The organism is Neobacillus piezotolerans (genome assembly GCF_003362805.1).
GTDB classification, from domain to species: domain Bacteria; phylum Bacillota; class Bacilli; order Bacillales; family Cytobacillaceae; genus Bacillus_D; species Bacillus_D piezotolerans.
This window is the reverse complement of sequence record NZ_QNQT01000001.1, coordinates 113,183-228,525: the sequence shown is the minus strand read 5'-3', so window position 1 is coordinate 228,525 and position 115,343 is coordinate 113,183. Positions and strand designations below refer to the sequence as shown.

Annotated in this window: 87 protein-coding genes and 1 tRNA gene (2 of these 88 running past the window's edge); 16 read left to right on the top strand and 72 right to left on the bottom strand. The window is 41.4% G+C overall.

The annotated features are described in order from the left end of the window. The 6 genes from DRW41_RS01085 to DRW41_RS01065 form a co-directional block, all read right to left on the bottom strand. A protein-coding gene (locus DRW41_RS01085) for an SRPBCC family protein (RefSeq protein ID WP_115450116.1) crosses the window boundary here: on the bottom strand, positions 1 to 181 show its 5' end (the start). It extends 275 nt beyond the left edge of the window; the window shows 181 of its 456 coding nt (coding positions 1-181); it begins with the start codon at positions 179 to 181; its stop codon lies beyond the left edge, outside the window. A 322-nt stretch (positions 182 to 503) separates the two neighbouring features. Further along, positions 504 to 725: a hypothetical protein gene (locus DRW41_RS22595; RefSeq protein ID WP_142752164.1), complete on the bottom strand. Its 222-nt coding sequence runs from the start codon at positions 723 to 725 to the stop codon at positions 504 to 506. A gap of 250 nt (positions 726 to 975) precedes the next feature. Then, on the bottom strand, positions 976 to 3,543 hold the full coding sequence (locus DRW41_RS01080) for an OmpL47-type beta-barrel domain-containing protein (protein ID WP_115450115.1): 2,568 nt from the start codon (positions 3,541 to 3,543) through the stop codon (positions 976 to 978). A gap of 364 nt (positions 3,544 to 3,907) precedes the next feature. Beyond that, positions 3,908 to 5,527: a bifunctional metallophosphatase/5'-nucleotidase gene (locus DRW41_RS01075; RefSeq protein WP_115450114.1), complete on the bottom strand. Its 1,620-nt coding sequence runs from the start codon at positions 5,525 to 5,527 to the stop codon at positions 3,908 to 3,910. A 290-nt stretch (positions 5,528 to 5,817) separates the two neighbouring features. Continuing rightward, entirely contained in the window at positions 5,818 to 6,450 is a 633-nt protein-coding gene (locus DRW41_RS01070) for a flavodoxin family protein (protein ID WP_115450113.1), read from the bottom strand. Between the two features lie 73 nt (positions 6,451 to 6,523). After that, positions 6,524 to 7,921 (bottom strand): MFS transporter, encoded by a 1,398-nt coding sequence (locus DRW41_RS01065; protein ID WP_115450865.1) that lies wholly within the window; start codon positions 7,919 to 7,921, stop codon positions 6,524 to 6,526. Between the two features lie 382 nt (positions 7,922 to 8,303). Between DRW41_RS01065 and kynU the strand changes: the two genes are divergently transcribed. The 3 genes from kynU to kynA all read left to right on the top strand — a co-directional run bounded on the left by kynU (position 8,304) and on the right by kynA (position 11,131). Then, on the top strand, positions 8,304 to 9,575 hold the full coding sequence (gene kynU / locus DRW41_RS01060) for a kynureninase (protein ID WP_115450112.1): 1,272 nt from the start codon (positions 8,304 to 8,306) through the stop codon (positions 9,573 to 9,575). Next, entirely contained in the window at positions 9,572 to 10,201 is a 630-nt protein-coding gene (gene kynB, locus DRW41_RS01055; RefSeq protein WP_115450111.1) for an arylformamidase, read from the top strand. The genes kynU and kynB overlap by 4 nt, the downstream gene beginning before the upstream one ends. Before the next feature lie 84 nt (positions 10,202 to 10,285). Continuing rightward, a complete protein-coding gene (gene kynA, locus DRW41_RS01050) occupies positions 10,286 to 11,131 on the top strand; it encodes a tryptophan 2,3-dioxygenase (protein ID WP_115450110.1) in 846 nt (281 codons plus the stop codon). A 100-nt stretch (positions 11,132 to 11,231) separates the two neighbouring features. Here kynA and DRW41_RS01045 read toward each other — a convergent pair whose 3' ends face one another. From DRW41_RS01045 to DRW41_RS00975, 15 genes are all read right to left on the bottom strand, one after another. Beyond that, entirely contained in the window at positions 11,232 to 11,948 is a 717-nt protein-coding gene (locus tag DRW41_RS01045) for a pentapeptide repeat-containing protein (protein ID WP_115450109.1), read from the bottom strand. 17 nt (positions 11,949 to 11,965) lie between these two features. Continuing rightward, positions 11,966 to 12,292, bottom strand: a complete 327-nt coding sequence (locus DRW41_RS01040) for a PadR family transcriptional regulator (RefSeq protein ID WP_181884364.1) — start codon at positions 12,290 to 12,292, stop codon at positions 11,966 to 11,968. Between the two features lie 247 nt (positions 12,293 to 12,539). After that, entirely contained in the window at positions 12,540 to 13,568 is a 1,029-nt protein-coding gene (locus tag DRW41_RS01035; RefSeq protein ID WP_115450107.1) for a threonine aldolase family protein, read from the bottom strand. Between the two features lie 132 nt (positions 13,569 to 13,700). After that, the gene (locus DRW41_RS01030; protein WP_115450106.1) at positions 13,701 to 14,915 is read right to left on the bottom strand and encodes a M20 family metallopeptidase; all 1,215 of its coding nucleotides are present in this window, start codon (positions 14,913 to 14,915) and stop codon (positions 13,701 to 13,703) included. A 169-nt stretch (positions 14,916 to 15,084) separates the two neighbouring features. Further along, a complete protein-coding gene (locus DRW41_RS01025; protein ID WP_181884363.1) occupies positions 15,085 to 15,753 on the bottom strand; it encodes a VOC family protein in 669 nt (222 codons plus the stop codon). 361 nt (positions 15,754 to 16,114) lie between these two features. After that, positions 16,115 to 17,635 (bottom strand): AbgT family transporter, encoded by a 1,521-nt coding sequence (locus DRW41_RS01020; protein ID WP_115450105.1) that lies wholly within the window; start codon positions 17,633 to 17,635, stop codon positions 16,115 to 16,117. Between the two features lie 26 nt (positions 17,636 to 17,661). Then, entirely contained in the window at positions 17,662 to 19,098 is a 1,437-nt protein-coding gene (locus DRW41_RS01015) for a M20 family metallopeptidase (protein WP_115450104.1), read from the bottom strand. Between the two features lie 150 nt (positions 19,099 to 19,248). Further along, complete coding sequence (locus tag DRW41_RS01010) at positions 19,249 to 20,547, bottom strand: amidohydrolase (protein ID WP_115450103.1); 1,299 nt, start codon at positions 20,545 to 20,547, stop codon at positions 19,249 to 19,251. A 136-nt stretch (positions 20,548 to 20,683) separates the two neighbouring features. Next, the gene (locus tag DRW41_RS01005; RefSeq protein ID WP_115450102.1) at positions 20,684 to 22,012 is read right to left on the bottom strand and encodes a hypothetical protein; all 1,329 of its coding nucleotides are present in this window, start codon (positions 22,010 to 22,012) and stop codon (positions 20,684 to 20,686) included. A 187-nt stretch (positions 22,013 to 22,199) separates the two neighbouring features. Further along, a complete protein-coding gene (locus DRW41_RS01000) occupies positions 22,200 to 22,763 on the bottom strand; it encodes a 3D domain-containing protein (protein WP_115450101.1) in 564 nt (187 codons plus the stop codon). Positions 22,764 to 22,937: 174 nt separating this feature from the next. Continuing rightward, on the bottom strand, positions 22,938 to 24,914 hold the full coding sequence (locus tag DRW41_RS00995; protein WP_115450100.1) for a FapA family protein: 1,977 nt from the start codon (positions 24,912 to 24,914) through the stop codon (positions 22,938 to 22,940). Positions 24,915 to 25,014: 100 nt separating this feature from the next. Continuing rightward, complete coding sequence (locus DRW41_RS00990; RefSeq protein WP_115450099.1) at positions 25,015 to 27,219, bottom strand: bifunctional diguanylate cyclase/phosphodiesterase; 2,205 nt, start codon at positions 27,217 to 27,219, stop codon at positions 25,015 to 25,017. A 294-nt stretch (positions 27,220 to 27,513) separates the two neighbouring features. Beyond that, positions 27,514 to 28,368: a CheR family methyltransferase gene (locus tag DRW41_RS00985; RefSeq protein WP_115450098.1), complete on the bottom strand. Its 855-nt coding sequence runs from the start codon at positions 28,366 to 28,368 to the stop codon at positions 27,514 to 27,516. Next, positions 28,349 to 31,624 carry a response regulator gene (locus DRW41_RS00980; protein WP_115450097.1) on the bottom strand — a complete coding sequence of 1,092 codons (3,276 nt, stop codon included), beginning with the start codon at positions 31,622 to 31,624 and terminating at the stop codon, positions 28,349 to 28,351. The genes DRW41_RS00985 and DRW41_RS00980 overlap by 20 nt, the downstream gene beginning before the upstream one ends. A 22-nt stretch (positions 31,625 to 31,646) precedes the next feature. Then, positions 31,647 to 34,157, bottom strand: a complete 2,511-nt coding sequence (locus DRW41_RS00975) for an EAL domain-containing protein (protein WP_115450096.1) — start codon at positions 34,155 to 34,157, stop codon at positions 31,647 to 31,649. A 1,098-nt stretch (positions 34,158 to 35,255) separates the two neighbouring features. Here DRW41_RS00975 and DRW41_RS00970 point away from each other — a divergent pair. Next, entirely contained in the window at positions 35,256 to 40,607 is a 5,352-nt protein-coding gene (locus DRW41_RS00970; protein WP_439330844.1) for a S8 family serine peptidase, read from the top strand. 239 nt (positions 40,608 to 40,846) lie between these two features. Here DRW41_RS00970 and DRW41_RS00960 read toward each other — a convergent pair whose 3' ends face one another. The 7 genes from DRW41_RS00960 to DRW41_RS00930 all read right to left on the bottom strand — a co-directional run bounded on the left by DRW41_RS00960 (position 40,847) and on the right by DRW41_RS00930 (position 46,558). Next, positions 40,847 to 41,641 (bottom strand): ABC transporter permease subunit, encoded by a 795-nt coding sequence (locus DRW41_RS00960; protein ID WP_115450094.1) that lies wholly within the window; start codon positions 41,639 to 41,641, stop codon positions 40,847 to 40,849. 39 nt (positions 41,642 to 41,680) lie between these two features. After that, positions 41,681 to 42,472 (bottom strand): ABC transporter permease subunit, encoded by a 792-nt coding sequence (locus DRW41_RS00955; protein ID WP_115450093.1) that lies wholly within the window; start codon positions 42,470 to 42,472, stop codon positions 41,681 to 41,683. Between the two features lie 5 nt (positions 42,473 to 42,477). Next, on the bottom strand, positions 42,478 to 43,362 hold the full coding sequence (locus DRW41_RS00950; protein ID WP_115450864.1) for an ABC transporter ATP-binding protein: 885 nt from the start codon (positions 43,360 to 43,362) through the stop codon (positions 42,478 to 42,480). A 20-nt stretch (positions 43,363 to 43,382) separates the two neighbouring features. Continuing rightward, positions 43,383 to 43,994 (bottom strand): TetR/AcrR family transcriptional regulator, encoded by a 612-nt coding sequence (locus DRW41_RS00945; RefSeq protein WP_115450092.1) that lies wholly within the window; start codon positions 43,992 to 43,994, stop codon positions 43,383 to 43,385. Between the two features lie 405 nt (positions 43,995 to 44,399). Beyond that, positions 44,400 to 44,882: a PaaI family thioesterase gene (locus tag DRW41_RS00940; RefSeq protein ID WP_115450091.1), complete on the bottom strand. Its 483-nt coding sequence runs from the start codon at positions 44,880 to 44,882 to the stop codon at positions 44,400 to 44,402. Between the two features lie 176 nt (positions 44,883 to 45,058). Next, positions 45,059 to 45,541, bottom strand: coding sequence for a GNAT family N-acetyltransferase (locus tag DRW41_RS00935; protein WP_115450090.1), 483 nt, complete (start codon positions 45,539 to 45,541; stop codon positions 45,059 to 45,061). Positions 45,542 to 45,601: 60 nt separating this feature from the next. Next, on the bottom strand, positions 45,602 to 46,558 hold the full coding sequence (locus DRW41_RS00930) for a helix-turn-helix transcriptional regulator (RefSeq protein ID WP_181884362.1): 957 nt from the start codon (positions 46,556 to 46,558) through the stop codon (positions 45,602 to 45,604). Positions 46,559 to 46,638: 80 nt separating this feature from the next. Here DRW41_RS00930 and DRW41_RS00925 point away from each other — a divergent pair, with 80 nt between their 5' ends. Beyond that, a complete protein-coding gene (locus tag DRW41_RS00925) occupies positions 46,639 to 47,244 on the top strand; it encodes a type 1 glutamine amidotransferase family protein (protein WP_115450088.1) in 606 nt (201 codons plus the stop codon). Positions 47,245 to 47,568: 324 nt separating this feature from the next. On the opposite strand, the gene guaC is transcribed toward DRW41_RS00925, so the two are convergent. From guaC to DRW41_RS00860, 13 genes are all read right to left on the bottom strand, one after another. Next, positions 47,569 to 48,552: a GMP reductase gene (guaC, locus tag DRW41_RS00920; protein ID WP_115450087.1), complete on the bottom strand. Its 984-nt coding sequence runs from the start codon at positions 48,550 to 48,552 to the stop codon at positions 47,569 to 47,571. 342 nt (positions 48,553 to 48,894) lie between these two features. Beyond that, positions 48,895 to 49,434, bottom strand: a complete 540-nt coding sequence (gene hxlB, locus DRW41_RS00915; protein ID WP_115450086.1) for a 6-phospho-3-hexuloisomerase — start codon at positions 49,432 to 49,434, stop codon at positions 48,895 to 48,897. Positions 49,435 to 49,439: 5 nt separating this feature from the next. Then, complete coding sequence (locus DRW41_RS00910) at positions 49,440 to 50,054, bottom strand: orotidine 5'-phosphate decarboxylase / HUMPS family protein (RefSeq protein ID WP_115450085.1); 615 nt, start codon at positions 50,052 to 50,054, stop codon at positions 49,440 to 49,442. After that, a complete protein-coding gene (locus DRW41_RS00905) occupies positions 50,051 to 50,995 on the bottom strand; it encodes a sugar kinase (RefSeq protein ID WP_115450084.1) in 945 nt (314 codons plus the stop codon). Before DRW41_RS00905 ends, DRW41_RS00910 begins: the two co-directional genes overlap by 4 nt. Then, positions 50,992 to 51,654, bottom strand: a complete 663-nt coding sequence (locus tag DRW41_RS00900; protein ID WP_115450083.1) for a hypothetical protein — start codon at positions 51,652 to 51,654, stop codon at positions 50,992 to 50,994. The genes DRW41_RS00905 and DRW41_RS00900 overlap by 4 nt, the downstream gene beginning before the upstream one ends. Beyond that, positions 51,651 to 53,783, bottom strand: coding sequence for a hydantoinase/oxoprolinase family protein (locus DRW41_RS00895; RefSeq protein WP_115450082.1), 2,133 nt, complete (start codon positions 53,781 to 53,783; stop codon positions 51,651 to 51,653). Before DRW41_RS00895 ends, DRW41_RS00900 begins: the two co-directional genes overlap by 4 nt. A 75-nt stretch (positions 53,784 to 53,858) precedes the next feature. After that, the gene (locus tag DRW41_RS00890) at positions 53,859 to 55,142 is read right to left on the bottom strand and encodes a citrate transporter (protein WP_115450081.1); all 1,284 of its coding nucleotides are present in this window, start codon (positions 55,140 to 55,142) and stop codon (positions 53,859 to 53,861) included. Positions 55,143 to 55,232: 90 nt separating this feature from the next. Beyond that, entirely contained in the window at positions 55,233 to 55,967 is a 735-nt protein-coding gene (locus DRW41_RS00885) for a sugar phosphate isomerase/epimerase family protein (RefSeq protein ID WP_115450080.1), read from the bottom strand. 17 nt (positions 55,968 to 55,984) lie between these two features. Then, positions 55,985 to 56,608 carry a bifunctional 4-hydroxy-2-oxoglutarate aldolase/2-dehydro-3-deoxy-phosphogluconate aldolase gene (locus DRW41_RS00880; RefSeq protein WP_115450079.1) on the bottom strand — a complete coding sequence of 208 codons (624 nt, stop codon included), beginning with the start codon at positions 56,606 to 56,608 and terminating at the stop codon, positions 55,985 to 55,987. Next, complete coding sequence (locus DRW41_RS00875) at positions 56,605 to 57,675, bottom strand: LacI family DNA-binding transcriptional regulator (protein ID WP_181884361.1); 1,071 nt, start codon at positions 57,673 to 57,675, stop codon at positions 56,605 to 56,607. The genes DRW41_RS00880 and DRW41_RS00875 overlap by 4 nt, the downstream gene beginning before the upstream one ends. A 626-nt stretch (positions 57,676 to 58,301) precedes the next feature. Then, positions 58,302 to 58,442 (bottom strand): hypothetical protein, encoded by a 141-nt coding sequence (locus DRW41_RS22770; RefSeq protein ID WP_181884360.1) that lies wholly within the window; start codon positions 58,440 to 58,442, stop codon positions 58,302 to 58,304. Between the two features lie 595 nt (positions 58,443 to 59,037). Continuing rightward, a complete protein-coding gene (locus DRW41_RS00865; protein ID WP_115450076.1) occupies positions 59,038 to 59,799 on the bottom strand; it encodes a 3-hydroxybutyrate dehydrogenase in 762 nt (253 codons plus the stop codon). A gap of 93 nt (positions 59,800 to 59,892) precedes the next feature. Continuing rightward, entirely contained in the window at positions 59,893 to 61,212 is a 1,320-nt protein-coding gene (locus DRW41_RS00860) for a GntP family permease (protein ID WP_115450075.1), read from the bottom strand. 394 nt (positions 61,213 to 61,606) lie between these two features. Between DRW41_RS00860 and DRW41_RS00855 the strand changes: the two genes are divergently transcribed. Together DRW41_RS00855 and DRW41_RS00850 are read left to right on the top strand one after the other, a co-directional pair. Next, on the top strand, positions 61,607 to 62,518 hold the full coding sequence (locus DRW41_RS00855; RefSeq protein ID WP_115450074.1) for a LysR family transcriptional regulator: 912 nt from the start codon (positions 61,607 to 61,609) through the stop codon (positions 62,516 to 62,518). A gap of 235 nt (positions 62,519 to 62,753) precedes the next feature. Then, complete coding sequence (locus tag DRW41_RS00850; RefSeq protein ID WP_115450073.1) at positions 62,754 to 63,980, top strand: MFS transporter; 1,227 nt, start codon at positions 62,754 to 62,756, stop codon at positions 63,978 to 63,980. 88 nt (positions 63,981 to 64,068) lie between these two features. Here the strand turns inward: DRW41_RS00850 and DRW41_RS00845 are convergent, their stop codons facing one another. The 4 genes from DRW41_RS00845 to DRW41_RS00830 form a co-directional block, all read right to left on the bottom strand. Then, the gene (locus tag DRW41_RS00845) at positions 64,069 to 65,547 is read right to left on the bottom strand and encodes a serine hydrolase domain-containing protein (RefSeq protein ID WP_245959302.1); all 1,479 of its coding nucleotides are present in this window, start codon (positions 65,545 to 65,547) and stop codon (positions 64,069 to 64,071) included. A 173-nt stretch (positions 65,548 to 65,720) separates the two neighbouring features. Then, complete coding sequence (gene ggt, locus DRW41_RS00840) at positions 65,721 to 67,490, bottom strand: gamma-glutamyltransferase (RefSeq protein WP_115450071.1); 1,770 nt, start codon at positions 67,488 to 67,490, stop codon at positions 65,721 to 65,723. Between the two features lie 227 nt (positions 67,491 to 67,717). Beyond that, positions 67,718 to 67,921, bottom strand: a complete 204-nt coding sequence (locus DRW41_RS00835) for a hypothetical protein (RefSeq protein WP_245959301.1) — start codon at positions 67,919 to 67,921, stop codon at positions 67,718 to 67,720. 159 nt (positions 67,922 to 68,080) lie between these two features. After that, the gene (locus tag DRW41_RS00830; RefSeq protein ID WP_115450069.1) at positions 68,081 to 68,728 is read right to left on the bottom strand and encodes a hypothetical protein; all 648 of its coding nucleotides are present in this window, start codon (positions 68,726 to 68,728) and stop codon (positions 68,081 to 68,083) included. A 429-nt stretch (positions 68,729 to 69,157) separates the two neighbouring features. Here DRW41_RS00830 and DRW41_RS00820 point away from each other — a divergent pair, with 429 nt between their 5' ends. Then, on the top strand, positions 69,158 to 69,565 hold the full coding sequence (locus DRW41_RS00820) for a (deoxy)nucleoside triphosphate pyrophosphohydrolase (protein ID WP_115450068.1): 408 nt from the start codon (positions 69,158 to 69,160) through the stop codon (positions 69,563 to 69,565). Positions 69,566 to 69,568: 3 nt separating this feature from the next. Here DRW41_RS00820 and DRW41_RS00815 read toward each other — a convergent pair whose 3' ends face one another. Further along, on the bottom strand, positions 69,569 to 72,379 hold the full coding sequence (locus DRW41_RS00815; RefSeq protein WP_115450067.1) for a DEAD/DEAH box helicase: 2,811 nt from the start codon (positions 72,377 to 72,379) through the stop codon (positions 69,569 to 69,571). 365 nt (positions 72,380 to 72,744) lie between these two features. Here DRW41_RS00815 and DRW41_RS00810 point away from each other — a divergent pair, with 365 nt between their 5' ends. Then, the gene (locus tag DRW41_RS00810; protein WP_181884359.1) at positions 72,745 to 73,821 is read left to right on the top strand and encodes a type I restriction endonuclease; all 1,077 of its coding nucleotides are present in this window, start codon (positions 72,745 to 72,747) and stop codon (positions 73,819 to 73,821) included. Positions 73,822 to 74,170: 349 nt separating this feature from the next. On the opposite strand, the gene DRW41_RS00805 is transcribed toward DRW41_RS00810, so the two are convergent. From DRW41_RS00805 to DRW41_RS00790, 4 genes are all read right to left on the bottom strand, one after another. Then, positions 74,171 to 75,712 (bottom strand): right-handed parallel beta-helix repeat-containing protein, encoded by a 1,542-nt coding sequence (locus DRW41_RS00805; RefSeq protein ID WP_115450065.1) that lies wholly within the window; start codon positions 75,710 to 75,712, stop codon positions 74,171 to 74,173. Between the two features lie 471 nt (positions 75,713 to 76,183). After that, complete coding sequence (locus DRW41_RS00800) at positions 76,184 to 77,410, bottom strand: Bcr/CflA family multidrug efflux MFS transporter (RefSeq protein ID WP_115450064.1); 1,227 nt, start codon at positions 77,408 to 77,410, stop codon at positions 76,184 to 76,186. Positions 77,411 to 77,815: 405 nt separating this feature from the next. After that, positions 77,816 to 78,391: a YdhK family protein gene (locus DRW41_RS00795; protein WP_115450063.1), complete on the bottom strand. Its 576-nt coding sequence runs from the start codon at positions 78,389 to 78,391 to the stop codon at positions 77,816 to 77,818. A 228-nt stretch (positions 78,392 to 78,619) separates the two neighbouring features. Continuing rightward, positions 78,620 to 78,691: transfer RNA gene (locus tag DRW41_RS00790), tRNA-Val, on the bottom strand. A 183-nt stretch (positions 78,692 to 78,874) separates the two neighbouring features. Between DRW41_RS00790 and DRW41_RS00785 the strand changes: the two genes are divergently transcribed. Beyond that, positions 78,875 to 79,513 carry a DsbA family oxidoreductase gene (locus tag DRW41_RS00785; RefSeq protein WP_115450062.1) on the top strand — a complete coding sequence of 213 codons (639 nt, stop codon included), beginning with the start codon at positions 78,875 to 78,877 and terminating at the stop codon, positions 79,511 to 79,513. Positions 79,514 to 79,691: 178 nt separating this feature from the next. Here the strand turns inward: DRW41_RS00785 and DRW41_RS00780 are convergent, their stop codons facing one another. The 7 genes from DRW41_RS00780 to DRW41_RS00750 all read right to left on the bottom strand — a co-directional run bounded on the left by DRW41_RS00780 (position 79,692) and on the right by DRW41_RS00750 (position 91,171). Further along, positions 79,692 to 80,150, bottom strand: a complete 459-nt coding sequence (locus tag DRW41_RS00780) for a hypothetical protein (RefSeq protein WP_115450061.1) — start codon at positions 80,148 to 80,150, stop codon at positions 79,692 to 79,694. Between the two features lie 707 nt (positions 80,151 to 80,857). Continuing rightward, positions 80,858 to 82,609, bottom strand: a complete 1,752-nt coding sequence (gene nagZ / locus DRW41_RS00775) for a beta-N-acetylhexosaminidase (RefSeq protein WP_115450060.1) — start codon at positions 82,607 to 82,609, stop codon at positions 80,858 to 80,860. A gap of 210 nt (positions 82,610 to 82,819) precedes the next feature. Beyond that, on the bottom strand, positions 82,820 to 84,580 hold the full coding sequence (locus tag DRW41_RS00770) for a M56 family metallopeptidase (protein ID WP_115450059.1): 1,761 nt from the start codon (positions 84,578 to 84,580) through the stop codon (positions 82,820 to 82,822). A gap of 17 nt (positions 84,581 to 84,597) precedes the next feature. Beyond that, positions 84,598 to 84,978, bottom strand: coding sequence for a BlaI/MecI/CopY family transcriptional regulator (locus DRW41_RS00765; protein WP_115450058.1), 381 nt, complete (start codon positions 84,976 to 84,978; stop codon positions 84,598 to 84,600). A 225-nt stretch (positions 84,979 to 85,203) separates the two neighbouring features. Beyond that, positions 85,204 to 86,391: an amidohydrolase gene (locus tag DRW41_RS00760; protein WP_115450057.1), complete on the bottom strand. Its 1,188-nt coding sequence runs from the start codon at positions 86,389 to 86,391 to the stop codon at positions 85,204 to 85,206. Positions 86,392 to 86,430: 39 nt separating this feature from the next. Further along, positions 86,431 to 87,861 (bottom strand): MFS transporter, encoded by a 1,431-nt coding sequence (locus DRW41_RS00755; RefSeq protein ID WP_115450056.1) that lies wholly within the window; start codon positions 87,859 to 87,861, stop codon positions 86,431 to 86,433. 274 nt (positions 87,862 to 88,135) lie between these two features. Next, the gene (locus tag DRW41_RS00750; protein WP_181884358.1) at positions 88,136 to 91,171 is read right to left on the bottom strand and encodes an efflux RND transporter permease subunit; all 3,036 of its coding nucleotides are present in this window, start codon (positions 91,169 to 91,171) and stop codon (positions 88,136 to 88,138) included. A gap of 407 nt (positions 91,172 to 91,578) precedes the next feature. Here DRW41_RS00750 and DRW41_RS00745 point away from each other — a divergent pair, with 407 nt between their 5' ends. Further along, the gene (locus DRW41_RS00745; protein ID WP_115450054.1) at positions 91,579 to 92,910 is read left to right on the top strand and encodes a UDP-glucose dehydrogenase family protein; all 1,332 of its coding nucleotides are present in this window, start codon (positions 91,579 to 91,581) and stop codon (positions 92,908 to 92,910) included. Between the two features lie 117 nt (positions 92,911 to 93,027). After that, positions 93,028 to 94,167, top strand: coding sequence for a glycosyltransferase family 4 protein (locus DRW41_RS00740; RefSeq protein WP_115450053.1), 1,140 nt, complete (start codon positions 93,028 to 93,030; stop codon positions 94,165 to 94,167). 229 nt (positions 94,168 to 94,396) lie between these two features. Here DRW41_RS00740 and DRW41_RS00735 read toward each other — a convergent pair whose 3' ends face one another. The 9 genes from DRW41_RS00735 to DRW41_RS00695 all read right to left on the bottom strand — a co-directional run bounded on the left by DRW41_RS00735 (position 94,397) and on the right by DRW41_RS00695 (position 104,320). Continuing rightward, positions 94,397 to 95,554: an MFS transporter gene (locus tag DRW41_RS00735; RefSeq protein ID WP_115450052.1), complete on the bottom strand. Its 1,158-nt coding sequence runs from the start codon at positions 95,552 to 95,554 to the stop codon at positions 94,397 to 94,399. Positions 95,555 to 95,589: 35 nt separating this feature from the next. Further along, entirely contained in the window at positions 95,590 to 96,654 is a 1,065-nt protein-coding gene (locus tag DRW41_RS00730; protein WP_115450051.1) for an Ldh family oxidoreductase, read from the bottom strand. Between the two features lie 2 nt (positions 96,655 to 96,656). Further along, on the bottom strand, positions 96,657 to 98,162 hold the full coding sequence (locus DRW41_RS00725; RefSeq protein WP_115450050.1) for a tripartite tricarboxylate transporter permease: 1,506 nt from the start codon (positions 98,160 to 98,162) through the stop codon (positions 96,657 to 96,659). Between the two features lie 12 nt (positions 98,163 to 98,174). After that, the gene (locus tag DRW41_RS00720; protein ID WP_115450048.1) at positions 98,175 to 98,624 is read right to left on the bottom strand and encodes a tripartite tricarboxylate transporter TctB family protein; all 450 of its coding nucleotides are present in this window, start codon (positions 98,622 to 98,624) and stop codon (positions 98,175 to 98,177) included. A 22-nt stretch (positions 98,625 to 98,646) separates the two neighbouring features. After that, positions 98,647 to 99,645, bottom strand: a complete 999-nt coding sequence (locus tag DRW41_RS00715) for a tripartite tricarboxylate transporter substrate binding protein (RefSeq protein WP_115450047.1) — start codon at positions 99,643 to 99,645, stop codon at positions 98,647 to 98,649. 18 nt (positions 99,646 to 99,663) lie between these two features. Continuing rightward, positions 99,664 to 100,536, bottom strand: coding sequence for an NAD(P)-binding domain-containing protein (locus DRW41_RS00710; protein WP_115450046.1), 873 nt, complete (start codon positions 100,534 to 100,536; stop codon positions 99,664 to 99,666). Between the two features lie 11 nt (positions 100,537 to 100,547). Next, positions 100,548 to 101,216, bottom strand: coding sequence for an RraA family protein (locus DRW41_RS00705; RefSeq protein ID WP_245959300.1), 669 nt, complete (start codon positions 101,214 to 101,216; stop codon positions 100,548 to 100,550). 178 nt (positions 101,217 to 101,394) lie between these two features. After that, complete coding sequence (locus tag DRW41_RS00700) at positions 101,395 to 102,243, bottom strand: MurR/RpiR family transcriptional regulator (RefSeq protein WP_115450044.1); 849 nt, start codon at positions 102,241 to 102,243, stop codon at positions 101,395 to 101,397. A gap of 403 nt (positions 102,244 to 102,646) precedes the next feature. Continuing rightward, a complete protein-coding gene (locus tag DRW41_RS00695; protein ID WP_115450862.1) occupies positions 102,647 to 104,320 on the bottom strand; it encodes a choice-of-anchor I family protein in 1,674 nt (557 codons plus the stop codon). A gap of 426 nt (positions 104,321 to 104,746) precedes the next feature. On the opposite strand from DRW41_RS00695, the gene fosB reads away from it, so the two are divergent. Then, entirely contained in the window at positions 104,747 to 105,166 is a 420-nt protein-coding gene (fosB, locus tag DRW41_RS00690) for a metallothiol transferase FosB (RefSeq protein ID WP_115450043.1), read from the top strand. Between the two features lie 78 nt (positions 105,167 to 105,244). Here the strand turns inward: fosB and DRW41_RS00685 are convergent, their stop codons facing one another. After that, a complete protein-coding gene (locus DRW41_RS00685) occupies positions 105,245 to 106,513 on the bottom strand; it encodes an OFA family MFS transporter (protein WP_115450041.1) in 1,269 nt (422 codons plus the stop codon). A 286-nt stretch (positions 106,514 to 106,799) separates the two neighbouring features. After that, positions 106,800 to 107,561, bottom strand: coding sequence for an SDR family NAD(P)-dependent oxidoreductase (locus DRW41_RS00680; protein ID WP_115450039.1), 762 nt, complete (start codon positions 107,559 to 107,561; stop codon positions 106,800 to 106,802). A 1,088-nt stretch (positions 107,562 to 108,649) separates the two neighbouring features. Between DRW41_RS00680 and DRW41_RS00675 the strand changes: the two genes are divergently transcribed. Further along, positions 108,650 to 109,750: a metallophosphoesterase family protein gene (locus DRW41_RS00675; protein ID WP_115450038.1), complete on the top strand. Its 1,101-nt coding sequence runs from the start codon at positions 108,650 to 108,652 to the stop codon at positions 109,748 to 109,750. Between the two features lie 279 nt (positions 109,751 to 110,029). Next, positions 110,030 to 110,797 carry a SurA N-terminal domain-containing protein gene (locus DRW41_RS00670; protein ID WP_115450036.1) on the top strand — a complete coding sequence of 256 codons (768 nt, stop codon included), beginning with the start codon at positions 110,030 to 110,032 and terminating at the stop codon, positions 110,795 to 110,797. 176 nt (positions 110,798 to 110,973) lie between these two features. On the opposite strand, the gene DRW41_RS00665 is transcribed toward DRW41_RS00670, so the two are convergent. The 4 genes from DRW41_RS00665 to DRW41_RS00650 form a co-directional block, all read right to left on the bottom strand. Continuing rightward, on the bottom strand, positions 110,974 to 112,173 hold the full coding sequence (locus tag DRW41_RS00665) for a polysaccharide deacetylase family protein (protein WP_115450035.1): 1,200 nt from the start codon (positions 112,171 to 112,173) through the stop codon (positions 110,974 to 110,976). A 299-nt stretch (positions 112,174 to 112,472) separates the two neighbouring features. Then, complete coding sequence (locus tag DRW41_RS00660) at positions 112,473 to 112,859, bottom strand: immunity 22 family protein (RefSeq protein ID WP_115450033.1); 387 nt, start codon at positions 112,857 to 112,859, stop codon at positions 112,473 to 112,475. Positions 112,860 to 112,905: 46 nt separating this feature from the next. Continuing rightward, positions 112,906 to 113,277, bottom strand: a complete 372-nt coding sequence (locus tag DRW41_RS00655; protein ID WP_115450032.1) for a hypothetical protein — start codon at positions 113,275 to 113,277, stop codon at positions 112,906 to 112,908. Between the two features lie 426 nt (positions 113,278 to 113,703). Continuing rightward, on the bottom strand, positions 113,704 to 114,879 hold the full coding sequence (locus DRW41_RS00650) for a NupC/NupG family nucleoside CNT transporter (RefSeq protein WP_115450031.1): 1,176 nt from the start codon (positions 114,877 to 114,879) through the stop codon (positions 113,704 to 113,706). A 454-nt stretch (positions 114,880 to 115,333) separates the two neighbouring features. Here DRW41_RS00650 and DRW41_RS00645 point away from each other — a divergent pair, with 454 nt between their 5' ends. Continuing rightward, on the top strand, positions 115,334 to 115,343 hold the 5' portion of the coding sequence (locus DRW41_RS00645; RefSeq protein WP_181884357.1) for an ArsR/SmtB family transcription factor. Its footprint extends 386 nt past the window's final position; 10 of the gene's 396 nt are visible here — the first part of the coding sequence; its start codon is at positions 115,334 to 115,336; its stop codon lies beyond the right edge, outside the window.

Sequence of the window (115,343 nt, the reverse complement as noted above, 5' to 3'; positions counted from 1 at the left end):
CAATTGTTTTCTTTATAAAACCGAATTCCCCTTGAAAAGCCCATGTAGATTCTGTATTGCTTATGATTTCATGTTCGATATACCCTGGGACAAGTGGCGCCCAATTATTAATGAAACGAACAAAACTCCATACTTTTTCTATCGGCACATTCAAATCAATGCTGTAAACTCCGCTTGGCATGAGTGTTTTCCTTCTCTCGAATTATTTTTACTGCTTCCTATTCTTCACTGTCACTGCTTTTGCCTTCATGACAGCAATACCGGGCAAGTAACCCCATTTCATACGTGTTCCTATCGTTTCATAATTAAATTCATATGAGGTCATGGACAGAATAATGTGTTAAAAATGCTGACAAAAAAAGAGGCTGTTCCCAATATGTTTTTGGAACAGCCTCTCGATTTAAGCAATAAACTTTAACAGTATTCAATCCCAACTGAAGACTTTTTTTGCGGTCAGGGATGAAACATTTTATTTTTATATTAAAAATCTTTTTCACCAACCTTTATAAACCACCACAATATGGAAGGTCATTTTGATCTCCTTCCGCGAAATCAGTCCCTTTCTCAACCGCTTCCAGACCGTAATCTATTTCGCTTACCTCTAATCGCCCTTCCTTTTTAACGTCGCTTATATTATGGTTATGTTGATGTTTTACTATTTTGTCTCTCATTACTTTCCTCCAGAGTTTTTTGTAGTTTTCTCTTTGAGGATGATTCTTATTCAATTAAAGTAGGCTGGGTTCATCCGCCTCCAATCCCTCCGTTCTAGTTTAGTAGTCTTTTAAACTATACTTCCTTTATCCAGTAATAAAAGTTAACTCCTTTAAAAGCTTACTATTTTGGGCGATTCTTTTATAAAATGCACTAAAATGAATTCGGGGAGAGGGAACTTCGAGGAGAATACAAAAAGAGCTTGCCTGAAAAGGGGCAAACTCTTCTTTAAAAAAGCTATTATTGCACTGCAAAAATATTAACTTATTTCTTTTTCACCATAATAGTTGACGCAATTACAGTCGTGTTTCCGGCGTTGTCAAACGCTTTATACGTAATGGTATAGACTCGGTCCGAACCGCTTATTTCATTCCGCAAATAAAAGTCTGTGTCGGCAGTTCCGTATTCGGCACCCTGTATATCCGGTTCAGGTATTTTCTTACCATTCACGACATCGGGCTGGCTGCTTGTGATTGACACCAGTTCGAACGAAGCAATGCCGGACAAGGCATCCCGCGCATCCACATTAGCCTTCACATAGACAAGCTTGCCGGTGTTGCCAATAATGACAGACGGATTAAACGTAACATTCAAAGATGGCCTGGTTTTATCAATTTTCACTTGCACGGTTTTGATGTCTTCCCAATTGCCTGCAAAATCCACACTGCGGTACTCCAGTGTATTGATTCCTTCAGCAGGGACAACAATGCTGCCAGTATATGTTGCCCACGCACCGCCATTAAGCCTATATTCGGTTTTGGCTACCCCCGAATGGGAATCGCTTCTTACAAGGCTTAAAGTTGCATCGCTATTATACCAGCCATCCTTGAAGGAAGTAGTGGTCATCGGGGCTGTTTTATCGACTTTAACCTCCACCTGCTTTGTCGCTTCAACATTGCCAGCCTTGTCAATACTTCTGTACTCAAAGGTATTTATGCCCTGTCCGCTTATCATGACTGGACTCGTGTAAACGGCCCAACTTCCTCCATTTAGCCTGTATTCGGTTTTTGCCACGCCGGAAATGGTATCAGCAGCTGTCAGGCTTACTTCCGCATCACCGTTGGTCCAGCCATCCTTGACGGAAGAACTAGTCGTAGGAGCAGTTTTATCGATAATGAACTCAACTTTCTTTACATCCTCGGCATTGCCCGCCATGTCAAGACTTCGATATTCCACAGTATTTGTTCCTTCAGTTCTTACATAAGTTGGAGACACATATTGGATCCAATTTCCTCCGTTCACTCTGTACTCCGTCCTTGCAATGCCGGACGTTTCATCTAGAGCATAAAAGGAAAGCGGCACATCTACTTTTACCGGATATGAAGGAATATCACCGATTGCAGTCACTGGTTTTAGTGTATCGATTTTGATTGTCCTCGCATTTACACTTTCTTCATTGCCGGCATTGTCAATGCTCTTAAATTCAACATTCGTTGTACCATCTGTTGAAAGACTAAACGTGCCGGCATATTCGAGCCATTCTCCTCCATTGATTCGGTAAAGCGTTTTTTCCACACCGGCACCATTGTCGGCAGCGGTGAGTGAAATAGTCACGCTCGAACCATACCAGCCGTTAACGCCTTCCTGGCCCTGGACATCAATCGATGTTTCAGGTGCAGAGGTATCCGGCGCCTTCACAAGGATATTGGCATGAGACATATCCCTGTGTTCAAACGTCCGGCCTTTGGAACCTTCCAAACTATTATAATACATAAAGAAATTACCTTTTTGATCAACAACTTCAATCCCATAGAGCGGCCAGCTGCCGGCTGGGTCGGATTCGCTTATCGCCAATACCCCTTCATACCTGGAAGTCCCAGGATTATAGAATAACTCTACATCTCTTGTATCGTAGCGGCCAAGAGGAGTCGAATAATAAACAAAAACTTGCTCCACCCCGGACAGTTCGTCAACAATGTCCGCCGACAGATGTACTTGTTCCCCTTGGATAATTGTTGTTTGTGAAACGGAAAATCCATTCAATTGCGGTGGTGTAGTATCCCCTACAGTTCCTACAACTTCTATATTATAAGCACTTAAATCAGTTACTTCGTAGTAACCCCCATCATACGGTGTCTCCCCATTCCGGTAAGTATAATGGTTATAGAGCTTATCCCCCATTTGGATCGTGCCAATCGACCAAGTTCCAGGAAGATCATACGGATCAGCATAAAAACTGCCTTCATACTTTCCGGTTTCCTCGTTATAAGACAGCTCAATCGGTTTGCCGCTTTCACTATCGCCACCCGGGGGGACATAGCTTAGGTGAACATACTCAACCCCAGACCCTTCTTCAATAATATCCGCTGATAATGTAATCGACTCTCCGCCATTTGCGCTTGATGAGGAAATAGAAAAATCACCTAGCCTCGGGGCGGTATCATCGACCAAGGTGCCATACACTTCAATATTGTACTGGGATAGATTCCGATATTCATAGTTTGAACCTTGATACGGAGTCTCTCGATGATAAATCCGATATCCATTCCCCTGTTTGTCCTTTAAATAAACGGATGAAAGTTTCCACTGGCCCGCATCATCATATGTAGAAACATCGAATGTTCCATCATAATTTGCAGTCTCATCATTGTAAATTAAATAGACAGTCTTTGAACCGCCGGTTGGACCAGAATAATATGCATAAGCAACATCCACCCCTGACTCTTCTTCCAGCAATTCCGCGCTCAGGGTGATTGATTCGCGCATTGTAGCTTCTGTCCCGGAAAGCGATAAACTTGTAAGCTTCGGAGGCGTAACATCACTCGCAGCAATTCCTGTTGAAACCGGGGACAGCAATGAAAAAAGTAAAAGAAGCACGGATACCCTCGCCAACACATTTCTCCTATTTCCCACAAAAATCAATTTTCTCCCCACTCCCACTTGAAAATATTGTACTCACTCCATTTTACCGTATTTATCCAAAAGTAGCACACAAGAAGTTCTTTATAAATAAAAATAACGTTCTTTTTATGAAATTCCGACGCGCCCCTGCATAGCAGGTGTTTTATGTTACGCTCGCTATCGCGAGCTCCACTGACTAAAGTCGTAAATAAAAAAAGTGCTTCCCCAGATGATCTGGGAAGCACAATTTTTCAAGCTATTATTTTGACAGATTCAATGCTTTTTGGGATACATAGAAATTTTTCCCGTTATAAACTGTTACGCCGTAACCAGGTGGCAAAGCCATCAGCCCTATTTATTGCGCTGCTGAAATATTGATGATGCGTCCTTCAGCTTCGTAAGTGATTGGAGATGTGAAGCTCTTTACAAAATCAACAGTTGCTTGCAGGTCTTCCGGCCCCTGAACAGGATTTTCGCCGTAGGCACGAAGCTTGTATTTGTCAGAGTAATGATCATACATGTAGTTGTTGACTGTCAGTGTGTACATTGCGTTCTGATCAATTGGAGCCCCATCAGCCAAGGTGATTTCAGTCACTTTGCCGGTTGCGCTATCCCATTTGTAATGGAAGCCGCCAATGGAGGCATCTGGGCCGTAGGAAGAAATTTGCGCATTCACAATTTCATCCATTTCTGATCCCTGTACTTCGATTGTAACCAATGTATTGCCAAATGGCTGGATATTGTACAATTCTTCCCACGTAATTTCTCCCGCATTCAGGTTGGCACGGATCCCGCCGCCATTCATCATGGCAAAGTCACTTCCCGCTGCAGCATTCATTCCGTCGGCAATCAGATTCCCAAGTGCGTTGTCGCCAAAATGATTTTTTGTGATATAACCGCCTTGCATAAAGTTGGCTGCCTGCCCGATGACTTCATTCAATTTAGGCGCGATCGCAGTTGAGTATTTTTCCAAAATGGCGGAAACCTCAGGGTCCGGAGTGACTCCCTGTTGGATGACATCCACGATTTCGGCCTCTTTTTTAACAATATCTCCTGTCACTGGATCAATTTCAAGATCGATATCAGCAAAGGCCTTTCCATATTCCCCGGCTTGTACAATCAGCTTATTGTCTACTGTTGCATCAACCTTTTGATGATTGTGGGCAGCAAAAATTACATCGACCTTATCGTTAATTTCTGTGGCCAACTCAGCAATATCCCCTGTTGCAGATTCACCGGCCTGGCTTCCAGGAACGTGTGCCAGCATAACAATCGCTTCCACCCCACGCTTGGTTAGTTCCGGGACATACTTGTTGATCGCTTCTGCTTCATCTGTGAATTCAACATTGGTGATTCCTTTTGCTACGACCATGTTTGGTGTTTCGGTAGTCGTAACGCCGATGAAGCCAATCTTCTGCCCTTTTACATTTTTAATATAGTATGGCGGCAGTACCAGTTCTCCGCTGTCCTTATAAACTACGTTGGCCGCTACCATTGGAAAATCGATGCCGTCATAGTCAACTGTTCCATTCGGATGGTCTCCGCCATTGGTTAATCGAAGCAGCTCGTCGACACCTTCATCAAACTCGTGGTTGCCAAGCGTTCCAACATCAAATCCGATTGTTTCCATGATTTCAACGGTAGGTTCATCTTGATAGAGAGCCGATACGGGCGGGCTTCCTCCAACCATGTCCCCGGAATGTACAATCAGCGTGTTTTCATTCGTTTTTTCATGCTTGCGAAGATATGTAGCAAGGAAAGCTGCGTTTCCATAGGTGTTTGGATCATTTTTCAGCTGTTCACTTACATTGATTTTGCCGTGAAGGTCGTTCACGCTCAATATTTGTACTTTTACATTCTCTTTCTTCTCAACACCGGGTGGAACCTTAGCTGAAACTGAGCTGCCAATCATCCCAGTCATCAATAAACTAACTGACAAAGAAGCAGCTACTACTTTGTTGCTTAAAAAAGCCATGAATTTTCCCCCTTATTAAAAATAAATACAGTGTGATTATAAGGAGGATTTGTTAAGAGTCTGACAAGATAATCTTAAGGTTTTGTAAAGCGGATTACTATATTAGAAAAATGATTACTCGGTCTCATGCTAACGCTATTCAACTCTAAGTCTTTTTGACTAAAACAAATAATTTATCTTCTTATTTGCCGAATTTTTATTTTCAAAAAAAGAAGCAGTCCAATTCATAAAAATTGGACTGCAACTGAATTGTTATTTGCTGTTTGGACTTTACACTTTCAAATGGCTGCTTATTCGGAATCAATTACATTCCCTTCCGCAGGAATCGGATGTTCCTTCAACAGACGGGCAAAGTGCAATAAATTGTAAGCCGCAATTTTTGCATGCTGGACCGTAAACTCGTTTTGATTTCCTTTTGCTTCAATAAAAGAAGGACCAGGACCGGCTTCACCTACCCAATACGTATCAACATTCGGAGGAATCGTGAACCCGATATGCGACAGTGCATAAATTAGATAGCTTGAAACGTTTTTCGCACCGTCTTCATTTCCGGTGACCACCACTCCGCCTACTTTGTTGTAGTAGAGATATTGGCCTTTTTCGTTGGTCAAGCTGCTGCCGCCGTACAATCTTTCAACAACCAACGTGGCCAGGCTGCTCTGTTCGCCAAGCCAGATTGGAGAACCAAGCAAGAGGATATCCGCCTGCTTCACTTTTTCAAAAATCTCCGGCCATTGGTCGTTGTCATTCACCGCCTCGTTGGTAACGCCAAAGCCGATGCTATAATCAGCCATTCTCAACACTTCCGTTACGACGCCGTTCTGATTAAAAATCTTGACAATCTCATCTATCAGCGCGCGGGTATTGGATGGCTGCGTACTGTCCTTCAAGCTGCAATTCAAAACGAGCGCTTTTATGGTCATTCCTACATCTCCCTTAGTGAGTGTTACAGTATTCCTATTCCCTAAGGTTTTTTTTAAAAACCAGAAAAAACAACTAGTGCTTATTCAAAATGCCTGTGACGAGCTTATCGTCAACCTTGCCATCTTTTCCTTTCCTGAGTTCTTCAATCCACCAAAACGCTTTCCTTGGATGTTTTAATACCTCTTTGGCTTCTCTTGGATGTTCTACTACCGGCGCGGAACCACGCAGCGACCTCCCAGCTGTCTCTTTTACAAACAGGGTAACGATAATGAGTCCGAAGGCGCATATGCCCATCAGATAATAGGCTGGCACCATTTTGTTACCTGTTACCGCAACGAGCCACGCAACGACTAAGGGGGTTGTTCCCCCAAACAATGAAGTAGATGTATTGTACGTAATAGCTAGTGCTCCATACCGAACTCTTGTAAAAAATAATGAAGGCAGAGTTGCCGGGAGTGAGCCTTGAAAAGCGGATAAAAGTGCTCCCAGGATGAATAATCCGAAAAAGGCTCCAACGATATTCCCGGACCGGACCAGCATAAATGCAGGGATGCTGAGGACAATTGTCGCAATCAGCGCTCCGGTCAGGATACGGTTTCTGCCTATTTTATCACTCCAATAGCCCATCGCCATAATCAACGGAATCATTGCGATCATAACAAGGATCAGCAAGAGGAGCCCGGTTTGTTCCCCATATCCTTGGTCCTCTGATAAATAGGACGGCATATAGGTAAGAACGGTATAGACCATCACGTTATAAAAAATGACAATGCCTGTACAAATCAGGAGCGATTTCCAATGACCGATGAATATCTCCGCGAGGGAAGTTCGCTCATTTCCATCTTCAATCGATTCGTTCATCGCTTCAAATGCCGGTGTTTCCTCTAAACGGTTGCGCAGGTAAAATCCGACCAGACCAAGCGGAGCTGCAATAATAAACGGAATCCGCCAGCCCCAGGCTACCATAGTTTCAGGCCCCAATATGTAAGTTAAAGATGTAACCAAGGCTGCTCCAGCAATGAAACCCACGAGAGTGCCTACTTCCAGGCCGCTAGCCATGAAAGTCCGTTTTTTATCCGGCGTCGTTTCGGCAATGTAAGTCATTGCACCGGCATATTCTCCTCCCGTAGAAAATCCTTGTACCAGCCTTGCAATCAACAGCAATACCTGCGCCGTAATCCCAATTGATGCATAACTCGGGATCAGCCCGATACTTAACGTAGCCGCCGCCATTAAAATTAACGTGAAAGCCAATACCTTCTTCCGGCCAATCCGGTCGCCCATCATCCCAAAGAATAAGCCTCCGATCGGGCGGGCAATGAATGCAACCGCAAAAGTCGCGAAAGCATAAATCAATTGAAAGGAAGGATTTACTTCAGGAAAAAAAACCTTCCCCATCGTTACGGCCAAAAACGAATAAATACCAAAATCAAACCATTCCACTGCATTCCCAACCGATGTCCCAATCATTGACTTTTTTGCAACGCGTGAATCGACTACCGTAATAGCCTCTTCAGTTAATCCTTCTACTGGTTTGCTCACAATTTTCCTCCTGTTGTTTTTTTGTTTTAGACCTCCTTTTGGCCTTTTCCCTAATAAAAAGCCACTAAACAGTGGAAATTTATGCAAATTCCACTTCTTTAATCCCTGAGACGCCCAAAATCCGTTTTCTTTTTAAACCCATTGTACGAGGTATACTAACAAACAAAATGCCAGAATATTCTTCCGGCACTGTCGAGTTCTAAAGAATAACTTAAAAACCGAAAACACTTTCCCATTGATATTTTTGACGCACCTTCGGCAAACAGACTATACTCTAAATTGAAGGAAGATTCCGAAAGGTTGGAAACCGATGATAAATACATACGAGTATGCCAGGGAACTTGACCATCAGGATCCTCTCGCAGGCTACAGGAATGAATTTTATGTAAGCGGTAACAAAATTTATTTGGATGGCAATTCGCTCGGACTTTTATCGAAACGGGCGGAACAATCATTGCTTGGTATGATTGAAGCTTGGAAAGAGCATGGTATCGACGGCTGGACGACAGGAGAGCGTCCATGGTTTTATCTTTCCGAAAATCTGGGGAATCAGGTAGCGCCCATTGTCGGCGCGGATGAAGGCGAAGTCATTGTCACAGGCTCGACTACGGTAAACCTTCACCAGCTCACGGCCACTTTTTATCAGCCAAATGGGAGACGGACGAAAATCCTTGCTGACGAACTGAATTTCCCGAGCGACATTTACGCGCTTCAAAGCCAGCTGAAGCTGAAAGGTTTCGATCCCGCAACCCATCTAATTCAAGTAAAAAGCAACGACGGCCATACACTTAATGAAGAACACATCATTTCAGCAATGACCGATGAAATTGCCTTGATTGTCCTGCCCGGCATCCTGTACCGGAGCGGCCAGATTCTTAATATGGAGCTTTTAACAAAAGAAGCCCATATGCGCGGAATACCCATCGGTTTCGACCTGTGCCACTCAATCGGCTCGATCCCCCACAGCCTGACTAGCTGGGATGTCGACTTTGCTTTCTGGTGCCATTACAAGCATTTGAATGGCGGTCCCGGTGCGACGGCGGGACTGTATGTAAACAAAAAGCATTTTGGAAAACAGCCGGGACTTGCCGGCTGGTTCAGCTCCAACAAGGAGAAGCAATTCGATATGGAGCATGAGCTTAATGCTGCAGCCGATTCAGGCGCCTACCAGATAGGCACTCCGAATATTTTCAGCATGGCGCCAATCATAGGCTCCCTGTCGATGTTCAATGAAATCGGCATGGAAAAAATCCGTGAAAAATCGCTCAAGCTCACCGGCTATTTAATGGAACTCATCACGACAGAACTTGACGGCCACGGATTCATTGTCCGGAACCCGCTGGACGAGGAAAGGCGCGGCGGGCATGTTTTTCTTGAACACCCGGAAGCTCCGAGGATTTGCAAGGCGCTGAAGGCGGACGGAGTCATACCCGATTTTCGGGCTCCGAATGGAATCCGGCTCGCCCCAGTCGCCCTATACAATTCGTTTGAAGAAGTATGGCAAACAGTCCAAATCCTGAAAACAATCATGGACGAGGAGAAATACAAACAATTTGAAAACAAGCGGGGAGTTGTGGCATGACAAAAAACAAGTGGATCGATATCTCACAGCCCCTTCATAACGGGATCGGCCACTGGCCAGGCGACACGCCGTTCAATTATGAAACTGCATTCACAAAAGAACAGACCGGATCTGTTAATATTGGCAGGATCACAACCAGCCTCCACACAGGCACACATGTTGACGCGCCCTTTCATTTTGACAATGACGGTGAAAGGATCCTTGGCCTCGACATCAGCGTGTTCATTGGCCCGGCGCGCGTAATCGACGTCTCTTCTTTTGAAAAGCTTAATGCCGAAACGCTCCGGCGCTTTGACCTTGAAGGAGCCGAACGGCTGCTACTAAAAACGTCCATCCCGAACAACCCGGACCACTTCCCGGAACGAATTCAGGAACTCACAGCTGATATCGCGGCTTATCTAGGAGAAAAAGGCGTAAAGCTGCTTGGCGTCGATGTTCCGTCAGTCGACCCGCTCGACAGCAAGGACATGGCGGCCCATCACGCACTGTATCGCCACGGCATCCATATTCTCGAAAACCTCATGCTCGACGATGTCGAAGACGGGGACTACGACCTAATCGCCCTCCCGCTTGCCCTCAAGGATGCGGATGGCAGCCCGGTCCGCGCGGTCATCAGGAAGCTGTAGAAGGGGTTTTTTTGTAAAAATCGGCCCATGCTCTGGGCTTAGGGCACCTGACAAGCGTGCCGGAAAACACCAAGGAGGTTCGAAATGGTTCTAGACGACCAAAACCCAACAACCGGCGAAACAAGAATTCTTACTGATTTTACTAACAATATGACATACAGCGAGTATCTGCAGCTTGATAAAATCCTCTCGGCCCAAAAGAGGCTATCAGGCCACCATGATGAAATGCTGTTCATCATCATCCACCAGGTCAGTGAACTGTGGATGAAACTGATTATTCACGAACTGAAGGCGGCGATTGCCGCAATCAAGGCCGATAATCTTTCCGCCGCGCAGAAATGCCTGGCACGTGTCACCAAGACTCAGATGCAGGTCATCCAAGCGTGGGATGTTCTGTCGACGCTGACACCGTCCGAGTATATGGAATTCCGCGAAACGCTTGGCCAGGCGTCCGGCTTCCAATCGTACCAAAATCGGATGATCGAATTCGCGCTTGGCTATAAGAACAGCCATATCCTGCAAATCTATAAAAAAGACCCGGCACTTCATGCCGAGCTATTGAAAGCGTATGAAGCCCCGGGCATCTATGATGCCGCCATCCATGCTTTGCATAAAGCAGGATTTCCAATCGACAAAGAAATCCTGGCCCGGGACGTAACGAAGTCTTATAAGGAAAACGATTCGGTACGGGCCGCGTGGATGAGTGTGTACAAAAACACAAAGGCAAATTGGGAGCTATATGAACTCGGTGAAAAACTTGTCGATATCGAAGACTGCCTTCAGCAATGGCGATTCCGCCATATGAAAACGGTCGAGCGGATCATCGGCTTTAAAACCGGCACTGGCGGCTCGTCCGGAGTCGGCTACCTGAAAAAGGTGCTCGACCAGCGGTTTTTCCCCGAACTTTGGGATATCCGGACGACCTTATAATGGCGCGGCCGTTGCTCAATGCCTTACAAGCTGAGCGGCCTGCCGCCTTATTTTTCGTATCGCCATGAAAATGGCAAATCAATGATTGGAGAAGAAGCTATTAAACAACAGTGACATTATCCAGATTTGCCTTATTCCCCTTTAGAATGGCATAAGTCAATTTATCCATGGTAGCACCGTCAAATACAGTTTTCTTCACATTTGTTTTAAAAGAAACATTTCGGAAGACAGCATTTTTAAAAGATGTTCCTTTTAACCCCGCATCATTAAAAATTGTCCCATTGAAGGTTTGATTGTCAAAACAAACTCCTGATAAGTTGGAGTAAGAAAAATCTGTATCATCCAATATGGCTTCCTTAAAACTTGCTCCGCCTAAATTGGACTTGTTCAATTTTGCGCCCCTTAGATTTGCCCGGTCGAATATTGCATTGTCTAAATTACTGCATTTAAAAGAGCTGTTCGATAAGTCCGAACCGGTGAAGTCACTGCCCTCGAGATTGCTGTAGTTGAACTTGCCGTCATGGACTTTCACTGATGTGAAATCCGAATTCGGCATGTTGCTCTTCGATAGATCCATCCCCACCCTTTGGTGCAGCTCCCTCGTTTTATCGTGAATCGCTTCAACAATTTCCGAAATGTCTCCAATCGAATCTATCGTTTTATGATAAGCGGCTTCCTCCGACAAACCCTCACGTTTCAAATCATCCATCTTTTCCAGTAGATTTTGGTAAAGCTCCAGTTTAATCTCCTTAATTGCGTTAATGTCCTCATAAGAAGAAAAGATGCCATCCAGGTATGTTTTTAATTTGTCACTCATGCCGTTTTTTCCACCTTTCAAAGTAATGAATCAAGGATTTCTTTGGCATATTCCCAAGTTCTTTTGTTTTCCGTGTATGTCGTTCTGCCTTTGTCAGTCAGCTGATAGTACTTCCTGCGGCCCCCTTGCGTTTCATCCCCCCAGTAAGAAGTAATATTTCCTTCCTGTTCCAGCCTTTTCAAGCTGGAATACATCGTCGCTTCTTTCAGTTCATAAAGGCCATTCGACCCTGTATGGACCAATTTGGATATCTCATACCCATATTTATCCCCGCTCATCAACAGTTTGAGGATAATCGTATCTGTGTGTCCCCTTAATAAATCGGACGAGAGTTTTAGACTCACTGGAGCTTTCCACCTCCTTACCAATAATTTACACGATATTACTATGACAGTCAAGGTAGTTTATTTGATGATGTAATATGACTGTTTACTCAATTGTTGCTGTCCTCAAAAAAAGGAACCCCATTTCCTGAAAGGGTTCCTTCTTGTGGCTTATTTAAGAATGCTGACAGCTTCAAACCCTTCCCGGGATTAAACGAAAGCCGATAAAAAATTTTTTCACCAAACCTTAACTCGATACTCTTTTCCTTTATAACTTCATCCTTTTAAAATCCTCAATCAATTCGTTCACAGCCTCTTCCTTTGTTGCCCATGAGGTGACGAACCGCACCGCCGAAGAATGCTCATCAACTTTCTCCCAGATTAGGAAGGCATACTTTTTTTGAAGTTCGGCAATCAGCTTGTTAGACAGAATCGGAAAAAGCTGATTGGACGGGGAATGTGTCAGGAAGCGAGTATCCTCTTTTTCCAAAGCATTCCGAATTAGCCCGGCCATCCGGTTCGCATGCTCCGCAAGTTCAAAAAAGAGGCCGTCACGGAAAAGCTCCTGAAACTGGATGCCGAGCAGCCGTCCTTTTGCGAGTAAGGCTCCTTTCTGCTTCATGTGGTAGCGGAAATCGTCCTTTAGCCGTTCGCGGCAAATCACAAGCGCCTCTCCCAAAAGGGCACCGTTCTTTGTTCCCCCTATATAAAAAGCATCGACGAGCCCTGGCAAATCTTCAAGGTTCAGATCATTTTCTTCGGAACACAAGGCTGAGCCAAGCCTGGCGCCATCCATAAAAAGAATGAAACCGCGCGATTCGCAAACTCCCCTCAAATCCTGAAGCTCCTTTTTCGAATAAATAGATCCGATTTCCGTTGAGTTCGATATGTACACTAATTTAGGCTTGACCATATGCTCATCGGTGTGGCCGTCTGCCACTGCTTTTACAAGATCTGGAGTAAGCTTGCCATCCGCCGTTTCCACAGTAATCACTTTATGGCCGGTCGCTTCAATGGCGCCGGTTTCATGCGTCGCAATATGGCCGGTGGTCGCTGCGATGGCTGCTTCATGCGGCCGCAAAAAAGCTGAAATCGCGATGAGGTTCGTCTGGGTTCCGCCAGACAACAAATGAACATCGACATCGTTCCGGCCGAGTTTAGCTTTTATAAGCTCAGACGCATTTTTTGAAAAAGAATCCTCCCCGTAACCGTCCTCCTGCACCAAATTCGTCTCCATCAGCGCATTCAAAATCCTTGGGTGCGCCCCTTCACCATAATCATTTTTAAAACTGTACATAAAGAATTTCGCTCCTTTGAATGTTGTCTAGTTTATTTTACAAGATTTTTCTGCCAAAAGGGGCCAAAATAAAACAAGCCGAAAATCAAACAGATTTACGGCTTGTTTTTAAGTAACAAATACCCACTACAATTAAACTGATTCCACAGCAACCGCGGCTTCGTTCTCCGCCTGCTCCAGTAGATAATGATGGATGATTGCAAGGAATGCCTGCCCTGCCAAGGCCATCGCGCGTTCATCAAAATCAAATTTCGGATGGTGGTGCGGATAGCATGCGCCGACTTCCTGATTCTCAGCTCCCGTGTTGAAAAACATCCCCGGCCTTTCCAGAAGATAATAGGCGAAATCCTCGCCGCCCATCTTTGGGTCGAGCTCCACAAGTTTTTCCCCGCCGACCGCCTTTTTCATTACATCGAAGAAAACGTCTGTCTCCGCCTCGTGGTTAACCACCGGCGGATAGCCCCGCTCATAGGTGATTTCAGCGCTGGCGTGGAATGCCGCGCAAATCCCATCCACAATGGTTTTTAAATCTCTTTCAATCTGGTCGCGCACTTCTGGATCGAAAGTCCTGACCGTTCCCGTAATCTCAGCCGAATCGGCAATGACATTAAAGGCATTGCCCGCATGGAAGGAGCCGACCGAAACAACCGCCGGTTTCAGCGGATCAACGAGGCGCGAGACGATATGCTGAAGCTGATTGACAATCTGGGTGCCTATCGCAATGGAATCGACCGTTTCATGCGGATACGCTCCGTGCCCGCCTTTTCCGTTAATTTTTATGACAAAACGGTCAGCCGCAGCCATCATCGGACCCTTTCGATAGCCATACAATCCATAAGGGAGGCTCGCGTTTAAATGTGTGCCGAACACAACATCAACACCGTCAAGGCAGCCATCCGCAATCATCGCGGCCGCGCCGCCCGGAGCCACCTCTTCCGCATGCTGATGAAGAAGAACCACATTCCCATGCAGATGTTCACGGTTTTCACTCAGCACCTTCGCGACCGCCATGAGCGTCGCTGTGTGCCCGTCATGACCGCAAGCATGCATTACCCCCGGAACAGCCGATTTATATGGAACGTCTTTTTGATCATCAATAGGAAGTGCATCAAAATCCGCCCTTAAAGCAATCGTTTTACCCGGTTTGCCGCCCCGGATGGTCCCGACAACTCCGCGGCCCCCAACACCGGTTCTAACTTCAATTCCAAGACTCTCGAGATAATCGGCAATTTTCCGCGGCGTCCTAACTTCCTCAAATGAAAGTTCGGGATTCATGTGGAAATCCCGCCTCCACTCAACCATCTCCCCAAACAATTCTTCCAATCTTGCATTCCATTTCTCCAACAAGCCAATCCCTCCATTATGTAAGTGAATTATGTATCTTTAAAATCTTCTGACAATATTATAGCATTTCCGTTACCCTTTAAAAACTCCGTAATAGGGGAAATACTTGGAGAGGACAACCATATAATAAATTTTTTCTAAAGAATTCTGTTTCAAATCCCATCTAACATTCTTATTTCGGTCCATCATAAATGATTTCAACTTTATCTTCCATTTTTTTAAATGCCACTTTTCCTCCATTCAAAAACACTTCAACAGGGTAAAATCGTGCATTTTTGTCAGAAAAGTACCATTTTCTTTCTGTTTTCACAACAATAAACAAACCATTTTCATCACCAACAGGCGTCAAGCCTTCACTGTCGTTCTTCCAATTAGGAAACCCTAGCGCATTGAGTTTCCTCACAAAGGGGATTACTTCATCCACGGCAATTCCTATTTCACTTACATTAAGGAAATCTTGTGAAGAAAAGTTGTTGTTGGTCCTGTTCGGTAAATTATGCCGGGCTATTAACTCCACGATATTTCCTGAAGGATCTTCAAAATACGCATGTGCATTCCAACTGGCAAAATGAACTTCATCTCTCCCATCCTCACTGTTTAGTGAAACCCGAGATTTGGCCCAAGCTACAGCTTCGTTATATTTATTTTCGGGAATATTAATTGCGAAATGGTAAAAAGGATTACCATCATTACTTTCGCGAAAATGCAGGTCTGTTTGCCCAACATGAACAGTAAACTCCTTAACCGATTTAGAGGAGATTGGTAACTCAAGTACATTTTTGTAGAAATTCTTCATTTCTGTTAAATTGGAAGCCAACAATGAAAGTTTAGTAAATTCCATAACGACCGCCCCTATTACTATTTTGTACCTTCATTATAATTGAAACTCACTCCTAAAAATCACCCATTGGACCAAAATCCTTTTCTCCTTATGTCCCGTAAATTTATACGACTAAAGTTGGAACCACCTTGTATATTCTGATTAAGTGGAGTACAAACCGCGAAATCCTTTCGCAATCACAAAAAATCGGAGAATATGCCCATTCTCCGAATCCATTCCACTAAAATTCAATTAAGAACTTCCTTTTTCAAAAGCCTTCAAGAATCGTGGACTTGCCTCCACCACTTCCATCCACTGATAAAGGGTTCTGGAGATGGGAGGCAAGTTATGAAAAAATCGTTAACGTTCCCTGATCACCATGTTACAGCAACGGGTAGATTCCCGGACCAAATGGGATTCCGAGGAAGTAGAATACTAGAATAAGGATGATCCAGGATAGCAGGAAGGTGATGGAATACGGGAGCATTAGGGCAATGAAGGTTCCCATTCCAGCCTTTTTGTCATATTTTTGCATGAATGACAGGATGATGACCATATAGGGCATGAGCGGTGTGACGATGTTGGTCGATGAGTCCGCAATCCTGTAAGCTGCCTGCGTGAACGCTGGGTGATAGCCTAGCTGCATAAACATCGGGACAAAAACTGGCGCTTCCAACGCCCACTTGGCCGATCCCGATGTAATGAGAAAGTTCAAAAGGGCGGTAAATATGATATACCCGATGATTAATCCGATTCCGGTAAATTCGATATCTTTCAGGAATTGCGCTCCATTTACAGCTACCCATGTCGCAATGTTCGACCAGCTGAAGTAGGCAATAAATTGCGAGATCGCAAAAATCAAAACAATATAGCCCGCCAAATCCTTCATGGACTCAGCCATATAGCCGGCAACGTCCTTGCTTGATTTGATGTTCCCGACAGTCATGCCATAAACAACACCAATAATTATGAAGAAGAAGAGAATGATTGGGATAATCCCAGACAGGAACGGAGACGGGATCAGCCCGCCGTCCTCATTGCGCAAAGGGCTGTTCGGCAAAAAGATGACCAACAGGATAAGCGCAATATATAGAAGGCCTGCAATGCCCGCATTCCGCAATCCTTTGCTTGCATTTGGAGGGTCTTCGGCAACGGCCTCCTCCACCACATCACCTTTGTATTTCCCAAGGCGCGGTTCGATGAATCTCGTTGTGACAAGTCCACCGACAATTGTCAGGACAAACACTGAAACGCTATTGAAATACCAGTTGTCGACCGGGGTTACAACCATATCCTTGTCAATGATTTTTGCTGCTTCAGTCGAAATGCCCGCAAGCAAAGCGTCCGTACCGGCAATGAGCAGGTTCGCGGTAAAACCTGCGCCAGCCGCTGCATACCCTGCCGCCAAACCAGCAATCGGGTTGCGCCCAACTTTGTAAAAGACCATTGCCGCAAGCGGCGGAATCAGCACCATCGCCGCGTCGGACGCGATATTTCCCATAATCCCGACGAAAACGACTGTGTACGTAATCAGCGCGGGCGGTGACTTCAGAATTGTCTTTTTAATCGCATAATCAAGCAATCCCACCTTCTCGGCAAGCCCGATACCGAGCATCATCGAAAGGACCAGTCCGAGCGGCGCGAATCCTGTGAAGTTATCCAGCATGGACGTCAGGATATATTGCAGTCCCTCCGCTGATGCAAGGCTTTTAACCGCAAGTTTTTCCCCTGTACCGGGATGGATGACAGTAGCCCCAAATGCATTGAAGATAGCCGAGGCGACAATGACAAGAAGCGCTAACATCGCAAACAGGATAAACGGATCCGGTAGTTTGTTCCCCACCCTCTCAATGCCGTTCAGTATTTTTTGAAAAACCCCTGTTTTCTTGGTCGTATTTTCCATGGTTTCCCCCTAGATTTATGGCTTGATTATGAATGGATTTGTATTTTCGACGGATGGACATGTCCTGGAATTGGGCATGTGTAAGGATTCTTTTCCTGGAACTTCTTGAATTCCTGTTTTACCGGCTCAAGCTCTTCCTTGTTTTTAAAAAGCCGAATCGCCGCCAGGGCCATTGCTTCCGCCGCGCGGAGCATCCCTTTATGTGCATAGCTGCTAATTCCCTGGGCCGTCATTTGCCAAGTGTGGAGCGGGGTGCCAAGCGCCGATGTTGATGTTGTCACCTGGGCTGTCGGTACCACCCAGCTTACATCCGATACATCGGTCGAACCCGGAAGAATGCCGTCACTCTGTTCATATTCCGATATCGTTTCGGCGAGGTATTTTCCCTCAAACTCGCTGCCGTCGCCTTTGTAGCCAAATCCTCTTAAAATATCTAGATAGCTTTCTTGTTCGCCTTCCGACAATGTGGACCAAAGGCTTTCCGCGTAAGCGATTTCATTTTCGTCCGGCTTTTCGATGCCGGCTTCTTGCAGGCTTTCGTATAAAATCTTTTCCAAACTACGGTTCGGGATATAATTGGAGCACGCTTTATCGAACTCGATTGTAAGCTCGGTTTCCGTCATCAACGCCGCGCCTTGGGCAATCTTGCAGACCCGCTTATAAATCTCATCGACCTGCTTGACCTTCGGCGAGCGGATCAAATAAAGGACTTCGGCATTTGCCTGGACAACATTCGGAGAAATCCCGCCGGTATTCGTGACCGCATAATGGATTCTAGCTTCTGGGATAATGTGTTCACGCAGGTAATTTACGCCCACATTCATCAGCTCGACAGCATCAAGCGCGCTCCGGCCGAGGTGGGGAGAATTCGCCGCGTGGGAAGATATCCCCTTAAAGCGGAAATATACCTGATAGTTTGCCAGACTTGATAGGCTCATGATGCAGTTCGCCGGGGATGGATGCCATGTCAAAGCGGCATCGACGCCGTCAAAGACGCCTTCCCTGACCATAAACGTTTTCCCCGAACCGCCTTCTTCACCAGGACAGCCAAAAAATTTGACCGTTCCCGGTAGGCCATTGTCTTCGAGGAATTTTTTGGCCGCGCAGGCCGCCGCGAAAGCGCCCGTGCCTAGCAGGTTATGGCCGCAGCCGTGGCCGACATTTTTTTCCGTTGGCTCATAGCTTGTTTTATTCGGTTCCTGGCCGAGGCCGGACAGGGCGTCGAATTCCCCAAGGAACCCGATGACAGGAGCGCCGCTTCCGTAAGTGGCAACAAAGGCTGTATCGATACCGCCTGCGTTCCTTTCAACCTGGAAACCAGCTTTTTCACATTCCGCTGCTAAAAATTCCGCGGACTCGTACTCTTCGAATCTCGTTTCGGGATGGAAATAAATGTACTCGCTAATCCTTTCGAAATCTTTCTTTTTCTTAGACAGGTAGTCTTTTACAAAGTTGCTGGACACCCAATCCCTCCTATTTTTTAATAAAAATAATGATACGCATTCAATGCCGAACTAACTATTCTTCTAGTGACCAAAGAACCCCCTGGCCATCACCGTTCGGGCGCTAAATCTTCCTTGCCAGCAGCTTCTTTCCCTGCAAAGGCCCATATTTTAGTCATTGGATGAGCCGCCTTTTATGATACTGATAAAGGCATCAACAGCAACCGGTAAAACTTCTTCCTCAAAATCAAATTCAGGGTGATGGTGCGGATGATTAAGTTTTGTCCCAAAAAGAATATAGGTTGCTTTCCCGCCCCTCTCCTGAACCCTGTTCATCAGCAGGCTCGCATCCTCTGAACCGGCGACCGTGACAGATGGCAGTACTTCCTTTACAAACTCGCTCGTTGAACACCATTCCTGAATTTTTGGAATCAGCTCCTCATCGCATACAAGAACCTCGGTTATACCGGCCGGCTTAATCACAAAGGACACATCATGCATCTCGGCCGCAGCTTTTATGATCCGGGTTGCATGTATCGCCATGTAGTCGCCAATTTCCTGCGTTTCTCCCCTGACTTCAATTTCCATGTAACTGTCTTCCGGAATGATATTGCGCCCGCTGCCCGCGATAAGCCTGCCGACGTTAACCCTTGTAATTCCATCATGGTGCCGAGGAATCGCGTATAGATTCGTGGCGGCGGTAGCGGCAGCCAAGAGTGCATTTCTTCCTTTTTCCGGATGCATCCCGGCGTGGGATGATATCCCTTTAAAAGTGACATCGTATTTGACGGAAGCAAGAAATCCTTCCGTAGAAGCGGCAATCGTTCCGACTGGCAAGGAATGAATCCCGATGTGCCCTGAGTAAAAATAGTCAACATCATCTAGCCAGCCTTTGTCCCTCAACGCCCTCGCTCCGCGTCCGCCCTCTTCGGCAGGCTGGAAAAGGAGTGTGAATTTCCCTTTTAATGAATCACTGTTTGACAAAATGAATTTAGCGACTCCGAGTCCGATGGCTGTATGCCCATCATGCCCGCAAGAGTGCATAACATTGTTTTCACCTGAAACGAATCCGTTCGTCGAAGGAAAGTGGCTGTCGCCCGTTGATTCTTTTATCGGAAGTGCGTCAATGTCGAAGCGGAATGCGACATGGTCGCCCGGTTTCCCCGTATCCCAGATTGCGACTATGCCAGTATTTCCGCCACGCATTTTTTCGAGCCACTCATTCTCGACCCCCCACTCGGAAGCCTGTCTTTCTTTTTCCTCTATGAACTGATTATCCGGCAATCCAAGCCGTGAATCCTCGTTCAGCGCGTCTTTTCCAATATGGAGGGTGAAGCCCATCTCTTCCAGCAACCTGCCGACCCGGTATGTTGTTATGTACTCCAGGAAACCCAATTCGGGAAGTTTGTGCAACGACCGCCGCCATTCAAGCAGGAGTGGGGTTAGTTCTTTTACAAAGCTGCCAGTCATTCAAGATTCTCCTTTACAAAAGTATGTAGTCCAATTTCGGAAACTTGCCATTTAGTTTCCCTTAAAAAAATTATACATAAATTAACCGAATATTCAAACCTGGACTCGCAAAAAATAAAAAAAACAGGCAGGAAAATCATGGTTTCCCTGCCTGTTCATTCAGTAGCAATCTATACACTTTCCGCGGCCGGCCTTTTGAATCGTCCAGCCTGACTGTTTTGCTTTTAGCGAGCCCGAGTGTTTCCATTTCCAAAAGGATTCGCCTCGCATTCCGCTCACTGCTTCCAAGCCAGACAGCCACGTCATGGGAGTTAACTTCCATTTTCTTATAAAAATTGGACAGCGCCTGTATTTTTGAGAGTGATGATGGAGAAATATTCGACTTCCTCAGCTTTTCGGCCCAGCCATCACTTGTCCAATTCTGAAAGCAAATCGTTAAGTCATCCTTATCGGAAATGAACTCTGTCACTTGCCTGTTTTCATCGACCTGCACAATTGCTGGATCCTGGCGCTTCCTTGCATGCCGGAATGCGGCCTGGACGTTTTCTTCCGCCTGCAATGCTGTGATGCCGTATCCGAGGCCAATTCTCAGTTTAAAGTTCGTCCGCGAGTAAACCGTGTCAATCAAATGATAAAGATCCTTTTTATCAATCTTAATTTCAATCTCGCCGCGCGTGGTATAAATAAAATAGAGCCCGTCACCAATCTGGACAAACGACCCATTTACCCGCTCGGCAATTTCAATCAGAAGGCTTTTCAAGTTCAATTCTTTATGTTTATGTTCATAGGAATTGAAGAACTCGTCATTCGTTTCAGCCTGGATCATTTCAATCCCAAGCAATGCCAACTGGGACCGCTGATAAAGGGATGATTCCCCCCTCTCCTTCAATATCCTTAAGGCGAAATAGATCGATAATTGGGAAGGGAATATCCGGTAACACGGAATCCCTAGTTTTATTAACGAATCGTACACTCCCCTAAGGCAAGTGAATGCGACTTCCGACTTTCCTTCTTCATACAATTGCTGATGGAAACGAATGATTTCTTCATTTGGGCGATAGTCCGGATAAGAGTAAGAAAAAACTTTTAAATCCTGCAAAGAGAAAAACCGCTTTGTTGTATCTAGTTCCTCTTCCTGAATAGTGTCAAGGCTGATCACTTTTAACACTTTATCCATTTCCAGGTTGGCTTCCACCACTTTGCCCAGCAAACTCGCTCCATAAAGAGGCGGATAATAACTGTTTTCTTCAGTGGCCAGATTTTTTGCAACCGCATAGGTGTAGGGAACCTGCCCGGAAAAAAACCATTGGTCCACCAGGGGCTGGTTGTGATGGACAATGTTATCTATTTGGCTTAAATCATCATAATAAAAAGGAATCAATTCGAGGCCGTCAAACGATTCTGCGAAGTTCAGAATGTGATTCACTGAATCCTCCGGCCCGATTACCCCAACAGTTATTTTCAAAGAGCTCACCCTTTTTTAAGTAAATAAAAGACCTGCTATAATTGATAATTATAGAACAAATTTTCAGAAAAGCTAACAACATGTATGTACGCCTCTTTCATGGGACGGATAGACTTCCGGAGCATGAAAGATGTCTCGCTATTACTTACATAAAAAGAGCCTGCCGCGTCATCACGGCAAGCTCATCTTAATAATACACTTTAATCTTTATTGTCTTCGTTCCCCATTGAAGCGCTTTTTTGTGGTCCGGGATAAATACATCGATTTTATTGCCTCGGACCGAGGATCCTTTATCGCCGGCAATCGCCTCGCCGTAGCCTGGGACATATACTTTTGTTCCGAGCGGAATCAGATTTGGGTCGACTGATATGACTTTCGCGTTCGGGTTCTTTTTCAGGTTGATGCCTGTGGAAGTGATGCCGCTGCAGCTTTTGCAGCTTCCTGTGTAGGCTGTCGCCTTCACTGTAATTTCTTTGTAGCCCTTTTGCGCAGCTGCCGGTTTGGCAGCGGGCTTTTTCCCAGGCGCCGCTTCCGTGCCACTGACTTTTAAAACCTGATTTAGCTGGATATTATCTGATTTCAAATTATTCCATGTTATTAATTGTTGGATGGTTATGTTATGTTTCTTGGCAATGCCCCAAAGGCTATCACCGTTTTGAACCTTATATGTATTTTTTGCGGCTAAAGAAGGATTCGAAAATCCAAAAAGTACAACAATGGCTGTGATTAAGCTCACGATGGTCTTTTTCAATGTCTATTCCCCTTTAACTTCCTTTGTAGGAATATCATACCAACTTAATGTAACAGCCATGTTACAAGCTAAAGCTATTTTTGTTACAAAAAACAAGATTGTTTTCTGGCCTGTAATATTTTCTCGTTAATAGACCTGCTAGATTTAGCAAAAATAAAGAATCGTTTCAGCCGATTATGATGCAATACTTTTTTCAATAATAAGCCCGTTATCTTTAAGGCGAAATATCGCCCTTTTCTTCGGACTGGAGATTTTCTTTGCAATTTCACCAAACTTTATTATTATGTTTGGCCATAAAATCTCGGACTCAATAGAACCCTTTTCTTCCTGAACTGTTAAAATAGTATTTTTGTCTGCTTCATAAACAGTGATTTTTTCCCCGGCTCGAATCTCGCTATTTTTAGCCACTCTTACCTTAATAGATTTTTCTGATCGTATTTTTGATAATAGGGCCTTTTCCATAATGATGGTGCTCCCATTGCTGCTTATTTCGGAATAAAAGGCGTTTTTAACGGTAATACATGTTTCCTTTGCTGTTTCGATCTCAAGTAAAATAATTTTATTATCGATATTGGCTGCAATTCTTTTCAAGTGGCTGATTGATTTAACTGAAGGATTATTTTTCAAAAAAATAAGATCCAGGGTTTTGATAAGATCATTCCAACCAGTTGGCTTAATATCGACCTTTTTAAGCTTCTGAATGAGAGAAGGAAGCTCAGTGAATTTCATTCCGACAAGAAGTTTTATTAGGGGCTGAAATCCTTTTTTGGCAAGGTCGCTTTTTGAAAACGCTGGATTTGATGTCAATTGATTTATTGCGGAAATCAAATTGAATAGTAAATCATGCGTTTCCTTTCCAATGGAAATAACCTCATCGGATTTTTTAGAATCCCATCCAGAGAATAACTTAGAATTGTTTGCATTTCCTTTAATTGTAACGTCTCCATTGGCTCGAATAGTTGAATTATACACACTTCCAGCTACAAAGACATTGCCGCTAGCTTCTACTGTCACTCCATCTTCTACATCGCCAGTTATAATTACATCCCCATCCAAACTGACAGAACCGGTCTCCTTGTTGATGTTTTTGTGTAAATTGTGGACTGGGATTATTTCAAACATAAGCGAATTGCCGACAGAAACAATAGAAACCCGACCAGATTTCTTCGCTACTATTAAATTTTGATTTTTTAAATAAAGGACGCCGTTTCCAGTCCTAACGTCTATAGGATGGTAATCTTCTTCTATATGTATCGTATTTCCAAAAACATCATATCCAACTTGGCCTGAATGCGGTTGTTCAATATGTCCAATAATATCGCCTTCCTGAACAATTGGATAAGATTTGATACCCACTTTATTTGTTGCTCCATTCTCCTGAACAGATTCATATTTAATTTTATTATTAGGGATAAATGTACCATTTTTTCCTGGAATAGCAGGAGTTCCTCTAGCAATTACAAATATGTTTTCTTCTTCAGAGGAACATGCCATGTATAGGTTGTCCAGGAGAACCGTTGCGCTATAGCTGCGAGTTAGTTCGTTGTGAATTTTATCTATCTCAATCGGAAGGAACTTCTTTTCTTCCCGTACTTTAATCTGCAAAGAACGCATTGGAGAAGAGTCACACACCTTTTGGCTTATGATATATCCAGGTTGGATTTTTAAAAGAACTTCCATTCTATCTGGTGAAGGCTCCAAACTATATTGAGTTTTAATTTCCTTTTGTGTGGTCCTAAGTTCAACCTTGTCGATTTCCGTTATAATCGTTTGATCGGTTTTCACTTGTCCATTGATATGAATTTCTACACCTTCGCAAGGGTACAGCGAAGGAAAATGATCTTTTCCATTTCTTGAAAAGACCCGTCCACCCTTTATCCATACTTTTCCCTCGTATATTTCTTTCGGAAACGAAGCTCTAAATAACAATTTTTTATACCCTGTTTTTTTGATAGAAACATTATTTTTTCTAAATAGTGCCTTTTCATCCTTAATGGATAAAAGCACAGTAACTTTTCTTTTACCAAAGATAGATTTAATATTTGTTATAACATGGTATTTTACTTGGTCTTCTGATACTCCTAATTGGGCAGAACCGATTTTTATTGCATCTAGCACCGACGAACTGGTAACTATTCTAAATTTTTTCATGAATGTCACTCCTAAGTTTCTTCTCCAGTTTCTGAAGAGGCCTGGATAATTTCCATACCCTCCTTTTTAAATACTGTCAGGGGTTGCCTTATAAAAAAATTTAAGCATATAGAAGTCTAGAATTGTTCGATATAATCTTTAAAAATTGTTCTTCATCTATTGGCTTACTAAATAAATAGCCCTGTATATAATGGCAATTTAATTGTTTTAACCTTTTTAATTGCTCTGTAGTCTCCACTCCTTCGGCCACTACCTTTAAATTAAATCCTTTCGCTAATAAATGAATTGATTCTACTATGCGTGCGTCTTCCTGACTCACGAGCATACTTGTAATAAATGACCGATCTATTTTTATATAATTCACCTTAAACTTTTTTAAATAGCTGATAGAAGAGTAACCTGTTCCAAAATCATCCAATGAAATTGCAATGCCGATTTCTTTTAACTTTTCGATTGCAGATATAGCTGCCATTTCCGCTTTAATCATCGTGTTTTCTGTAATCTCAATTTCCAATAAATTTGGCTCGATTCCGTATCTCTCCAAATAATTAAGAATGGTTGGAATCAAATCAGCTCTCATTATGGTTTTTGCTGACAGATTCACTGAAACTGGAACTATGTTATCTCCGCTTTGAATCAATTGTCTTTGTACCTTGCAAACTTGTTCAATCACCCAGAAACTAATTTGATCTATCAGGTTGCTTTCTTCAGCTATGGGTATAAATTCGGCAGGAGAAATCAACCCAAATAAGGGATGATTCCATCGTATGAGTGCCTCGGCAGCCACTACGTCGCCCGTTAAAGTATTTACTCTTGGCTGATAATGCAATATAAAGTCTTCCAGTAATATGGCCTTTCTTAAATCACTTTCCAAAGAAAACAATTTAAACGTTTCAATACTTAGGCTCTCCGTATAAAGCTGCAGCCTATTCTTTCCAAGTTCTTTAGCCCTCCGTAAAGCAACCTCTGTGTTCAATTCTAAATCCTCTACTGTTTGTCCATCTGTAGGATGGATGCTCATTCCTATACTTGCTGTAATATGGATTTCAAACCCTTCTATATAAAAAACCTGTCTAATTGAATCAATAATCTCCCTTCCAATTAAGTTTAATCTGGAAGGTTCGGTCATTTGTCTTAAAATAAGCGCAAATTTATCTCCACCTATTCGATAGAACTCCCCTAAATTAGTATATTTGGCGGTTAGCCGTTTAGTAAGTTCTTGGAGGAGCTGGTCCCCAATTCTGGACCCTAAACGGTCATTTACATTTTTAAACATATCCAAATCGATATACAATAAAGAAAATTTATTATGACATGATACCATTCCGGTTAAAACTTCAATCAACTTTCTCCTGTTTGGCAAATCAGTTAAATTGTCATGGAAGGCATAATAATTCATTTTTTCTTCGAGCAATTTTCTTTCGCTAATATCCTGCACAATTCCATCAAGTCTAATAAGTTCCCCTCTTGAGTTGCTTATTGGGAATACCCGATCCTCTATCCATTTCTCAATCCCATACACATCAATTATCCTATATTGGTGAATAATTGTTTTGGCTTGTCGGAGTTTACTATAGTTGCTTTGATATTTTTCTAAATCTTCGTGATGTATATAATCCTTCCATTTTCTTTCACCCAATAGCAAAAGTTCATTTCTTTCACCGGTTATCGCCTCAACCCCGTGTGAAACATACACCATTCGTTCTAATTCAAAGTCATATGACCATATACCAACATCCAGGCTGCTTGCAATCTTCTCTAACTTCTCTTCACTTTCTTTCAATTTGGTTTCTTTCAATAGATCATTTGAAATATCCCTCAAAACCCCAAAGATCCGGGATACCTTACCATTTTCGTCTTTTATAGCCTCTGCTCTCAGTTGTACCGTTATCATCGTACCATCGGCCCGCTTGACCCTAAATTTAAGCTCCATTCTTTTCCCAGTCTTCTTGGTATTCTGGAAATGATAGTCAAACACATTACGGTCATCTTCTAGAACCATCTCAAGCATATTTGGATAAGTGGTGTCTATCATCTTATGCTGATTCATACCAAGTATGGAAAACAATGCTTCAGATCCAAAGACATAATCACGATCAGTTTCATAATCCCAACTAGCTATATTTGCTACTTCGTGGGCCATATCCAAGCTTTTTTCTATTTTTAAAATTGTTTCATTATCTTTGGCGTTATTAGCCGTATCCATAAAACCACCTGTGGTATCCATAGGTCTACCCATTACTGTTCGAGTAGATTTGCAGGTAATTTTTTTTTCAGGTTTAAATAACGTTTTAAGCATACTCATCCTTCAAATCCCCCGATAGCAGATTATTTTTATAGATCCAGGCACTAAATGACTACAAGCTTAACGCTCACGCTCCACAAGAGCTATCTTCCCACATCTAATCTAGGCCGTTAACTCTTTAAACGACGTCTCCGTGTTGTAAACTACTTTGATTATGTATAATTTTGTCGGAAAAAATAATCCCCCCCTCTTCCTATTTCCTCTTGTTAGTGAAGAATAGGCCTCCCTTCCTATTCAATTTCTTTCGGGAAAAACAAAAAAAGGACCTTTGTGATAGGTCCTCATTAATAATCGTTATCTAATCTTTCTATAAAGCTTTTGTCCATGGCTGACATTCTCAAAGCACTCCGCTTTTTCGGTATAAGAAATCGTTTCCTTATCACCTAATCCAAGGAATCCAAGCATGCTTAAACTTTCGTAAAAAAGATTGTGTACCATTTGCTGTAAATCTTTATTGAAATAGATTAAAACATTCCTGCAGAAAATCACATGAAATTCATTAAAGGAACGGTCGGTTACCAAGTTATGCTGCGCGAACACGATATTCTTTGATAAAAACGAATGAAATTTCACTCCATCACCAGTAACTTGGTAATAATCCGAAAAGGATCGCTCCCCACCGGAAGCAATATAATTATTCGTGTATTTCCTCATATTTTCCAGCGAAAAAACGCCTGATTTGGCCGCCTTTAGAACGTCAGAGTTTATATCTGTGGCATATATTTTGGCTTTTTCATAAATACCTTCCTCGTGCAATAGCATTGCCATAGAAAAAACTTCTTCCCCCGTCGAACATCCCGCATGCCAAATGCGAATTGAGGGGTAAGTTCGAAGTATTGGTACTACCTTTTCTCTAAATTCCTTGAAGAACAAAGGATCCCTAAACATCTCTGTAACATTTATAGAGAAATCGGAAATTAGCCTTTTTAAACAGGCAGAGTCATGTAATACCTTTTCAATCAGTCCTGAAATAGTTGTCAATTTTTCAGCGTGGACCCTATTCCAAACTCTTCTCCTAATTGAATTATAAGAGTAATTTCGGTAATCATACCCGCACCATGAATAAATTGCTTGTAAAAGCAAGTCAATTTCTATCTTTTCCAAGGCATCCAATGAATTATGATTATTGTCAGTTTTTGTCAAATCCATTTTTATTACCTTCTTGAGGATAAAGCCATACTTGTATTAACGAGATTAATTGCTCAGGGTTGAATGGTTTTACAATATAATCGGACGCGCCAGCTTCCATACAGTTCTCTCGGTCTTCCTTCATCGCCTTGGCAGTCAAAGCAATAATTGGCAATGAATCAAAATCACCCATAGCCCTAATAGCTTTTATTGTTTCATAACCATCCATTTCGGGCATCATTATATCCATTAAAATTAAATCAAAATCAGGATTGGTGTTCATTAATTGAAGACATTCACGGCCATTTTCGGCAAAGGCAATCGTAACCCCATACTGTTCCAGAAAACTTGAGATTGCAAAAACATTCCGAACATCATCATCAACTAGCAGAACCTTTATCCCATTCAGCCGAGGGTAAGGATTATTCGATACATCCTCAAATGATTCGGATTGGACAGTATCGGTTTTAAAATTATTTAAATGTATCTTAATTTCTTCCACTAGCCGCTGAGGCGCCATATTATCTTTAATGATAATGGTGTGGGCATATTGATTTAGAACCATTTCTTCTTTTGAAGATAGGTCCCTACCCGTATAGATGATTATCTTTAATTGATCGTTATCACTGTTCTCTTTTATTTTTTTCAGTATTTCAAATCCATCTGAATCGGTTAATCCTAAATCCATAATCAATATGTCGAATTGATTGACTTTCAATTCTTCCACTGTTTCTTTGCCAGTAGAGACAGCTTTAATGACAATATTCATATTTCCTATCAATTCCATCAAAGCATTACGCTGCCTTTTATCATCATCAACGATTAAAATTCTTTTAACTTGGTCCCTAGGTCCATTGTAGGCGTTAATCTTTCTATTTGGATGAACGGGTTGCGATGCAGTTATTTCGGTATTTACATCAACATTGGAAGTTTCCAAACCCGCCGCCACTTCCTCTTTTCCCTCTGAACCGCGCCCATTTTGTATTTGTGGGTTATATTCTTCCAAACTGAACATAAAGGTACTTCCTTTACCCTCTTCACTATCTACACGAATACGGCCTCCCAATAAATTTGCCATTTCCCTGCAAATCGAAAGGCCCAACCCTGTTCCCCCGTATCTCCGGCTGGTTGTGCCGTCCACTTGTTGAAACGCCTCGAAGATGAGGTCATGCTTATCCTTCGCAATCCCGATTCCCGTATCCATTACCTTAAATTCGATGCCATTTATTGCATTAGAAGTGGAGCTAATCTCTAACCTTACTTCTCCTTTATCAGTAAATTTAAATGCATTGGATAATAAATTGTTCAATACTTGAAGCAAGCGTTTTTCATCCGTATAAAATGTATAAGGCGCGTCGTCCTTAAGGATAATTGTAAATTTCAATCCTTTTTCATTCGCTAATGGCTGGAATCGGGATTCAAGTACTTCAATAATAGACTGCATTTTCATTTGGACAGGCTGGATATTCATTTTCCCAGATTCAACCTTCGATAAATCAAGAATATCGTCAATGAGTGATAATAAATCGTCCCCGGAAGAATGGATTGTTTTAGAAAACTCCACTTGCTTCTCTGTAAGATTTCCATCACGGTTCTCCGACAATAATTTTGATAGGATAAGCAAGCTGTTTAGCGGGGTCCTTAATTCATGCGACATATTTGCTAGAAACTCAGACTTATATTTTGAACTTATCGCAAGCTGATTTGCTTTTTCCTCGAGTAGTTTTCTGGCATTTTCGAGTTCTTTGTTTTTCAAAGCATACTTCTTATTCTGATCTTCCAATATGAGAGTCTTTTCCTTTAATTCAAAATTCGTCTGTTCAAGTTCTTCCTGTTGAACCTGAAGTTTCACCTCAGATTCGCGGAGTACTATTGTCTGTTCCTCCAACTCTTCGTTTATCAATTTTAGTTCGTCTTGCTGTGATTGAAGTTCTTCAGATTGCACCTGAACTTCTTCCATCAAACTTTGTGTCTCCTCCAATATCCTGGCCAATCGAATTCTATCCATTTCTTTTTCAAGGATAATCGCCACTAGTTTTATTAATTCTTCTAAAAATGTTTGATGTTCTTTGGTAAAAAGTTTTAGTGAAGCCAATTCCAAAATGGCAACAACATTATCTTCAACTTTTAAAGGGGCCACATAAAGATTCATCACGGACATCTCACCAACCCCGAATTTCACTTTGGGGTACTGAGGAGGGATTTTGGTAAGAAGTATGGAAGATTTCTCTTCCGCTGCTTGCCCAATCAGCCCTTCCCCCAAGGTAAAGGTATCCTGATAGTCTTTATTCATTGCATATGAGGCAAATCGTGTATAGCGGGTTTCGCTAGTGGAATCATTCATTTCCTTTACATAAAAACTACCCATGGAGGCCTCCATTAAAGGTGCAACTTTTTTCAGGAAGGCTTCCGACAGGTTTTTCAAACCATGTAAACCTACTAATTCCGCATTAATTTCAGCTATATTCGATTTGTTCCATAATAAACTTTTTTCAAGTTTAACTTTTTGCTCAAGGGATTCCGCTAAATGATTGAACGCTTTTGCGACATCATCTATTTCATCTTTGGAATTTACATTAATCCGGGTTCCTAAATCCAGTTTTCCGTTAGCAATGTCGCTCATGATAGAAGATACGTTGCTTAAGCGAAACGCAATGCCCCATACGGTTCTCACAATAAAGCTGGCCGAAAGAATAATGCTTAATAAGGCGATTAAGCTCAAAACAACAATAAGTTTCTGGATATTTTTCGTGGCATTATTATATGATGCAGTCAAGTTTTCTTGTAAACTATTGGTAAGCAAAGTGAGGTCAGCAGTTAATTTTTCTTGAATGGCATGCCCTTCTTCACTGATTAAAGTGGATGCTTCTTCCTTTTTTCCTTCTGAAACAAGGCTGATTACCTTGCTTCTATATAAGTTAAATTCCCTGTTAGTCATTTGAATGTCTTCAATAATTTCTCTTTGTTCTTTTGTTTGCACCATACGTTCAAGATAAACTATTTTTGTATTTAACGAATTATTTTTTATCTGTAAGTGGGATAATTCCTTTTGCCTCAATTCATCATTAGTAAATACGATAATATTTCTTAAACTAATGGCCTCATTCTTAAAATCCCTATGCACTTCTTCGGCCAATAAAGAAATTTCATAATTGTTTATAGTAACTTTATTCAATTTATTAATACTCGTAACTTCCAGCAAACCTATTATAATTATAAGGACAACTAGAATAGGTTTGGAACTAAGCCCCAATAGCATTTTTGATTTGATTTTCATTTCCCGCTCCCAATTCGTGCTTTTAATGTAATTGATGGCTTTTGCCCTCTTCAATGCAGGCTTGATAGAGTTTTGCCATGGCTTGCAAACGGTCACTTACAGTCAGCTTTTGAAAAATACGCGTAATATGGTTTTTAACTGTATGTTCACTAATAAATAACCGTTCGGAAATTTCTTTATTGCTCAATCCCTCAACAAGTAATTCGAAGACGTCCATTTCCCTGGCTGAAATCATATACACATCCCTTGTCCGATTTAAAGCGGCAGTCAGTATATCCTTATTTAAATTTGCACTTTGCTTTTCAATTGGGGTGTATGTTTGAACCGTTTTATCCTGTTTTTTTTCAGCAACTGGCTGAATTAGACCTTTATGGTTTATTACTGGCCCAATATTTATTAGAAAGCTTTCGAACTCCTTTGGAAATATTGGAGGGCTTACTAAGTATCCCTGGAATTCATCACACTTCAGGTCTCTTAATAAATTCAAATGTTCTTCTGTTTCCACTCCTTCAGCCACTACAGTTAAATCCATACTTTTGGCGAGTGAAATAATCGTTGAAATTAAAGGAATGCAATTTGAAGCGTCTATTATAAAAGACCTGTCAATTTTTAACGACTGTACCGGCAGGCTCCTTAAATAGCTAAGTGAGGAATAGCCTGTGCCGAAGTCATCTATGCTTATCCAGATTCCCATTTCCCTTAAGCCGTTCAATGTTTTTATAATGTTGGACTCATTCCCCATAATCACCGTTTCTGTAATTTCCACTTCCAGCATTTTTGGACTAATTTCTCTCTCCTTCGTAATCTGAGCAAAGGTTTTCAAAAGGTCCTTTTGTAAAAATTGCTGCGCGGAAAAGTTAACAGCGATTCGAACGATAGGCAACCCCGCTTCTTTCCAGTCCTGAATTTGTTGGCATACAGCTTCAAGGACCCAGTTTCCTATTTCTACAATTTGCCCGCTTTCTTCCGCAAGCGGAATAAACTCTTGGGGAGAAATTAATCCCCAATCTGAATGCTGCCAGCGTAGAAGCGCTTCAGCACTGGTCACCCTGCCTGTTGCTATATCTATACGCGGTTGGTAAACCAATTTCAGCTCATTTCTTTCAATTGCCTTCCGAAGATCATTTCGCAAAATAAAAGACCGATAGGACTGCATATTAATTCCGGAATGAAACATTTTGTATTTGTGATTCCCCTGCTGTTTAGCACGGTATAAAGCAGCATCAGCATTTTTCATTAATGTAATGGAGTCTTCACCATCGAAAGGAAAAATACTTATCCCAATGCAGGCTGTAATAAACAATTCGTATGTATCAAAAAAGATCGGCGTTGTGAAATCTTCCAAAATTGTTTCTGCAATATCGATTGCTTGCTCTCTATTTGTTTTGCTTAAAATGATATTGAATTCATCTCCGCCAATTCTTGCAATGAAGTCTTCTTTATTTATAAATTTTTTCAGCCTTTCAGCAAATTCCCGAATCACTTTATCGCCTATAATATGTCCCAGAGAATCGTTAATATATTTTAAACTATCCATATCAATATACAGGAGAGCCAATTGTTCATTTGATTGTTTCGCCTCTGAAATCATATCCCGTAATTGTTTTGTAAAATATCTGCGGTTGGGAAGATCGGTTAACCAGTCGTGATACGCCATATGCTTCAAGTTTTTTTCATATTTTTTCTTACTTGTAACATCCCTAATTGTAACAGCCACAATGAACTCACTTTGAACAAACCTTTTCCCTATTTGTATTTCAACCGGGAATTCTGTGCCATCTTTCCTTAAAGCAGTTAACTCTTTATTATTTTCATTGCCAATAATAGTTTCCAACCGTTCGATCGCTTTTAAAATTTCTTTTATTGCTCGGTTTGATTGATATGAAAATAATAAAGAAATTTTTTCGCCAAGGATTTCGTGTTCTTCATAACCAAACATTTTATAAATGGCTGGATTTACCTTTACTATTGAACCTGACTCATTTATGTTGATCATCGTATCAAGAGAGGTTTCGCTTATTACATTTGCCAAAGCTTCCGATTTTCTCAATTTAGAAGTTGAATTTTCCAATTCCAAATTAATTTCTTGCAGTTCCTTTGTTTTCTCCTTTAACCGAATGGATTGTTGAAGAATCTGCTGATTTAATCTATAAATCTCGACAAACCCATCTACTTTTGCCTTCAGGAGAAAAGGATCAAATGGCTTTAAAATATAATCGATAGCGCCTACTGAATACCCTTTAAAAATATACTCAGAATCCAAATTATTCGCTGTTATGAATAGAATTGGAACATTTTTGGTTTTCTCCCGCGCCTTAATGATTTTGGCCGTATCAAATCCATCCAAATCAGGCATTTGGACATCAAGCAAAATCAAAGCAAAATCAAACTTAAGTAAATACTTTAAGGCCTCTTCCCCAGAAAAGGCTTTAATTATTTGGTAGTCGCTTTGCTCAATAATTGCTTCCATAGCCAAAAGGTTTTCAGGGCGGTCATCTACCAATAGAATGTTGATTTTTTCAGTCATACTCATTTTTCTACACCCCTAAAGCAATAAAAATTTCATTGGCAGTTTTGCGTAATCCACACTCTTATGCAAATTTTGACTAATTAACATTTCTACTGTCGAAATATTACTTTTATTGCAATTATATACTATTGGCAACAATTAAAATACTTTATTTTAATATCAAATCCTCTAGCATCAAAAGAGGGTGTGGTCAAAGAAATCCTATCTCACTTTTGGTGCTTCAGTATAAACTAAGGAGCTGTATGTTTGGCCAGCTAGCCGTATATTCGTACCATAAGAGCTGGGGCAATTCTTTATTGGATAATGGATAAGGAGTTAGAAACACTTAAATTAATCGTTTGGAAACAATTTCTATTAAAAAAATCGGTTTGTTTTTTAGGTTTTTTTATCAAATGTTAATATGAAATCAATTACATGCAATGAAACCTATCAATCACTAAAATTTCTTGGGAAATTTTTTTCTAAATAACCTCCCACAATATAAACTTAGTATTTATAAAACTCTTTCGTTGCGTGTTTCTTCAAATCACTAAAATGTTCCTCACCTTCGGATTTGCATCCGAACGTATCAATTTTATCGTCCGTTTGATCCCTTCATTATTGACTTTTGAGGTATATATTACGGATTCCCGGCATTTAAAATTAAGGCCGATAGAAACGGATTTTGTAGAATTGGGAGGAATGTGTATGTTGCCGGGGCTGACAGTTAAAATTGATCAATTGGCTGATAAAGCAACGTAAATCTTAGTTAAAACGCACCTGTTGGTTGTCTGGACGGCTCTCACGGCAGATATACGGCATTTGTCGAATCTCCTCTAGGTAAAATATGGTATCCTGTAGTATTTTCACTTCTCCTTCTCCTCCCAAAAGCTATTGTTGCTTCTTTGAAACTTACTCACCTGTTGTTTCATTTTCTTTCTACTACAATAACAATGTACCCATTTACCATATTGGGAAAATCCTTCCAAAATACGAAAAGAAGCATATTTTTTAATGTTGTCTAAATATTCAGATTCCTTTACTCTTGTTAAAAGAAAGGAGGTCTGTCTATTACTCTGTTTTTAAAAAAGAAAATTTTAAGTGAGAGGGAGAGGAAATGTATTGGCAAAAAGCAAGAGATTGCGTAAATGGGTTTCTCAATGGCTAATTTTCGTACTTACACTAACGCTCGTTGCCCCGGCTTATGCAACAGGAAATGCTTCTATGCAAAAGGTTGATCTTCAATCAAACGTACCCCAACTAGTTGCTGACAAAATCGCTCCTAAACTAGCCAAACAATTCACGGATGAGGAATACGTAACCTACCTCATTAAGATGAAAGAACAAGCAGATGTTGACACTGTTTCAAAAAACGCTCATCAAGCATCCCTAAAGAAAAAAGAAACTCCAGCCGTTGCCAAGCTTGCGATGCGTAACGCTGTTATTTCCTCTTTGCGTGAAACAGCAACCCGTACACAATATGGTTTGGAAAAATACTTAGAAAATATGCAAAAAAAGGGTCAAGTAAAAAGCTTTGAAAGCTTCTTCATCGTAAATGCGATGGCTGTAACGAGTACGAAGGAAGTTATGGAGAAGATCGCTTTACGCGCTGAAGTAGCCAAGATTCTTCCTAACGAAGAGCGGTTCCTAGATAAAGCGGAAAAGACGGCGGTTACTGAGGAAAAGGTTGCAACCGCGGATATCCAGCCTAGCAATATTGAGTGGAACATCAATCAAGTCCATGCGCCTGAAGCATGGGCAATGGGTATCGATGGAACTGGCGTAGTGGTTGCGAATCTGGATACAGGGGTTGATTTAACCCATCCTGCATTGCAGCGCAAATGGCGTGGCTACGACGCTAACGGCAATGTCGTCAATCCTGAACTCAGCTGGTTTGATCCCCATAGCGGAGCGTCCATGCCTGTAGATACGGATGGCCACGGAACCCATACAATGGGTACAATGGTTGGTTCGGAAGCGAACGGAACGAACCAAATCGGTGTCGCACCCGGAGCAAAATGGATGGCTGTCCGTATTTTCAATCCATCCACAACGGATGACATTATCTTACGTGGTGCGCAATGGCTGATGGCTCCGATTGATCGAAACGGCAACCCACATCCGGAAATGGCTCCAGACGTTGTGAATAACTCATGGGGCGGCGGCCCTGGCCTTGACGAGTGGTTCCGGCCAACGGTCCAATCCTGGCGCGCGGCACAAATCTTCCCTGAGTTTTCAGCTGGAAACGTCCGCACTGGCAACCCAGGCGGCCCTGGGTCGGTAGCGAATCCCGCCAACTATCCGGAATCATTCGCTACAGGGGCAACAGACATCAACAACAAAGTAGCTTCATTCTCACTAAGGGGCCCGTCTCCTTATCAAGAAATTAAGCCTGAAGTATCCGCGCCAGGAGTAAATGTACGCTCCTCTGTACCAGGCGGGGGCTATGAAGGCGGATGGAACGGGACATCGATGGCCGGCCCGCATACAACGGCGCTAGCCGCATTGCTGCTTCAAGTAAACTCATCCCTCACGGTTGACCAACTTGAACACATTATTCAAACAACAGCAATACCATTAACCGATGCCGAGTACCCTACAAGCCCGAACAACGGGTACGGAAGCGGATTAATCAACGCCGCCGATGCTGTAGGCTCCATTCTGAGCGGTCTTGGTTCAGTATCCGGCCGTGTGGCAACCGCCGGAGATGACTTCGAGCCGCCAGTACTTGAGCACACGCCTGTAACAATGGCCTATACAGGCTTGGATATACCATTCACTGCCAGTGTATCCGATAATGTTGGCGTTGTTACAGTAGAAGCGTATGCCAGAATTAAAGGCAACACGCACTGGACATACATTCCAATGTCACGCACGTCTGGCGACTACAAAGCCGGAGTGTATGAAGGCTCTATTCCTTACTTCCTCGTGCATACGGCGGGTACGGAATATTACATCCGGGTCAACGATTACGGCAATAACGGTTTTGAAACAAATAAGTATTCAATCGAAGTTTCAAATGGTGTTAAACCTGGTTACATGCAAGACTTCGAAACAAATATTACTGGCTTTACAACAGGTGGAGCAAATAACACCTGGGAATGGGGTGTTCCTGTAGGAGGCCCTGGTTCGGCAGCTTCAGGCACAAAGCTGATCGCAACCAAACTTAACGGTCAATATCTCAACAATTCCAACTCCTATATGATGATGCCGCCAATTGATCTCTTGGATAGCAATCGAGGCGTACTTCTCTCCTTCAAGCACTGGTTCAACCTGGAGACCAATTATGACAGAGGCGTCGTGTATGCAGCAACGGAATCCACCAATTATGAATTCGTTTCTTTAGCTTCCTTCACTGGGGCAAGTGGCGGATGGAAAAACCAATTGGTTGACCTATCACGATTTGCAGGAGAACAGGTTTATCTCATTTTCAACCTGCATACCGACGGTTCCGGGACACGGGATGGCTGGTATATTGATGATGTGGAGCTTATTGGAGCGGATGATGTCGCACCTGCTGTTCCAGCAGACTTAACCGCCCGGGCTAATTCTCTGGGAATTGTATCGCTTAACTGGTCAGCAGTTGCTGATAAAGATTTCAAAGAATACAATGTTTATCGTTCATCTGTCTCAGGCAGCGGCTATGAAAAAATCGGAACGACAACTGAAAATAGTTTTTCAGATTCCAACACAGCCAATGGTGAGACCTATTTCTATGTCGTAAGAGCAAAGGATTACTTTGGCAACGAGAGCGGAAACTCCAACGAGGTATCCGTTTCAGTTACCGCTCCAGTAACGATATACAGCGACAATTTTGATGGAAATACGGATAACGGATGGACGCATTCCGGTACACGTGATGAGTGGGAGCGCGGTACTCCTTCAGGCACTGGCGCACCTGTTCCACTATCCGCTCCAAATGTATGGGGAACCGATCTTGACGGCAATTACGAAAGCAGCAGCAATTTTTCGCTCGTATCCCCGGTTATCGACCTATCACAGGTAAATAACGCGACACTCGCATTCTCGCACTGGTATGAGCTGGAAACAAACTACGATAAAGGCTACGTCGAAATTACAAAAGATGGCGGAACAACCTGGACCCAGCTTGGCATGTTTAGCCACTCAACAAACGGCAAGAACTGGTCGACAGTTTCTTACGATATAGCCTCCTATGCGGGCCAGCAGGTTCAGGTAAGATTCCGAGTTACATCCGATGGCAGTGTCGTAAAACTCGGATGGTATATCGATAACTTTGCCGTATTGGCATCTGTAGCACCACAAAAGTTCGAAAGAGCGGTTGAAGGTGACTCCCAGGCAATGGTTAAACCGAAGCCAACTGATGAAGCACCAGCGGTAAAACTGTCCAGAACGGAAAAGGATGCATTGCCGGCTCAGCCACAAGGCGGAATTGGGCTGCAAAGCTTGCCTGCCAATGCGACAGTTACTGTCCTTGAAACTGGCCGTTCTACAAGAACGGATGCAAGTAACGGACGCTTTAGCATGATTCATATGGCCGGAGATTACAACATTCGCGCTGACGCCTATGGATTCTATCCACAAACCCGTCCTATCACGATTGTTGACGGAAGGGATACATCAGTCAGCTTTACACTTGAACCGATTCCACACGGCATCATTACGGGTGTAGTGACGGATGAAAGATCCCGCGAACCAATCGCGAATGCAACTGTAATGGTCATGGAAGATGCCCGTATCGCACCTGTAAGAACAGATCAAAACGGTGCATTCTCCCTTGAAGTACTCGAAGGAACGTACACACTCGCGGTTTCAGCCGACCAATACTACAATAAGAATTCAACTGTCACGGTTACAGGAAATGGATCAGTTGAAGCGAATGTAGCATTGAAACCATTTATCGGATTTGAAGGAACAATCGGATATGATGACGGTACAGCTGAGAATGCACGCGCATGGAACGCAGCCGGCAATGCCTGGGCTGTTCGCATGACGCCTGAAAATGGCGCGGCGCAGGTAACAGGCGCAATGTTCCGCTTCTGGGATACAGAATGGCCGGTTCCGGGCGGTACAGCATTCCAATACGCAATCTATGACGCTACTGGTGCCAATGGTTCACCAGGCCGACAACTCGCGGGCCCACTCAACGGAACGGCTAAACGCGATGGCACATGGACAACGGTAAAATTCCAAGAACCGGTAATGATTGAAGGAGATTTCTACGTTGTGTATATCCAAACATTCGCGAATCCTAACACACCAGGGTTGGCTACGGATGAAAGCGGCACGAATGCTTTACGCAGCTGGCAAAGAATCAGCGGCGCATGGAGCCAATCTCCTGCAGCCGAAGGGAACTACATGATCCGCGCGATTGTCCAATACCCTGTTGGCGCGCCAGTGATCACTTCTCCTGCAAACGGCTCCTTTACAAAGGATGAAAATGTTACGGTAACCGGAACTTCTCAAGTAAATGGTTCGACAGTGAAACTGTTCAACGGTACAGAACAGGTTGGTACTGGCACTGTTGAAAAAGGCAAGTTCAGCATCCCGACAACGCTCCATGCGGGTGCGAACGAATTGTCCGTTGAAGTAGTTGTGAACGGAAAAATTTCCGATCGTTCCGAGCCTACTACCGTCACATTGGATCAGACAGCACCGGCCCTTGATGTTACCGCACCAGTTCAGGATTACCGAACAAATGTCGAAATGGTTCATGTAACAGGGACAACAACCGATGAACATTTTGATAACCTAACAGTGAACGGCCAACCGGTAAAAGTGAACGCCGACGGTACGTTCTCACACAAAATACTAGTCAACGCCGGTGAAAATGAGATTACTGTAACCTCAACCGACCGCGCGGGCAACACAACTACTGTTATTCGTAATGTAGTTGTTGATCTTAGCGCGCCAGAGATTACAAACATTTCACCAGCTGCCGATGTACACATTAGTGCAGGTGAAACCGTACAGGTATCCTTCGACAGTGAACCAGGGCTTAACGCTTCGTTCCGGATTGAGTTGCCATTGATGCCTTCCAGCGGCAATGGAATCACAATGACCGAAACGTCCCCTGGACATTATGAAGGATCCTACACAACTCCTGCTTCGCTTACAATGGAAGGCGGCGTTATCGTAGTCCGGGTAGCAGATCAATCGGGGAACCAAGTTGAAGCAGTCGCGCCAGGAAAGTTGTATGTAACTGCCGGCGGCGGCCAGGTTGATCCTCCTGCAGAGAACAAAGCGCCAATCGCAGTAATCAAAGGCGAGGCAACAGCCAAGATGAAAAAGGCTGCGAAATTCGATGGTTCGCAATCGAGCGACCCGGATGGAACGATAGTAAGCTATCAGTGGAACTTCGGTGATGGAACAACCGGAACCGGGACGACTGTTGATCACACATTTAATAAGAAAGGCACCTATACCGTCACGTTGACAGTTACGGACGACAAAGGTGCAACCAATTCAACAACCCATAAGATTGTAATCAATTAATCCGATCCAATTAGTCCAATCTAGACTTCCTACCTTCCCCCTGAGAAATCAGGGGGCTTTTTTTGGTTTTAAAAAAGCGGATAAAAAAGAGAGAAGAGCTAGCACTTCTCTCCCTAAATTCTATGATGTTTATTTACTCTTAAACTTCCACAGCCGCTTTTACCCATTGATTTTCTATCGGAATGCCCGCATCTTTAATCGTCCGATAAACCAGGCAGCGCAAATCATCGGCTCTCCCCCTAATTCAAGTCCCGTTTTTGGTAGCTGATATAAGTGACAGCGGTCAACACGGCTGCGATGGCGGCCGAAAGTAGAACAAATGCCCCGCTGAAACCGGCTCCAAACAATAATTCTTTCGCTTCATAATATTTAAAAGGCGTGAAGTATTTCAATGGTTCTATCTTATCGTTCATGTCGATGGCGACTGACAAAATAAATGTTGCCAGCATAATGGCCGCTGCTGTTGCTCCCGCTTTTCCGGCCTTCTTTTGTACAGCCCCTGTCGCCGCTCCAATCGACAGAAAAATGAGCTGTAAAAGGAACATCCCAATCATGAGGGTAGCAATATCACCTTCCACATGAGGTCCGCCATCATATCGTGAAACGCTCAAGATTGATGACAGGTACGCAACGAGGTTGATAATGGCAACCTGGACAAAGGCGGCGAATAGCTTGCCTGTGATGACTCTCCTTCTCGAAACTGGTTTTGAGAACAGAAACTCAGCCGTTTTGTCCCGTTCTTCTTTCGCAATAATCGTGGCTCCCAGCATAACAGCATGGATCGCGGCCATGATTGCTATATACAAGTACAGGATGCCGTAATAGCCCAAGACGGTAGAAAGGTCAAGGCCGCCAACGCCCAAAACGGCCTGGAGCCCCTTTGGCATCCCTTCCATCAATTCATTCATTGATTGCCCGGAACCGGACATCGCGCCATACTTTCCCATGCCCGAGACGACCATCAAGATGACACCGAGGCACCAGAATATTAGCGATTTTCGGTGCGCCTTCAATTCCCTGAAAACGATATTCATATCGAAACCTCCATTCGGCAAAATTTGGCGGCGGTACAGCTAGTGGACATCTTTCTTCGCGAAGATTACATAGCTGGCAGCAGTCGCCGCAATTACGATTCCTATGCCGATGCCAAGGAATTCCCCATCATAGCTTGAGTTTCTTACAATTTCGGCTGGTTCAAAATATTTAAACGGCGAAGCATACTTTAGCACATCATCGTCTGTTACCCCGGCGAACATCCCAATGATAAAAAAGGAAAAAACCGTTCCAAGGGAGACAGACAAAACCGACTTAATCTTTGGCGCGACCACGGAAATCATTGTTCCAAGCGCCAGAAAAATCAACTGAATAAAAAACAGCGTCAACGTAATCATCAAAAACAGTTTTAGACTGAAACCTTCGGAGGCTACCATCGAAGCAATGACAAACGAAGCGGCCATGAAGACTATATTGGTTATCATCAAAGCTGTCACTGCCGCCAATAGCTTGGCAGTGATCACCTCTGTACGGGTAACCGGTTTTGTCAAAAGAAAATCCGCCGTTTTGTTCCGAGCCTCTTTTGAAACAATCGAAACCCCAAGATTCATCGCCTGAATCGCTCCGCAAAGCGCGACGTACAGAAAAACATAAGAATAGAATCCCAACAGTGTAGTGATTGTTTCCAAAGAGAGACCCAATGCCTTTTTGACGGCATCCGGAAAGCCTTCCAGCACTAGTTTAAACTCCGCCGCCTCCCTCGAAAACGACGGAAACATCGACAGGAACAGGAGAACCAGGCCAATCATGGCGCACGTCCACAGAGTCGCTGATTTACGATAAGCCCTCAGCTCGTGCAAATAAATATTCATGGCGGTTACTCCTCCTTTTCATAGTAATGCATGAAAATCTCCTCAAGGTCCGGCTCTGTCACCCAAAGGTTCACAATCTCAACATCCGTAATCTTTTTCATTACCTCATTGAGGTTGCCCCGGTATAAAAAGCTGACAGTCGTCCCGTCCGCTTCCAAATCATTTACCCCTTCCATCTGGAAAAGGCTCCTCTGCACCGGCGCGGCTGTTTCAATCTTGAATTTTTTATAAGTGTTTTCTTTTAACGTACTGATTTTCTCAACCTGAACAATTTTCCCTTCTTTAATAATCGCCACCCGATCGCACAATTTCTGAACCTCGCTTAATATATGGGACGAAAACAATATCGTCGCACCTTTTTTGTTCTCTTCCCTGAGCAGTTCGAAAAATTTCTGCTGCATCAACGGATCCAGGCCGCTTGTCGGTTCATCAAGAATAATTAGCCTCGGTTCATGCAAAAGACCCTGGACGATTCCGACTTTCTTTTTGTTTCCGAGTGAAAGATCGTCAATTTTTTTATGCAAATCCAGATCCAGCATTTCTGCCAGCTCCTTGATTCTTTTCCGGCAATCTTTTTTATAAAAGCTTGCTGAATACTTAAGAAGGTCAATCACTTTCATATTGTCATAGTAGAAAACTTCGGCGGGCAAATAGCCGATGTCTTTTTTTATTTCAGGCGCGAATTTCACACAGTCTTTCCCAAAAATCTTCGCGCTTCCGCTTGTCGGATAAATTAGCGACAGCAGCGTCCGGATCGTTGTTGACTTACCTGCTCCGTTCGGCCCGATAAATCCGAAAATTTCCCCTTCCTCCACTTGAAAACTGATATCCGTAATTCCCCTTGCTTTTCCGTAATTCTTTGTTAAGTTGTTGATTTCAATGACATTCATCATGTCAGCCCTCTTTCCAGTCAGGTATAGAAAGATTTTCTGAGCACATCCAAATACCCGTCCATTTTTGCTAAAATTTCATCATAATTGATTTCATCCAGCGACAGAAATTTGATTTTTTCCTGAACTTCATTCGAAAAGCCTTGGAGTGTCCAGACAATGATATTGATTGCCTTCGGAATGTCCAGATCTCCCTTGAATGGTGACAAGTCAATGTTCTCAAGGATTTTCAGATAACTTCTTTCAATCAGTTCCTTATTACGGAGTGTAATCTCCTGGGACTCATCCCGGACGGCCGCCATCAAAAAATTGAACATGTCCGGATGTTTATGAATCAACTCAAGTTTCAGCAATACAATCTGGCGCATTTTTGTAAAAATCTCATTTTCCATCGCAGCCATCTTTCCGAAAAATTCCTTTTCGAAAATATCGAGTGAATAGTCATACAAATAAAGATACAATTGCTTTTTATTTTTGAAATAGTGGAAAAGAAGACCTTTTGAAATGCCTGCCTTCTTGACGATTTCATTAGTTGATGCATTTTCATAGCCCTTTTGTACAAACTCATCCAAAGCAGCGTTTAAAATGCGGTCCCTCTTTTCCGTTTCCAGGTTCAAAAACTTTGAAAACACAGGTGGCCCTCCCCTCTTACTTTCACTGACTGCTATGCTCAGTTTCAGAATATTTCTCTTGACCAAAGTGGTCAACACATTCTTTTCGACAAACTTCAGACTGACGGTAGAGGATTTCGATTTCCCAGCAAAAGTACGAAAAAAATGAAAAAAACAGGCTGCCGGGAGTTCGACAGTTTTAACAAAAAAAGTACAATGCACAATCCAACAATTACTTCCATTTATCAACCGCTTTTTTTGAGTTTAATTAAGAAATTCCTATTTTCCCAAATTGGTATATTATTTGGCTTTTCCATTGCAAAAATCACGATGGTTCTGGCACCGAACTTTCGCATAAGAAAAAACCAAGCCCCCTGTTTTTAAGTGGGCTTGGTCTATATACAGTGCTACAACATTCTATAATATTTATTTTAAAAACGAGCTTGGCATGACGACAGATACGACCTCTCCACGGGCACAAAGGATTTCATTCGCAAATACTTCCGTATGGACTTTCCACCTTTTAGGATGGATTTCTTCCACTGTACCAATTGCTTTTAGTGGAACATTTTGTGGAGTTGGTTTAAGGAATTCGACATTGAGGGAAGCAGTCACAAATCTGGGCGGTTCTGGCCCATCACCTATTTCGTTCCCATTTTTCCGATGCAAGGCAAGCGAGGCTGAACCCGTACCGTGGCAATCAATCAACGAAGCGATCATTCCGCCGTAAATAAAACCCGGGATTCCCATGTACTTTGATTCGGGAGTATAGATTGTAACCGTCTTATCGCCTTGCCAACCAGTTCGTAGATGATGGCCATCTTTATTTAACCGGCCACACCCATAACACCAAGCGAAATCATCGGGGTAGATATCTTGTATTGCCTTTTCAATTTTTTCTTCCACCATGCATTCTCCTTACTAATCTATTATGTAAATCAAACACACTATAAGCGATTGTTCGGCCAGGTCGTACCATAACTATAGTAAAGTTATTCCTTGTACACAACCGCTTACTGATAATTCAGTTACAAAGATCGATTTGGCGAAAAAATATACTATACCATTAATTATGTTTCAATTGATTAAATTGCCCTACTTAAAATTTCCCCTGGTAATCCTCCAATTTCACATACTTTTTCTGAATGAAATCCACTATTCAATAATATTTTTCTTGAAGGTATATTCTTAGGGTCAATGATTGCTGTCAAACGATTTACATGTGTATTTTTTGCTTTATTTATTAATACTGCTGCAATCTCACTGCCGTATCCTTTACCCCAATACTGCGGGAAAAGCATGTATCCTAATTCTGCTTCATCATCAATTTCTTCATTTAAGATTAAACTGCCAAGCCCAATAAATTCATTTGCGTCATTATAAACTTTGTAAGAGCCGAATGTTTCATATTTTTCATTTCTTTTTATTATCTTTTTAAACTTTTCTTGCGCTTCTTCCAAAGGGATTGAATGCTCCGTAATCATACTCATTACTTGTTCATTCGAGACTAGTAGATAGTAATGATTAAAATCAGTCGAATCAAATTTTCGCAAGGTTATATTACACATATATTCCCCATCCTTAATTAAATACAAGTAAGCCTTATTATAGTTTGTCCCAATACCAAATCACAGGTATATATCACTCAATCGCATAATTTTGTTTTTTATTTCAGTTCTTAACTCCATAGGTTCAACTACTTTTGCATATTCTCCCATTTGCATAAAAAAATCAGCGAAAAAATCAATTTCTGTTTCACTTATTGAACCCTTAACGACTCCATAACCATTATCATCTAAGGATATGTGATAATTTTGAGGAACAGTAGATTTATATTTTTCAACTCCTTCTGGTGTTAATTCCACAATAAGTTCATACTCTTTTTTTGTTATTAAACTGTTAATAATTTCATTTAAAGTGGTTTCCTTCAGTTTAATTTTGTCAATTCTTTCACTTGATCTAATCTCGGATATTCGATCGCAACGAAATAGTCTAAATTCCTTTCTGAGATAACAATAAGATGGGCAATACCATCTTCCATACTGAGAGAATAATCCAAGTGGTTGAATTTCTCTTTTAACCCCCAGGTAGGAAATCCAAAGTGGCTCATTTGCTATTGCTGCCAAAAATAGCTCTTTTAAAAGGGGACTTTCTTTGCTCTGATTATCTATTTTGAAATCAATCTTATTCTTGATTAAATCAATTTCATCTTTCATCTTTCCGTTTAAGTTAAGATAAAATTTTTTTATGATTGAATTATACTCCGATTCAAAAGGCAGGCTAATAAAATGTTTTAAAGATAAAAGAGCAAAAAAGATAGAGAAAGTTTCCTCTTTTGTAAAAGAAACAGCAAGGAGATTTTTTTCTTCTAATACTTGATATCCTCCATTAGCCCCTACCTCTGAAATTAATGGAACCCCTAGAATACTTAGTTCTTCTAAATCCCTAAGAATCGTTCTTCTTGAAACATTAAATTCTTTTGCCAAATCATCTACCTTAAACTTTCTGACTCGATTGATATACAACCTTAATTCATTTAATCTGACTGCTTTATTCATTTTTTCCCCTTTTAATAATTGTGTCATCATTTGTCACTATTACATTATATACTGAAGACAGTACCGAATTTATAAAATTTTGATAATTCAAGCAGGAGGAATTTAGAATGAGCCAAACTGGGGAGAAGGAAATTTTAATTGTGTTGTTGGAGGAATTCGCTGATTGGGAGGTATCTTATGTAGCAGCTTTTTTAAATAGTTCTGAAGAGTATGTCACGAAGACGGTTGGTGTAAGTGAGGGTGTTATAAAGTCGATTGGTGGAGTACATGTCCTCCCAGATTATACCTTAGAAAGTGTGCCGGAAAACTTTTATGGTTTAATACTGATTGGGGGAAACTCCTGGCGTAAGCCACTGAACAATAACGTCATTCCGCTAGTAGAAAAGGCACTTACCAGGAATATTCCGGTAGGGGCAATATGTGATGCAACTGTTTTTATGGGAGCCAATGGATGGTTAAATGAAATAAAGCATACAAGCAATGATCTTAATGTTTTAAAAAATTATGCAAAAGAAAACTACAGAAATGAAATGAATTATGTATTGGAGCAAGCAGTTACCGACGGAAAAATTGTGACCGCAAATGGAACAGCTTCAATAGAATTCGCAAAAGAAATTCTAAATTTATTGGAAGCATACCCAAAGGAGCAAATTAATCAACTTATCGATTTTCACAAATTGGGGTATTATGAGGCAATAAAGATAAATTCATAATATCAACTATTCACAATGCACGTAATCTTTAATAAGGGAATTTATGAGCATTTCTCCTTTACAATATATATGCTCAACCCTTTTTTCTAAACGAAATTGATATTAATTTCATTGGCACCGATTGATTTATCGATTGTTGTTTTTGGGATAAAGATTTCCCATATTCGCTTCATTACAATAAAGATGAACATGTCGCTATTCAACAAAAAGCAGCAGCCCAATTTCGGTTGCGAATTGGGCTGCTGCTAACCGTGCTAATTCAATTTTGGTAGTCGAATACCGAACACGTTATTTAAAAAACCAGCTGCTTCTCGGTGCTGTGACTTAATAGATCCTATCTCCATTAAAGATGGAATTTTTGACAACGACATAATCGACATTCCGAATTGCGGACAGTTTGTTTCCTCCAGCATACGAAATTGACGATTGAAGATCCTGTTCCATTTCAATAAGAGTGTCCTTTATAGGGCCCCTGTATTCTACATGCATCTTTTTGCCTTCGACGTTCCTTTTTTCCCCTTTTTGAAACTCGGAAGCCGAACCGAAATATTCTTTATACAGCTTGCCGCCGTTTTCAATGGTTTCACCCGGGGATTCTTCGTGGCCGGCAAACATGGAACCAATCATAACCATCGCCGCGCCGAAACGGACCGACTTTGCAATATCTCCATTTGTGCGGATGCCGCCATCGGCAATAATCGGTTTGCTTGCTGCTTTGGCACACCATCTCAGTGCCGCCAACTGCCAGCCGCCAGTTCCGAAACCAGTTTTGATTTTCGTAATACATACCTTACCTGGCCCAATCCCTACTTTAGTTGCATCGGCACCAGCGTTTTCCAACTCCCTTACTGCCTCAGGAGTTCCGACATTTCCCGCAATTACAAAGCTTTCAGGAAGATGTTTTTTAATATGCTGAATCATCTCGATGACTGCATTGGAATGGCCGTGTGCAATATCGATCGTGATGTACTCAGGCGTTAGCTTTTCCTCTGCCAATTGGGTAATGAATCGATATTCTTCTTCCTTAACCCCAACGCTAATGGATGCATATTGCCCACGAGCCTTCATGTCTTTAATAAAATCGACTCGTTTTTCTGGCTGAAAACGGTGCATAATATAGAAATAATTATTCTCTGCTAATTTGATAGCAAGGCTCTCGTCAATAATCGTTTGCATATTTGCTGGGACTACAGGCAGTCTGAACCTCCGGCCGCCAAACTCAACTGATGTATCGCATTCGGAACGGCTTTTTACAATCGACTTTGCTGGAATAAGTTGAATATCTTCATAATCAAATACTGTATCCATGAATTATCCCCCTATAAAATCTTCATCAACAAACTATTTTAGAGTAACTTTTGAAAAGTTTTTCATTCTTTAACCACAACTCCTAGGTTAATACACGAACATTATATTGTCAATAAAATAAAACGTTCGTTTTTTTAAAAGTTAAAGTCATTCCATTCAATTTGTCATCACGGGGATTATTCTTGAAATCTCTCTTTTGTGTAGCGCAAATCAATCTTTTTTAAAAACCATTCTTTGTAGTGAAAAACTCATCAACTATAAATTGATTTTTCAAAGGCAGATGTAAAAGGCCCACGCCTAACCGAGCAGGTGTGGACCTTTTATATTGAGTATGTTTTTAACTTACCAATGCTTCCCCGTAGCCGTTTCATTGGATACGCCGTCACGTCTGCTCAAGTATAAACATAAACCATCGAGAACAATGTGGACGCTTTGGTCAAAAAGCGAACTTAGCAATTGAATCGATTTTCTGCTTTCGCCTTCGTCCCCTCTTACAGTCCCAGGCACTAATACGGACTCATCCGAACAGCGGGCCAAATCCGATTCCAAATTGCTCGTTAGCGCCAGGACTGTGGCTCCTTTTTCTTTTGCTTTTTTCGCATCGGATACGACATTCGCACTTTTCCCTGAGCCGGAAACCGCAACGACGACATCATTTTCTTTAATGGCTGGCGTGATCGTTTCACCGACTACATAAACTTCATAGCCCAAATGCATGAGCCTCATCGCGAACCCTTTTGCCATAAGACCTGAGCGGCCCTCACCCACAACAAAGATCCTTCTATCCTTCGAAAGAACCGCTGCGGCATTTGCCAACGATTGCTCATCAACTTTCGAAACGACTTCATTTATTTCTTTTAAAATCGAATCAAGCAGGTTCATTTTTCTCACCCCACTAACGATTTGAATATCTTTGCGGTTTCACGAATATCCGCTGATTTCGTGATGCCGCCGCCGACAATCGCTATTTCAAAATTAGCCTTCTTAATTTCAGCAATATTTTCAGGTTTGATGCCCCCTGCTACAGCCAATCTTGGAAAATCATCAATCTGTGCCAGCGTACTTTCGATTAAAGCTTGTAAACCCGTGCTTTTATCGGACGGAAGATGCACGCAAAGGATCCCATCTGAAAACTGCTTCAGTTCCAGTTGCTTTTCAGCGGATGTCTCAAGCAGGTCAATCATGTAATCCTTCTGATATTTTTGGGCGACTTGCTGGCAAATTCGTATCGTTTCCAAAGAAGACGCCCCCAGGACGGTGGCAATATCTGCGCCGGCCTGATAGATTGCTTCAAATTCATATTCAGCTTCATCCACTGTTTTAATATCGGCCAAAATCGCCTTTTCGGGAAATTCCCGCCTGATTCGCCTTACAGATTCGAGGCCAAAATCCTTGATCAGCGAAGTGCCTATTTCAATAATATCAATATACGATTCGGCCTCACGGATAATTCCGATCGCCTTTTCGATCGATACCCTGTCCACCGCTAGTTGAAGCTTCATTTTTGATGGCTCCTAATAAATTCGGCTAATTCGTCTCTCGTTGGAAGGCCTTCATTATCACTTACAAACGTGACTTGAATCGCGCCAATCGCATTCGCGCGGGTAATCGTGTCCTGAATCGGCAGCCCCTCCAATTTTCCGGTAATGACTCCTACCGCAAAACCGTCCCCGGCTCCAACTGTGTCGATGACTTTTTCCACTTTAAAGCCTTCCTGATAAAAGCTTTCGGATTGAGTCCTTACGTAAGCCCCTTTGCTTCCAAGCTTTATAATGACTTCTTTCACACCAAGACCTTCGTAAAAATCAGCAATTTTCTCCGGATCATCCGTGCCTGTCAAAATCAATCCCTCGGAAACGCCGGGCAAAATCAAATCGGCTTTAGCGGCAATTTCATTGATTACTTTTACCATAACCTCTTCGCTTTCCCATAGGCTTGGGCGAAGATTAGGGTCAAATGTAATGTAGATTCCTCGCTCCTTTGCCCGTTCAATTAAACGGAAGGCGGCTTCGCGGCAGTTTAATGATAGGGCCGGTGGAATCCCGGTTACATGCACCAAATCAACGTCATCCAAATTGATTTGATCAATATCACTGGCAGTCATATGTGAAAAAGCTGACCCCTTGCGATAATAGGCAACGTCAGGATCCCCTTCGGAAACCTTGCTCTTTAATTGCGTGGCCGTTTTGTAAATGGGGTCAAAGGTCAAAAACTCAGTCCCGATCCCTTCCCGATTTAAAAAGTTTTTAATATAAAGGGCCATTGGATCTTGTCCAAGCTTTGTGACATAGGATACGTTATGGCCTAAGCGGGCAAGGCCAGTACAGACATTCACCTCCGCGCCGGCCAGTGACCTTCTGAACAACTCGACTTCTTCGAGAGGCCCCTCTGTTTCCGCTGTGAACATCGCCATTGGTTCACCAAACAACAGTACTTTGCTCATTCAGATAAACTCCTTGTAATCATGGTAATTTCACTAAATAACTGATTCGCTTTCCCTTCATTAAGGGGAAACAACATTAGCACATCAAAAACGAACGGGTTAAAGCGAAGCGTCAGCATTTCTTTTGCGAATTGCATCGCGGCAATCTCACTAAGGGCAGCCAGACGCGATTTATATTCAAACTTTCCGAGTTTCCAAAGGGTTATTTTCATGTTTTTTGTGAAAATATCAGCATCATGCTCTTCAATATAATGAAACAATTCGTGGGCAATTAAAAGCTCCTCCACATCAACTTCCTCAAGCATTTGCTCAAGCTGATGTTCCTGGATCAATTTATTGACAAGTTCAATATTATCTTTAAATAACGTAATGCTGTCCGGACTGTTGTAACAAGCAAACATTATATAATTTTCTGTGCCATATGAATCTTTCACACTAATCTTCGTGTTCATCTTGGCTGCTATTTCTTTAATAGAATGATTGGGGTAATTTTGTCTTACCTGAACGGCCTGATGCTTGCCGCATTCTATTGCTTTTTCAATCAGATCCTGTTTGACGTGATCGATTACCTTACGGTTGAGGGGGTCCCGGCTAAAAGCGTAATGACCCCACTCTTGATCCGATATATTTGTTAAAACGTTCACGTTTTCGGCAATCATAGATCATTCCTTGCTCCGACGATAATGATTTCTTCATGCGGTTCCATCGTTGCCAATTCTGTATCAACCACCATGAATAACTGGTCTTTATCGAGCATGCCGGTATAATCCAATACTTTCCCGCCGATACATAGATAAATATCCGGGCTTAATTTAATATCGCTCTTGAAAATGGCTAAAGTTTCCCACATTTGGCCGATCACTTCTTGGGCTTGCGCGACAGTACACTTTTCAGCGACAGCGTCTCCTCGCTGTACTTTAATGAAGCCTTTTTTGTCGATGATCCGTACTTGTTTCGCGCCCGCCTTCTTTCCTTCGGCAGAGAAAACATAGATGACATCGCTCTTCGTAATCAAATCCGCATCGTCAACCGGCACGCCCATTGATTTCGCAGCGATTTCCTTTGCTTCCTCTTCGCTTAAGGCCATTAACAAATCTGTTGCTTGAACCTCCGAAGAACCCATCGCAATCGCTGTGACTTTATTCGTTTGCGAATCGATTTCGATTTGAACCTCGACCGTATCAGGGACGGCTCCGTTGGCGATCGCCATGCTTGCCGCTTCTTTCTTCAAATCCGCAATATCCTTTTTCGTCGGTGTTGGGATAACCCGTTCAACGACGTCACGAATCATTGCCAGGGCGACGCCAATAGAAGAAATGACTTCGGCATTTTCCGGGATGCTGTAATCCAGCTCCATATTTTTCGCGGTGAATGGCAGCAGCGATGCGCAGCCCCCTCCAACGCCTACGAGGGAAATTTGGTCTTTTTCGAGCTTGTATTTTTCCGCAAAATCTTCGATAACCGGCTTAATTTTTTCATACGATTTTTGTAAAATTTCCGCCGCTACTTCTTCGACGGTCTTATTCATATATTTCGCGAGCGGCTCCATTGCTTTCCTGGCAGCCTCCGGGTTCCCGTATGCATAGTGTTCAGGATTTACATATCCCAATACGTTCGCCGCGCAGCTATTTGTAATCGTAATTTTGTTGCCGTTTTTCAGTTTAATATAAACATAATCAGCCGGATCGCCTTCTTTTGGAGAGAAGAACTCAACTTGAGGGTCGACGATTTCCTCAATCGGCGTAAAGACGGCGTAAGGCATACCGCCAATATGGGCGCTTCGTGGCCCCACGTCGACAATCCCTTCCTTGGAAGCACGAACCATACTTCCTCCGGCTACCCCCAATACACGGACGTCCAATGAACTGATATAGGTTGGATGGCCGCCAACGATAGAGTAGTCAACAGCCGGGCGCCCATTTTTGATAACGCCAATGTTCGTACTCGTTCCGCCAACTTCGAAATAAATGCCGTTTGACGCCCTTAAGTACATCAAAGCTCCAACAACACTTGCGGCAGGGCCTGATAGCATCGTCAAGACAGGGCGCTTCCTCATTTCGTCGATTCCCATTACCCCGCCGTCACCGCGCATGATCATCAATGGAACCTGAATCCCCGCCTGGCGGACGCTGCCTTCCGTACTGTTCGCCGTTTCCAGCATTTTCGGCAAAATACTCGCGTTAATGGTCGCTGTTCTCGTCCTTCGCGTCAGGCCGTACAGCTTACTTATTTCAGAGGCTACTGATACAGGAATGCCATGCTCTTCAGCAAGTGTTTGGATTTCTTTTTCCTCTGTCAAATCATCGACGCCGAAAGCCTTTGAAGCGACAAAAACACCCGCGCCCTCATCTTTTAATTCCCTGATTGTGTTTTTGATTGTTTCCTTGTTTATTTGTTTTTGTTTCATGTAGCGATGATGTGTCTTGATGATCCGGCCAGTACCTAAATCGATGTCATCGATTTTCGTTTGCTTTTTTGCAAGCCAGCCGCCGAGGCCGCCACTGCCGATGCCAATCACCCCGACCTCCGCGACGTCACCCTCTAAAAGAGCGTTTGTCGCTTGAGTCGTACTGTGAGCGATAAAAATAACGTCTTCAGGATCAATATTGTTTTTTGTTAAACATAATTTAAACGCTTCGATTACACCTTGTGCCACGCCACTTGGATGATCGTGCGTGGTCTTGACGGAACCTTTGCCGATGATTTCATGTGTTGCATTATCAATTGCGACTGCTTTCGTATGGGTTCCCCCAACGTCGATTCCGACGCGGATAGCTCGTTTCGCCATGATGATTCCTCCAGTTCCAAATCTTTATTGAAATCGGCTGCTCCTTCACAGGAACAACCGATTCCTTTGTATTACTTAACCGAACATCGCATAGGCGATGGCAATGTTGATGACACAAACAACCCATGCCCATGGCGCGCCTGAAAGCAAGAAGCTTTTCGTATCTGTCTTCGTATAGTTAATCGACCACAAGTTCCACGATTGAGTAGGACAAGCCGAAATATTCATTGAAATTGTTGGGATATACATTAATGGGAATAGGAATGCCAATGGGAAGTCGCCCACTCCTGTTAAAATCCCGATTGTCGCGGCACCGGCACCAAATACGGTTAACGGGCCACGGAATAAACCAAGCGGCGCGATGACCATGAAGAGAAGGGCAACCGTTAATGTGCTGGTTGGCATAACTCCACCCAAGATACTTTCAAAGAATGGTGAAACAGCACCCGATACTTTGTTGAACATTGGAAGAATGAATAAGAATCCAAGCAAGCCGGCAACGTCGACGACACCATCATAGAACGTTTTAGAAATAACTTTTTCTGCATCCTTGTAGGATCTGATTTTCCCAGTAACAAAAAGTGCGAATAGAGCGGATACAATAAAGGCCGGAATTGGCTGCCAATTAAAGCCAATTGCGAGAACAACCGGCAGCAGCGGAGTGATAAGCGCAATTGCTGGCACGTTTTGATCATCATTGCTGGACGCTGTCGCAGCCCAAGCACGGCTAACCTTTGTTTTGCGAAGCCTAACGGACAACATGACAATGACAATCGCTAGTTGGACAGCCATCGCTGTAAAACCGAATTTCAAATAGTTCGAATCGTATTGGAAATCCGTAAAGATTGCTTGCATTTGCTTAAATAAAACGATGTTGACATACATACCTGAACCGACTGACATGATGTAGGAAGAAACCGCCAGCGATTTTGGAACACCGAGTGATAGTAGGATTGGAAGAACAATAACCCCAATCGCAACAACCGCACCCGCGCCAAATGTACTTGTAAAAATTAAGCCAGTAACAACCGACAATAGTACTGTTGTTACGAGAGGCTTGTCCCCTCCAAGTTCAACAGTCATTCGGATAATCTTTGATGCAACGCCTGTCCTAACTAGCACCTGGCCAAACCAGCTACCAAAGACAACGACAACGGCCGTCGCTCCCCAGCTTTCAGGCCCACCCTGGAAAATCTGCGTCATTGCTTGTTCCCAAGTAATTTGTCCGCCAATCATTCCAAGCGTTGACCAAATAACAGCCATAACCAAGAAACCGATCATCAGGTTTCCGCCTCTAACTGCATAAACGATAAATCCGATAAATGTCAGCAATAAAATAATTCCAATCGTTAATGCCACTTCGTTTTCCCCCTTGTTCATTGTTTATCAATAGATACTTTTATGGTTTTTTCTGAGGTGCCGTAACATTTTTGTTTTGAAAATCACCTCCTACAAGTCTATTAATTTATGAATCTCTGCTACTAGTTCTTCTTTTGTGAAAATTGGATATTCAATGGCAGCCGGTATTTCTTTTGGCAAAATGGCCATGACTGTTTTCCAATCCACAATTCCCTCATTCAAGAATCTTGTGTTTTTGCCTTCATCGATATCTTTTATATGGATATAGGTGACAAACGGCTGAAGCAGTTTGGCATTCTCAACCGGGTCTTCCCCTTGGAACAGCCAATTCCCGATATCAAACGTAAAGGTAATCGGCCCGCCAAGTTGTTTTACCTCGGTCAGGAAATCAAAGATTTTTTGCGATTTTCCATTGCTTTCCGTTTGGTCATTTTCTACGGTGAGCTTGATGTTATATTTTTCAAGCAGCTTCGTAATCGTTTTCAAATCAGCTTCAGAAACTTGGCCATATTCGCCAATATTCAGCTTTATGGCGCTGCCCTTCATTTCGTTTGCTTCCTTGCAAACCATTTCGAGCGTTTCAACGTTTAGCTGATGATTTTCGTAGAGTACTTCCGGTACGGAGTAAAAGACGTTAATTCCATACTGTTCTGATTTGGTTTTAATATCATGGAATTCCTCGTCGTTTTTAATGAACTCTCTTCTAACCTCAATAGTTTTTAACCCGAGCTCGTGAACCCAGTCGAGCATTTCGCTTTGAGGCACACCAGCATGTAAATCTTCAAGATAGACTAGCGTATTAATGGCAATTTGATCTTTTTTCAAGTTTCTCAACCCCACCCCTACTGTTGTAATGCGTGTAAAATCTTCTCACATCTTTGTTTCAATACGTCCAGATTGCCGGTATGAATGCCTTTCGTTAAATAACCGCCCAATCCGACCGCAAAGGCGCCGCTTGCAAACCAGTCTTTAATATTCGTATCATCTACTCCCCCGGTTGGCATCATGTCAATGAATGGCATTGGCGCTTTAATCCCTTTGATCATCTTCATTGATACACACTCACCCGGGAATAGTTTCACCACATCGCTCCCTGCCAAGTAGGAATGATAAGCCTCGGTTGGCGTGGCTGCCCCCAATGAGCAAAAAATCCCGCGCTCTTTGCAGTAGGCGCCAACTTCTTCTACCACACAAGGAGATACAACAAAATCAGCTCCGTGCGAAACAGCCAATTCAGCTTGTTCCTTCGTTAAAACCGTACCAGCTCCGATGATGGCTTCGGGAAGTTCCGCTTTCAGAGTTCGGATCAGTTCTTCTGCTTTTGGCAGGCTGAAGGTAATTTCCAAAGAAGTAATTCCGGATTGTACAATCGTTTTACAGATTTCTTTGGCCTCTTCCAGATCATTTCCACGGATAACGGCAATGATTTTTCCTTGCAGCCGCTCCTTGACTTCTTGTCTGTTCATTTATAATCAGCCTCCCTTAAAAACATTGGATTTGTAGAGCCTCGTTTAACTAGCTTAGCCGGCAATTCGATATAGTCCGGTTCGAATTCGCCTGAATCTTTAATACGCTCGATCAATAGCTTTGCAGATTGAACGCCGCACTCATAGGATTCCTGTGTCAGGGTCGTGATGCCAGGAGGAATTAGGGACGCCCAACCCCAGTCATCGAAGCCACATATTCCCATTTGCGGGGAGATGTCAATATTCAGCCGCTTCATGCCATGCAGGACTGATAGAAGCGTTACACCATTAACCGTAAAGATTGCCGCAGGCTCACCATTCGAAGCGCTTACAAATTCCCTTAAACTATCATCCGTATTTTGCGGATCTTCAAGATCGATAACATATGTAGTCAAATTTCCATCCTGATTAAAATACGTTTTCATCGCGTCATTAAACCCTTCATGGCGCTTGTAACGGCTGCTGATAACCGACATATCCTGGGTGAAAAACCCTACACGTTTGTATCCTTGTTCAGATAAATACTTCACCAAATCATAGGTTGCATCGTAATTATTCGTCGCTACCGTATCGAGCATATTTGGAATGCTTAAGCCGCGGTCAGCCAGGACAATTTTGATTCCTTCATCTTTTAGTGATAAAAGATAGTCATCATTTTTGCCGGTAGTGTTAATGATCAGCCCATCCACTTTGTTATCCAATAAGGATTGGATGCTTTCTTTCTCATATTCCGGATCATTGCCAATGTTTGCGAATAATACGTTGTAACCTAATTGATTGCAATAATCACTTATGCCTTTTAAAACAATCGACGAAAACGGGCTTCCAATATCGGCAATGATGCAGCCAATGACGCCGGAATTCTTCGCTTTCAAACTTCTTGCCAGGTTGCTGGGGCGATATCCCAACTCATCGATGACAGCTTCAAGCAGTTCCTTCGTTTCTTCAGACATGTATTCATATTTTCCATTTAAATATCTGGATACCGTTGTTTTGGAAACGTTTGCTTTTTTGGCGACTTCATTGATGGTGACCCGATTTTTTTCCCCTTTAGCCTTATGACTCATATCCTCAACCCACCTTCCTTTCATTTGGAAAGTTTATTTACCGATTTAGTTAACCGGTTTACAAAGCAAGTAAAGAAATTCCCCAATTTTCAGCTAGAACCAGGAATGATTTTTGAGGCAAACCATCGCTGGCCTGTTTTTAGAAACCGGTTTACAAAACAAACCCTTTTTTCAACTCTATGTAGCCAGAACCAGGGATTCATCGTGTATCCTTGCAAACCGAGTCTTAGAAACCGGTTTACTAATTACTAAAAAAATTACTCGATTAAATTTATCCAAACCATCGAGCTTTTTAGAAACCGGTTAACATACATATTAAAAAAATATTCAAACTTGTTATCGCTTTCATAAATCTAGTATATCGCTTTAAAAATTTGTTTGTCAATATGTGTCGAAAATTTTTTTCTATTATCCTACTGATAAAAGGATTGGTTGAATTTTAAAACTTATGGAATTTTTCTTGTATGGATAGCTCCCATCACTCCCTTTCACCCTTCATACGATTCTTTTCATATGTAAAACTGAATACTTTTTTCTTCCCCCGAGATCAAAAAAAGACCAAGTAAAGGCTTGGTCTGGATTATGAAAATATTCGGGCTGCAGCTTGAAACACTGATTAGATGTTACTAAATTTCGTCATTATAATAGATGACATGAGAAAGGATTTTTGTTCCTTCAAACCATTCAAATGATTCCCTTGCTTCCTTTTCGTCCTCAAATTCATACATGCTAATGGTTTTGTCCTTATAGGCCGTTATAATCCACATGATAAAACACACCTTCCATCATTTTTGTATTCAGTATGGTTTGTACGGACCCATTTTAAAACATAAGGGGAATAGGTATTCCGGAATTTAAGCATTAGGAATTTCTTATCCATGTTGTCTTTTTTCTACAACGACTAAAGATTCATATCAACTCATAAAATTTGCTTTGTTCATGTTTAAATTTTCGTTTATCCTTGCTGTTTTTGCTGACATTTTCAAGGGTACTGGTCCCCAAAAATCAAGTTGGCCATCTTTCATCTTGGGAGGACCCATCTCTCCCCTCAAATGCTGCAGGACGACATCGACTCCCTGCTCCTTCCATGTTGGAACATCAGGAAACTCTTTCAACCGCTAAATTGAGGAGATGACGAAAATACGAATGGCCCCGCTGTCAGCATATTGTTTTGCCTCAGACAGGACATGGCCTCGATATCAATTTCGCTGCTAAAAAGAGCATCCACTAGAAGGGTTCAATCTTCATACACATATAGTGTAGTCTTTTTTTGTAAAAGAAATAGGGAGCCATCCCTGCTGAATGAGGTTAGCTCCCATTTCTTTCTTCATTTATTCTGCTAGCCCAATAATGTTTATCTGCTTATTCCCCACCAGTAACGCCGAGTGCCTCGCCTGTAATGGCTGCCGCTCCGTCTGAAGCCAGGAATAGTGCGGTTGCTGCAATTTCCGATGGCTCAAGCAGACGTCCCAGCCATTGGTTACCAATGATGTGGGTCTTTAATGCTTCTTCAACGGAAGTCCCATCTTTTTCTGCAAGTACCGGCAATTGTTTTTCAATTAATTCTGTACGTGTTGGCCCTGGCAAAATAGAATTAGCTGTAATGCCAAATTCAGCATTTTCCATTGCAACTACGTTTGTAAAACCAATTTGGCCATATTTTGCCGCAACATATGCAGATTTATATTTATCAGGCCTTCTGCCGTGCCCTGAAGAAATCGTAATGATCCGGCCCCAGTTTTGTTTCTTCATCGCAGGAAGAACATGTTTCGTTGTTAAGAATGTTCCTTTCAAAATGACATCCACAACAAGGTCCCATTTTTCTTCCGGGAATTCATCAGTAGGTGAAATAAACTGAAGTCCTGCATTGTTTACGAGAACATCGACTGTTCCACGATCAGCAACCACTTGCTCAACCGCGGATTTCACGCTTGCTTCTTTTGCTACATTTGCTTTGTAGCCTTTCGCACTCCCTAATTTTTCAGCCGCGCTTTTGGCAGCTTCTTCATTTAAATCAAAGATGGCTACAAAATCGCCGTTTTTGACGAATTCTTCTGCAATGGCATAGCCAATCCCCCGGGCTGCTCCAGTTACGATTACTGTACGTTCTTTTTTCGTTGTCATATTGTATTCCCCCAAAGTTTAATTATTGTTCATCTTATATTGCAAAAAACAAGCCCCTTTGATTCGGTCACCCCCTTAAAGGTAAGTAGATTTTTAATAAATCAAAATGGCTGTAATTAAAACGGCGGCCAGAGCAAGGACGTTTGCGCCTGTCACCGCGACAAACTGATACTTAAAGCCGTTTTTATGTGTAAGGCCTGCTAAAGCCAGGAATGTCAAGACCGCGCCATTATGAGGCATCAGTGTGATTGTTGAAGATGCGATTGCCGATACCCTATGGATGACATCAGGATCAAGCCCCATATTCAGATAACTTTGTCCGAATGCTTCCATCACAATCCCCAGCGCGCCTGATGCGGAACCTGTGATTCCGCCAAACAAAGCGGATGCAACCGACAAGCTGATCAGCGGATTACCCGGGATGTTTAAAATCAATTCGGAAATATACGTAAATCCGGGTGCAAGGGTGATGGCCACCCCGAATGCCACGGCCGACGATGTCAGGAAAACAGGCATGATCGAGCCGCTCGCCCCTTCATTGATGACCGCTTTCTGGCTTGGGATGTATTTTTTGAAAAGAATGGCCGAAACAATGACCGAAGCGGCCAGGCCAATCACAATAATATTTGGTACTTTCAAAACGCTTCCGGCAACAATGATTCCAATCAAAACGACGATAGGCAGGATGCTAATGAAGAAAGGCGGAATGTTTTCTTTTAGCTCCTCGTTTGTTTCTTTCACATTAAAGTCCGCGAATGTTTCCCCTTTTGCCAAGCTTTTATTTAAGGTGAATTTCATATACCATAGGCCAAACGCGAGTGCCACTACTGCTCCAATGATTCCCAAAAGCGGTGCCGCTGTTAGGGTTGTCCCTAGATAGGCAGTTGGCACGACGTTTTGGATGGAAGGTGTGGCAGGAAGCATCGTCATCGTAAACGTACCAAGTCCAACTTGGATTGGAATGGTCACCAAGTTCCAAGCGATATTCAGCTGCTTAAATAATGGTTTCGCCAACGGAAGAAGAACGAATACAACGACAAACAAACTAACGCCGCCATATGTCAAAATTGCTGTAATAATAAGGAGTGCCACCAGTACGGAAAACGGATTTTGCGTTCCTGTTTTGTTAAGGATTTTTTCCGCAATCGATTGAGCTGCTCCGCTTTTATCGATATATTTTGCCAATATGGCTCCCAACAGGAAAACAGCAAAGAAATTTATTACGAATCCAGTAAGTCCGGTCATATACGAATTCTCTTTTCCTATCAAGGACGAGAACAAATCAAGCTGGTTTGTTAAAATGACGATTATTGATGCGAGAGGAGCAACGACTAAAATGCTATACCCCTTCATTGCCCCGTAAATGATTAATGCTATTCCTAGCAAAATGCCTATGACCTGAATGATCTCCATAAAATTTTCCCCTTTTCTTGTCCCTTCTTTTTTAATACTTTTAATTAAAATATCTTGAGTTAAAAGTATATAAGAAAAAATATATGAGCTTCTAATTCTCCTACGAGTGGACGGCGCAAGGCCAACCTGAATTGCCATACCCCTTTAAGCAAAATCTAAATGTTGACGCTTTCTTATATTTTTTTACCCCCTCTTGTTTGGTTCGACTTCATTATGTCACAGAAAGTTCACAATCAGAAATACTATTTCCGTTATAACAATTATGCTAAAAAAGTTATAAGCTTATTCTCACGGGCACCTACCTGAGCAACAACAATTTGTAAAATTTACACCATTACGTTACGATTTTAAACGAATTGGTTTTTGTATTTGTTCTAAAGGAGGCAATCGAGCGATGAAGGATCTTTCAGGAAAATACTTAAAGGCGATTGCTGAGCACGGAAATTTCTCACATGCAGCCAGAGCTTTGTATATCTCTCAGCCCTACCTCAGCAAATATATTAAAAGCCTCGAGGATGAATTGGGGATTGAATTGGTGAACCGGAAAGTAAATCCGATTTTATTGACATATGCCGGGGAACGCTATTTAGCTTATATGACTGAAATCGAACAGACATATGTGAAATTGCAAAATGAACTAGAATCGATTTCGAATTTGAAAAAAGGGCGGCTAAAGCTTGGCATTAACCCAATTTTAGGCTCCCATACCCTTTATAATATTTTGCCTGAATTCATCATGAACTACCCTGGAATTGAAATTGAACTGATTGAAGAAAATGCGCATGATATGGAGGTTTTGCTCTTGGAGGGGAAAGTTGATATTTGTTTAAACATGCTCCCAATCTTCAATCCGGAAATTGTATACGAAACCCTTTATGAAGAAAAATTGTATCTAGTCATCCATCCAAGCCATAAGTACTATAACGAACCGAAAAAACAAATTAGCCATATTCCATTCCATCCCCGTTTGCTGGACGGGGAAAAATTCATCTTACTTAAACAGGGGCTTGGTTTGAGAAGGCTTACAGATGTGATTTTCAAAGAATACTCGATCAATCCCGAGATTATGATTGAAACGCAGAACATCGAAAGCGCATTTCGACTAGCGATTAGAGGGGTCGGCTTAACCATCATACCGGAAAGTGTCATCACAAGGGACTCTATTAGGACCGATGCCATTTTCTATACAATAGGAAATCCGATTTATAAAAATCATGTTGTAATCAGCTATAAAAAAGGGGAGCCCTTATCAGCTCCCGCCCAAGCATTTCTGAATATGGCAAAAGAAAAATATAGGCAATTTTAATGGTTCTTATGTGTCGGATAGAGAATAGGGCAGCAGGCGGATAGCTGTCCAAAGATACAACAGGTTCGGACAGATAAATGGGGTTTTGGCGCGCGGCTGTACTTTTTAGGTGGCATTCCATTTTGCAAAAGGCTAAATCAACTCAAAATATTTCTAGAAAATAAGGGAAGAATATTTTCACTCGCATATCCTTCACTATTTTTAGAAATATCCTTGGGAGGCGGTCTTATTCTCTATGCGTAAAGTCAAACTATGGACAAATCAATATGTAATCATTATTTTATTGTCTTTGGTCATGTTCGCTTCTTTTTATATGATTACAGCCGGTTTTCCAATTTTTGTGTCCACTATAAGTAAAAATCCAGCGATTGCTGGAATCATGACTACAACCTTGATGCTGGCATCATTGGTTACGCGCTTTTTTGCAAGCGTGATTATCCAAAAAGTGAATATGAAATTGCTCCTCATTATTTCGCTTGTTTACTTTTTGGGTACAATCGGGCTAACTTTAGTTAACCAATCAATCGGGTTTTTAATATTCATACGGGCCTTGCAGGGTATTGGATTTAGCATGCTGACAATTTTGGTCTTTACGATATCAAGCAATATTGTTCCAAAATCACGTTTAGGTGAGGGAATTGTCTTTTTCGCAATGTCTACAAGCGTTGGAACAACAATGGGGCCACTCATTGCGATTTCTTATCTTGCAAATTTTTCATTCAATTCAATGATTGTATTAACCCTCGGGCTAATGGCTTTTTCGTTAGTGTGCAGTTTTTTCACAAAAAACAATACGGTTAAAAAAGAAGAGGAAAAGCCACAGGAGACAACTAAAGAACCTTTCTATAAGTACATGTACGATCGGCGTGTCCTTCTTCCATGCATTTTGGTTGCTTTCAATTATTTTGCCATTGCAGGGACCGTCAACTTTATGGGAGCGTTTGGGAAAGAAATCAATCTTGGCGGAAAGATTTCGCAATTTTTTATCGCACAAGGGATTGCAATGGTTTTGGTCCGTTCATTTTCTGGCAGGATTTTCGATAAATGGGGCCATAGAATCCTGATTATTCCAGGGGCCATTGCTGGAGCGGTAGGTTTGGGCGTATTGGGCTTTTCTTCTAGTATGGTGATGGTTTGGGTGTCAGGCGCATTATTCGGTATCGCTTATGGAATCATCCATCCAACGATCCAGGCTTGGGCATTGACTCTTGTTCCACCCGAGAAAAAGGCAACAGCCAATTCAATGCTTCTTATTTTTATTGATCTTGGTTTGGCCCTTGGGTCAGTAGGCCTCGGGTACTTAGCAAAAAATGTCGGGTACGGGATAATGTTTAGTTATTCAGCGGCTACGATGATTGTGATTTTGTTATTATATCTCATTGGGAGCAGGAAAAAGTCACCCTCCGAATCGAATAAGGAAAAACCACCCCGACGAATCAAATTAGCTTTGGAAGGCGATTAACTTAAACAAACTGGGGCTGTCCCCTTGCCAATAGTAGCTTTGAGACAGCCCTTAATTTATCGAACAATGAGATTTTTTACGTGTGATTTCAATAATATTTCCTTGATTTTATTGTCATTCGATAATAGATTCTCAAAATTGAAAGAGCCAATCCAATCATGAAAACAATCCCCAATAGGATCATTGCTGCTGGATATAGGCCGAATGCATCGATCGTGGTCGAACTGTTATTCTGTAACGCCGGAACAATAAAAAACAGCCAGCCGATTAATAAGGTTGCAGCCAATTGGGGCATTAAACGAAGTATAAATCTCCAAACAGGATGTTGGTTACGTTTTTCCGACCACTTTTTACTCCGCATAATCCCTCTAATTCCTAAAAACAGATAAATCAATGTGATAACGCCCAGTGATAAATCGATAATTGTAGGTACCGGAGCTTTTAATTCGGGTTCTTGTCCCTCGGTCAATTGGATAATACCTGAGCTAATCTCATAAGCATGTTCCAAAGTAGGGGTAAAGCTATTCAGTAAAACGGCAACCGCATAACCACTGCTTGGTATCATGTCTTGTTGACTTTGATACGTTGTTTCCACTCCGCTATGTGAAATGCGTGCTGGCTTCACATTCGGTGAACTTAACTCCCAACCAAGTCCGTATTTTTTGCTGCCTTGCTGTGGCGAATACGATTCTTCCAATAACTTTTTGGATAATAATTGCTCTCCTGTTCCAGACTTACCCTCGTTCGTTTGCATGGAAAGCCATTTCCCCATATCCGATGCTGTTGATATGATACTTCCTGCCCCCATATTCATCGCTTCAAGCTCGGTCCAAGGCATTGCAGTACCATATGCTGTTACATGTCCTTTAGGCAGTCCTTTGACAGAATCTCCCGTGTTAACAGTCGTGAGCGAGTCATTCATTCCTAATGGAGAGAATACCTTTTGTTTAAGATATTGAGAAAATTCCATTCCGCTTACTTGCTCTACTAATAGCGCTAAAACCCAGTAATTCGCATTGCTATAAAAGTATTTCTCCCCTGGGTTTGATTGAAGCTTCCAATCATTCAAACGTTCCACACCTGCTTGTAAGTTACTCGCTGGCTGAACAATAATCGGATTTGGAACACCTGAAGTGTGGCTCAAAACTTGTCGTATTGTAACGTCTTCCCATCTTGGGTCGTTAAGTTTTACCTCTGGCAAATAGTTAATCACTGGGTCATCCAGTTGGATTTTATCTTCATCAACTAGTTGTAACACAGCGAATGCAGTAAATGATTTGGATGCCGAACCGATCCTCATCAACGAATTTTCTGTTATAGGGTTCCCTTCAGAGTCATGGCCATATCCTTTCTCATAGACTAATTTACCATTTTTAACAACGACAATGGATGCACCGGGCAGCCCATTACGATCTATATACGCAGTGACAAATTTATCAACATCTCCCGTTTTAATCGCTTGTACAGCTTGTACACTTTTAGAAAAGGGATGATGAAGGATCGTCGTTAAAAGGAATGTGAACAGAAGAATATAGATTAATTTCTTCGTGCTTACTATTGTTTTCAAGGATTTTTCCTCCATATCAGAATTAACTCATCAGAAAACCCTCCATAAATGCAAAAAACTAAGCGGAATGACCAGGCTTAGCTTTTTGCATACAGACACACAAAAGTGATTTAGTTCTTATAACCGGGTTAGCCATTCAACAGGAGCGGGAGTGTCACCCTTTGCGGCCTGACCTACTTCCGTTCCCCTTTTAAATTGATACCAATTGCCGCGCCGTTTCGACTTGAATCCGCGACTCCCTTAAAGATTCCTTTTTCATGGTCAATGAGAATGCTTTGAACATTGCCAATCGTGGTTGGCTCAGGCCCGAATTTATGCCCCATTTCATTGAGCCTGGCAATCGTGTCTTTGCTGATTCCCTCTTCAAAACGGTATGAACTGATGTTATTGGTGTAAATTCTAGGCTGCTCGACAGCCGCTTTGAGCTCCATGTCATACTCAATCGCATGGACGATCGTCTGCAGGACGGAAGTGATAATGGTTGGCCCACCCGGTGAACCAACTGTCAATACTGGCTTGTTATCTTTAAATACAATTGTCGGGGTCATGCTGCTCAATGGCCGTTTGTTTGGCTGGACCTCATTCGCCCCGCCAGGAACGGCGTCAAAATCGGTCAGTTCATTGTTCAGCATAATTCCGTAGCCAGGAACCATGATGCCTGTCCCGAAAAGCTGCTCAATTGTCGTTGTGTACGAAACGACATTTCCCCATCTGTCAGCTACAGTAAAGTGGGTAGTCTCGCCATATTTCCTATCATTTGGCTGGCTTGTTTGAGCATAATTCGCTGAGCCAGTTTCATATTTCCATGGATTGCCGGCTGTTACATTCTTATTTACGCTGTTCAGGCTGATAAGAGCTTGGCGTTCCTTGATATAGTCAGGATGCAGCAGCCCATTGATCGGCACGTTGACAAATTCAGGGTCGCCGGCATATGCAGCACGGTCCGCATAGGCAAGATGCATCGTTTCCGCCAGCAAGTGATACTTTTCAACGGAGTTTACATCGTATTGAGATAAATCAAATTCATCAAGGATTTTCAGCATCTGCAAAAGAAATACCCCGCCTGAGCTTGGAGGAGGCATGCTGGCAATTTGGTAGCCCTGGTAGTCTCCCCAAATAGGTTTGTCGATTGTGACATCGTACTTCTGCAAGTCACTAACCTGCATGGAACCGCCGAAATCCTGGACAACGTCCGCAATGGCTTTCGCTATGTCCCCTTTATAAAAAGCATCGCTCCCTTTTGCACGAATCAGTTTAAAGGTTTTAGCCAGATCCTTTTGAACGAGGATATCACCTTCCTGAAGTGGTTTACCGCCCGGAAGGAAGACATCTTTGGCAGCAGTACGAGACAGCATTTCTTTATTTTCCGCAATTGCTTCTGCCAGGACAGAATCAATCGGGAACCCTTTGTCAGCAAGCTTGACGGCTGGCCCAATCAGTTGCTCCATGTTTCTCGTTCCCCACATGTCCAGAGCAGTCTCAAGCCCCTTTAATGTACCGGGAACCCCAACGGCTGTCCCGCCAGTCGAACGGGTTCCAAAAGGTATCGGTTTTCCATTTTCATCGAGGAACATATCAGGCGTCGCGCCAGCAGGAGCGCGTTCCCGGCTATTTACGATGGTTGTTTCCTTCGTTTTGCCATCATACACCATCATGAACCCGCCGCCGCCAATTCCTGACATCATCGGTTCGACGACATTCAGTGCAAACTGGATCGCTACAGCAGCGTCAATGGCATTGCCCCCTTTTTCGAGAACGTCTGCCCCAATTTCAGAAGCCAGGGGGTGGGCCGTCGCCACCATGCCATCCTTGCCAATGTCCACCTGGCTGAAATCGCCATAACTAAACTTTGGATTTTTTGCCTGGCCGCTAAGCGGCAATGTCCCAACCAATAAGAGAACACCCAGCAAAGCAAACAAACCAACTCGCCACATTTTCTTCAAGCTAACCCCTCCTTGAAATCATTTCATATCCATGGTAGGGAAAAGCCTGGAAGATTAGCAAATTATTTGACGGAATCTTTCAAATTTTGAATAATTAGTCCTAGCCCTTTTTCGAGAACAGGGTAAATAGGCTTGTTGATAAGTGTGGACAAAAAACCTGGACGAACATTAAAAAAACAAACTGGGGCTGTCCCCTTGCCATTAGTGGCTTTGGGAATAGCCCCAACTTATTCGCCCTTAAGCTCCTTAAGCTCGTTTATCAGCTGGTCCGTCCGCTTCGCATTGCCTTCAGCAAAATTTTCGAGCCGATTCTTAAGCTCAAGATCCTCATGGATGTTGTCGGCGGTGATTAAATAGGTCCGCATCAGGTCCTCTTCCACTTCTAGCGAATGCGTAAGCACTTCCTCCAGTTTTTTCTTATCATCACTCAAAGATAACGCCTCCTTTACGAGTATCGTCCTCTATAGTATTTCCCATTATCCGCCTGGCAAAAACAGCGAAAGGCGCCCAGTTCATGGGCGCCCTCTTGTACCGTGCTTTTATAATTTTTAAAAAATACCAGTGCTTTTTCTTATCCCTTCCGCAGGGCCTCATCCTTTGTCTTCCTTAAAACCAGCCCAAGCAGCAGGCTCCTCGATTTGTATTTTTGAATGGATTCCCTGGGCATCAAGCAGCTCGGTAACCGTCTCGAGCTCCTTTTTTTCCGTAATCACCACATAATCTAATGGAGTTAGCTTATTTTTAAAATCAAAACTGACTTTATATCCATTGTTTACCCGGGAATCAAGACCATATAACGCATGCCAGCGGACAATTTTCTCCACCGAGTATTCCTCTATATCCGAAGAAGAAATGAATCTGCTATGCAGAATGATGCCATTGGGCACAATGAAAAAATTGCCGGGATGCTTGACTGCACTTAGAAGCATATAGAACAAATAGGCAGAACTGAAGAGATACGTACCTAACCAATCGGTAAACAATGCTATAACCAGCAAGGCTCCCAAAACAATGAGTGCCGCGCCTGTTCCCCATTTGACGATTCGATAGGATTTAGTCCGTTTCGACAGCCTCGATGCGATTTTCCATTCCCCCGCGATAAGAACACTGGAAAAATCCTCTTCCGTCACGGGGAACAACGCATTTTCAGCGAGGCCAATCGCCTTTTTCAGGTTTATAAAATCCCGTATCAAACAATAAATACCGATGACAAAAATGGCTGCAAAAAGTATTGACACAAGACACCTCCATTTGTGCTCTTATGGCTGTCCTAAAAATACCCTTAAACAATAAAATACCATAACATGGGTACTTGCTGCGTGTTGAAGGTTTTTCCCGCTTCTCCAATGGAGGATGCCGAATCAATTAAGGACTTTGCCTTTTTTCATACGTTCCTGCTCTTCTATTTGTTTTTCCAACGCATCATCCCAGCGCCCGACCCATGTATTCCAGACACGGATGTAAAATGCATCCTGTTCTTTATTGTATAGTTGAAATTCCAGGCACGGGACATGTTCAATTTCCTGCTGTTCAAAGCTAGTTACAGCAGAAACGACCGTTTGAAAACCGTCTTCCTCCCCAACAAATTTCCTTCCAGTTCATCTAAACCAACATTCCTCCCTATTCATGGTATTATATTCACTAGTACTTTAATCTTGGAGGTCCTCATGAAGAAGACAGTAAAAGTTGTTGCAGCAATTATTGAAAATGAACAAAATGAGATCCTATGTGCACTGAGATCACCAGAAATGGCGATCCCGAATATGTGGGAGTTTCCGGGTGGGAAGGTCGAGCCTAATGAAGATTTATTTTATGCCCTGACGAGGGAAATTGAAGAGGAATTGCATTGCCAGATTGAACCGATTGAATTACATAACGACATTATCCACGAATATGAAACGTTCATCATAAATCTGATTGCCATTAAATGCAGAATCACTGGCGGGACGCCAATCCCTACTGAACACTCAAAGTTAATCTGGCTGAAGCGGGAAAATCTAAACTCGCTTGTGTGGGCACCCGCGGATGTACCGGCTGTTGAAAAATTGATCAATGAAAAAAGTATAGTCCTTTGAAGACTATACTTTTTTCGTGAATTCAATATAAAGATTGTATGGCAGTTCGTTTTCCAATTCCATTTGTACGGTTATCGGTTTGTTGCCTTCAAAGCTAGTCGTATTCCCTTTTCCGATATAGATAAAAGGTTCGTTTTTGCCGTCAATGACTTTGTATTTCCTGATAAACAAATGAAGGTTAATCCCCCGGGCTTTATTGTAAATAATATTCTGCCCTGTGTTCGTATGCTGGGCTGTTGTGTGCGGCGTTTGCCACTGGAATTCGCGGGTGCTTTTAATTTCATCCTTATACGCGAGCCTTTCCTCAACATCAGCGTCCTTGTGCAGATCGATATACAGGAAGTAGTCATTCCCATTGGTTAAAAGACCCGAACCTCTAAAGGAGCTATGGCTTTTCCGAAAATTCGAAAGCAGTGCTGCATCCGCCATTTTATACTGTTCATACAGTTTGAAATGCGGGACTCCGTAGTATTCGTTCTTGAATTCTTTTTCATAACGGAAAATCCCGTACATGACAATATCCTCAATATACTTCCGGTATTCCTCGGCCGCAAGAATGCTCTCAAATACTGGGGTCTTCGTAAGTATTCCATCCTGTAAATCGAACAACCTCAAATTCCTGCTCAATTCCCCGTTGTCATAAAAATCCTGATTCAAGGTTTGGAATGCATGGAGGACACTATCATTATCAACGAACTTAACCCACTTTAAAATCTCATTTTTGGCCGTGGTTAGTGTGATATGGTCATGATCAAGCAGATACTTAATCACAACTAATTCATACACCCGTTTAAGCGGCAACTTACTTGAAAGTTCTTTCATTGCCTTTTCAAATGAATCATCGCTTAATAAGGCTTTCAACCGCTCTGTCTTCTCAACTTTAGCGATAAACTGCAAATAGGTTTTCTCTTTATCGATGAATTTTACCGGATCAGGCGCTCCATCGTACTTTAAATAATCCAACAGGAAATAAGGAATCCTTCCCTGGTTGAGCTTTTTAAATTCAAAATACTCTTCCTTTAAATACTTCATCGAATTGAAATTTTCCTGGTCGATTTGCGTCAGGATTCGTTCCTGCGAAATCTTGTCCATTTGGATATGGGTACAGCCAGGGATATTCGCAAAACCGGTCGCAACCGCAACCTTCAAGCTCTCCTTGTCATAATACCGACTGCCATTCAGCGCCAGGGCAATTAAGAACGTTTTATTATGATTCCCGATAAAATCAAGCACTGTCAAAAAGCTCTTACCCGCATGCTTCCGCAACCCACGGCCAAGCTGCTGGATAAAGATAATCGGTGAGTTTGTCGGCCTTAGCATGAGGACAGAATTCACAGAAGGAATGTCAACACCTTCGTTAAAAATATCTACGGTAAAAATAAATTCAAGTTCGTCATGTTCATTTTCTAATCTGTTAATGGCCTCTTCACGAGTGCTAGAAGAATCCCCACCATGCAGGCACGTACTCTTGTAGCCTCGCCGATTAAACTCGGCAGCCATGTACTGGGCATGCTCAATACTCGCACAAAACCCGAGACATTTACGCTTTTCGCCGTCATATCCGTAGAATTCCATCTTTTCAATAATAAAATCGACCCGCTCATTTACCTTAAGCCGCTTCGTAACTTCCGCGATGTCATCAATCGAAACATCGCTCAAATCAATTCCTTCAATATCCGTGATACCGAAGTAATGAAACGGAATGACCAGTTCGTCATCAAGCGCTTCGTGGAGACGGACCTCAAGCGCGACATTATTGTCAAACAGATCGAAAACATTATTTCCATCACTCCGTTCAGGCGTTGCCGTCATACCAAGTGTGAATTTAGGTTCAAAATAATCCAGGACTGCTTGATATGTGGAACTCGTGGCGTGATGGGCTTCGTCGATGATAATATAATCGAATTCATCTTTCTTAAATTCGTGATAACAATTCGAGATTGTCATGTTCGTTGTGAAAATATAATCCGCATTCTTCTGTTTGTAATTTCCTGTTAATAGCCCAAAGGTGATTCGTTCATTCGGTAACAGCTTTTCAAAGGTTTCTTTTGCTTTTCTCAAAATCTCTTCCCTATGTACAACAAAAAGCAGCTTCTTAGGCCGGAAGCTTTTCACATCAAATGCAGACATATATGTCTTGCCCGTACCAGTCGCTGCAATGACAAGAGCCTTTTTCTCTCCAAATTCACGCAGCCTGGCAAGATTGTCGATTGCTCGGCGCTGCATCCGGTTCGGCGTGATGTACTCCGGTTTTTCAAAAATCAATTGCTGTGAAGCTTGGTTTCCCTTAAGAGTCTTGAGGAATTCTTCGTATTCAGCAATCAGCTTCTCATCAGCAACCTGGGATCTTTCCCATAGAGCATCATATTCCTTCAATACCTCTTTAATAAAAGAAGCATCACTTTTGGAAATGACCTCCACGTTCCATTCAACATTGCTCTTCAAAGCACTCTGCGTAATATTGGACGAACCAATGATGACCTTATAGGAATCCATATACTCAAAAATATAAGCCTTTGTATGGAAGCCAATCTCCTTGTCAGTCACAAACACCTTTAAATCAACGTTCTCAAACTCATTAATTTTCTCCAATGCCTTCGCATCCGTGAAATTGAGGTACGTCGAGGTAATAATCTTCCCAGTTACCCCTTTTTTCCCCGCCTCCCGCAAAGGATCAAGCAAAAGCTGAAGCCCACTGAAATTTATAAAGGCAACACTAAAATAGAACCTCCTGCACTCATTCATGGAATCTATCAATTCCTGCAGCAAGTTCCCTTTATCCGAATTTACAATTAACCGCTTCTCAACCTTCATGATTCTTCCCCTGTCGACAAATTCATTGTTGCTAAAATTTTACTATACTGACGGAGAAGAAGGAAGATCAAAAAGGTCTGAAAAGTAACATTCCATTTCTGTATAAAACTTTTCGAATACCAGGATACTCCTTATAAATATGGAAGTTATTTTTATTTCTTTTTTCACACTATATTTTTAATTAAACCTCATATAGCAATTTTTAATGATTATTGCGTTGGTTACCACCCCTATTTTCAATTCCCACAGGCACTGTGATTCATTTTATTTTTTGATAATAGTAAAATTATGGTGATATTGATAGAATAAAAAGCGAAGCTATAATTCTCAAATGTAACATTAAATTAACATTATTAGTTAGGAGGATGAGCATTTTGGAAAGTTTTATTGAGCAGATTAAAACACTTTCAGCTAGAGCGCAGAAAATAAAAAATTCTATTGCTACTGAAGAGGCCACTAAAACATCTTTAGTTATGCCGTTCTTTCAAGTTTTAGGTTATGACATTTTTAATCCCGAGGAATTTACACCTGAGTTTGTTGCTGATGTTGGCATTAAAAAGGGAGAAAAAGTTGATTATGCAATAATGGCTGATGGTAAACCAGTTATATTAATTGAAGCAAAATCGGTAAGTGAACAACTTCAAAAACATGATTCACAACTTTTTAGGTATTTTGGCACTACTGCTGCAAAATTTGCAATACTTACAAACGGGTTAATTTACAGATTTTATACAGATCTTGAAGAACAAAACAAGATGGACGCTTCCCCGTTCTTTGAATTCAATCTTTTGGATATGAAGGAGAGTTCAATGAGCGAATTAGCAAAATTCAAAAAGGATAGTTTTGATTTAGAGAGTATTTTTACTACTGCCTCGGAACTTAAATATCTTAATAAGTTAAAAGCTTTTTTAAATGAGCAAAGAGAAAACCCTTCAGAGGAGTATGTTAAATTCCTTATTTCTCAAATTTATGATGGTATAAAGACCAAAAATACCATTGAGAAATTTGAACCATTAATTAAAAAAGGCTACAAGCAATTCATTAACGAATTGGTAAATGATAAATTAAACGCTGCCTTAAAAAATACAAATAAAGAAGATGCCCTTTCTCAGGAGTTATTGGCTGAAGTAGAACCTCTTGAAGTCAAAACTGAACCGCAAATTGTCACAACAGAGGAAGAATTGGAAAGCTATGTAACAGTAAAATTCTTATTAAATGAAACTGTACCCATGGACAGAATTTCTTACAGGGACAATTTAAGTTACTTTAATATTCTTATAGACAACAACATTAGAAAATGGGTTTGTCGATTAGGTTTTAACAACTCAAATAAATATATTCAGTTCAACGACGAGACAAGGTCTTCCGAAAAGATAGAGAAAGTATCTGATATTGCATTTTATAAAGACAGGCTTATTGAGGTAGCTAAAAAGTTTGTGTGATAGCCGGCTAATTTTAAAAAATATGTATAAAAAAATCCTAAGGCATATAGCTTTAGGATTTTTTTAAGTTACATAATCATACCAACAAACCCGAAATGAACACATATGTAATTAGGTAAATTGCTCGGAAAGCGTTTTTCTGGTGGGGAAAGTCTCTTTTAGCTTAATGAAGCAGTTAAGATCAATACATGCCAGGATTAAATACCCAATACCATTCCTGAAAATCTAGGATAGCTCTCCCGGCAATTGGAACAATGATTTTTCCGAGGTCCCTATCCACACTATTAAATCAAAAAAATTTCCAATTCCTTTCCATTATAAAACCCTTACATGGCGATAGCTTCTAATTTTATATGTATATTACATAGTTACCTGTTCCTCCAGCTATGGGAAGAACAAAGTTGTTAGTATTTTGGCCAATCAACAGTTCCATTCCGGATGGTGTGGAAATATTGATTCCTCTCATTGAGACATAAACATTTAATTTTTCATTTTTTCTTATGAGGTTATTTCCTACAATAGTACCGGAATTATTGCCCGAACGAAAGGCGATGGCAGATGGCGCTACATACACATTATCCTGGACGTCCTCTACTTTGTTCCCGGAAACTGAAAAATGCTGATTGTAAGTATATAAGTGGATGCCATTTGCATATGAATTGACCAGTGTATTATCTCTTATCACTAAGTCCTTAGTAAATGACGCCTGGATACCACCCGAGATGCTATTTCCCTGCTGTCCGGCTTCAGTTAATTGGTTACCTTCTATAATGCAGTCTCTGCTGTTATCAGATGAAGCTCCAGCCACTACGATCCCATATCCCTTACCGATTCCATCTATTCGGTTGCCCTTGGCCGTACATTTCTGGGAGCCATATAAATCCGTTCCATCGTTTCCTGTTGCATTAACAAATGCGATTCCAACCTTGGTATTTCGTATTGTATTGTTGTTAAATGTAATATTCTCCCCGCCATGAGTATCTAAAGCCTCCCATAACGGAATGTCTTCTATTATACTGTTAGTCACAGAACTATCCGCACTTCTCGGATGTGCTTCCAAACTGCTTTCAGCACCCTTTCGCGAGTAGAAGACGCCATAGGCATTCCCTTTGCTTCCAGGCGAAATTCCCTTTATGTGGCTCTTATCAATATGTATATTTCTAACAGAAAGACCTCCAAAACCTGCAAAACCGATATCATGAATTATTATATTTGAAATCTTTACATTATCAGCAAATTCAGCAAGGATACCATAAAAGCCTATATTGCGAATCTTTACATCCTCTATGACAATATTTTTGGTATAGCCAGCAGCACCTGCTCCCTGAATCCTTATCCCGATTCCTTTACTTTCTGCCATCTTATTGCCTGCCCCTTGAAGCTCAATACCATATAGCTTTACCCCATTGCCAATAGTCAAAAGGGTTTGGTGTGTAGCATTATTGTAAATCTTTGCCCCGTACCCAATAAGAATAGTGTTATCGGGAATCTTTAATCCACTGATTTTATATGAACAATCAAGCGGTAAAACAACAATTTTGCCTGAGCCAAGATTTAATGCGTTTTGTAATTGATCCGTCATATCAAAACCACTGTTTGCCAGGCTATTGTCAATCATATCCGACACAAGTATAACGTTGTTTTTATCAAAATCTGCCGCTTGGGGATTAAGCCCCGTTTTTACTTCTGCAAGATTGTAAAGTCCATCATTATCAAAATCCTCAAATTCTATGCCTGATCCCAGGCCATACTCCCTTTCCAAATTATCATCTATGCCATTTTTATTATCGTCTATCATACCCTGACCAACTGCCGATGTATTGGGCAGCCAGATGATGGATAGAATCAAAATAGCAATAAAACTCTTGAAGTAAATTCTTAGATGCCGCATTTTCCTTCTCCTTCTCCCGATAACTAACCAAAAACACTAAAATAGTCTTTTTATCATAGTTATCTTGATATTTTTAACATTATTATACATAAATTAGGTATTTTTATATAGGTAAAAAGAGGCGTTTATTTATAAATTTTTAGAGGTAAGTGTTTTAAGGAGAAGGTAATTTCATAATGGTTTCTCCTGTGCAGCTGCGCTAATGTTATGATTAATACAGTCCTATTGATTAGGCAGTCATATTAAAAAAGGAGCCCCTAAATAGGGCTCCTGATCTATAGGTCTTATAGCTTATAGTTCTAATAAGAAAGCCGGCTTTCTGCCAGATTTCTTAATCAAAGAATTTGATGATTCGGCAGAATTTCTTCCCACTAATACGACGAAAAAAGGAGAAACCATTTACATGGCCTCTCCTTTTTTTGCACAAAATTGTTAACTACTGCAGCATCTAGAATTATAATCTTCTATTTTTCAGGCCTTCCTATCTAGCATCGGAACCCTATCCTGAAATTTGGGTTTTCTGACCAAAAAGAAATAACACATGAACGCCAAAGTACTGGCACCAAAAATGACGGCGGCCATTGGTACTCCTGTATAGGCTCCCCCTATTCCTACAAGCGGGGCTGCCAGGGAACCCATGACAAATGGCAATACCCCCAATAGGGCTGAAGCGCTGCCTGCCATATGTCCTTGAGACTGTATGGCCAAAGTGAAAGACGATGTTCCTATCATACTGATGGAGGATAGGAAAAAGAAAACCGGGATTGCGACACCGATCAGCGGGGCTTTCAATAGGAGAGCAACGAGTAAACCGAAACTTGATACATTCGCTAGCGTCAGGCCTATTTTCAAGAAAGTCCGTTCTGAAATAATATCTGTTAGGCGGCCGACTGACTGGCTTCCAATGATCAAGGCCAACCCATTGACTCCGAATAAAAGGCTAAACTGCTGAGGGGTGACACCGTAAATATTTTGATAAACAAATGGAATCCCAGAAACATAGGCAAAAATGCCAGCCGTGATGAACCCTTGGGTAAATGCATAACCCATGAACTCCTTGTTCTTAAATAATGTTCCGAAATTGCCCAGAACTTGTGGCAAATTACTCGGAACCCGCTTTTCTGGCGGCAAAGTCTCTTTTAATTTAAATGAAACGGTAATAGTCAATACGACTCCTATGCAGGCGAGTACAATAAATACCCATTTCCAATCCTGAAAAGCAAGGATGGCTCCCCCTGCCACTGGTGCAATGATTGGCCCGAGGTTCCCAACCAAAACCATTAAAGTAAAAAACTTTGTCAGTTCTTTTCCGCTATAAAGATCCCTTACGATTGCTCTGGATAAGACGATTCCGCCAGACGCCGCGAACCCTTGCACAAATCGGGCCGCAATAAGAAGATAGATATTGGGTGCGATTGCACATGCCAGTGAAGCCAAAATGTACAGGCATAGGAAGAACAACAATGGCTTCCTCCGCCCTTTCACATCACTTAACGGCCCAATGACCAATTGCCCCAAACCAAGTCCTAATAAAGCGGCAGTCAAACTGATTTGGACTAACGAGGCTGTCGTACCATATTCCTTTACTATGGTAGGGAAGGCCGGCAAATACGTATCGATTGTAAATGGCCCTAAAATGCCAAGTGAACCTAAAAGCAATGCGAGCTGCAGCCGTTTCTTTTTGCTAGTTTCTTTCAAGTCGGTCTCCCCTTTCTATCTATTTTGTTAATCCTGGAAAACTAAGTAAAATAGTTTCGGTAACCGAAATTTCACATTGGTACATTATATCCTGAACAACCCGTTTTGGTAAACAATTATGAGAAGATAAGTATTCTTATGATTCAAAAATGGACGAGTTCTTGCGGCTAAGTCCTCTAACTTTTATCCCGTCTTCGCAGCGGCTATAAAAGAAATGCAAAATAAATAGGATAGCTTTTGTACAATAATCGTGCTCTAGCTATCCTCAGTTTCCATATTCTTTTTAGGTTAATTCATGTGTACAGCAAGCAAGGATATTCTTACCCCTTACTTCTTGTGGAAAATTTGGAGTAAATAAAAATCCCCCACTTCATTAAGTGAGGGATTGAGTATCACAAAACCCAATTATTTATACGGAGCTAATTCACTTTCTACTACCCATTTATGGTTTTTTACTCTTTTATTTGTTTCTGTATCATTGTAACTAACCATATAAACGGTAGTTTCCACGGCTGAGTCAATAATAGCAGTTGCCCCATCCATACCTTCATGGTGATCTGCATCCAATACAACTACATCACCGGGTTTATATGGTTCTTCTCCAGCGTTCTCAATCTCTTCGTGGATTACCCATTTATGGCCCTCGACGGGCTCTCCGCCTGTAGTAGGATAATACGTAACAGAATAAACCGTTGTCGTATATGCACCTTCAATTTTTGCTACCGCTCCGTACATTCCTTCCATATGATCAGTAAGAATAACCGCCTTGCTATTCACTGGGTAGGTTGGATTTTCTGCAACTTTTAAATCTTCAGGAACTTCTTTTGATGTAGAATGATTCAATTTCATCTTTTCAAAATTTTGCCGTTCCGGCTTACTTTCAGGGGGACCTGGAACTGTTTCAGCATTTACAGTATAAACAGATAAACCAAGTGACATAGCCAAAGTAATGATACTGGTGGAAAATTTGTTCGCTTTCATAGAAATCCATCCTTTCGATTACTCCTAACAACTAGGAAATAATTGTCCAAATGACTATACTTTGCGGCAAAGTGACGTCCACTAAAACGTTTACCACATTTCTTATTTATAAAACTTTCGGATTTGGCGTGTACTTTCCTAACTACACAAAACATACGTTCGCTTAAATTTATTAAAACGACGGATAAACACAAAAAAACCTAACACCGATTGATGTTAGGTTTGGTATGATCCGAGAGGGATTTGAACCCCCGACCCCTACCCTGTCAAGGTAGTGTTCTCCCGCTGAACTATCGGATCGTTATTGTTTTCCTCTTGGTGAGGACAATAATTACTATACTAAGAAACAAAGTTAAAGTCAATACCTTTTCATTAAATTCGATTCACAACGTTAACTTTCTCCTTTAAAGCAGATGATTTGGATAACCATCCCTCCTCCGCTTACACTATTGGGGAACACCTTACTTTTCGGGAGGGATTCAAGTGACGTTAAAAATCCGTGTATATTCAGATTATGTTTGACCGTTTTGTTATATAGCGGAGGCTCCGCTTAAGGAAGCGATAAAGGATAAGGATGTTGAGCTGGAATGGATGCCGTTTGAGTTGCGGCCGTTTCCCTATGAGACGCTGTCTCCTAAGGGTGATTATATCCAAAATGCATGGCAAAACTCGGTTTGGCCGATGGCTGAGCGTTTTAATGTAAAGATCGTTTTACCAAATGTGGATCCTCAGCCGTATACGCATCTCGCCCATGAAGGAACCCAGTTTGCGAAAGAGCAGGGGAAAGGGAACGAGTATACAGAAGGAGTTCTCTCCGCTTTCTTTGTTGAAGGACGGAATATTGGTGATATTGGTGTGCTGACAGAGATTGCCGGGAAAGCTGGACTTGATGAGGCAGCGTTCCGGGAGGCACTTGAATCGCGGAAGTACGAGCAAGCGCACAAGGAGGCTCTTCTTTATGCGTATGAGGAAGCCAGGATTACCGCTGTTCCGACGTTTTTTATCGGGGACCAGCGGGTTCAGGGACTGAATACGAAAGAGATGTTGGAAGGGTATATTGAGCGCGAGCTCGGAAAAGAGCCGCCAGCAACGGGCGAAGCTTGCGGAATTGATGGCTGCTGATATTGTTCGTGGGCGCCAGCCGGGCAACCGGCTGGCTTTTTATATAAAAGGGCTGAGTTACTCATTTTTGTCCTCGAAAATTATACCGTTCTTTTAACCAATCTTTTTGAAAGGAATCGACACTCACTACATTTAGAGTATTTACCCATAATGGGAATAGGGGAAAAACAAACTGATTTCATTCGAAAAGTTCGGTTTCGGAAAATACTTCGTCGAATATCTTTTTAAATTGATAATCCTCAATATCTGTAACCCCGTGCTGCTTATGTAATCGCTCGCGTTCCTCTTCTTCTTTTTCTTCTACCATGATCTTGAATATTGCTTCGGCCCTGCCGGATAAATTTCGATTCACATGGTATTGCAATAGTTCCAATGATTCTTCATCAGCGCCCCTAAAGAAATCCTCGTTATCTTTAGCCCATTTTTCTACTAACGGCCCCTTAATAAAATCCTTATGGGATTCACCTGGATATGCCTTTGTGGATGCCACAGCTTTACATAAAGATTCCAGAATCATCCTTAATTCCGAGGCTCTAACCATTTCAGGTGCTTGTAAGTAAACAAGGTTGTTGTATCTAATCACCCGCATTAATAGTTGTTCTGCATTTAATTTTAATAGCAATTCTTTCTCTTCCATTCCCTAGCCCCTCCTAAAAAGTTATTCATATATTGCTATACACAAAAGGCGAAAAAACACACTCATACGTTTGGTGTGAAGGTTCCTAGTATTCTGGCTTGATTTTAAAAGAATTTAAAACATGGCCCAAATTGGACTAACGGGTTCGGTTTTGAAGTACAAAATTTGAATTAGCAGTGCTTTTCGAAAACCAATTAGCAGCGGAACTAGCAGAAATTAGTAGACACTTTAGCAGTAAAATTAGCACGCAAAAAAGGCTTGGAGCCATTAAAAGCCCCGAGCTTTCTTTATTATAGTGCGTTGTTGTACATAAGCACCCGTTTGTTGACTTTACTTCAATAAGAAGAGAGCATCCCTTAATATTTAAGGAATGCCCTGGATAGTTAAGTATAATATTTCAAAATTCATAAAAACTTTATTTCAACTCGCCTTTAAGAAATCACATTTTTGAACCATTAATTTTAATCCGAAGTCTTTGGAATCATATTCGGCATTCGGCAAAAGAATGTTCTTCCCTTTTTTATATGTTCATAATGATATGCTCTCACTTACATTCCACGTCCAATAAGCTTATTGCTTAATTCAACTAAAGCACATTTATCTTTTATTTTGTCTTAAGGCACCTATAGTTTTTAACATCTCTTTCTCCAGATGTAAACCCCAATACGGAGTTTGTAAACCATTTATCTCACCAATTTATTTAATAATTACTGTAAATAATTATTCAGAATCCTATTGATGGAATTATTTAATCCATTTATGTTAGGATTTCCTACTTTCGTATCGTTAATGTTGTATTTTCTTTTTAGTTGAATGATTCTTTCTAAACTTTCATTTAATCTTTGTTCGGAAATTTCCCCATTTTGAACAGCAGCTTTTAAAGAGGAAATAATCTTAACTACATTATTATAATCATGCCCTACTAAAATAATATCGCTTCCTGCTTTAACTGATTCTACCGCTGCTTTACCAATATCAAAATGTTCTGTTATGGCTCCCATTGTCATATCGTCCGTTATGATTACTCCTGTAAAACCAAGTTGTTTTCTAAGAAGATCCGTTTGGACAGCTTTTGACATGGTCCCTGGATTCGTTTTATCTAATTGAGGCAATAAGATATGGGCGACCATCACAACATCTGCTCCTTGATTAATCGCACGTTCAAACGGAATTATTTCTAGTTCTTTAAGTTCCTTAAGGCTTTTATTTACAATCGGAAGGTCCAGATGGGAATCAACCGATGTATCTCCGTGACCAGGAAAATGCTTAATTGTCGTGATGACGTTTTGAGACTGAATCCCTTTCATCGTTTGAATTCCAAGTTTACTTACTATTTCCGCATTGTTTCCAAATGATCGATCCCCGATTACTGGGTTATTTGGATTGCTGTTAATATCGAGGACAGGGGCAAAATCAAGATTTAAACCAAATTCCTTTAATTCTTTCCCTAAAAGTGTTCCGACTTTATAAGAAAAATCGGGATTATTTACCTGTCCTATCTGTTTATTTGGAGGGAAGTTAATAAGTCCGCCAGGCAATCTTGTCACACGTCCACCCTCTTGATCAACACCTAGTAAAAGCGGTAGACTCGAACTATTTCCAGCTTTCAGTTGATTCACAAGCTGAATGACTTGTGCAGGGGTTTCAAAATTATATTTGTAAAAAATAATTCCTCCGACATGGAATTGGCTTATTAACTTATTTGCATTTGCGTCCATTGTAGTCCCGGAAACCCCAGCAAGAATCATCTGGCCAATTTTATCTTCCAAGCTCATTTTAGAAATCACCGCTGAAATGGATTGATTTCCTTGTTGATTTGGTGACTTTTCAATCTGTGTAAAGAGTGAGATATGGTCAACCTTAGGATTTGGCTCCTGGTCTGTTTTTACTGGTAAAACCCATAATAAATCAGTAGAAGACGTTGCATGATAGACAAGTATCATTTGGTCAACAGTTGAATCTTTATAGTACCGAATGGCATCGGGTTGTCCACCAGTTTTTTCAATTTCATTTAACGAGATATTTTGCAGTTCAGAATCATATGATCGTATATCATTAACAGTCTGATCGGCATAGCCGATTGTAGCATGATGACTTTCGTATTCCTCATATCTGCCTTTAGCAGTTTCCGAAATATGTTCTGATTTTCCCCACTCTTGATTTACTTCCTTCCATTGTGTTTTACCAGAAACAAAGGAAATGTTCGGAACCCTGCCTACCTTAGATAAGGAAAACGTTTCCTCCAGTAATTTCTCACGATTTGAATTCTGATCATTCTTCGAATTACCTGAAGTTTGAGTTTTGGAAGGTTGAGTAATAATGGGACTTTCTTTACCTGGGGTAGTCTGTTCACTACTATTTTCTTTGATTGCATAATAAACGCCAATGATGAAGGCTAAAATTAAAAGTGGAATCGTAAAAATAAGTAGTTTATTTCGAGATTTTCTTTGTCTTTTCATACTCGAATTTTCCTTTCTAACTTTTCGTTTTAGCTTTTATGACGTTTTTTTCATTTTTTCATTTCTATGTTTTTAAATCCATTCAAGAAAGTCTTTAACTTACAGAGGATGAAATCATAATCCTTTCATTCTCTATTTAAGTTGTTAATTATTATGTTTACGCCTTTAACGGGTCTCGTTTGAAGTCGTTATTTTTTGTTTCATTTATTATTACCATTGTCTTCCCGTATCATTCGACATATTATTAAATGTCCCCTTAGGGTAAAGCACGGAGTAGTGGTCCATTACCGGGTCCCGGTTGCTGTTAGAAGGCTTAGGAAATACTAACAAAATCTTGTATTCCGAATTTGCAACATACCCAATAATTTCCTCGCCATTACTTTCCACCTCATATGCCGGAGTTCCAAATACTTTCTTTACCATAGAAAGTGATAATTCATTTAATTTCTTATCAAAGGATCTCGCCTCAAAAATCCTTGACCCTTTGTTGAAACCAAATACCAGATTGTATTTTGAAAAGACAGCATAATTTCCTTTTGCATTAGGTACCCAATCAACTTTATCCGGATTTCCAAGTTTTTTCTCTACGTCTTCTATAACAGTAGTTTTAACAGGAAACTCTGAGTTGATGATTTTACCCTGCTTTGCCAGTTTCATGATCCTTGAAAGAAGCTCTCTTTGAGTATCCCCATTAGATGATGAAGCAGCGGCATTGTTATTCGATGCTGAGGCCTTGCTTAATTTATCTTGTATTGTGTTGCTTTGCGATACATTACTTGATTTGTCTTGTGTTGGGTTACTTTGTAATACATTACTTGATTTGTCTTGTGTTGTGTTGCTTTGTGATGCTTGATCTTGAGATGCTTGATTTTGAGATATTTTTTCCATTGACACAGTAGAACTACTGTTATCGCTGTTTTCATTTGGGCTAACATCTGAACTGCCAGGTTTAATGGTGCTTGAACAGCCTACCATAATTGCAAGAGATAGAGCTAATACTGCATATATTGCCGAACTTTTTTTGAATTGTGTAATCATAACAATTCTTCGTTTATTGTATTTACTGGCATATCCTAATGTCCCAGTAGTACTCCTCTTTTCTGAGAATAATCTAAGCATATTGATTATTGTCTGACCGTATTTTTTGACTTCTTCTGTCTTTAAAGTGCTGATGACAGACGCATCACAAGCCACTTCACAATCTTGTTTTACCTGATTAAGTGAATACCAAATTAATGGGTTGAACCAATAGAATGCTTTAACAATCATAAGTAAGGTGTTTACCACTAAATCCTTGTTCTTAATATGAGTTAATTCATGGCTTAACACAAACCTAAACTCTTCCAGGGTTAATTTGTCTATAAGCTCCTCTGGAATAATAATTTTTGGATGGATTATCCCATAAACTGCTGGCGATTTCGAATAATTACTATAAATAATTTTTATCTTTGAATTAACTTTAAGCTTTGATTTTTCTGTTTCTAAAATTTCAATTAAGTCATCTCTTTCACAGACTGAACACTTTTTCAATTTAGCCCTCATCAAGATATTTACGCATAAAATATAGAGTAAAATCGATGAAACACCAATTATCCACAGCACCGCTGCAGTATCATAACTTAAAATAGCGCCTATAATTCCTGGATCAGCTAATGCATTACTATCTTCTATAGAAGGTGTATTTTCGGTTGTGATAGTGCTGTTTGGTATTATGTTAGGAACATATTGTTCTGCTATAAAATAAGGATCAAGGTCCTTCTGTTCATTTGGAAAAAAACTTATAAAGCTTATATGACTTTGAATGTCGATTGGCACTATTAGCCTAAGTACAAGCAAAATCCAAATATAATAATGAAGCTTTGCACTAAGCCTTTGTCTAAAAATAGCCTTAATAACAAGTATCCCTAATGCTAAAATACTACCCATAAGCGAAAGTAATAAGACTTCTTTAAATATTGCAGATAAAACCATACATCAATACCTGCCTCTTACTTGTTATTTTTTTTATTAAGCAATCGTTCCAGTTCTTCTATTTCCTCCTCAGAAATCTTCTCTTCCTTAATAAAATTGGCGAGCATAAGGTGGATAGAACCATCGTATACCTTTTGAATAAACGATCTTGTTTCATCCAATATCGAGTCTCTTTTATCTACCAAAGGATAATACTCATAAAGAGGCTTCTCCTTATTCACACCAATAAAACCTTTTTTTACCAATCTACTTATTAATGAATGAATTGTTTTAGGACTCCAATTCTTATTAGAACTTACTGCCTCTACTATCTTCGCAGAAGTTAATGGAGCTTCTTCCCATAACACCTTCATTACTATCCATTCTGCATCAGATATTTTGCAATCTGCTTTCTTCATCTTTTTCCTCCATCCTACAAGTGTAATCTGATTACAGACTACACTTGTAGGATAGAAGTGTCAAAGTCTTTTTTTTCCAAAATTAAATAATCCACAATATGCGAATTTAATATCAACAAAAAGATACAGTCCAATTCGGTTGAGAATTGGACTGCTAATTTGTGTGCCAATTACGTTTTTACTACTACGTTAAAATTGGACCTTGCTTTTCTATTTGCATTGAAATTACTCTATTCCATAATACCCGCAAACGACATAGCCAACCGCTTTGGCGGCGACAAGCAATGAGTCTTCGTCGATATCGAATTTAGGGTTGTGGTTGAAGTATGGTTTTTCGACTCCTTTTGGCGTACAGCCGATAAAGAAGTAGCAGCCAGGGATTTTTTCCAAATAATACGCGAAGTCCTCGGATGGAGACATTGGCGGAGATTCCTTCACTTCCTTTATATCCGGGTCGTTCGCGCCTTCAAGGAATCCTTGTACCATCGCCGTTATTTCAGGATCATTGTAAAGCGGCGGATAGTCTGACGTATAGGTCAGGTCGCAGCCAACGCCGAATTCCTCTTCAATCCCTTTGGCGATGCGGCGGACTTCCTTCTCGATGATTTTACTCGTATCGCCTGTCATGTAGCGGATGTCCCCTTCAAGCTCGACACGGTCTTTAATTACATTGAACGTCCCTTTTCCGTCAAAGGAGCCGATCGTGATAACGCCCATGTCAAACGGATTCAGTCTGCGGCTGATGATCGTTTGCAGGGCAGTGACAAAGTGCGCTCCGGCGACAATCGCGTCGTTTGCCATATGGGGCGAAGAGCCGTGGCCGCCGACGCCCTGGACGCCCAGTTTGAAGTATGATCTTCCGGCGAAGGAAAATCCGCTATGGTAGCCGACATGGCCAGCTGGCGCGATTGGAAGCAAATGAATCCCGAAAATATTCTCGACGTCATCGAGCGCGCCGGATTCGACGATGCTTTTCGCACCGCCTGGCGGGACTTCCTCGGCGTGCTGATGGATGATTTTAATCGTGCCGGGAAGTTCGTCCTTCAATTGGATCAGGCAGTCAGCGAGGACCATCATGTAGGCGGTATGCCCATCATGGCCGCACGCATGCATGACGCCTTCATTTTTCGATGCGAACGGGAGTCCGGTTTCCTCTTTAATTGGCAGCGCGTCGAAATCGGCGCGCAGCCCAATTGTTTTTCCCGGCTTGCCTCCTTTAATCGTCACGATGATTCCGTGGCCATTCCCTACGTCGGTCTGGATTTCTACATCTTTGCCTTTATAAAAATCCTCTATATATTTGGCTGTGTTTTCTTCTTCGAAGGACAATTCCGGATTTTCATGCAAATAACGGCGAATCTCAATCATTTCGTCTTTCCGGGCTTCAAGCATCTCAATTAGTTGTTTTCTCATTCATGATTCCCTTCCTTCTTAAAAATCCCCGGTAACTCATTATTCTGTTACAGGTTTTCTAGTCAGCGTCGGATTCTTCGCTTTCCCTTTCCCTTTCCCTTTCCCGGCATCGCCTGGAACCATAGCAATGATGGCAAACAAGGATAGGACGCCGAAAATCACGTTCGTGATGATTCCGCCTGTCGCCGCGGCATCAATGCTGGACACCGATGCGATCCCAGCATAAATCGCCGCGGAAATGGCCACGCCAAACGATCCGCCAAGCGAACTTGCCATTTTATAAAGCCCCGATGCTTCACCGACTTTATTTTCAGGCGCGTTTGAAACAGCTGTATCCGTAGAAGGCGTCGCATAAATTCCAAGGCCGAGGCCAAATAAAGCGAAACCGATGAAGACAATGACCGTATACGCAAAGCCCTGCAGGAAGGTAAGGCCCATCATACCGACTCCGACTGTTGTGATGATCGATCCCCAAACCATCGGCGATTTCGCGCCTACTTTTTGCAAAATTTTCTCGCCGACGCGAATCATTGCCAAAACGACAACAAGGTAACCGAGCGATAACATGCCGGATTGGAAGGCTGTGAATCCTCTGGCAACCTGGACATACGTATTCGCGACAACAAGAGTACCTGCAATCGCATTTAATAAGAAGTTGGAAACGGTCGCCCCGGCATACGGCTTATTTTTGAACAAGCCGAAATCAATGAGCGCATGCTCTTTGTTTTTTTCCATTTTCACAAAAACAATCAGGCCAATCAGTGTGACGGCAGCCAATACCAATGTTCGGGTGCTTGTCCAGCCAAAGTCTTCTCCGCGTGTGATGACAAGGTTGAGCGCGAGCATCGTAATCGCGAAAACAGCGAGGCCACCGTAATCGAACCTGAATTTTCCGGATGCCTCCACTTTGCTTTCCGGTACATTTTTCATTAACCACATCGCCAACAGTGCAATAATGATTGAAATGATAAAAATCCATCTCCACCCCATGTAAGTGGCTATTAACCCGCCCGCGAATGAACATACGCCCGAGCCGCCCCATGAACCAATCGACCAGTAGCTTAAAGCCCGCTGTCGTTCGGCCCCTTCATAATACGCTTTCACCAATGCGATTGTCGCAGGCATGATACATGCGGCTGAAATACCTTGAATGACGCGGCCGATGATCAACAGGAAGGAACCCGTCGTGATGACAAGGCAAAGGGAACCGATGACGCTTAAAATCAACCCTAGATAGGTGATTTTTTTGCGCCCGACCTTATCCGCGATTCCTCCGGCCGCTACTATGAACATTCCCGAGAACAAGGCAGTCAAACTTATTGCCACATTCAGCGTACCAAGTGAAATTCCAAGATCCTTTTGGACCGCCGGGACAACATTCACCATCGATTGCGCGAAAAGCCAAAACGTTAGAACACCGAAAACAATTCCGGTAAGCATTTTATCATTGCCTTTATAGCTTGTTTCCATGGTAAGCCTCCTATAAACTATGACTTGCCAGCCCCGCCAAGATTCCACGCCAGCATTTCCATAACGTTATTATTAGAAAACAGCCTGATTTATATGAGTTCTTATTTGGCGAGCATTATTTGTTTTAGAATTCATTTTTTGTGCAAATTATTGTTATATCAAAAAAGGGACGTTATTTTTTGCTCAAGCGTAATAATGAATGCAAAAAGCCATCGATGCATTTGTCGCATCAATGGCTTTTTGCTGATTCATATTTTATTTTTCCTCTGTCGTGTTACGTCACATTTAATTCAACGGATACAGGACCTGAAGATTGTCTTTGTTTTCTAGCCTTTCGGTAATGGAACAGTTCATAGAATGTCGGGATTACGATCAGTGTCAGGAATGTAGACACAAGCAGACCGAAAATAACGACGACAGCAAGCCCCTTGCCCACAAGATTAAAGCTCATTGCGGATTGGTGCGCAAATAGAAGCGGAACCATTGCAAAAACGGTCGCCAACGCCGTCATCAAGATTGGCCTCAAGCGTACAGTTCCCGCTTCCATAATTGCTTCCCTGATGGTCATCGTCTCTTCATTATGGCGGATCCGGTCGACAAGCACGATCGCATTCGTCACTACGATTCCGACAAGCATCAACATACCGATTCCGGATGAAATATCAATGCTTGATTTTGATACAACTAACCCTAAAAGGGATCCAATCGCCGCGAGTGGCAATGATAATAGTATTGCAATGCTTGCCCGGAATGATTTTAATGTAACGAGAAGGATCATGAACACTATTCCAATCGAGAATAGTGCAAGTTTTCCAAGCTCCATTAAATCATCGGATGACTGCATGGCAGAGCCGGTGATTTCAGCGCTCGTTCCATCTCCGAATTTGTTGTCTTGTTTCCAGACTGCCAATTGTTTATTAATTTCCCCGGCCACATCGACCATTTTCTTCGCATCGACAACTGCGTTGACCTGAAGGTAATGGTGGCCGTCTTTTGAAAAGATTGTTCCCGGTTCGTCGGATTCCTTAATTGTTGCAATACTTGACAAGGCAACCGGTCCTTCAGGCGTCATCAATTGAAGATCCTTTAAATCCTCAGCAGTTTTTATTTCATTAAGTGCTCCAAGCTGCACCAGTGTGCTGCGACCGTCGATTTCAACACTTCCAATCACGGCCGGCTGGATCATCCCTCGGATCGACTGGGAGATTTCCTGGGCATTTGCTACGGTTGGGTTCACTGTTACTGTCACAGTCGGCTTTTGATTTTCTTCATTTGTTTCTACTTTTTGGACGCCGTCAATGCCTTTGAACGTTTTCTTTATTTCATCGGCTGCCTGTTGAATATCCTTTTCATTGTTGCCGATAACATCCACAGATACGGTTGTTTTATTCTCACCCATTAGTCCGGATGTATTGGCGGTTAATTCCGCCCCGGGAAATTGGCCTTTTTCTTTCCGCAGTTTCTGAACGATTTTAACAGAATCGGCTCCTTCTTTCACGAAGGCCATGAACTGGACCTGGTTTGGATCCTGAAGCTCGCCAAACTGCGCTGCTTCGGCATTATTTCCGACTTGGACAATGTAGTTGACAACGTCTTTCTGTTCGGAAAGAAGGTTTTCCATCCTTTTTATCCCGTTTTCTATATCCTTGAATTGCGTTCCACTTTCATAACGCAGCCAAATGGAAAGATAGGCGCTGTCCTTTTGGTCGACCGACCCTTTTGGCATCGAAGCAAACAGCCAGATTGAGCCAAGAATCACCCAACCGGAAATCACAATTGGAAGCCATTTATTATTCAGTGACCAGTTCAGTACTTTCGGATAAAACGCTCCTTTTTTGTGCTCCTTTATTTTTACTTTTTTCATCATACGCTGGCTGAGCAGCGGGACAACGGTCAATGATACCAACAGGGATGCAAGCAGTGAACAAGTAATCGTAATGGCAAACGGACCGATTAAATCTCTTAAACCGCCGGAAGCAAGCAGCATTGGCAGGAACACTGCGACCGTCGTTAGCGTGGATGACGTAATCGCAGCCGAGACTTCTTTAACTGCATCCACAATGAAGGCAGGGGTGAGAACTTTCTCCCTTTTTCTACGGTAAATGTTCTCGACGACGACAATACTGTCATCGACAAGCCGTCCGACAGATACCGCGATTCCGCCTAATGTAAGAATGTTCAACGTTACCCCGAAGAAGGAAAGCAAAATCATTGTTATGCACAGCGAAAGCGGGATGCTGACAATCGTAATCAGGGTCATCCGGAAACTTTTCAGGAACAGCCAAATAATCAAGGCAGCAAAGAACGCACCTGTAAGTACTTCTTTTGTCATCGAATTGATCGAATTAAGTACCGTATCTGCCAAATTAATGAATACGGTAGCTTCCAGCGTTCCTTTATAGTCCTCATTAATCTTCTTCGCTACTTCCTCTACCTGCTTGCCCATCGTTACCGCATTACTCGTTGAATCTTTCTGCACAATTAGTTGAATGAAATTCTTTCCATTCAAATGGGTAATGCTCTTGGTGTCCTTCTCCAATGTTACTTCAGCCACATCTTTCAATTTAGTGGCCGTGTTCAATTGGATGTTTTTCACATCTTCCAGCTTCGCTACTTTTCCTGTTACAACGATGCTTGTAGCCTGGTTATCCAAGGTTTGCTCCCCTACGGCGACGGTAGCGTTTTTCCCTTGGAGGAGCATGTACATCTTTTCGAGGGGGATTTGGGCAGCGGCAAGTTTAGCTGGATCGACCTTAATCATGACCTGCTGGTTTTTTCCTCCGTAACTCATGACATTGCCTACGCCCTTAATGTTCTTGAACTTAGGAAGAATCTCATTTTCTACGAGGCTTAATTCTTTGTTCTCGATCACTTTATCAAAGGTAAGCCCTAGATAGACAACCGGGATTTGGGATGTATTCAGCAACACCACATATGGTTTCATGACCCCGTTTGGAAGGTTGACCATCGAGATGTTTTCTTGAATCTGTTGCTTCGCTTCTTTTAAATCTGTTTTTGAATCGAACGTTATCATCATCTGTGTGAAGTTATTTCCGGTTTCAGCGACTACATTGCGTTTCCCTTTAATGCCTGTGAGTGCTTTTTCAATAGGCTGCGTTACCTGTTCATCCATTGTGACGGCGTCCAAGCCGTTGCCGACCGCCGAAACCGTTATGTAAGGCTGATCTGCTGACGGCATAAGCTCCATCGGAATAGTGGTATAGCTGAAAATACCGAAAATAATCGAGACAATTATGGAAAAAACAACCGCAGCCCTATTCCGCAATGCCCATTTTGTAAACCATGTCATAAGCATCCCCCAATTCTTTTTCCTTGCAACATAGGAAAATTATACTTAATAAACGGGACTTCCGCACTATTAAATGGAAATTACACTAAAACTTAACAATTGGCTCTTTTTTTCTTAAGAAAAAGGAACTGGCAGGCAAACTCGTTCGAAAGTGGTAATTTAGTTCTTTCTATATGAATTGCAGTAATCAACCATTTTTCAGGGGTTTTCCAATATCTTGGAAACTTACAGCTCCCATCATAATTATTTATTTAGAGAGGTTACGATTTTTTCAATAACCGAAACTTTTAAACCTGCCTAGAAAAATCTTACAGCATTTTTACATTCCCTTTACAAGGTCTCAAGAAAGAATGGATATATATCTAATAGAAAGGAAATAAGCAAGAATACTTTTCGGGAGGGATTGAATGAAAATCACGGTTGCTGGAACTGGGTATGTAGGACTTGTAAATGGAGTTTGCCTTGCGGAAATGGGACACCAAGTCGTTTGCATCGATACAGATGAAACAAAAATTAACACTCTGCAAAAAGGGGTTTCCCCCATTTATGAGCCTGGTCTTGAAGGGCTTCTCAAGAAAAACAGGAAAACCGGCATACTCAGATTTACAATGAACCCACAGGAAGCGTATTCCAATTCCGACCTTATTTTCATCGCTGTCGGCACTCCAGAAAATAAGGATGGATCAGCAAATTTGGATTCTGTCTTTTCAGTTTCGTATAGTATTGCAACACACCTCGAAAAGGACGTAATCATTTGTACTCGGAGTACCGTCCCAGTCGGAACGAATGCGAAAATCGAGGAAATCATTCTGCGATTGAAGCCCCCTCCGGTTCATGTAGACGTGGTTTCACTGCCAGAATTCCTTCGTGAGGGCTCTGCCATTTTTGACTTTTTTAATGGTGACCGGGTAATCATAGGGGCCTCCAGCAGCGAAGCAGCGGAAGTTCTTGAAGAACTATTTCTTCCTTTATCTATGCCTATTGTAAAAACCGACCGAAATAGTGCCGAAATGATTAAATACGCATCCAACGCGTTTCTTGCCACGAAGATAAGTTTTATTAATGAAATAGCGGCTTTATGCGAAAAGGTCAATGCGGATATAGACGAAGTAGCCAATGGAATCCGTATGGACGGCAGAATAGGTGCACACTTCCTTCGTGCCGGGATCGGATATGGCGGTTCCTGCTTCCCTAAAGACACGAAAGCCCTGCTTAAACTCGCTGGAAATGTTGAGCATCCATTCAACCTTCTTAAATCAGTAATCGAAGTAAACAACAAACAACATTCACTTCCTGTAACAAAAGCAAAAATGGCAGCCGGATCACTCGCAGGAAAAAAGGTTGCCTTACTTGGCCTTGCTTATAAACCTGATACAGATGACATAAGGGAGTCCGCTTCAATCAGGATTATCCAGGAGCTGCTGGATGAAGGAGCAAAAGTGGTTGCCTATGACCCTGCTGCCATTCCGAATGCCAAAAGGTATTTCGGAGATACAATCGATTATACCCTGGATATCACCGAGGCATTAACTGATGCTGAAACGGCAATTATTGCAACAGACTGGGACCAAATCAGGCACCTCCACCCATCTGTATTTGCTGCTTACATGAAGGAGCCAATCATTATTGATGGCCGTAATTGCTTTCCGCTGGACAAAATGAGTGTTGAGCCAATCACGTATATTTCAATTGGCAGGCCGGCCCTAATCAGGGAATATTCAACCATTCCTTCCTCCTGATAATGCCCCAAGGAACAGGCAGATTTTATGCCCAGTCTGCTTTTGTTCCACCGCTGTGACCTTATGTTTGGCTTATATTTTTGATTATCCTAATTCAATTTTTTCCAGGAGGTCAGTATGAAAATCGCCATTTTTACGGACACCTATTATCCGGATGTGAATGGGGTTGCTCGTACTCTTAAGCGTCTTGCCGACTATTTGGAAGAACATGATATTGCCTGCAGGATTTTTGCGCCAAAAACTCCATCTGAATATGTTGCAGATAATCTTCATCAGTTTACCAGCCTTTCAGTATTTCTATATCCTGAGTGCCGGCTGGCATTTCCAAATCTTAGCCAAGTAAAGTCAGAACTCGAACGTTTTTCACCTGACTTGATCCATGTTGCCACACCATTCAATATTGGGCTATGCGGCTCTTATTTTGCAAAAAAAATGAATATCCCTTTGGTTGGTTCGTATCATACCGACTTTGACAAGTATTTAAAGTATTACAACCTTCAATTTCTATCAAAGTATGTATGGAAGTATATGGCCTGGTTCAATAAGCCCTTCCAGAAAATCTATGTCCCTTCAATAGAAACAATGAATCAATTGCAGCAGCGCGGTTTCACAAATCTGGAACTGTGGGGACGTGGTGTTGATTGCGGCCTCTTTCACCCGGACTATAATAAACTGTCAGCCCGTATGCGGTATAACGCGGGAAATAAATACCTATTCACTTATGCCGGGCGGCTAGCACCAGAAAAGGACCTCAACACCCTGATGAATGTTGCAGCAACCCTGCCGGATTACATTAAGGAGCAGGTCCAATGGATCATTGTCGGCGACGGTCCAATTAGGGAGGAATTAGAAGGAATAGCTCCTGATAATATGATTTTTACCGGCTATTTAAAAGGGAAAAGGCTGGCTGAGGTATATTCCATTTCAGATGTCTTTGTTTTTCCTTCCGCGACTGAAACGTTCGGAAATGTCGTCCTCGAGGCGCTGGCAATCGGGACGCCTGTTGTGTGCGCGAATTCTGGAGGGGTCAAACACCTCGTCAAGAATGGGGTAACCGGATTTTTATGCGAGCCAGGCAATCCTGAAAGTTTCAAAGAAGCACTAATAAAATTGATTCATAACCCTTCCCTTCTTCAAAGTATGGGACGGGAAGGAAGAAGCTTTGCCCTTACACAAAAATGGGACAATATACTAGAGTCACTTGTCTGGTCGTATAAGGGGGTAACTGAAACCGGAGAAAAAATAAAATATGCATAACTATTATGAGTACAAACGTGCAACCAAATCGTGGATAAAGGGCATATGGAGTTTTATGAGGATTAGGACAACTATAAAAGTTAATATGTGAGCCATTTTCACGCTATTTTTATTTAAAATAAGTGGGATGCCGAATATAGAAAAGAGAGTAAATCATATAAATATTACTCTCCTTTTTTATATAAAAAACCTTAAACATACGCAAAAAATAGCCTATTTCCCCATTACGCTAACTTATCTTAGAATATTCCTCTGCAGTATCCACTTTTCTTGTATAGAACAGTAACAGTAAAAATAGAATGCCTAACGATGCAAAAATAGGTGTAAAACCCATTTTTGTTCCGATTAAACCAAAAAGTATGGGGACAACAAACTGCACTCCCTTATTTATTGAAATTCTGATTCCTAACACTTCACCGGTTCTACCAGCCGGGGAACTATTATAAACCATATTAATTGTAAGCGGCTGCGCACAACCCATTCCCAATCCTAGGCAAAAAGAAATAAGCATTAAAAGAATGAAATTATTTGTTACAGGGATCAAAACAAAACATAAGCCAGCAATTAAAAAGCAACTCGAAATAATAACGGATTCGCTATATCTTCTCGAGATTATTGGCATGAATAAACGAACAATATAATATGCAATTGAATTCACACTAATAATGAGTCCGATAGAGGTAGCACTAAACTTTATGAATTCTGCATAGATTGGGAAATAAAATTCATACAACCCGATCCCTGTCAGAACGATGGCACTAATTAAATAAATTTTTTGTAATCCTGGGTGTGTTAATAGTTCAAAGCGATTACTTTCCTTTACTACCGCTTGTCGAATTTCTGCTTCCGGGAAAGGAATCTTATTACCAATGATCAAGACTCCACATACAAAACATATTAATGATAAAACAATGAAGGTAGGTCTATAACTTATTAAGTCGATTCCAATTCCAGCGATAATGGGTCCTATGAATCCTGCCAGTGAAATACTTAACCCATTTGTAGAAAAGTTTTTTAACCGGTTTTCCTTCGTACTAATGTGCCCTACCAAATTTTGCGTTGTGACTAAAACAAAAATATAGGCGATACCAAAAAGCACCTGAGTAATAATTAGAATGATTATATTGCCTTGAAAGAGAAACGGTATAAAAAGAGATATCCCACCTAAAAACGCCCCAAAAACCAGTTGGATTTTATATCCATACTTATCCGATAATCTGCCTACCCATACCGCAAATAGCATTGGAAATAAAGAGCCAGCTGATATAATCATTCCCAATTGAAATGCATTCGCTTCAAGTGATAATGCATACAGACTAATAAGTAAACTATTCGCCCGATAGCTAATGTGTATCAACATTAAAATACCGACAATTTTATAAATCAACCAGACCCCATCCTAGATAAGGAGCGCCATTTGAATTAATTTAACAAATCAAATTTTATTCCTTTTTCACGCGCTATTTCGGCTAATTCCTCTAGGATAACTGTGCTTAACGGTATGCCATTTTGTAGACGGCTTTCCATTAAATCGTGTTCCATTTCACCCGGGAGTAATATATCCTCTACCCCATCAGCTTTAGCCAAATTTTTTATATCCGATTTAAGCTTTTGAACATTATCCTTAAACTCATCTTTTTCTACGAACAAATCAGGGCGCATTGCAAAGAAAAAATGGCCGACATTTTGTGTCCTATCCACTTGTTTCATGCTGCCGATAGTTGTACCGAATGCTGCCCCTGAAACAATGCCCGATAAGATATCTACTAGCAGGGCCAATCCAGAGCCCTTTGGCCCTCCAACTGGTAAAACTATCCCTTCCAGTGCGGCTTCAGGATCCTCCGTAACTTTCCCATGCTTGTCTAATGCCCAACCAAGTGGTATTTTATGATTGTTTTTTAATGCGTACGTTATTTTTCCTCTAGCTACTACACTGGTGGCCATATCAAAAACAATGTTTCGGTCTGTAAAAGTCGGAATAGCATAAGAGAGTGGATTTGTTCCAAAGTACTTTGCCTTTGCCCCCCAAGGTGCCATACTTGAAGGTGCGTTTGATACTGCAAACCCGATACAGCCCGCGTCCGCGATTTTATTTGTGTAGTCTGCGAGCATCCCACAATGATTTGAGTTATATACCCCTACACATGCCAATCCCGTTGCTTTGGCTTTATTAATTGCAAGGTCAACCGCTTTTGTTGCAACAATTATCCCTAAGTTGTTTCCTCCATTCACCTTACAGAATGAAGGAAAATCCTTTTCTATCTGGATATTATTTTTACTTTCTACTAAATTCAATTTCAATCGATCAATATATGGCTTTACTCGAACGACTCCGTGGGATTCAATACCCCTTAGGTTTGCTAAAACGAGATGTTTTGCCACGCAGTTTGCATCTTCACCTGAAATAGTATGTGCTGTGAAAATTTCAGCTACTAGCTTTTCCAGCCTTTTATATTCTACTTTATTCATTCTTTCTATTGCTGCCACTATTACATCTCCACATCGTCAGCTATTTTTTTGTTTGAAAAACCCAAGTAAATACTAACAATAAGCATAATGATGGCAATGATTAATAACGTTGCTGAAATAGGCCTCTGGAAAAATTGCGAAAAATCGCCGCCGAAAATCGTTAATGATCTCAATAGGGAACTCTCAACTAATCCACCTAAAACGAAAGTTAAAATAACTGGTGCTAATGGGAACTCTGCTTTCTTCATGAAGTATCCAATGACACCAAATACAAGCATGGCTCCAACATCAAATAAGCTATTATTCAAACTATAGGTTCCCAAAATCGTGATGATTAAAATGATAGGCAATAGCAATTTAAATGGAACCATTGTTATTCTCGCCCAAACATTCGCTAATGGCAGATTCATGATGAGTAAAATGAAGTTGCCGATAAACATACTGGCGATGACACCCCACACGAATTCAGGGTTTTTATCCATCAATGTTGGTCCTGGCGTCAATCCATGCATAATAAAAGCTCCAAGTAATACAGCGATTGCCGGTGAGCTCGGAATCCCTAACGTAAACAATGGTATTAAAGCCCCGCCACTATAAGCATTGTTCGCTGTTTCCGGACCGGCTACCCCTTCCAGGGCCCCTTTACCAAATTTCGAAGGATCCTTCGAAATTTTCTTTTCCATAGAGTAGCTTAAAATGGTTGGGATAACTGAGTTTGTTCCAGGTACTAATCCAATAATAAACCCTAAACCACTGCCTCTTAAAATAGCTTTCATTGTTGGGCCCCACTCGCCTTTTCGTGGTAATAGCCCTTGAATTTTAGGAGGCAAGGTAGCTTTGGCCTTAAGATTTTCTTCAGCATTAATTAGCAGCTCGGATATACCAAATAGCCCCATTGCAATTGAAATAAAATCAAAACCGTCTTCCAGATTTGGATTGCCGAATCCAAAACGGATGACACCCGAACTTGCATCCATTCCTACCATTGCTAATGTTAAACCAAATAATGCGGCCAATAATCCACGCACCAAAGATTTACCCATCAATCCAACAAGCAGGCACATTCCAACGATAATTAATGCGAAATACTCCGGCGGCCCAAATTTCAATGCTTGTTCCGCAACTAACGGGCCTACGAGAACTAGCCCAATAATGGCGATAATTCCTCCAATAAATGAACCGATAGCTGAAATTCCAAGTGCAACACCCGCGCGCCCTTGTTTGGCTAATGGATATCCGTCTATACACGTTATGACCGAAGCCGCTTCACCGGGTGCATTGATAAGTACAGAAGTGATGGTTCCTCCATACATCGATCCATAATAAATACCTGCTAACATAATAATTGCCGAAACGGGTTCCATTCCAAATGTCAAAGGCAAAAGGATAGCAGTTCCAGCAGTTGGACCCAGGCCTGGCAACACACCAATCAACATGCCAAATGTTACACCCAGCAGACAGTATAAAAGGTTTTGCCATGTAATCGCGGTTTCAAATCCAGCAATGAGAAAATCTAATGATTCCATACCATTTCTCCTCTACCATCCAAATGAATTTACAGGTAATGGTACATTCAAGATTGAGCCAAATACCCAAAAAACAAGTAGTGTAATTCCAGCTGATAACCCCACACCGATATACCATTTATATCCTCTTAAGAATAAGAGGAACAACATAAGAAAACTTGCGATGCAGAACCCAATGTATGGAACTGTTATGATAAATAAAAGCAATGTTCCAACGGTTAATAAAACATTTTTTAATCCTTCACCTTTAGGCATTACGTCAGCAAGCTTAATTGCATCCTTTTTCAAAGACGAAAAAATATTAATTATCGATAAAACGATCATTAAGCCGCTTATCCAAATAGGCAGCAGCCCTGGGCCAGGACCAAATTCACTATAATAATTTAAAGAAAGGGATTGCATTAACACAATCCCTCCAATAATCAGGAATAAGAGGCTTACATAAAGACCAATATTTTTCATGTCAGGTACCCCTTTTAAATTTTTACCATCCTAAAACACTCTTTAAATCAGAAACTACTTTTTCCTCTTCCTGAAGCATATTTTTATAATCTTCTCCTATAAGTAAATCCACATTCAATCCAAGTTCTTCCATTTTAGCGATATGTTCTTGGTTATTTATTGCTTTTTCAAATGCTTCTTGTAATGTTTTTAAAACCTCAGGGTCAAGTCCCTTCGGGGCACCGATGCCGCGTGACGAATAGTTGACAACATCTCCAACAGTCTCTTTTAATGTCGGTACATCAGGAAATTGAGCAACCCGTTCTTCCATCATAACGGCCAACACTTTCATTTGGCCTTCTTGTACAGGCTCCACGACTTCACCTACTTTAGCAACCAGAACATCAACATGTCCTCCTAAAACTGCTGTAAAGCTTTCAGCTGTACCATCAAAATGTACAGGCTTGAATTTTGTTCCGATTTGGTCATTCAACTGTAATGAAGCTATATGGTTACCAGAAGCGACACCATTCGTCGTTGCTGTTACATTATTCTTTTTTGCAAACTCTATTAAATCCTCAATCGTATTAAAACGATTGTCGTCAGCCTTAACCGCTATGACCCCTGCATCCAGTACATGGCTTGCGATATATTCAAAGTCATCCAAATTTTGCTGCCTCTGTGTTGTTGGGTTTAAATAGCCAGTGATTAATCCAGGTGTATTTAAATATCCGATTGTATATCCATCTGGTTTTGCTTTAATCAGATCCGCATATCCAATCCATCCTCCGCCGCCAGGCTTGTTCTCCACTACAACCGGTACCCCTAGTTCATCTTCCAAATACGGCGCTAAAATTCGCGCGCCTAAATCCGTTCCGCCTCCAGCAGCAAATGACACGATTAGCGTAATCGGTTTTTCCGGAAAAGTACTTTCTTTTTTCTTTTCTTTCTCATCACTTTTTGCTGTCGTATTATTTGATGAACAAGCGGATAATAGCAGCATTAAAATTAATACAAATGAAAATAGTTTTGTAAATTTCATGAAAATTTCTCCCCCACATTATAAATATAGTTTTAAAACGTCTTTCCAATTAGAAGGTTTATCGCCATTTAACTTTTCTTTCAAATTTAGTTTGGAAAAGTACTCCAATTTATCCCTTGCGGAACTTGTCATCTTTGAATCCAAATCCATTTCAGCCAGCATTTCAATCGATCCGTTTAACTCAATCGCTCTTCTTTGAGCATGAATTGCAGAGCCAGTAACAAGTCTATCCATCGTTTGTTCAAAATTAAAAGCATCCATCGTTTTTGAAACAGATTTTACTACTATATCTTCAACTTTATATGTATACGCGGCTTCAAGTAACTCAATATAGAGTGCTGAAACGCCTTTCATAAAAATACTTCGGATTAATTTCACCGCGGATGCAGTGCCAGGCTCTTCCCCAATATTAACCAGATCCATTCCGTATTTCCCCATTGTATCAGTAAATAGATTTGCTCCGGAACCACTTAACATAATTGGCACTTTATGTTTGTAAACAGGCAACGGCCCTAACATTGCAACATCTACAAACAAACTACCCACTGATGTGATAAGTGTACTAATTTCCATTTTCGTTTTTGGAGTGGAAGCCGACACATCTACATATATAGTATTTTCGTTTAAATCATTTTTAACAGTTTGAGCTACTTCCAAGGCATTGTTTGCAGGAACAGCCGCAAATATTATCTCAGATCTTTTTAACACGTCTCTGACATCAGCTGCTAATTCAATTCCTATTTCTTGAGCTTTAGCTTTAATTTTCTCCCCCCAAACATCATGGTTCATCATCACATCAAAAGCTGTAATATTTGTTATCCCTTCGGTAGATAGTCCCTTTGCAAGTTCTGATGCAGCTTCCCCAAAGCCTATAAATCCAACGGAAACCATGTCAACACCCTCTATACTCTATGTCTGATTTTCAAAAAGCCAGGTTTAAGTCTTTCAATAGAATCAGCATCTAATTTTCTGCCAGAATAGCTAACTAAAAAATCCAAGCGGCTTTTTTCATCATTTGCTTTCTTTTCTGCCAATTCAATTATTTCACTTACATTTTCTTTTGCAACAACTACTACTCCATCTTCATCACCAAAAATTAAATCTCCTGGGTTTACTTTTATACCGCAACAAACAATTGGAGTATTAATGCTTCCAGGCCCATTTTTGTAAGGTCCATTCGGAATGAATCCTTTCGCAAAGATAGGAATATCAATATTTTCCAAACTGCTGCGATCCCGGACTAAACCATCAATGACTATTCCTTCAACCCCCATTAACGCGGCGGCAGTAGCCATTAGTTCTCCTAGATAGGCATTTTGCTTATGGTTTTTGCCATCAGCAACTATGACATATCCCTGTGTGCATAAATAAATCGCTTCATGAAGAAATAAATTATCTCCAGGCTCCAAATCTACGGTAAAAGCAGTACCTATCACCTTTTTTCCTTTCGTAACCGGTTTGATTTCAGGATCCATAGCCCCTTTTCGCCCCATTACATCCGATAAAAGCGATGAGCTCAATTGTTTTGCACGTTCAATTATTTCTTCATCATATAAACTTGGTAAACTCAACTCAATTCCCCCCTTTACATAAATGTAGTAAATAATACAATTATTTCTAAAAAAGAAACTTTTTTTACTACTTTTTCTAAGATTATCATCTTCTTTTACCTATGTAAACCCTTACATTTAAATAATTTCAAACTTTCAAATAAATTGGAGCCCCAGTATTATTTACTGGGGCTCCAATTTATTTTTCATGATGGTAGTTCATACTTAACAGAATAGAATTTATTTTGTCTAATCTTTCTTTTGTTCTCTCGGGGTATTTAATGGCAATCGCGCTAATAATGTAATCAACTATTATCATTGCAGTTACAGGCGAATTATGAAATGCAAAACTTTCTGGGCTCGTTCGGATAACTAAGTCCGAGTATTTTATTAATGGAGATGAGTAACTATCTGTGATAGATATAATTTTACAGTTACTATTATTGGCTATCCGTACATAATCTACGATTCTATTTGCATATCGAGGGTAACTTACAGCAATTAATAAGTCCTCTGAGTTTAAGTCAACCGATTTATCTGCCCAATCAGAATAGTCCGCTATGATTAATTCACAATTACCAATAAGCCTATTAATGCCTTGCGTTAAGTATTGCGCGACAGGTAATCCGCTTCTTACACAAGTACAAAAAACTCTTTTAGACTGAATAATCATTTCAATGAACTCATTCAACGTGTCTTCTGAAATACTCCCTAATGTATACTTGATATTTTGAATTTGCGTTTCAGCAAACCTTTCCCAAAGCTCACTATTATTTATTTCCTTTATATTAATTTCTAATCTTGTTTGTGGAGCTGATTGGTTCCTCAATAATTCCTGTAGGTTTTTTTGAAATTCACTATACCCGCTATATCCTAAATTAAATGTAAAACGCATAACAGTCGTTGTACTTGTACCAATAAGGTGTGCTAGTTGATCCAAGGTTAAAAATGCCACTTCCATCTGATTATTCATAATATAATCAGCTACTTTACGTTGTGATTTTGGTAAATCAGCTACCTTTTCTTTTATAACTGTAATGGGGTTCATTTTCACACACCTTCCAATAATGGTGAAACATTCTATTATTACACTACTCATTTTACTAACTATTAACAACTTGTTTTTACAAAAAGACTTGTCAGGAATAATAATATCTTATTCATTCTAGCGGATGCAGTTTTTTTCTGCCACTTATCATTTTCATTTAAGTTTTTTACATTATTGGAGCTCGGCGGTTTTCAGATGAATTCGGCTTGGCGTGGATGTGGCTGGCACTGAATGTGGAGAGGATGTTCGGTGGGTATAATTTAGTTCTTTCAATATTCATTAATTGCGAAAAATCGATGCCCGTAAGCTTGGCTACAGGGGCTACTCATGAAGTGTGCTTCTCCATTAAATCGAAAACCCTATCCAACACTGTCGCGGATAGGGCTTTTTAAAAATTATATTCTTACTTCCGTTTACCAGGATGTGATTTTTCGATTTGAATTTCATTCACAGAAACGGTTCCGCTAACCTCGTTTCCTACCAGGATAAGAGGTTTTTTCGTTGGGCTTGAGTTTGCATCAATGAATTCAAGTCCTTCCGGGGATACATCTCCAGCAATTGCCTTTGAGAATTCCCTGCTGTTAACATAATTGGCAAACTGGGCATTTTCAGGATCTGAAATGTTATAGGCCATCACTCCGCCAATTCTCTCCAACCCGACGAAGGCATAGACATCTTTGCCAATCTTGCCGATTTTCACATCTTCTGGCTCAGGGCCTTTTTTCGTGCTGCGCTTTTCAAACTCATCATCATCATTGGACCAGTTGAATACATCCGGAAAGCGCTGTGAGGTGATGTTTTCAAAATCACTGCCGCTATCATAGACAAGTTCCATTGTATCGGCTTTCCAAATCGAGAAAGAACGTCCGCCCAATGTATAAATGGCATCACTTCCGCGATCGGTTAATACTTCAAGCTTCTGATAACCAGCTGAATTTTTCATTTTATCAAAAGCTGCTTCTGCTTCTGCAGCGGTCATTCCTTTGAATAGGCCAGGATCAAGCTTAATGGCATCTTTCACATCTTTAAAGTCCGCGACGTTGATGAGGGTTGAATCTTCTTCAGGCCACTCCGTTGCATCCCCTTCATTGGCGGTAACTAGATAATCAATGCCGCCCATATTTACATAAGCAACCGAGTCTGGCATATAAGCTCCCAAAATCGGAAGACGTTCAAGCTCAATCTTTCCATTTCTTGCTGCGTCAAGTTCATTACCCGGTATGGAATGATCTTTATAGCCAAGTGATTTTACAGAAAGTACCTTGCCTGCTTGAATATCAATCGTTGCAATCGCATTATTTTCCTGAAGGGTCACATATGCTTTTTTGCTGTCTTTGGAAACCGCAATGTATTCAGGTTCAAAATCTTTAACAGCATCCGCTTTCGTTCCATTGTTCCTGATATGTACATCGTCATCAATGACGGCCAGATCATTGAATTTCACTTGGGTAACTTTGCCTGTTTTTACTTCAACAATCGTGACTGACCCTTCTGGATCCTCTTGTTCAAGTCCGGTGCGCGGCTCTCCTTCATCAGCAGATAAAATATACTTCCCATTATCCGTCAGCTTAACCATATCAGGCTGGACACCTGCATCGTACGTCTTAAGGATTTCCCCATCATAGTCCATTACGACAATCTTTCCGTTCTTCGTATAATCCGCTTCCTGAACCGCCGCGACAATTATATTGTGGGATGTACCAATATCAATGCTGGTTACATCACCGTATGAAAATTGACCTGTATTTACCGCCTCGGCAATGTTAATCGATTTTTCCTTTTGAAGCTGCTGCACTTCACCAGAGGATTTTTCCAACTTTTTCAGGCTGACAATATCAATTGTTTGCCCATACCCGTTAATTGCATAGAACTTTTTATTGTCAGCGTTGTATTTAACGATTTCGGCGACGCCTCCATCTTCGTTCGTCATCCTCATGCTATAGCCTGCGATTTTTTTAACTTCCATTGAAGTTGGAAATCGAGTTTCCGCACTTACATTCAGTTGGCTGCCTAAAAGCAGCATGCTGCCAGCCAGCATTACCTTGGTAAATACGTTCAATTTTGGAATACTCTTCACCATCATTACCCCCATTTTTTAATCATGCGTACTTTTACAATATCGATAAACTGCTAAAGCAATATTAACTACTTGTAAATGTTCCGTATTGATCGTACAAATATTCGGTAAAGTTTTGTTAGAAAGTTAGCGGAATTTGCAGTAATCAACCTTTTTCAAAGTTTTCCTAATATCTTGGATACGTAACCTTCTATAAGTAAATACCTGCATCCGGATTGTATTGGTTCGGTATTTTTTCTGCAATGACTATAGGCGTATCTCCGCAGGAAAGGTAACGAACGGTTTGCGTTGTCCGTCTAATTGGTGAGTGTTGATTTGGGCGTAGCTACCAACTGGTGGCGTACCTTTCAAAATTTATTGGGCAAAATTATTGGCGTGGGCGCCAGCCGAAGGGCTGGCTTTTTCCATAAGAGGGGGTTGAGGGGTTTGGCAATTAAGGGGTTGAATCATTTTTTGTTTTCGGTGAGTGATTTGGAGCGGTCGGTGGCTTTCTACCGGGATGCGCTTGGTGCGAGGCTGCTGGTAAAGGGGCGGAGTACGGCGTATTTCGACCTGGCGGGGATGTGGCTGGCGCTGAATGTGGAGAAGGATGTTCCGCGGAACGAGATTCGGGAGTCGTATACGCATGTGGCGTTTTCGGTGGATGAGGCGGAGTTTGATTCGATGATTGAGCGGCTGAAGCGGCTGGGTGTGGAGATTCTTCTTGGCCGGGAGCGGGATGAGCGGGATAAGCGGTCGGTGTACTTTATGGATCCGGATGGACATAAGTTTGAATTCCATACGGGGACGCTTGAGGATCGGCTGGCATATTACCGGGAGGACAAGGGGCATATGGAGTTTTACTGATTTAGCTTTTATTTAAATCATGGTAAAAGGGATGCCTTCCAAAAAAAGGCATCCCTTTTGCTTTTGTTAAATAACATTTTATCCTATTGCAACTTCTTCTTTCCTATTAAAATCTTCACTTTCCACGTTTACTTTTTCAGGTTTGACAACGAATATACTGATTAAGGTTGCGATGGCGAACAAAGCCATAATGACATATAACACCATGTCGTAGGATTGTGTCTTTTCAAGAACATATGCGCTTAGCTGGTTGCCTGTCAGTCCTGCCCATGCCCAGGCGGATAAGGCTAATCCATGTACTGTTGAAATGCTGTTTAAACCAAAGCGGTCGGATAATAGTGGCGGTAAGGATGAGAATCCACCACCGTAACCTGCATTCACGAAACAAAGCAAGGCGATTATCAGGATTGCGATCGATTGATTAATCCCATCAAACACAACGGTGAGTAGTATCGCTGTAATTGATGAGATAAAAATAATTTTATAGATTGAGTTACGGTCTTTTAATCGGTCACCCCATGAAGAGAAAACGATCCGTCCGCCAGCATTGAAAATGGCTGTTAACGAACTCACTAAACCAATGGCCCCAAATCCAATGAATGCCAGAATGCCTTTTTCTTGTGAAATTAACGCTAATCCACATGTAATATTAATATAGAACATCAGCCAAATACCGATAAACGTTTTATTTGTTAACGCCTTTCGATAACTAAAGCTCTTGCTTTGGGCAGTTTCTTCTTCATAACCGGCTGGTTTCTTCAAAGCTAAGTGTCCAGCAAGCATCATCACTAAATAGAGCCCTGCCAAAATATAAAACATGGTATAGATATTGGCGGGATTTACTAAAATACCTTCATTGTTTCTTTCTCCGAGGAGCTTTTCCATTAACGGACTAGCAATGACCTTCGCTAAGCCAAAGCCTGCAACCGCAAGTCCTGTCGCCAGCCCTTTTTGTTCCTTGAACCAAAGCATTAATGTTTTTACTGGTGTTAAATACCCGATTCCGAGTCCAATGCCCATTACAATTCCATAAGAAAAATAAATGCCGATCAGTGACTTTTGATAGATAAAGAAACCTGTTCCTGCCATCCCGGCAACAAAAAAGATGGCCGCAATGAGTGACGACTTATGGATGTCTTTTTCGACAAATTTCCCGCCAAACGCCGCAGACATACCGAGAACAAAAATGGCGATACTGAATGCCCATTCCACTTCACTTACCGGTTTCCCAATGTAAGAGGCAATATCGCCCTTAAACAATGACCAACAGTAGACTGTCCCAATACTACAGTGAATCAATAAAGCTGGAAGTACAGCTCGGATCCACTTATTTTCAAACTTGTTCATATAACTACCCCTCCATTATCACTCAACCTAAATTACGAACATTTAATTACATTTAAATATATATGTTCGAATTTCATTAGAAAAATATATAATTTTCATGAGAATTTAGGTTAGATTTTTATTATTTACGAACGATTATATACTATCTTTAAACATAAATAAATAGTAATTGTTATATTTAAATAATTAAAATTTCCGTGTTTTAATAGAAAAAGCGCTTCCCATATTAGGCAAGCGCTTGCAAATTATTCTTTTCATTCCGAGCAATATGTATATTACCTGCATTCTAAAAATTCATTCTAGATTGTCCGCCATCGACATTTATACTTGCGCCGACAATCCAGGATGCTTTTTCGGAGGCGAGAAATGCTGCGACATTCGCGATTTCTTCGGGGGTGCCGAAGCGGCCGGCTGGTATTTCCTTCTTTACGAATTCTTTTATGCCTTCCGGGTCAGCTTCCAGGCGTTTTTTCCAATTGCCTGTTTCGTGCAATATGCTGCCTGGCGAGATGCTGTTAACCCTGATTCCATTGGAAATTACCTCGTCAGCAAGTGACTTGGTGAAACTGATCAAGGCTGATTTCGCATTGTTGTACGTAACCTTCCCTCCGCTTTCCCTGCCGAAAATGGATGTAATATTAATGATTGAACCTGATTGTTGCTTTTTCATATGTTCGATAGCCAATTTACTTAAATGGACGGCTGAAAAATAATTCAACTCCATTGCCTCATAGTATAAACCCAGGTCTGTTTCTGCTGCTTTCCCGCCATTGCTTCCGCCTGCGTTATTGATTAATACGTCAATTGTTCCGTATTTTTCAACAAAAGAATGGATAAGTTTCTCGCGTTCTTCCGGATTGGTAATATCCGCTTGAAAAATGGCGGCGTTGCCTTCAAGTTCTTCCTTTGCCTTATTCAGCGCTTCCATCCCCCGAGCCGAAATTGCAACATTCGCCCCTTCTGCCACAAACGCCTTGGCAATGGCTTTTCCAATTCCCTTTGAGCCGCCAGTGATAAGTACATTTTTCCCGCTCAATTTTAAATCCATCGTAAACTGCTCCTTTACTTTTAAAAACTAGGTTCATTATATCCTTTGAAAAAGATTATTTCATAGCAGGCTTTTTGCAGCTAAGCTTAGCCTTTAAATTGGAAATTATCACGGTTTACAAAAATTCTTCAATTTAAATTGAATGTCCAATCCTTTTCCCAGGATTTTTCTACACTAGAAAACCATTCTTTTGAATTGGATTGACACAAAAATATTACCACGTTTCAAGGGTAGAACAGAAATATACTTAATATTTAGCTGTTTGACGAATTGATTATCGCTCATTCATGTTTTATTTTTAAAAAATAGGATAATTACAAAAGTAGTATGGATTACGAAGTTTGAAATTCTATAAAATATGGTATAATAGTTTCTGTTTGGACGTATATACTAATAAAGACCGAACATGCTGGTACCATGTCCGGTCTCCAATAGTCGGTTCTCGCAAGGGGCCGGCATTGGGGCAGTTAATCCACCTGAGGGAGCACTCGAGGGTGGATTATTTATTTTGTGTAAAAGCCAGTATTGTGACAACGAATCCCGCGAATGTAATCATTAGCGTCAGCGATTCGTATATTGTCACCGGCATCACCCCTTTCAACTAGGAGTTACCGGGCCACCCTTGGACAAACCTCTCCCATTGTCCTTTTATTATACCACCTCCCGCATATAAATACGGACATATATTCGCATAAAGTAGGAAGCAGGAGGTTGGGAAATTACTAAAAAAGGTATTTTGGGGTTTAAAAATCGTTTTGGTTGGCAATTGATTCTATTTGGTAGTTTATTAATCTTTTCTTTTTTCATTCCATCCTCCTTCCCACTAAAGTAACTCACATCTCCGCAAAGGCATTTGCAATCTCTATATTTATTTCCTTTTTAGAAAAACATATTGTCCGTACAAAAGATTGCAAGACTGAATGGCTACCAGTCTTGCGATCTTTTTACATTTATTAATATTGTATTAATAATGAATTAATGGAGTTATCTTATGCTAATAGTAGGCCGCCCGCCAAATGGAAAAGGAGGTGCAAATAGTAAACTGAAGCGTTTATTTTCAACTACATACTTTCGAAAGGGGTAATTTTATGAAATCGAAGTCATTAACAGGAATTATCGCTATTGCCATTGCTTTCCTCTTTATTACAGCCAGCTTCACCAATTCTTCGGTCCAGGGGAAGGCAAATGAGAGTAAAAAGCTGCAGTTTAACCCGGATGGAAAGTATAAAATTGTACAATTTAACGATATTCAAGATGATGAGGTTATCGATTCCCGAACGATTAAACTAATGAATACAGTACTCGATAAGGAGAAACCAGGTTTGGCCATTTTAAATGGCGACATGCTTAATGGCGACTTGGACACAGCGGAAGAGGTAAGGCAAGCCATCGATGCGATTGCAAAACCAATGGAAGATAGGGGCATCCATTGGGCAGTTACTTTTGGCAACCACGATGAAGACCATACGCCAAAGACCGGTATGAGTGAAGAAGATATGCTGGAGGTTTACATGTCCTATGAGCACAATGTAAACAAACCGGGTCCTCAGGGGATTACTGGAACCGGAAACACTAACCTGGTTATTAATAACTCTAAAAACACAGAACCTGCATTTAATATTTGGTTATTTGACAGCGGCAGATATGCACCGGATGAAATCGCAGGGCAGGATTTTAAAGGTTACCAAACATGGGACTGGCTCCGCCATGATCAAGTCCAGTGGTATTATGAAACTTCAGAAAAACTGGAGCAAACAACCGGACGTAAAGTACCATCACTGGCCTTCATGCATATTCCACTCCCGGAATTTGAAACAATGTGGTACGCAAGCCCTTCTGAAAGAACAGAAGAAAGCCATCAGAAAGCAGTAGAAAAACATACAATCATTGGTGAAAAGAATGAATGTGTATGTACTGGTCCTTTTAACAGCGGAATGTTTTCGTCTATGCTGGAGAGAGGCGATGTGAAAGGCGTTTTCTCTGGCCATGACCATATCAATACATATGTTGGGGATTATTATGGCATCAAATTAGGCTACGCTGGTAACGTCGGGTTTGGAACCTATGGCTTGGGCGGCGATGATAATGATAGGCTGCGCGGAGCACGGGTATTCAACCTGGATGAAAATAAAGAGGATGTTCTGGTTGATACAAAAATGGTCTTCGCCAAAGATTATGGGATACAATAAACTAGTTTATCAACTGGTTAGAAAGCAATGAATTTGTTAAGCCACCCTTTATAAAATGGGTGGCTTTGTCTTGGTTTATTAGTGTACTTTCACATAACTTTTTAAAAAATAAACGCTTTTTTACAGGCACCTATTCCCATTTCAAATGTTTCAATCCTGTTATAAATATTAAAAAAGTGCGGATACTGTTTCCTTTTCGTACGATTATCTTTATAATGCGCACTAGATGATTTTTTTGAGGGGAAAATTATACTTCTAGCTTAAGTAAGGAGATATAGTATGAAAAAAATGATGTTTATATTGATGACCGGTCTGCTGGCCGTTGTTTTAGCAGCATGTGGAGGTAATGAGGAAAGCAAAGAAGCAAAAAATGATGATAAAGCAAAAACTGAGGAAACCGATTATCAGAAAGAACAGCAGAAGAAAATGGAAGAAATGCAAAAGAAGTTAAAAGCTCAGCAACTAGATGAAAAGAAGACAGTTGCGGTCGTGAATGATAAAGAGATTTTAGGAAGCGACTATAATAACGTTTTAGCATCTATCCAAGGACAAATGCAGCAAATGGGACAAGATCCGACTTCAAAAGAAGCTGAAGAGCAAGTGAAAGCCCAAACCATTGACAGCTTAGTTGGACAAACTCTTCTTCTTCAAGACGTAAATAAAAAAGGTTATAAAGTTTCCGATGCAGATGTTAAAAAACAACTGGACGAACTAAAAAAACAGTTTAAAACAGAAAAGGAATTCGAAGCCGCTCTGAAAAAATCCGGCATCGATATGAAAACACTTGAAACTCAAATAGCTGATGATATTAAGCTTAAACAGTATTTTGAGAAAGAAGTACCGGCTGGCGATGTAACCGATGAAGAAATCCAAAAAATGTATGATCAATATGCGGAACAAGGAAAGAAAGCTGGACAAGAAGTTCCAAAGCTTGAAGAGTTAAAGCCGCAAATCGAACAATCTCTTAAACAGCAAAAGCAGCAGGAAAAACTCGGACAGAAGGTTGAAGCGTTAAAGAAAAATGCGAAGGTTGATATTAAGATTTAAGGTGTTATAAATGAACGGCTCAAGGGGCTGTTGGCAAAAGCTCTTTTAAACGAAAAAGAAGATGAATCTCTACGGATGCAGGGTTCATCTTCTTTTTTATTCACTGCATTATGTGTATCTGAACAAAAATACTTACAAATATAGACGCTCAATCCTGAATAACAGTATACCGGATTTTATTTCTCTTCCTTAAAATACCGTTCAGGTCGACTCTCTCTATCTACTACATAATCAGCGTCCAGTAAATCCGTTAATAGATGCGGTTGCTCAATCAATGCCATACCATCGATACGACGGCGATCTTGAGTATATACATTATCCATGACTTCTGTAAATGTTGTGGGTCCAACTGCAGCGATCACCTCATACCCTTCTTCGGCTAGATATTGAAACTTTTCCCCTCCATGTTTTACACGGGAACCAAAAGGATAAAAGTACAAGTGGGTGGGTCCAGTTATAATTTCCACTTCTTCTTTCCAGCGTTTCGTGTCACGTTTCACGCGTTCTAATGTCGCCTTCCCGATATCAATATGAGCGTAAGAGTGATTTCCGAACGTCCAGCCGGTTTCTTTGAGGCGCTTTACTACAGCGATTGCTTTCTCCTTCTCTTTCTCATAATGAGGGGAATCAAGATTGTCAGTCCGATACCCAAGAACCCCTTCGTATCCAGTCAAAGCAATGACTCCCTTTGCTCCTTCATATGAAAAATCAGGATTTTCGTCGACAAAAGTATCCAGGATCGGAATGATTTCATTTTCGTAAGAAATCACTTCTTCCCCTTTCGGATTAATCGAATAGGTGGCTACACGACCGTCATTATCCAAAATTAGTTGATGAACGTTTCCTTGTTCTCTCATGTATTTGTAGTAGTTCACATCATCAATGGAAATGACCAATGGTTTCTTCCCTTCAGGAAGTTCAAGCGTTTTTTCCTTGATCTTTCCATCTACCTTTTCATAGACATCTTCCAAGTGAACTAGGATGAAATCATGTTTATACAATTCTTCCAAAGTTCTATTAAACTCGTCGACGGTGACGAACCAATCATTGTACCCTTGAGCTTGTGGACCTGAAAAAGACAGTTCCGGGTACGCCATGAGAGGATGGAAAAAGATGTGTTCGACTCCCCCCTCATAAGGAACAAGGGTCACTTTTTCCTCCTTACCTTCCTTTTCCTTGGCCTCTTCTAGAACATTTTCTTCATTATCCTCTTTACTTTCATTATAGTTTTCTAGTTCACTTTCAGATGAGGGTTCGTCACCTTCCTCAATTATCTCTGTAGCCTCATTCTCGTTTTGATTCACAGGCAAGGATACTTCTTTACCAGAGCAAGCTGACAAAAAAAGTAAAATGGATAAAAAGAGGCAACGTTTCATTTTTTAGTTCTCCTCTCCCTCTTGCATGAATCTAATTTCTCCTGTTATCGATTAAATGGCCTTTAACCTTGCTGTTCTTTAACATTATAAATAGTTCCATTTTTTTAAAACAATGCAACATTATTTTAAATCCATAACTGGTAAGCCTAGAACCAGCATCGGGAACCGAGGACCAACAGAACATCATATTGGATAGTAAAGTGCAGGAAAGCAAATCGAGAGCCGGTACTTTTCAATACTTATGAGTTCAGCGAATCAATGTTGATAAAAAAGATAGCGCCAATCACATTGGATTGGCACTATCTATATTGCACGGCCCCTATATAATGCAGCGTGTTCAAACCACTCTTGGCCACTTCTACTCCTGGACTGTAATGAAAATTATATAATAATAGAACGGCGTTTACATTTTTAGGCGCATTTTTTGAAAACATCTCATGGAATTTTGGTATGATGGCCTCATCATAAGATGCCCCTCCCAATAGTTCGTTTAGAGTTGAAAGTGGTTGTTGATAGAATACAGCCTCCCGGAAATCCGGGTCATAATCCTCAATGGAAAAATCCTTTTCAAAATTGGAAGGAATGGCATCTCCATCTTCGTCATATTCGATGAAGAGATATTCCCTGAAATCTTCCGAAGATCTAAACTCCCCTACCCATAATGAAACGTATCCCTCTAGCTCCATAATATCCCCCCTTTATACCTTTGGTTTTCTTACTTCAGGTACATTTTCAACATTCATGACCCGTCTCCAAATCATTGGTGATTTGCTCAAGGAAGTCCCAATTAACTTCGTCATTAAGTTCGTATGCAATGTGTTCAATTAGCTTGAATGCCTGCTGGTCCATTCCGGCATCGTATCCATACTTGGAGAAGTATTGATTTTTAAAATAGACATACCAATAATACTGGCTATAAAGGATTTGTTCGGTGGTAAAAGGAGAACCGGCTGTTATTTCCTGGCCGAATTCCTTTAAGATCAGAAAATAATGAAGTACCTTCTCCAAGTCTTCATCAACGATTGTTATTATATTTGTTAAATCCAGCTTAGGCTGGAAGATTTGGAATAACTGTTCAAGTTGGTCTCTAGTAATAATCTTCATTTGAACACCTTATTCGGGGAAGTATTTGTTCTAACTCCTATACCATCTGGCTGTTCCTCTCAACCCGGACAATATATAATTAAATGTACTATATATTGGAAACTCATTAAAGGATAATTTGTAGTTTTGCTACCACCTCCCTGACAATAAAAGCAATGACACATTATTGGAGGAAACGCTTATCCTAAGTACAAAAGGTTTAACTAAGGGAACTTACCAGCTTACAATTACACTTGATGACGGAACATCGCAAAAAGTTGTTTTTGGATTAAAATAACATTATTCTTAAGGAGGCTGGCTCAAAAGATCCCCTAAAAGGCGATTTTTTTGGAGCGGCCTCCTTCTTTTTAGTTTGGCAGACTGGCTTTTATAATAAAAAAACCCCCTTCAGCATAAGTTGCCGAAGAGGGTTGGGCTTCTTGACTATTAGAGGAACAATCCTACAATTGTACCTGTTAGGACTGAGCCCATTGTTGCGACGAACAATACCTTTAAACCAACCTTGGCCAAGCGGCTTGCCTGTTCGCCATTGATGGCTTGTACAGTTCCGAGGACAATTCCGATGGAAGAGAAGTTGGCGAAAGATACAAGGAATGCTGAGACGATCCCGACAGTTTTCGGGCTCATTTCAGGGATGATTTTCATGAAATCAAGCATTGCCACGAATTCATTGGCAGCTACCTTTGTTCCCATGACGGACCCGGACCTGACGATCTCAGATGCTGGAATCCCCATCATGTAAGCGACTGGGGCAAAGACATACCCTACTATTTCCTGGAACGTCATACCCACTAAGTTCTCTAGAACAAAGTTGATCATCGCCAGCAAGCCGATATACGTGATGAGCATTGCGCCAACGATCAAAGCGGTTTTTCCACCGATCAATGCGCCGTTTCCGATTGCTTCGAATAGTGATTTCTCAGGAATCATTTCTTTAATATCAATGTCGTCGTCTTCTTCTTTCGACACTGGGCTAACCATTGAAGAAAGAATCAAACCGGAGAAAATGTTAATCGGTAACGCTACCAAAACAAACTCCGCGGGAATCATTTGCATATAAGCACCTAGGATTGAACATGATACAGCAACCAAAGATGATGTGACAACGATAAAGAGACGGTTTGGAGTAAGCTTGTGAAGCTGCGATTTTACAGACAGGATTGCAGTTGTATCACCGAAAACCATTGAGTTTACAGCTACAAAGGATTCAATTTTCGGAAGGCCAGTTACTTTGGCAACGGCACCGCCGATGTATTTAATGGCGAGCGGGAGAATCCTTAAATACGTCAAAATGGAAAGCAATGCCGATACGAACACAATCATCATTAAAACGTTAACGAAGAAATAGTTTTTACCTGCCAGATCGCCGAATACGAACGCGATCCCTTCGTTCCCAAAAGAAAGAACCTTATTAAACACATTAACGATGCCATGCAGCACTTTTTGGCCGATTGACGTATTGAGCATGAACCAAGCTATAACCAGCTGAACCGCGAGCATGATTCCGACTGCGCGAAAATTAATGTTTTTCTTGTCGTTAGACATAAGCCAGGCCAAGGCTATGAGGGCGATAATCCCGATAATTCCAATTACGATAGACATTTTACCAACTCAACTCCCATCTATGAAAGAGCAGCTAACCTTTTTAAATCAGTCGCTATGGGGTTAACGCTTTCATTTTCATTGTTATTTCGAAATAATTATAGCACGGATTCGCACATTTGCTAGCCTTATTTTGAACATAAATACACTCTATATATAGTTAAGTGTTGTTTTCTCATTCCAGTTCTGGAAAATATATTAATTTGGCTTTAAAGTTGAAATTTTGTAAATAATAATTAAAAAATTATGAACAAAAGAAAAAATAATCTTCGTTTTTATGTATTGTTACCCTATTTTGCCCATTTATGACTTTGCTATTCGCGGCCTCTTTTTGTTTAACTCCCCACCTAAAGACTTATATTGAGAAATTAAATCCTACTTATTAACTATTTTTGAATAATTATTATTGAAATGGGCATTGGTTTTTATGCCAATGCCTTCCCAGCAATTTGACATGGATAAGA

Coding starts and splice junctions, on each gene's coding strand:
- DRW41_RS01075 (WP_115450114.1), bottom strand. CDS start 5,527: ATGGCTTTTTTAAGCAACAAAGTAGTAGCTGCTTCTTTGTCAGTTAGT.
- DRW41_RS01070 (WP_115450113.1), bottom strand. CDS start 6,450: ATGACCATAAAAGCGCTCGTTTTGAATTGCAGCTTGAAGGACAGTACG.
- DRW41_RS01065 (WP_115450865.1), bottom strand. CDS start 7,921: ATGATTGGGACATCGGTTGGGAATGCAGTGGAATGGTTTGATTTTGGT.
- kynU (WP_115450112.1), top strand. CDS start 8,304: ATGATAAATACATACGAGTATGCCAGGGAACTTGACCATCAGGATCCT.
- kynB (WP_115450111.1), top strand. CDS start 9,572: ATGACAAAAAACAAGTGGATCGATATCTCACAGCCCCTTCATAACGGG.
- kynA (WP_115450110.1), top strand. CDS start 10,286: ATGGTTCTAGACGACCAAAACCCAACAACCGGCGAAACAAGAATTCTT.
- DRW41_RS01045 (WP_115450109.1), bottom strand. CDS start 11,948: ATGAGTGACAAATTAAAAACATACCTGGATGGCATCTTTTCTTCTTAT.
- DRW41_RS01035 (WP_115450107.1), bottom strand. CDS start 13,568: ATGTACAGTTTTAAAAATGATTATGGTGAAGGGGCGCACCCAAGGATT.
- DRW41_RS01025 (WP_181884363.1), bottom strand. CDS start 15,753: ATGGAATTTACTAAACTTTCATTGTTGGCTTCCAATTTAACAGAAATG.
- DRW41_RS01020 (WP_115450105.1), bottom strand. CDS start 17,635: ATGGAAAATACGACCAAGAAAACAGGGGTTTTTCAAAAAATACTGAAC.
- DRW41_RS01010 (WP_115450103.1), bottom strand. CDS start 20,547: ATGACTGGCAGCTTTGTAAAAGAACTAACCCCACTCCTGCTTGAATGG.
- DRW41_RS00995 (WP_115450100.1), bottom strand. CDS start 24,914: ATGAAAAAATTTAGAATAGTTACCAGTTCGTCGGTGCTAGATGCAATA.
- DRW41_RS00990 (WP_115450099.1), bottom strand. CDS start 27,219: ATGAGTATGCTTAAAACGTTATTTAAACCTGAAAAAAAAATTACCTGC.
- DRW41_RS00985 (WP_115450098.1), bottom strand. CDS start 28,368: ATGGATTTGACAAAAACTGACAATAATCATAATTCATTGGATGCCTTG.
- DRW41_RS00980 (WP_115450097.1), bottom strand. CDS start 31,624: ATGAAAATCAAATCAAAAATGCTATTGGGGCTTAGTTCCAAACCTATT.
- DRW41_RS00975 (WP_115450096.1), bottom strand. CDS start 34,157: ATGAGTATGACTGAAAAAATCAACATTCTATTGGTAGATGACCGCCCT.
- DRW41_RS00960 (WP_115450094.1), bottom strand. CDS start 41,641: ATGAATATCGTTTTCAGGGAATTGAAGGCGCACCGAAAATCGCTAATA.
- DRW41_RS00955 (WP_115450093.1), bottom strand. CDS start 42,472: ATGAATATTTATTTGCACGAGCTGAGGGCTTATCGTAAATCAGCGACT.
- DRW41_RS00950 (WP_115450864.1), bottom strand. CDS start 43,362: ATGAATGTCATTGAAATCAACAACTTAACAAAGAATTACGGAAAAGCA.
- DRW41_RS00940 (WP_115450091.1), bottom strand. CDS start 44,882: ATGGTGGAAGAAAAAATTGAAAAGGCAATACAAGATATCTACCCCGAT.
- DRW41_RS00935 (WP_115450090.1), bottom strand. CDS start 45,541: ATGTGTAATATAACCTTGCGAAAATTTGATTCGACTGATTTTAATCAT.
- DRW41_RS00930 (WP_181884362.1), bottom strand. CDS start 46,558: ATGACACAATTATTAAAAGGGGAAAAAATGAATAAAGCAGTCAGATTA.
- DRW41_RS00925 (WP_115450088.1), top strand. CDS start 46,639: ATGAGCCAAACTGGGGAGAAGGAAATTTTAATTGTGTTGTTGGAGGAA.
- guaC (WP_115450087.1), bottom strand. CDS start 48,552: ATGGATACAGTATTTGATTATGAAGATATTCAACTTATTCCAGCAAAG.
- hxlB (WP_115450086.1), bottom strand. CDS start 49,434: ATGAACCTGCTTGATTCGATTTTAAAAGAAATAAATGAAGTCGTTTCG.
- DRW41_RS00910 (WP_115450085.1), bottom strand. CDS start 50,054: ATGAAGCTTCAACTAGCGGTGGACAGGGTATCGATCGAAAAGGCGATC.
- DRW41_RS00905 (WP_115450084.1), bottom strand. CDS start 50,995: ATGAGCAAAGTACTGTTGTTTGGTGAACCAATGGCGATGTTCACAGCG.
- DRW41_RS00900 (WP_115450083.1), bottom strand. CDS start 51,654: ATGATTGCCGAAAACGTGAACGTTTTAACAAATATATCGGATCAAGAG.
- DRW41_RS00895 (WP_115450082.1), bottom strand. CDS start 53,783: ATGGCGAAACGAGCTATCCGCGTCGGAATCGACGTTGGGGGAACCCAT.
- DRW41_RS00880 (WP_115450079.1), bottom strand. CDS start 56,608: ATGAACAGACAAGAAGTCAAGGAGCGGCTGCAAGGAAAAATCATTGCC.
- DRW41_RS00875 (WP_181884361.1), bottom strand. CDS start 57,675: ATGAGTCATAAGGCTAAAGGGGAAAAAAATCGGGTCACCATCAATGAA.
- DRW41_RS22770 (WP_181884360.1), bottom strand. CDS start 58,442: ATGTGGATTATAACGGCCTATAAGGACAAAACCATTAGCATGTATGAA.
- DRW41_RS00865 (WP_115450076.1), bottom strand. CDS start 59,799: ATGACAACGAAAAAAGAACGTACAGTAATCGTAACTGGAGCAGCCCGG.
- DRW41_RS00860 (WP_115450075.1), bottom strand. CDS start 61,212: ATGGAGATCATTCAGGTCATAGGCATTTTGCTAGGAATAGCATTAATC.
- DRW41_RS00855 (WP_115450074.1), top strand. CDS start 61,607: ATGAAGGATCTTTCAGGAAAATACTTAAAGGCGATTGCTGAGCACGGA.
- DRW41_RS00850 (WP_115450073.1), top strand. CDS start 62,754: ATGCGTAAAGTCAAACTATGGACAAATCAATATGTAATCATTATTTTA.
- DRW41_RS00820 (WP_115450068.1), top strand. CDS start 69,158: ATGAAGAAGACAGTAAAAGTTGTTGCAGCAATTATTGAAAATGAACAA.
- DRW41_RS00815 (WP_115450067.1), bottom strand. CDS start 72,379: ATGAAGGTTGAGAAGCGGTTAATTGTAAATTCGGATAAAGGGAACTTG.
- DRW41_RS00810 (WP_181884359.1), top strand. CDS start 72,745: ATGAGCATTTTGGAAAGTTTTATTGAGCAGATTAAAACACTTTCAGCT.
- DRW41_RS00805 (WP_115450065.1), bottom strand. CDS start 75,712: ATGCGGCATCTAAGAATTTACTTCAAGAGTTTTATTGCTATTTTGATT.
- DRW41_RS00795 (WP_115450063.1), bottom strand. CDS start 78,391: ATGAAAGCGAACAAATTTTCCACCAGTATCATTACTTTGGCTATGTCA.
- DRW41_RS00780 (WP_115450061.1), bottom strand. CDS start 80,150: ATGGAAGAGAAAGAATTGCTATTAAAATTAAATGCAGAACAACTATTA.
- nagZ (WP_115450060.1), bottom strand. CDS start 82,609: ATGAAAAGACAAAGAAAATCTCGAAATAAACTACTTATTTTTACGATT.
- DRW41_RS00770 (WP_115450059.1), bottom strand. CDS start 84,580: ATGGTTTTATCTGCAATATTTAAAGAAGTCTTATTACTTTCGCTTATG.
- DRW41_RS00765 (WP_115450058.1), bottom strand. CDS start 84,978: ATGAAGAAAGCAGATTGCAAAATATCTGATGCAGAATGGATAGTAATG.
- DRW41_RS00760 (WP_115450057.1), bottom strand. CDS start 86,391: ATGAGAAAACAACTAATTGAGATGCTTGAAGCCCGGAAAGACGAAATG.
- DRW41_RS00755 (WP_115450056.1), bottom strand. CDS start 87,861: ATGGAAACAAGCTATAAAGGCAATGATAAAATGCTTACCGGAATTGTT.
- DRW41_RS00750 (WP_181884358.1), bottom strand. CDS start 91,171: ATGACATGGTTTACAAAATGGGCATTGCGGAATAGGGCTGCGGTTGTT.
- DRW41_RS00745 (WP_115450054.1), top strand. CDS start 91,579: ATGAAAATCACGGTTGCTGGAACTGGGTATGTAGGACTTGTAAATGGA.
- DRW41_RS00740 (WP_115450053.1), top strand. CDS start 93,028: ATGAAAATCGCCATTTTTACGGACACCTATTATCCGGATGTGAATGGG.
- DRW41_RS00725 (WP_115450050.1), bottom strand. CDS start 98,162: ATGGAATCATTAGATTTTCTCATTGCTGGATTTGAAACCGCGATTACA.
- DRW41_RS00720 (WP_115450048.1), bottom strand. CDS start 98,624: ATGAAAAATATTGGTCTTTATGTAAGCCTCTTATTCCTGATTATTGGA.
- DRW41_RS00715 (WP_115450047.1), bottom strand. CDS start 99,645: ATGAAATTTACAAAACTATTTTCATTTGTATTAATTTTAATGCTGCTA.
- DRW41_RS00710 (WP_115450046.1), bottom strand. CDS start 100,536: ATGGTTTCCGTTGGATTTATAGGCTTTGGGGAAGCTGCATCAGAACTT.
- DRW41_RS00700 (WP_115450044.1), bottom strand. CDS start 102,243: ATGAACCCCATTACAGTTATAAAAGAAAAGGTAGCTGATTTACCAAAA.
- DRW41_RS00685 (WP_115450041.1), bottom strand. CDS start 106,513: ATGAACAAGTTTGAAAATAAGTGGATCCGAGCTGTACTTCCAGCTTTA.
- DRW41_RS00680 (WP_115450039.1), bottom strand. CDS start 107,561: ATGGATTTAAAATTGAGCGGGAAAAATGTACTTATCACTGGCGGCTCA.
- DRW41_RS00675 (WP_115450038.1), top strand. CDS start 108,650: ATGAAATCGAAGTCATTAACAGGAATTATCGCTATTGCCATTGCTTTC.
- DRW41_RS00670 (WP_115450036.1), top strand. CDS start 110,030: ATGAAAAAAATGATGTTTATATTGATGACCGGTCTGCTGGCCGTTGTT.
- DRW41_RS00665 (WP_115450035.1), bottom strand. CDS start 112,173: ATGAAACGTTGCCTCTTTTTATCCATTTTACTTTTTTTGTCAGCTTGC.
- DRW41_RS00660 (WP_115450033.1), bottom strand. CDS start 112,859: ATGGAGCTAGAGGGATACGTTTCATTATGGGTAGGGGAGTTTAGATCT.
- DRW41_RS00655 (WP_115450032.1), bottom strand. CDS start 113,277: ATGAAGATTATTACTAGAGACCAACTTGAACAGTTATTCCAAATCTTC.
- DRW41_RS00650 (WP_115450031.1), bottom strand. CDS start 114,879: ATGTCTATCGTAATTGGAATTATCGGGATTATCGCCCTCATAGCCTTG.